Annotated in this window: 76 protein-coding genes and 10 pseudogenes; 41 read left to right on the top strand and 45 right to left on the bottom strand. The window is 68.9% G+C overall.

All coding sequences use genetic code 11. The annotated features are described in order from the left end of the window. From H293_RS0138785 to H293_RS61785, 4 genes and pseudogenes are all read left to right on the top strand, one after another. A partial coding sequence (locus H293_RS0138785; RefSeq protein ID WP_020123172.1) for a transposase occupies positions 1–234 on the top strand: 234 nt, incomplete at its 5' end. A gap of 564 nt (positions 235–798) precedes the next feature. Beyond that, positions 799–1383 carry a DinB family protein gene (locus H293_RS0138780; protein ID WP_020123171.1) on the top strand — a complete coding sequence of 195 codons (585 nt, stop codon included), beginning with the start codon at positions 799–801 and terminating at the stop codon, positions 1381–1383. A gap of 248 nt (positions 1384–1631) precedes the next feature. Further along, positions 1632–1796: pseudogene (locus tag H293_RS61790) on the top strand (transposase); the annotation flags it as partial. Positions 1797–2069: 273 nt separating this feature from the next. Then, positions 2070–2209: pseudogene (locus H293_RS61785) on the top strand (IS5/IS1182 family transposase); the annotation flags it as partial. A gap of 464 nt (positions 2210–2673) precedes the next feature. Here H293_RS61785 and H293_RS0138770 read toward each other — a convergent pair. Together H293_RS0138770 and H293_RS58685 are read right to left on the bottom strand one after the other, a co-directional pair. Next, positions 2674–4434: a S8 family peptidase gene (locus H293_RS0138770; protein WP_020123169.1), complete on the bottom strand. Its 1761-nt coding sequence runs from the start codon at positions 4432–4434 to the stop codon at positions 2674–2676. A gap of 782 nt (positions 4435–5216) precedes the next feature. Then, a complete protein-coding gene (locus H293_RS58685) occupies positions 5217–5405 on the bottom strand; it encodes a hypothetical protein (protein ID WP_020123168.1) in 189 nt (62 codons plus the stop codon). 662 nt (positions 5406–6067) lie between these two features. On the opposite strand from H293_RS58685, the gene H293_RS0138760 reads away from it, so the two are divergent. Continuing rightward, entirely contained in the window at positions 6068–8101 is a 2034-nt protein-coding gene (locus tag H293_RS0138760; RefSeq protein WP_259294626.1) for a WD40 repeat domain-containing protein, read from the top strand. A 340-nt stretch (positions 8102–8441) separates the two neighbouring features. On the opposite strand, the gene H293_RS0138755 is transcribed toward H293_RS0138760, so the two are convergent. Further along, positions 8442–9371, bottom strand: a complete 930-nt coding sequence (locus H293_RS0138755) for an endonuclease/exonuclease/phosphatase family protein (protein ID WP_259294625.1) — start codon at positions 9369–9371, stop codon at positions 8442–8444. Positions 9372–9602: 231 nt separating this feature from the next. Continuing rightward, entirely contained in the window at positions 9603–10838 is a 1236-nt protein-coding gene (locus tag H293_RS0138750) for a Gfo/Idh/MocA family protein (protein ID WP_020123165.1), read from the bottom strand. A gap of 1262 nt (positions 10839–12100) precedes the next feature. Here H293_RS0138750 and H293_RS0138745 point away from each other — a divergent pair. The 6 genes from H293_RS0138745 to melA all read left to right on the top strand — a co-directional run bounded on the left by H293_RS0138745 (position 12101) and on the right by melA (position 19147). Then, a complete protein-coding gene (locus H293_RS0138745; protein ID WP_020123164.1) occupies positions 12101–12916 on the top strand; it encodes an endo alpha-1,4 polygalactosaminidase in 816 nt (271 codons plus the stop codon). A 756-nt stretch (positions 12917–13672) separates the two neighbouring features. Then, positions 13673–15001 carry an extracellular solute-binding protein gene (locus H293_RS0138740; RefSeq protein WP_020123163.1) on the top strand — a complete coding sequence of 443 codons (1329 nt, stop codon included), beginning with the start codon at positions 13673–13675 and terminating at the stop codon, positions 14999–15001. Between the two features lie 11 nt (positions 15002–15012). Then, on the top strand, positions 15013–15951 hold the full coding sequence (locus H293_RS0138735; protein WP_020123162.1) for a carbohydrate ABC transporter permease: 939 nt from the start codon (positions 15013–15015) through the stop codon (positions 15949–15951). Continuing rightward, entirely contained in the window at positions 15948–16841 is an 894-nt protein-coding gene (locus H293_RS0138730; RefSeq protein WP_020123161.1) for a carbohydrate ABC transporter permease, read from the top strand. Before H293_RS0138735 ends, H293_RS0138730 begins: the two co-directional genes overlap by 4 nt. Positions 16842–16883: 42 nt before the next feature. Beyond that, the gene (locus tag H293_RS0138725; RefSeq protein ID WP_020123160.1) at positions 16884–17840 is read left to right on the top strand and encodes a carbohydrate kinase family protein; all 957 of its coding nucleotides are present in this window, start codon (positions 16884–16886) and stop codon (positions 17838–17840) included. Continuing rightward, entirely contained in the window at positions 17837–19147 is a 1311-nt protein-coding gene (gene melA, locus H293_RS0138720; protein ID WP_020123159.1) for an alpha-glucosidase/alpha-galactosidase, read from the top strand. Before H293_RS0138725 ends, melA begins: the two co-directional genes overlap by 4 nt. 60 nt (positions 19148–19207) lie before the next feature. Here the strand turns inward: melA and H293_RS0138715 are convergent, their stop codons facing one another. From H293_RS0138715 to H293_RS0138695, 5 genes are all read right to left on the bottom strand, one after another. Then, positions 19208–20734: an esterase/lipase family protein gene (locus H293_RS0138715; protein ID WP_020123158.1), complete on the bottom strand. Its 1527-nt coding sequence runs from the start codon at positions 20732–20734 to the stop codon at positions 19208–19210. Positions 20735–20747: 13 nt separating this feature from the next. Beyond that, positions 20748–21428, bottom strand: a complete 681-nt coding sequence (locus H293_RS0138710) for an SH3 domain-containing protein (RefSeq protein ID WP_028808571.1) — start codon at positions 21426–21428, stop codon at positions 20748–20750. A 25-nt stretch (positions 21429–21453) separates the two neighbouring features. After that, positions 21454–21879, bottom strand: a complete 426-nt coding sequence (locus tag H293_RS0138705; RefSeq protein ID WP_020123157.1) for a hypothetical protein — start codon at positions 21877–21879, stop codon at positions 21454–21456. Between the two features lie 106 nt (positions 21880–21985). Then, complete coding sequence (locus H293_RS0138700) at positions 21986–22720, bottom strand: AfsR/SARP family transcriptional regulator (RefSeq protein ID WP_020123156.1); 735 nt, start codon at positions 22718–22720, stop codon at positions 21986–21988. A gap of 602 nt (positions 22721–23322) precedes the next feature. Beyond that, a complete protein-coding gene (locus tag H293_RS0138695; RefSeq protein WP_020123155.1) occupies positions 23323–24186 on the bottom strand; it encodes a hypothetical protein in 864 nt (287 codons plus the stop codon). 170 nt (positions 24187–24356) lie between these two features. Here H293_RS0138695 and H293_RS0138690 point away from each other — a divergent pair, with 170 nt between their 5' ends. Then, positions 24357–25619: a hypothetical protein gene (locus tag H293_RS0138690; RefSeq protein ID WP_259294624.1), complete on the top strand. Its 1263-nt coding sequence runs from the start codon at positions 24357–24359 to the stop codon at positions 25617–25619. A gap of 32 nt (positions 25620–25651) precedes the next feature. Here the strand turns inward: H293_RS0138690 and H293_RS61780 are convergent. Next, positions 25652–25723 (bottom strand): annotated as a pseudogene (locus H293_RS61780) (NUDIX domain-containing protein); the annotation flags it as partial. An 821-nt stretch (positions 25724–26544) separates the two neighbouring features. Between H293_RS61780 and H293_RS50900 the strand changes: the two are divergent. The 7 genes from H293_RS50900 (at position 26545) to H293_RS0138650 (ending at position 41432) form a co-directional block, all read left to right on the top strand. Beyond that, the gene (locus H293_RS50900; RefSeq protein WP_020123152.1) at positions 26545–26853 is read left to right on the top strand and encodes a hypothetical protein; all 309 of its coding nucleotides are present in this window, start codon (positions 26545–26547) and stop codon (positions 26851–26853) included. A gap of 411 nt (positions 26854–27264) precedes the next feature. Further along, positions 27265–28488, top strand: a complete 1224-nt coding sequence (locus H293_RS53935; RefSeq protein ID WP_020123151.1) for a hemopexin repeat-containing protein — start codon at positions 27265–27267, stop codon at positions 28486–28488. A gap of 8 nt (positions 28489–28496) precedes the next feature. Continuing rightward, complete coding sequence (locus tag H293_RS0138670) at positions 28497–28835, top strand: hypothetical protein (RefSeq protein WP_020123150.1); 339 nt, start codon at positions 28497–28499, stop codon at positions 28833–28835. 29 nt (positions 28836–28864) lie between these two features. Next, positions 28865–29938, top strand: a complete 1074-nt coding sequence (locus H293_RS0138665) for a WD40 repeat domain-containing protein (protein ID WP_020123149.1) — start codon at positions 28865–28867, stop codon at positions 29936–29938. A gap of 5 nt (positions 29939–29943) precedes the next feature. After that, positions 29944–32841: a DUF6603 domain-containing protein gene (locus tag H293_RS0138660; protein ID WP_020123148.1), complete on the top strand. Its 2898-nt coding sequence runs from the start codon at positions 29944–29946 to the stop codon at positions 32839–32841. A gap of 40 nt (positions 32842–32881) precedes the next feature. After that, positions 32882–35401: a hypothetical protein gene (locus H293_RS0138655; RefSeq protein ID WP_020123147.1), complete on the top strand. Its 2520-nt coding sequence runs from the start codon at positions 32882–32884 to the stop codon at positions 35399–35401. Between the two features lie 31 nt (positions 35402–35432). Further along, complete coding sequence (locus tag H293_RS0138650) at positions 35433–41432, top strand: hypothetical protein (protein WP_020123146.1); 6000 nt, start codon at positions 35433–35435, stop codon at positions 41430–41432. Between the two features lie 208 nt (positions 41433–41640). Here H293_RS0138650 and H293_RS0138645 read toward each other — a convergent pair whose 3' ends face one another. Further along, entirely contained in the window at positions 41641–42642 is a 1002-nt protein-coding gene (locus H293_RS0138645; RefSeq protein WP_020123145.1) for a DUF389 domain-containing protein, read from the bottom strand. A gap of 126 nt (positions 42643–42768) precedes the next feature. On the opposite strand from H293_RS0138645, the gene H293_RS53115 reads away from it, so the two are divergent. Then, entirely contained in the window at positions 42769–43236 is a 468-nt protein-coding gene (locus H293_RS53115; protein WP_259294623.1) for a helix-turn-helix domain-containing protein, read from the top strand. Positions 43237–43250: 14 nt separating this feature from the next. After that, positions 43251–43445 carry a hypothetical protein gene (locus tag H293_RS60645; RefSeq protein ID WP_259294622.1) on the top strand — a complete coding sequence of 65 codons (195 nt, stop codon included), beginning with the start codon at positions 43251–43253 and terminating at the stop codon, positions 43443–43445. Between the two features lie 29 nt (positions 43446–43474). Here the strand turns inward: H293_RS60645 and H293_RS0138635 are convergent, their stop codons facing one another. From H293_RS0138635 to H293_RS0138610, 6 genes and pseudogenes are all read right to left on the bottom strand, one after another. Beyond that, positions 43475–45460: a beta-galactosidase gene (locus H293_RS0138635; RefSeq protein WP_020123144.1), complete on the bottom strand. Its 1986-nt coding sequence runs from the start codon at positions 45458–45460 to the stop codon at positions 43475–43477. Between the two features lie 127 nt (positions 45461–45587). Continuing rightward, positions 45588–46304: a GH12 family glycosyl hydrolase domain-containing protein gene (locus H293_RS0138630; RefSeq protein WP_020123143.1), complete on the bottom strand. Its 717-nt coding sequence runs from the start codon at positions 46302–46304 to the stop codon at positions 45588–45590. 136 nt (positions 46305–46440) lie between these two features. Then, positions 46441–48792, bottom strand: a complete 2352-nt coding sequence (locus tag H293_RS0138625) for a xyloglucanase (RefSeq protein ID WP_020123142.1) — start codon at positions 48790–48792, stop codon at positions 46441–46443. A 296-nt stretch (positions 48793–49088) separates the two neighbouring features. Then, a complete protein-coding gene (locus H293_RS0138620; RefSeq protein ID WP_028808569.1) occupies positions 49089–50201 on the bottom strand; it encodes a ricin-type beta-trefoil lectin domain protein in 1113 nt (370 codons plus the stop codon). A 387-nt stretch (positions 50202–50588) separates the two neighbouring features. Beyond that, positions 50589–50769: pseudogene (locus H293_RS60640) on the bottom strand (carbohydrate ABC transporter permease); the annotation flags it as partial. Between the two features lie 220 nt (positions 50770–50989). Then, complete coding sequence (locus H293_RS0138610) at positions 50990–52669, bottom strand: extracellular solute-binding protein (RefSeq protein ID WP_020123139.1); 1680 nt, start codon at positions 52667–52669, stop codon at positions 50990–50992. Between the two features lie 324 nt (positions 52670–52993). Here H293_RS0138610 and H293_RS0138605 point away from each other — a divergent pair. From H293_RS0138605 to H293_RS0138590, 4 genes and pseudogenes are all read left to right on the top strand, one after another. After that, a pseudogene (locus tag H293_RS0138605) lies at positions 52994–53371 on the top strand (sugar hydrolase); the annotation flags it as partial. A gap of 226 nt (positions 53372–53597) precedes the next feature. Continuing rightward, complete coding sequence (locus H293_RS53930) at positions 53598–53852, top strand: hypothetical protein (protein ID WP_020123137.1); 255 nt, start codon at positions 53598–53600, stop codon at positions 53850–53852. A gap of 88 nt (positions 53853–53940) precedes the next feature. Next, on the top strand, positions 53941–54090 hold the full coding sequence (locus H293_RS58675) for a hypothetical protein (protein WP_020123136.1): 150 nt from the start codon (positions 53941–53943) through the stop codon (positions 54088–54090). Positions 54091–54258: 168 nt separating this feature from the next. Next, positions 54259–54933, top strand: coding sequence for a lytic polysaccharide monooxygenase (locus H293_RS0138590; protein WP_020123135.1), 675 nt, complete (start codon positions 54259–54261; stop codon positions 54931–54933). A 146-nt stretch (positions 54934–55079) separates the two neighbouring features. On the opposite strand, the gene H293_RS60635 is transcribed toward H293_RS0138590, so the two are convergent. The 8 genes and pseudogenes from H293_RS60635 to H293_RS0138560 form a co-directional block, all read right to left on the bottom strand. Continuing rightward, a complete protein-coding gene (locus H293_RS60635; protein WP_259294621.1) occupies positions 55080–55208 on the bottom strand; it encodes a hypothetical protein in 129 nt (42 codons plus the stop codon). A 133-nt stretch (positions 55209–55341) separates the two neighbouring features. Beyond that, positions 55342–55602, bottom strand: a pseudogene (locus H293_RS62025) (transposase); the annotation flags it as partial. Between the two features lie 103 nt (positions 55603–55705). Further along, complete coding sequence (locus H293_RS58670; protein ID WP_020123133.1) at positions 55706–55855, bottom strand: hypothetical protein; 150 nt, start codon at positions 55853–55855, stop codon at positions 55706–55708. 157 nt (positions 55856–56012) lie between these two features. Beyond that, complete coding sequence (locus H293_RS0138575) at positions 56013–56675, bottom strand: response regulator (protein ID WP_020123132.1); 663 nt, start codon at positions 56673–56675, stop codon at positions 56013–56015. Next, positions 56672–57856 carry a sensor histidine kinase gene (locus tag H293_RS0138570; protein WP_472727409.1) on the bottom strand — a complete coding sequence of 395 codons (1185 nt, stop codon included), beginning with the start codon at positions 57854–57856 and terminating at the stop codon, positions 56672–56674. Before H293_RS0138570 ends, H293_RS0138575 begins: the two co-directional genes overlap by 4 nt. Continuing rightward, positions 57853–58689, bottom strand: coding sequence for a CPBP family intramembrane glutamic endopeptidase (locus H293_RS0138565; protein WP_020123130.1), 837 nt, complete (start codon positions 58687–58689; stop codon positions 57853–57855). The genes H293_RS0138570 and H293_RS0138565 overlap by 4 nt, the downstream gene beginning before the upstream one ends. Positions 58690–58911: 222 nt before the next feature. After that, positions 58912–59105 (bottom strand): annotated as a pseudogene (locus tag H293_RS60630) (SH3 domain-containing protein); the annotation flags it as partial. Positions 59106–59320: 215 nt separating this feature from the next. Next, on the bottom strand, positions 59321–60115 hold the full coding sequence (locus H293_RS0138560; RefSeq protein WP_020123129.1) for a MerR family transcriptional regulator: 795 nt from the start codon (positions 60113–60115) through the stop codon (positions 59321–59323). Positions 60116–60193: 78 nt separating this feature from the next. Between H293_RS0138560 and H293_RS0138555 the strand changes: the two genes are divergently transcribed. The 3 genes from H293_RS0138555 (at position 60194) to H293_RS0138545 (ending at position 62749) form a co-directional block, all read left to right on the top strand. Beyond that, entirely contained in the window at positions 60194–60556 is a 363-nt protein-coding gene (locus H293_RS0138555) for a nuclear transport factor 2 family protein (RefSeq protein WP_020123128.1), read from the top strand. Positions 60557–60593: 37 nt separating this feature from the next. Then, complete coding sequence (locus tag H293_RS0138550; protein ID WP_028808566.1) at positions 60594–61382, top strand: SDR family oxidoreductase; 789 nt, start codon at positions 60594–60596, stop codon at positions 61380–61382. Positions 61383–61714: 332 nt separating this feature from the next. Continuing rightward, positions 61715–62749 carry an alpha/beta hydrolase gene (locus H293_RS0138545; RefSeq protein ID WP_020123126.1) on the top strand — a complete coding sequence of 345 codons (1035 nt, stop codon included), beginning with the start codon at positions 61715–61717 and terminating at the stop codon, positions 62747–62749. Between the two features lie 103 nt (positions 62750–62852). Here H293_RS0138545 and H293_RS0138540 read toward each other — a convergent pair whose 3' ends face one another. The 4 genes from H293_RS0138540 to H293_RS0138515 form a co-directional block, all read right to left on the bottom strand. Next, positions 62853–63596: an SDR family NAD(P)-dependent oxidoreductase gene (locus tag H293_RS0138540; protein WP_028808565.1), complete on the bottom strand. Its 744-nt coding sequence runs from the start codon at positions 63594–63596 to the stop codon at positions 62853–62855. Positions 63597–63958: 362 nt separating this feature from the next. Beyond that, positions 63959–64111 carry a hypothetical protein gene (locus H293_RS58665; protein ID WP_020123124.1) on the bottom strand — a complete coding sequence of 51 codons (153 nt, stop codon included), beginning with the start codon at positions 64109–64111 and terminating at the stop codon, positions 63959–63961. 37 nt (positions 64112–64148) lie between these two features. Then, the gene (locus H293_RS0138530) at positions 64149–64379 is read right to left on the bottom strand and encodes a hypothetical protein (RefSeq protein ID WP_020123123.1); all 231 of its coding nucleotides are present in this window, start codon (positions 64377–64379) and stop codon (positions 64149–64151) included. Between the two features lie 1160 nt (positions 64380–65539). After that, entirely contained in the window at positions 65540–66049 is a 510-nt protein-coding gene (locus tag H293_RS0138515; protein ID WP_020123120.1) for an AMIN-like domain-containing (lipo)protein, read from the bottom strand. A 401-nt stretch (positions 66050–66450) separates the two neighbouring features. Between H293_RS0138515 and H293_RS0138510 the strand changes: the two are divergent. Then, positions 66451–66759, top strand: a pseudogene (locus tag H293_RS0138510) (transposase); the annotation flags it as partial. Here the strand turns inward: H293_RS0138510 and H293_RS55710 are convergent. Next, positions 66725–67078, bottom strand: coding sequence for a DUF2750 domain-containing protein (locus H293_RS55710; RefSeq protein WP_078612803.1), 354 nt, complete (start codon positions 67076–67078; stop codon positions 66725–66727). The pseudogene H293_RS0138510 and the gene H293_RS55710 sit on opposite strands and share 35 nt — an antisense overlap. A 292-nt stretch (positions 67079–67370) precedes the next feature. Here H293_RS55710 and H293_RS0138505 point away from each other — a divergent pair, with 292 nt between their 5' ends. Then, positions 67371–68303: a hypothetical protein gene (locus tag H293_RS0138505; protein ID WP_020123118.1), complete on the top strand. Its 933-nt coding sequence runs from the start codon at positions 67371–67373 to the stop codon at positions 68301–68303. A 294-nt stretch (positions 68304–68597) separates the two neighbouring features. Here H293_RS0138505 and H293_RS0138500 read toward each other — a convergent pair whose 3' ends face one another. From H293_RS0138500 to H293_RS0138465, 7 genes are all read right to left on the bottom strand, one after another. Beyond that, positions 68598–69719, bottom strand: coding sequence for an amidohydrolase family protein (locus tag H293_RS0138500; RefSeq protein WP_020123117.1), 1122 nt, complete (start codon positions 69717–69719; stop codon positions 68598–68600). Positions 69720–69891: 172 nt separating this feature from the next. Beyond that, positions 69892–70314 (bottom strand): hypothetical protein, encoded by a 423-nt coding sequence (locus H293_RS0138495; protein WP_020123116.1) that lies wholly within the window; start codon positions 70312–70314, stop codon positions 69892–69894. Between the two features lie 610 nt (positions 70315–70924). Beyond that, positions 70925–72139, bottom strand: coding sequence for an MFS transporter (locus tag H293_RS50870; protein WP_051138219.1), 1215 nt, complete (start codon positions 72137–72139; stop codon positions 70925–70927). Between the two features lie 7 nt (positions 72140–72146). Then, complete coding sequence (locus tag H293_RS53925) at positions 72147–74789, bottom strand: SAV_2336 N-terminal domain-related protein (protein ID WP_028808563.1); 2643 nt, start codon at positions 74787–74789, stop codon at positions 72147–72149. Continuing rightward, positions 74786–75748: an AAA family ATPase gene (locus H293_RS0138475; protein WP_033416151.1), complete on the bottom strand. Its 963-nt coding sequence runs from the start codon at positions 75746–75748 to the stop codon at positions 74786–74788. Before H293_RS0138475 ends, H293_RS53925 begins: the two co-directional genes overlap by 4 nt. Positions 75749–75780: 32 nt before the next feature. Beyond that, positions 75781–77829: a VMAP-C domain-containing protein gene (locus H293_RS0138470; RefSeq protein ID WP_020123112.1), complete on the bottom strand. Its 2049-nt coding sequence runs from the start codon at positions 77827–77829 to the stop codon at positions 75781–75783. Positions 77830–77833: 4 nt separating this feature from the next. Next, the gene (locus tag H293_RS0138465; RefSeq protein ID WP_028808561.1) at positions 77834–78202 is read right to left on the bottom strand and encodes a CU044_2847 family protein; all 369 of its coding nucleotides are present in this window, start codon (positions 78200–78202) and stop codon (positions 77834–77836) included. Between the two features lie 245 nt (positions 78203–78447). Between H293_RS0138465 and H293_RS0138460 the strand changes: the two genes are divergently transcribed. The 3 genes and pseudogenes from H293_RS0138460 to H293_RS60625 form a co-directional block, all read left to right on the top strand. After that, on the top strand, positions 78448–78942 hold the full coding sequence (locus H293_RS0138460; RefSeq protein WP_259294620.1) for a helix-turn-helix domain-containing protein: 495 nt from the start codon (positions 78448–78450) through the stop codon (positions 78940–78942). Continuing rightward, entirely contained in the window at positions 78911–79594 is a 684-nt protein-coding gene (locus H293_RS0138455; protein ID WP_310591948.1) for a sensor histidine kinase, read from the top strand. The genes H293_RS0138460 and H293_RS0138455 overlap by 32 nt, the downstream gene beginning before the upstream one ends. Next, a pseudogene (locus H293_RS60625) lies at positions 79591–79854 on the top strand (response regulator); the annotation flags it as partial. The gene H293_RS0138455 and the pseudogene H293_RS60625, both read left to right, overlap by 4 nt. 50 nt (positions 79855–79904) lie before the next feature. On the opposite strand, the gene H293_RS60620 reads toward H293_RS60625, so the two are convergent. Continuing rightward, positions 79905–80171: a hypothetical protein gene (locus H293_RS60620; protein ID WP_020123109.1), complete on the bottom strand. Its 267-nt coding sequence runs from the start codon at positions 80169–80171 to the stop codon at positions 79905–79907. Here H293_RS60620 and H293_RS60615 point away from each other — a divergent pair. The 5 genes and pseudogenes from H293_RS60615 (at position 80082) to H293_RS60605 (ending at position 83640) form a co-directional block, all read left to right on the top strand. After that, positions 80082–80291: a LuxR C-terminal-related transcriptional regulator gene (locus H293_RS60615; RefSeq protein ID WP_259294627.1), complete on the top strand. Its 210-nt coding sequence runs from the start codon at positions 80082–80084 to the stop codon at positions 80289–80291. The genes H293_RS60620 and H293_RS60615 overlap by 90 nt on opposite strands. 603 nt (positions 80292–80894) lie before the next feature. After that, positions 80895–82084: pseudogene (locus tag H293_RS53100) on the top strand (IS110 family RNA-guided transposase). 125 nt (positions 82085–82209) lie between these two features. Next, positions 82210–82629, top strand: a complete 420-nt coding sequence (locus H293_RS59375) for a transposase (protein WP_259294619.1) — start codon at positions 82210–82212, stop codon at positions 82627–82629. 100 nt (positions 82630–82729) lie between these two features. Next, positions 82730–83074, top strand: a complete 345-nt coding sequence (locus H293_RS60610) for a transposase (RefSeq protein ID WP_259294618.1) — start codon at positions 82730–82732, stop codon at positions 83072–83074. Between the two features lie 77 nt (positions 83075–83151). Continuing rightward, on the top strand, positions 83152–83640 hold the full coding sequence (locus H293_RS60605) for a hypothetical protein (protein WP_259294617.1): 489 nt from the start codon (positions 83152–83154) through the stop codon (positions 83638–83640). Positions 83641–83816: 176 nt separating this feature from the next. On the opposite strand, the gene H293_RS0138425 is transcribed toward H293_RS60605, so the two are convergent. Further along, a complete protein-coding gene (locus H293_RS0138425; protein WP_020123107.1) occupies positions 83817–85631 on the bottom strand; it encodes a serine/threonine-protein kinase in 1815 nt (604 codons plus the stop codon). Between the two features lie 249 nt (positions 85632–85880). Here H293_RS0138425 and H293_RS0138420 point away from each other — a divergent pair, with 249 nt between their 5' ends. Next, positions 85881–87026, top strand: a complete 1146-nt coding sequence (locus tag H293_RS0138420) for an FHA domain-containing protein (protein WP_028808556.1) — start codon at positions 85881–85883, stop codon at positions 87024–87026. Positions 87027–87157: 131 nt separating this feature from the next. Here the strand turns inward: H293_RS0138420 and H293_RS0138415 are convergent, their stop codons facing one another. The 4 genes from H293_RS0138415 to H293_RS0138400 all read right to left on the bottom strand — a co-directional run bounded on the left by H293_RS0138415 (position 87158) and on the right by H293_RS0138400 (position 91227). Next, entirely contained in the window at positions 87158–87358 is a 201-nt protein-coding gene (locus tag H293_RS0138415) for a hypothetical protein (RefSeq protein ID WP_020123105.1), read from the bottom strand. 398 nt (positions 87359–87756) lie between these two features. After that, the gene (locus H293_RS0138410; protein WP_020123104.1) at positions 87757–88809 is read right to left on the bottom strand and encodes an ArsR/SmtB family transcription factor; all 1053 of its coding nucleotides are present in this window, start codon (positions 88807–88809) and stop codon (positions 87757–87759) included. Positions 88810–88827: 18 nt separating this feature from the next. Continuing rightward, on the bottom strand, positions 88828–90009 hold the full coding sequence (locus tag H293_RS0138405) for a M20 family metallopeptidase (protein ID WP_028808555.1): 1182 nt from the start codon (positions 90007–90009) through the stop codon (positions 88828–88830). A 954-nt stretch (positions 90010–90963) separates the two neighbouring features. Next, a complete protein-coding gene (locus H293_RS0138400) occupies positions 90964–91227 on the bottom strand; it encodes a helix-turn-helix transcriptional regulator (protein WP_020123102.1) in 264 nt (87 codons plus the stop codon). 620 nt (positions 91228–91847) lie between these two features. Between H293_RS0138400 and H293_RS60600 the strand changes: the two genes are divergently transcribed. Together H293_RS60600 and H293_RS50845 are read left to right on the top strand one after the other, a co-directional pair. After that, a complete protein-coding gene (locus tag H293_RS60600; RefSeq protein WP_020123101.1) occupies positions 91848–92432 on the top strand; it encodes a hypothetical protein in 585 nt (194 codons plus the stop codon). Positions 92433–93066: 634 nt separating this feature from the next. After that, positions 93067–96156, top strand: coding sequence for an AAA domain-containing protein (locus tag H293_RS50845; protein WP_020123100.1), 3090 nt, complete (start codon positions 93067–93069; stop codon positions 96154–96156). Between the two features lie 45 nt (positions 96157–96201). Here the strand turns inward: H293_RS50845 and H293_RS0138385 are convergent, their stop codons facing one another. Together H293_RS0138385 and H293_RS0138380 are read right to left on the bottom strand one after the other, a co-directional pair. Continuing rightward, positions 96202–96735: a CbrC family protein gene (locus H293_RS0138385; protein WP_020123099.1), complete on the bottom strand. Its 534-nt coding sequence runs from the start codon at positions 96733–96735 to the stop codon at positions 96202–96204. A 108-nt stretch (positions 96736–96843) separates the two neighbouring features. After that, on the bottom strand, positions 96844–97353 hold a 510-nt coding region (locus H293_RS0138380), incomplete at its 5' end, for an IS256 family transposase (RefSeq protein WP_028808554.1).

Raw genomic sequence — 97353 nt, 5'->3', positions numbered from 1 at the left:
GCCGAACTGGTCCGCCTGGCGAAGATCCGCTGGCGCATCGAGCACGACTACCGGGAACTCAAACACGGCCTCGGCCTGGACCACTTCGAGGGCCGCTCCTGGAACGGCTGGCACCACCACGTCACCCTGGTCACCGCAGCCCACGCCTTCCTCACCGAACAGCGCCTGGCCCCAAAAGCCGATACACCGGACTCACCCTCTACCAGATCCTCGACACCATCCAAGACCTGCTGAACTGCTGGACCGGCACCTGCACCACCTGCCACCGCCCCCTGCCCCCAACGTCCACCACCAGCCAGAACCCAAGAGCCAGAGCAACCTAACGGAGTCCTACTAGCGCGCGAAGCGGGTTCCGTACGCCGCGAACCAAGTCCCGGGCCATAGACCACGACTTCCAGGGACACCGGTTCGCCCGCTGGTTCGCCCCTCTTGGTCGTGGGCTGAATCACTCTGTAGATGGCGACGACGCCGTGAGGCAGGAGCTCGTAGCAGTACGAGTGTGCCTCTGTCTTGCTGACCTGAGAGTCCACGAAATGCGCTGTAGCGCGGGTCTGGTCGACGAACTCGATCTGTACGGCCATCCCATGCATCGAGCTGTTGTCGCCGTGCGCGGTGGCGTCTTTCGCCCGCCGGGTGCGGGCCGAATCGCACATTGAGAGGCTGTCTCACGTGGCAAGTTCCGCGAGCTTCTTCAGTATGCCGGGGCGGTGGCCATGGCCGGCTTTCAGCACTGCCGGTCGTTGCGGTCCACGTACGGGATCTTGAGGTCACGAGTAGCCCATGGCAGGCTCATGCCGCATGATCGATGAATTCGCGAAGGGCATCCTGCACGGGCGACTGCGGCGGGACCGCAAGGCGCTGCTCTGGAAGCTTGACGGCCTGTCCGAATACGACGCCCGCCGACCTTTGACAGTGACCGGGACCAACCTCCTCGGCCTGGTCAAACACGTGGCCATCGTCGAGGCCAGGTACTTGGGCGAGGTCTTCGACCGGCCGTCCCCAGAACCGCTGCGCCGGTGGCAGGACCACGACGGCAGCGATCTGTGGGCGGCGGAGGACGAGGCGCGCGATCAGATCATCGAGTCCTACCGGCGCACGTGGGACCACTCAGACGCGACGATCGACGCGCTTGCCCTCGATGCCCCGGGCCACGTGCCGTGGTGGCCGGAGCCTTATCTGAACACGAACCTGTTCGCCATCCTGGTCCACGTCCTCGGCGAGACCAACCGGCATGCCGGACACGCCGACATCCTGCGCGAAGGCGTGGACGGCCGAACCGGGATGCGCCCCGAACACGAGATGCAGATCGATGAGGACGCCCGCACCGCCTACTGCGCGAAGATCGAGCAGGTCGCCAGATCGGCCGCATCAGTCGAGGCATAGAAGGCTGTCCCCTGTGACTTGATGCTTGATGTTCGAGCGTCATGATGCCGGCCGTGAGTGCTGATCTGTCGAAGCGTCTGGTTCCTGATGAGCTCTGGAGGCTGGTCGCCCCGTTACTGCCGTCGTTGTCGGCTGCATCGGGCGGTGCTGGACGAACTCGGGGGTCCGGGGCGACGTGGACTTGACCTCGGCGCTCGCCGACGCGGCCTCCGTACGCGCCAAAAAAAGGGGGATCGCCGACAGGGTCGAATACGGTCGATCGCGGCAAGAAGGGCAGCAAGCTGCACGTGCTGTCCGACGCTCAGGGCATCCCGCTCGCCGTCGCCGTGTCAGGTGCGAACATGCACGACAGTCTCGCCCTCAAGCCGCTCATCCTCGGCATCCCCGCAGTCCGGTCCCGCCGGGGGCCATGACGGCGCCGGCCCGTCAAACTCCGCGCGGACAAGGCCTACTTCTCCGTCGAACACCTCATCTGGCTGCGTGCGCGTGGGCTCGTCGCGCGCATCGCGCCGGCCAGGCATCGAGTCCGGCGAACGCCTCGGTCGGCACCGCTGGGAGATCGAGCGGTCGATCGCTTGGCTCTTCGGCTACCCCGCCTGACCATCCGATACGAACGAAAGGGCTCGCACTTCCTCGCTTTCCTCGGCCTGGCCGCTGCCCTGACCTGCGCAAAAAGCTCACGAAACCTGACTGTTGGGGTGGAGACGCTCACGGGGCTGCGGTGTAGCAGTCCGAGGGATTGTTGGAAGTGGTGCGGGAGCGGGGTGGCTCGGCCCCGCCGTGGTGTCTGCCGCTTCAGGATCGGGTGCTGATGGTGGCGGTCTACGACGGACTCAGCGACCAGTGATACTCCCGAGGTTGTGGCTCCCCAGGCCTTCAGCCTCAGTTTGGCTACGACGCTGTTCAGCGGCCCTGGCGTTCAGGGCTCGGTCTTGTTCAATCCGTGATGCGGCCACGATGGCCCCGGGCCTCCCGCGGCGAGGCCGACTTCCGTGGTCCGGGCCGGGACGGTGGCCCGCCGCTCGAGCCGGCGGGCACGGGGCCGCAGCTCGTCAGGGAGCCGCACCGTGAGTTGGACACCGGCTCCAGGCCGTCCGTGGCCTTCCTGGACGCCTCCGGCATATGGGCCCCAACCGCGGTGTGCACCGCCGCCGGGGCCCATATGCCCTCTACTGCCCAGCAGTTCGCAGCCCTGGCCGAGCAGACCGCAGCCCGCCTTGTGCGGGGCCGTGGGCGGAGCTGTCATCGGCGCTGTGCGTGCTGTACGCGGGCGTTGCCGGGCCCTGTGGGCTAGAAGGTCAGGTTCCAGGCGTCGATCGTGCCTGTGTCGGAGGCGGCGTTGTCGTTGACGCGGAGTTTCCAGGTGCCGTTCGCGACCTCCGAGGAGGCGTTGACGGTGTAGGTCTGGGCGATGTTGTCGGCGCTGCCGCCGGTGTGGTTGTGCAGCGTGTAGACGCTGCCGTCCGGCGCCACCAGGTCGACCTTCAGGTCACCGATGTAGGTGTGCTTGATGTCCACACCCACCTTGAGGGTGGCCGGGGCATTGCCGGTCACACCGGTTACGGCGATCGGGCTCTCCACGGTCGCGTTGTCGCTGATGGCGAAGTCCGCGAGGTTCTCGAAGTACTTGCCGGGCGGGGAAGTGGTCCCTACGGCCTTCAGGGCGTCGACCTGTCCTTCGCCGAAGAACGCGTTGTTGGCCGTCGTGCCCGTGCAGCGGCTGTCCGAGGGGCAGGCGATGTCGTTGGCCTGCTCGGCCAGTTTGGCGCGGAGCTGCGCCGGGGTGATGCCCGGGTTGGCGCTGGCGATGAGCGCCGCCACGCCAACCACGTGCGGGGTGGCCATCGAGGTGCCGCTCTTGCTGCCGTAGCCGCCGCCGGGGACGGTGGAGTACACGCTGCTGCCCGGCGCCGCGACGTCGATGACACCCTGACCGTAGTTGGAGAACGAGGCCTTGGTGACGCCGGTGCCGTTGGCCGCGACCGTGACCACGCCCGGGAGTTCGGTCGGGATGTCGAGGCAGGCGTTGGTGATGGTGCGGGTGACCGGCGTCGAGTCGTTCGGGCTCGCGGAGTCGGTCGTCTTGTGGGCGAGGTCGTAGTTCTCGTTGCCCGCCGCGGCGATCTGGAGGGAACCCTTGCTCTCGGCGTACTCCTGGGCGCGCTTGACGCCCTCGATGATGGCGGCCTGGTCGATGTTGTCCGGGCAGTTGAACTGCCACGGGTCCGTGTAATAGCTGTTGTTGGTGACCTTGAAGCCGTGGTCACCGGCCCAGACGAAGCCGCAGATGGTGTTCTCGGCGAAGAAGAAGGAGTTGCCCGGCTCGGCGACCCGGACCGCGGCGATCTTCACCCCGGGTGCCACGCCGACGACGCCCTTGCCGTTCTTGGCCGCGGCGATGGTGCCCGCTACGTGAGTGCCGTGCGTGTCGACGTCCCGCCACGCGCCGGTACGGGTGTCGGGCTTGCCGTAGGCGCAGGAGACCGAGTCGGCCGCGTCGAAGTTGGGCGCGAGGTCCTGGTGCTGGTCGTCCATACCGGTGTCCAGGATGCCGACCTTGACGGAGGCGGAGCCCGGGTTCACGGCCCAGGCCTGGTCGGCCTTGATCTGGCTCATGTCGGCCCGGACCGGTTCTCCGGCCGGGGTCGAGGCCTGGGCCGGATTGGCCGGGAGCGCCGGGTTGTAGGCGTCGGCCGGGACGTCCGAGGTACGCGTGGCGCCGACCTGTTGCACGCCGGCGACGCCGCGCATGGTGGCGGCGAAGGTGCTGGACGCCGAGTGGGCGACGATCACGCCGATGGCGTCGAAGTTCGAGAAGACGGTGCCGCCGTTGGCCGTGATCGCCGAGCGGACCGCCGAACTGTCACCGGGGGCGGTGATCACGAGGTAGGCACGCGTCCCGGCGACCCAGGTCGCACTCTGAGAAGCCGGCACGGCGGCCGGAGCGTGGGCCTTGGCGGCCGGCGCGGTGGAGGGGGCGACAGGGAGCGTTCCCGCGAGGGCGCCCGGGGCCCCGAACGTGAGGGCGGCGCCGAGCGTGGCCGCCAGCACCAGCGTCCGTCTAGGACGGCTGGATATGTGGGGTATCAATGCATCCTCCAAAGACGGCCCCGCCGTGCCGAGGACGCGGGCCGGGCCGTACGAAACGAGTAGTGGATGCAAGATGTCAGGTGCATGATCCTGTACGGAAGTACCTTTCCGTGCAGGGACGTTACAGAGGCATGGCTGAAAAGAGACGTAGTCCGGCCCTCGGGGGCCGGGATCCACCGGGAGCTCGGCGACGTACTGCGCCGCTGCCCAACGGGCGTCGACCCGTCCGACTCAGGACGTGGGAGGTCCAAGTCTGGAGGAGCGCGACGGTGTTGCTCCTGACGATTCCAGCTGTCGGTCACATGTCGGGGGATGCGTGTGGAACACCAGGAGCTGGCCGGGGCTGTGGTGAACCTGCTTCTGGGGGACGGCGTGGTTACGCCGAAGGCCATCGAGACAACCGCCCTTCAGATGGCCCGCACGGCCTGGTTGAAGGCCGAACACAAAGCAGACGGCACAGTGACCGTACGGCCGATTCCCGGGGAGGTCGGCCCGCCGCCGATGCGGTCCTTTGAAGAACTCCTGGTCGAACGTGTCCGACTCCGCTGCGGAGACCGCGTTGACCACGTCTCGGTAGGCGCTCTCGGGCCAGGGGACGGTGACGAGTTCTGGGTGTGGTGGTGCGGCTTTCAGCAGAGCGCCCGCGAAGAGGCCGTGGCCCTGAAGCAGATACGGCCAGCGCGAAGGACATGGCCGAGGCAGAAGACCTGGACGAGGTCGAGGCTCTCCTGCCTTCCTCCGAATCACCGCTCGACGCCTGGGACATGGCATGCGTGCTGGACGCGGTGGCCGCAACCGCCGACCATGACGTGGCCCTTGCCCTGGCCGACCGGGCCGAGACACTGCTCGGCACCGGCGGCGGCCTTGACCACAGCATTCTGCTGCAGTGCGTGACCCTTCTGCTGGCCCGGCACGGGTACGGGCTCGGGCACGTCGAGCGGACGTTGGCCCTCGCGGACCGGCTCGATCCCGATCTGTGCGTGGGGCGGCAGGCGGAGATTGCCGGAGAAGCTGGCCCGCTACGGCGACACGGACGCGGCCGAGGCTCTCGCCCACGCGCTCAACGACCGTGGGGCACAAGCCAGGGCACTGATCGAAGTAGCCCGAGAGCTGGACAGCCACGGCGATCCGGGCCGGGCCGAAGCCCTCACCCACCGGATCGGCGACCGCTGGGCACAAGGCGAAGATCTGGTCGCGGTCGTCCGGGAGGTGGGTCGGTACGGCGATCCGGGCCGGGCCGAGGCCCCTCGCCCACGCGATCGCCTACCGCGCGACACGAGCCCGAGCACTGGCCGCACTCGCGGAGCTGTCCGAGCCCGCCCACGCCCGCAGGATTGCCGCACAGGTCGTGGTTCTCGACGGCTGGGCCACCGTCCTGCCGGTTCTGGAGCGGGTCGTGCCCGGTTCAGTGGCGGTTGTCGCCCATCATTTGATGAGCTGATCGGCGGGAGAGGTACGACACTGTGCCGCATCGCACGTCACCTCGTTCTGCCGGCCACGGCATCTCCTCGCGCGCAGGGGTGCTTCGCTGGGAGCAGTGGGTTGCCAACCACCCTGTCCCTTGTTTGTCACCGCTGATTGTGAGACTGGCTTCATGATTCCCAAGCTGCCTTTGCACAGCCGTCGTTGGCGTGACCTCGACGGAGTGACAGCCGAGGGGGTGAAAGCGCTCCTGGAACAGATGGCGTCCACGGCTGCCAGCGGCACCGGCGATGAATGGCGGCAGGCATGGACGTACATGACCGAAGGCCTGATGGATGACGGAACCGTGTCCGACGGGGCCTATGCGGCCCTGCCACATCTCGTCGAAGCGGCGGCGGCCCTGGCTCCGGGACGCTCCGTGGACTTCTGGGTGGACATGGGATTCATCGTGACCGCTGAGGACAGACCTCCCGTCCCGGCGGATCTCGAGGCGGGGTTCAGCGCCGCACTGCGTCTGGCCGAGCGGGCGGCTACACGCAGCCTCCTTGCCGCAAAGCCTCCCGCACAGGTCTGCGCCCACCTCGTGCTCTCCTGCGTGGCCTTCGCCGGCCACCACACGGGCGAAGCGATGTGGCGGCTTCTCGATCCCAAGGGAAGCGGCCTCCTGCTGGTGTGTCCCGGGTGTGAGAGCGATACCGAGATCCCTGAGTTCTTCGTGGACCCGGTGCGTCCGACCTTCGAACCTCCGGAGCTTTGTGAGCCCGTCCCTGTCCGTCAGGGGGAACACCCGTGGGGCGAGGTGGCCGCAGCATTGCGGGAGGAGGCGCTGGGGGAGGGGTGGGGGCCTTTCCTGCGGGTGGCACGCCAGGTCGCGGAGACGGGACTACCCTCCGAAACATCCGGGCAGGCCGTGCTGTGCCTGGTCGCCGGCGTGGTCGCGGTCACGGGCAGCCCGCCACAGGTGGGGAGGGAATGGGCCCGCGAACTGATGATGTTGACCGGGAACTTCCACTGCTGGGACTGCGAGCGGACATGGACGATCGCTGACGGCCTGACGGAGAACCCTGACGGTGCGCGTCCCCAGAATCGTCTGACGACAACGCGGGCGGCCTCCGACGGGCCGGCTGCCATGGAGGAGCAGGCGGCGGCCGATCGAACACCTGAAGCGGCGACCCGATTCCGACAGGACGGGAACGCTCTGCTCGCGGGCGACGGAACATCCTGGGGCCACACATCGGCGTTCTCCGATTCCGAGCCCGGAGTGCCAGGAGGTGTCGACGCGCTCACGGTGGTGCCCCGCCCGGGGGAGCCACCTCTCGTGGCCGGCGCCGGGGACAGGGGCGTGGTGTGTCTGTGGAGCGTGGCCGACGGCCGACTCGTCCATGAACCACTGCCAGGACATCATGACCGCATCCGCTCGATGACCGCCCTGCTGCTGCCCGATGGCAGCATCCTTCTGGCGAGCGGAGGCGACAGCGGGACCATCGCCCTGTGGAATCCGCTCACTGGGCAGCCGGTTCGCGAACCGGTCGGCGACTGGCCCGGCGGGGTGACCGGAATGTGTACGGCGACCGTCCCCGACGGTCGGACCCTGCTCGTCACCGCCACCCCACGCGGCGCGGTCCGGTTGTGGGACCCATTCACCGGTGAGCCTGTCGGGCGCCTCAACCCCTATGGCAGTCCGATCCAATCGATCGCCGCCGTCCCGATCTCCGCCGGCCACACCCTGATCGCGGCCTCGGACACCGGGGGCCGCGTTCACATGTGGGATCCGGCCGTCGACGACCCCTGGGAACGAGGCGCGGCCGTCCAGTTGAGCGCACATGCGCTCCAGGAAGCCGACCACCGTGTGACAACTGTGGCAGCCGTGCCCACACCTCACCGAACGGTGCTGGCCACCGGAGACAACCTCGGCGTGGTCATGCTGTGGGACCTCGCCACCGGTGCCCCGATAGGCGACGGTCTGCCGGCCTCGTCAGGCACCGCCGGCCTGCCGGTGATCACCGGCACCACCCTGCCCGGCGGCCCCACCGTCCTGGTCACCGGCAGCAAGGGCGGGAAGAGACTGCGGATATGGGAACCGGAATCCGGCGCGGTGCGGCACATCGCCCTGGACGTCACGCTCACCTGCCTGGCCACCGCAGGCCCAGAGCTGATCGTCGGACATGACCGCGGGGTCCTCAAACTCCCGCTCGCCAGGCACTGAACCGTTCGGCCGTGCAAGGCTGTTCGGCGCCGACTGGACAACAGCTGCCGACACACTTGTCACGGACGGCGGCGTGGGACGTCCTCACCCCGCTCGCGCCGACTACCTGGCCGACGTCTCACCCCATTACGACGAGGTCTTCCACGACGTCGCGCAGCGAACTGAGCACGCCGGCAGCCTCGGCAAGCCAGACATCGCAGCCCTGGTGGTCTGGAAACGCAACCACGAATATTCCCAGTTCAGAGCCCCGCCATCACCCCATTCAGTAACCAGGACGTGCCCTGCCCCTTCTCAGGAAACCTCCAGCACCCGCAGCCCAGGCCTCCCTTGCCACAGAGGTCTACACCCGTAGGTCGACCACCAGGGGCCGGTGGTCCGAGATCGGGGTCCGTGGCGCGTGTTTCGCGTACTCGGCGTCCTGAGGGAGTCCGCTTGCCAACAGGTGGTCGAACTGCAGCACCGGGCGGTGGGAGGGGTAGGTCGGTACGGATGCGAGGTCGCGCCAGCCGTACCGCCGTGTCGGACGGTCTCGGCTGGGGTCGAGCAGTTCGGCGGCATTGAGCACAGCGCGGGGAATCGCGCCGATCAGATTGAAGTCGCCCAGCAGAAGGTGTGGTCGGGGCAGATCGGCGATCAAGGCGCGCAGCGCGAGGAGTTGGCGCGCGTTCCATCCCGGCACGAAGGACAGATGCAACGCCACGGCGGTGAACGGGCCGCGTCGTCCCTGCAGGACGGCGGCCAACGCGGCCCGTGGCCGGTCGCGTACCACCGTGAGGCCGGGGCGCCCCACCACGCGCAGCGGCATGCCGAGCGGAGCCGGGGCCAACCGCACAGCTCGCCACTCGCGTACAGGGAGCCTGGAGAGAAGGGCGATGCCGTGCGAGGGAGGCGCCGCTCCCGGCGCGCCGTCGACCGGGCCGTACACGCGCAGCCCCGGCTCGCTCGGGTCGAGCACCCAACCCTGACCGAGCCCGGAGCGGCCGTGGAGTGCCGACGCGTAGCGCCAGTCCTCGGCACGGGCCGCTTCGGCCGCGACCCGTGCCTGGTCGGTGAGCCCTGAGCGTTCCTGGAAGCGGTCAACTTCCTGCAGGCTCACGACATCGGCGTCCAGCGATGCGACGGCCTCGGCGAGTGGCCGCTCGGCATCGGCGGCAGAGGGGGGAACCGGCCTCCCCTCACGTACCTGACGGCCATGCAGCACGTTGAAGGTCGCCAAACTCACCGAATTCCGGGAACCGGCGGGTCCGCTGCGGACCTGGTCGCGCTCCACGGTCCCCCGTTCGAACGTCTGCTGGACTGGATCACACCCTGTCAGACTACTGCGGCAGGTAGAGAATCCGTCTGTGAGCGTTTCGACGTTGGCGGGGCCGCGAGGCAGGAGGCCTTTCAAGCCTCCTGCCCGTGCGCCTCGGAGAGGGGTTGTTCGAGCCGGTGGTGTTCACCAGCGCCTCCCCACGGCGACCGAAGACCGTACAGACCCGTCGGTGGATTGCGGCGGGGCTCAGTCGCTCCGGGTGGCGGGGGCACGGGAGCCGGGCTGGTGGCGCTCGAAGTAGTCGGCGAGGTGCGGGGCGATGGCGGGGACCTCCACTGGAGTGCCGCCCGAACGCAGCGACGTGGTAGCGGCGATGCCGGTCGCGACGGCTTCGCGGGCGGCGACGGGCGACGTCTCGGTCGCGCCGCCGTACGCGACGAAATGCAGGAACTCGTCGACGAGGGACTGATCCGCGCCTCCGTGTGAGCCGCCGGCCGCTTCGGCGGGGGACAGGGTGAGATCTGCCTCGGGGCGGTAGCCGGACCGCCGCCGGTTCCACACCTTGATCACCGGGGCGTCGCCCTCGAGACCGTCGCCGAGGTTCTCGATCCGGCCCTCGTCGCCGATGACGGTGTAGTTGCGCCAGTAGTCAGGGGTGAAGTGACATTGCTGGTAGCTCGTGAGCACCCCGTTGTCGAGGCGAGCAAGCACCATGCTGATGTCCTCCACGTCGATGACGGGGTTGAGATCGCGTAGTGCGGACGGCGGCCAGACGCCCTCGTCGAACCAGTCCTGTACCCGCGCCGAACCCTGTGACCGGGTACGGCGGTGGGGACTGGCACCGTAGACGGACAGGGCGCCCAGAGCGGTCACCGTGCGGGCGCTACCGCCCGCGAGCCAATGGATCGCGTCGAGGTCGTGTGCGCCTTTCTGGAGCAACAGGCCGGTGGTCCGGGCTCGTTCGGCGTGCCAGTCCTTGAAGTAGTAGTCGCCGCCGTGGCCGACGAAATGTCGGCACCACACGGCCCGCACGGTTCCGATCGCCCCCTCTTCGACGAGTCCGCGCATGGTGCGCAGGACCGGCAGATGGCGGAGATTGTGCCCGACGTACAGCCGTGTGCCGGTGCGGGCAGCGGTGGCCAGGATCCGGTCGCAGTCCTCGAGGTCGATGGCCAGAGGCTTTTCGACGAACACAGCGACTTGCGCTTCGAGGAAGAAGAGGGCCGGAGCGGTGTGGATGTCGTCCGGGGTGAGGACGAAAACGGCGTCCAGATCGTCTGCGAGCATGTCCTCGTAGTGCTCGTGGACTTGGACACCGCTCCCGAAGATCCTCCGGGCGTCGGCGCGGCCACGCTCGGACGTATCGGCGCAGGAGACCACGCGGGCCCGACCGGGCCGCTCTGCCCGGACGGCCAGCGCGCCCCGTTGGCCTGTGCCGACGACACCGACGCGCAGCTCCGGTTCGGCCGGATGACTGGTCATGGAACACCCCTTCATCGGAGACGGGGAGACACGGCTGACGCCTGGGCGCCGGTCGCCGTTGGCCGGTGTGAGGGTCGGCCGCCGTAGCAGGGGCATTGTGACAACGCAGGCGGCCAGGGCACGGCAGACATGCACCATGACGCGCTCCATGCGTCAACGCAGCCTGCGCCCGACGGCGCCAGCAAGACGATAGATGCTTGATGATGCAGTATCAACGCCCAAATCGAGCATCTTCAAGCATTCCGTCTCCGCACGGGATCGCGGGCATCGTCGCTGATGCGTCGACCGTGGTTCGGGCACGGAGACAGGGCGGACGGTCAGGTGTTCGCGAGGCGATCGCCGCGCCTGAGACTCGCCTCGGCCGCGATCCCCCCGGAAGCGATCCGCGAGGTGGCTTCTGCCTCAGCCGACACCCCTGAACGACCCGACGCATGATCCACCGGTCGGGCCGAGCGACTCCGTCTCCCGCGAGCAACGGCATCGCTCCGTGGTTCAGCGGGCCAGCGGGCCAGCGGCAAGGGCGTCAGTGTGGCGCGTCCTCCATGCCTCGGGGTGCCGACGTCCAACTCCTCCCGATCCGGGGCGAGAACCGTTGCACCGTCATCGTCGTGGACGACCGGAACACCACGATCCTCCCGAGGGCCGGTCCGTCGGTGACCAGGCGGCCCCTGACGTCGTCAAGCCGGACGTGGACGCGTCACCGCGGTCACCGGCGGCGGTGAATCCGAGGCTGTGCGGCCTCGTTGAAAGCCGTGGGTGCCCGCGCAGTGGTCGCGTCTTCGGTCCTGACAGGGTCCGCGCCCATAGCCCCGCAGGGAGTGCGGCGGTTCGTCGGCCAACCTCCGCATGTGCCATCCGACGCGGCAAGGGTGGCGGTTCTGACCCGCGTTTCTGCACCGGTCGGCCCTGGCCGGAGCGGCTCGTCGAGGCCGCAGCCCCGTCGGCCGCCACCCTGGCCGCGTCGCTCGCCGGGCACTTCGGCCCCGGGTGTGCCGCGATCTGCTCGACGCGGTGACGTTTGCGCCGGCTGCCGCGCCCTCCCGAGGACCCCGACTGGCCGCGTAACACCGGGACCTCGGCGGTGCGTTGACATCCTCACAGGTGGTCGCTTTACTCCTGGGCAGACGCTGGAGCCACGCTCCGCGTGCAGAGGCACGCCCAGCCGGTATGCAGGCCTTCACGCCGCGAGCCCGGCCCGAGTCGCCAGGACGCCCCCACGTGTCCGAGGCGGGGACGTGCCCGCGTCCTCTGGAGCTCACCGCATGAGCAACCTGAACACCGCCTCCCGGAAACTCACCGGCGCGGCCATCGGCGCTGCGGCCCTGACGGGCTCTCTGCTCGTCCAGGCGCCCTCGACGCAGGCCGCGACCGTAACCCCGCCGCCCACCCACGCGGCCTTCGACTACCAGATCGGAGGCGCCTACACCCCGCCCAGGGGTGTCAAGGTCGTCACTCGTGACCACACCGCCTCCCCGGCGGCGGGCCTGTACAACATCTGCTACGTCAACGCCTTCCAGGCGCAGCCGGGTGCCGAGAAGGACTGGGACGCGGACCTGTTGCTGCGCGACTCCGCGGGCAAGGTCGTCTACGACGAGGACTGGGGCGAGGCCCTCCTCGACGTCGGCACGGACGCCAAGCGGCAGCGGATCGCCGGCACGATCGGAGCCCAGATCGACGACTGCAGGAGCAAGGGCTTCCAGGCTGTCGAGCCCGACAACTACGACAGTTACACCCGCTCGGGCAACCGCCTGACGGCGAACAACGCACAGGCATTCATCAAGCTGCTCTCGGCCCGCGCCCACGCGGACGGCCTGGCCATCGGCCAGAAGAACACCTCCGAGCTGGCCGGCAATCGCAAGGCCAACGGCCTCGACTTCGCCGTGGCCGAGGAGTGCGGCCAGTACAACGAGTGCGGCGACTACACCGGTGCCTTCGGCAACAACGTGATCGTGATCGAGTACACCGACGCCGGCAGGTCCAAGGCGTGCCGAGGGTGGGGCGGCACGCTGAGCATCGTCCAGCGTGACGTGGACGTCTCACCGGCCGGCGCCCGAGGCTACGTCCGCAAGACCTACTGAGCGCTCCGCCGGGCGTGCCGCGACGTGTCGTTGCTCGTCCACGGCGTCGTGGTGGCTGGTCGCGCGGTTCCCCGCACCCCTTCAGGGAGCTGTCGAACCGCCGTTGACGTCGTCCGACAGTTCTAAGAGGGCGGCCTGTGACGGCTCGGACAGGCGTCACAGGCCGACGCTCACGGTCCGACCAGTGCTCAATCATGCATATTTCATCGGCGTTTCACGCAGATTCGAACATGACCGCCTCTTGACAGCCGCCTATCACCGTCGTTTAACTCCTGGCCAACGCCACCGTCGAAGCACTCGGCGGCAGAGGTACGCCCAGCCGGTAGCTGGCCCCGCGCCACAAGCCCGGACTGAGTCGCCAGGACCCCGTCGGAGTCCGAGGCGGGGCCGTGCCCACCAGGATCTGGGGCCCGGACATGATCCTCATCTGCGCGACTTCCCCCAGCCGCCGTGACACGACGGTTGCGTCTGAACGCGCTCCTCGCGCTCACCGACCCACTCGGTCCCGCGAGGCCGGCACCCGACCCGCCTCGCCTCAGCCGAGGCGCGCGGTGCCGGCGACAGCGGCACGGCCACCGTCCGGCTCGCAGCGCCCGCGACGCTGAGCACCGCCCGCCTCGACGCCACGACGGACGCAGGCCGGCCGCACGCCCGACCCGCCGAGACCACCGACCTTCGCCGCGGCCGAAGCGCCGTACACCGAACGCGCATCGGGCGCGGAGACACCCGTCCCACAGCTCCACACCGGAGGTAGCCATGCATGCAGCCAGCCGCAGCGCGCCGCCCGCACGCCGCGACGTGCTGCGCACCGGCGCTGCCTGGGCCGCCGCGGCGGCCACGGGCCTGTCGGCCGTCGGCTGCGCGGCGGGCGACGACAACGGCGTCAGCGCCGACGGCACCGTGACCATCGAGATGTGGCACGGTCAGACCGACACCGGCAAGAAGGCCCTGGAATCCCTGGTCGCCGCCTTCATGCGCAGCCATCACCGCATCCGGGTCGAGCTGGGCGGCGGAGTCCTCGCCGACTCGATGCTCCAGAAGGTGACGGCCGCCCTCGCCGCCGGCTCCTACCCGGACATCGCCTACATCTTCGGTTCCGACCTCGCCAGCGTCGCCCGCAGCCCGCAGGTCGTCGACCTCACCGACATGGTCGGACACGCCCTCACCCCCTGGGGGAGCTACTGGGAACCGGCACGCGCCGCCGTGACCGTCAACGGCCAGGTGCGCGCCGCGCCCGCGCTGCTGGACTCGCTCGCCGTGGTCTGCAACAAGAAGCTCTTCCGGCAGGCCGGCCTGCCGCTGCCGGAAACCGGCTGGCGGTGGGACGACTTCGTCGCCACCGCCAAGGCGCTCACCGACACCGGCGGCGGCCGCTTCGGCACCGGCTGGCCCGGCGTCGGCGACGAGGACACCGTATGGCGCCTGTGGCCCATGATCTGGGATCTCGGCGGGGACGTCGTCGACGACGACGGCAAGCACATCGGCTTCGCCGACGCCGGGACCCGCGCCCTGGAGGTGGTGGCCACCCTGGCACGCGACAAGAGCGTCTACGTCGACCCGAAGCCGGGCAGTGAGCAGATGTACCAGGTCTTCGCGTCCGGCCGTATGGGCATGGTCGTCACCGGTCCCTGGCAGTTGCCCGACATCCGCCAGGCGAGGATCGACTACCACGTCGTGCCGCTGCCCAGTTTCTCCGGCCGGCCGGTGACCATCAGCGGACCCGACACCTGGACCGTGTTCGACAACGGCGGCGCCCGCGAACAGGCCGCCAAAACCCTCGTGACCTGGCTCATGCAGCCCACGCAGGACGTGCACTGGGACATCGACGCAGGCAGCCTGCCCCTCAGCCGCCGCACCCGCGACCTGCCCGCCTGGCGCCACAAGGAAAGCGGCACCGAGGGACTGGGGGTGTTCACCAAAGACCTCGATACGGCAAGGGCACGCCCCGTCCACGCCGCCTACCCGCAGATCTCGCAGGCCCTCGGGCAGGCCATCGTCGCCGTGCTGCTGGGACAGAGCAGCCCCACCAAGGCACTGCGCGCCTGCGCCGCCGACGCCAACGCCGCACTGCTCATCCCGCGCTGAGGAGCCCCGTCATGTCGCGACTGCCCACCCCGATCACCATGTCCGGGCCCCCGGACAACCGGCGTGCACTGCGCCGCAGACGAGCCGGCGAAGCCGCCATGGCCTGGACGTTCGTCTCCCCCGCCGTCCTGATCATCATCGGCCTCAGCGTGGTACCCATCGTCTGGTCGCTGCTGCTGTCTTTCCAGGCCGACGACCTCGTCACCCCCAGCCGTTGGGTCGGACCGGACAACTACCGCGCCCTCGCCCAGGACCCGCACTTCAGCCAGGCGCTGCGCAACACCCTGCTGTACACCGCGCTGTACGTGCCGGCCAGCATGGTGCTCGGCCTGCTCCTCGCGCTCGCCCTCAACCGGCGCATCCGCTTCGTCGGGCTCTACCGCACCCTGTACTTCGTCCCGTTCGTCGTCTCCGCGACCGCTCAGGGCGTGCTGTTCTCGTTCATCCTGGACCCCGAGTTCGGCGCCGCCAACGCCGTCCTGCACCACCTCGGCATCCCGTCCCAGGGCTTCCTCACCGACCCCTCTCAGGCACTTCCCGTACTCGTCGCGATCAGCCTGTGGAGCGGCACGGGCTTCTGTCTGGTGATCTACCTTGCGGCTCTCCAGGACGTGCCGGCCTCATTGACGGAAGCGGCCCGGCTGGACGGCGCCGACCGCCTCCAACTCCTGCGCCACGTCACACTTCCCGCGCTCAGGCCCGTCACGGTGTTCCTGCTGCTGTGGCAGACCATCGAATCACTCCAGGCGTTCGACCTCGTGTACGTCACCACCAAAGGCGGCCCGCTCGGCTCCACCACTGTGATCGTCTACTTCATCTGGCAGCAGGCCTTCCAGAACGCCACCGCCGGATACGGGGCCGCCTCGGCCTACGTCCTGGCCGTATCCCTGGGCCTGATCGGCCTGATCCTCCAGCTCCTCCGCCGCCGCGTGCAGGGGGCCTCCGTATGACCACCGTCTCCGCCCCGCCCGACGCCGCACAGGCGGCTTCGGCCGCCCCCAGCCGCGAGGTACGACGACGCACTCCGCGACTGCCCTTCAGCCCCTGGCACTTGCTGCTCGCGCCCATGGCCTTGCTCTTCGCCGTCCCCTTCATCTGGCTGGCGCTCAGCTCGGTGATGAGCAACGCCGAGATCAACCGTTTCCCGCCCGCGCTGTGGCCCTCTCATCTGGACCTGGGCGGCTATCGCTACGTGCTGGGCAACGCGATGTTCCCCCGCTGGTTCGCCAACTCCTTCCTCGTCAGCCTCGTCACGGTCACCGCGAACCTCGTGCTCGGCACCCTCGGCGGCTACGCGTTCGCCCGGATGCGGTTCGCCGGCTCCCGGCTGCTGCTGGGCCTGATGCTGGCCACGATGGCGATCCCGTTCCAACTCACCATGATCCCCACGTTCCTTGTGATGAAGCAGCTCGGCCTCATCGACACCCTCGGCGCGCTGATCGTGCCCTCCCTGGTCACGCCCTTCTCGGTGTTCCTCCTGCGCCAGTTCTTCCTCTCCCTGCCCCGCGAACTGGAGGAGGCCGCCTGGATCGACGGCTGCTCACGGCTCCACGTGCTGTGGCGGATCGTGCTGCCCCTGTCCCGTCCGGCCCTCAGCACGGTGGCCGTCCTGACGTTTCTCAGCACCTGGAACGACCTGACCTGGCCGCTGATCGCCATCAACCACGACACCCAGTACACGCTCCAGCTCGGCCTCACGACCTTCCAAGGGCAACACCACACCCAGTGGGCCGCCGTGATGGCCGGCAACGTCATCACCGTGGTGCCGGTCCTGCTCGCCTTCCTCGGCGCGCAGAAGGCGTTCATCCAGTCCATCACCTCCACCGGTCTCAAGGGCTGACCCCGTTCGCCCCCGACACACCCCTCAGGCAGGAACACCTCAATGCCGCACTCATTCGACCTGCTGGTCATCGGTGACGCCAACCCCGACGTCGTCTTCGGCCCGCTCGACGGCCCGCTCGCCTTCGGCCAGCGCGAACAGCTGGTGCCCACCGGCACCCTCACCGTCGGAGGATCCGGCGCGATCGTCGCCTGCGGGGCCGCCCGCCTCGGGCTCAACGTCGCCTTCGCCGGCCGGGTGGGCGACGACGACGCGGGCCGCTACATGCGCGACCAGCTCGACGCCCACGGCGTCGACACCGAAGCGCTGCGGCTCGACCCCGGCCGGCCCACCCCCATGACGGTCGTCCTCACCCGCTCAGACGACCGGGCCATCATCACCGCCCCCGGCACCCTGACCGCGACCACGGCCGACGACGTACCCGCGACACTGCTGAAAGCCGCGCGGCACGTGCACGCGGCCTCCTACTTCCTGATGCCACAACTCGCCGTCGCACTCCCGGACCTTCTGCGCACCGCACGACGGCACGGCGCCAGCACCTCCCTGGACACCAACGACGACCCGGCAGGCCGCTGGCAGGCCTCAGGTCTGGACGCGGTCATGGCCCACACCGACTTCCTGCTGCCCAACGCAGCCGAAGCCCGGCGCCTCGCCCGCCTCGACACCGACGATCCCGCCGAGGCCGCCGCACGGCTCGCCCGCCGCGGCCCGGTCACCACGGTCAAGAACGGCGCCCACGGCGCCCTGTGCCACGACGGCCAACGGCTCTTCACCACCCGGGGCATCCGAGTCCAGCCCGTCGACGCGGTCGGCGCCGGAGACAGCTTCGACGCCGGATTCATCGCCGCCCTGCTCGACGAAACACCCCTGCCAGAGGCCCTCCGCTTCGCCGCGGTCTGCGGAGCCCTTTCCACCCGCGCCCACGGCGGCACCACCGCACAGCCCACGCGGGACGAAGTCCTCGCCCGCCTGTCCGAGACCGAGGAAACCCCCGTATGACCACCCCCAAGATCGCCTTCATCGGAGCGGGCAGCGTCGTCTTCACCCAGGGACTGCTCGCCGACCTCCTCGCGTTCCCCGAACTGAAGTCGGCGCACATCGCGTTGCACGACATCGACACCGAGCGCCTGGCCACCGCACACGCCGCCGCCGGCCGGATCGCCGACACCCTCGGCGCCAAACCCACCGTCACCGCGGACACCGATCGCCGCACAGCCCTCGCGGGCGCCGACTTCGTGATCAACATCGTGCAGATCGGAATGGGCGAGGCCACCCGGACCGACTTCGAGATACCGGCCCGCTACGGCGTACGCCAGACCATCGGCGACACTCTCGGCATCGGCGGCATCTTCCGCGCCCTGCGCACCTTCCCGTTCCTGAGGCAACTGGGGCGGGACATCGCCGACGTCTGCCCGCAGGCCTGGCTGCTGAACTACACCAACCCCATGGCCATGAACGTCCAGTACCTGACGCAGGCCACCGGCCTGACCCGGGTGGTGGGACTGTGCCACTCGGTGTACTGGACGATGCGCGACCTCGCCGATCTGGTCAAGGTCCCCTACGAGGAGATCAGTTACCACGCCGCAGGCGTCAACCACCAGGCATGGGTCCTGCGCTTCGAACACCAGGGCAGCAGCCTCTACCCGAAGCTGGACGAACTCATCGCCTCCGAAAGCCAGTTGCGCCGAAGGGTCCGGGTCGACATGTACCGCCGGCTCGGCTACTACCCGACGGAGACCAGCGAGCACTCATCCGAGTACGTTCCCTGGTACCTGCACCACAGCAGCGAGGTCGAACGGCTGCGGCTGCCGATCGGCGAGTACCTGAAGATCGTCGACGAGAACGTCGCCACTTACGAGAAGACCCGCGAAGCGCTGGCCGCAGGAACACCGGTCGCCGTCGAGGGGACGATGGAGTACGCGCCCCAGATCATCCACAGCATGGTCACCGGCACCCCGCGCACGGTCTACGGCAACGTCCCCAACCGCACTCTGATCGACAACCTGCCCGCGCACGGTGTCGTCGAGGTGCCGTGCCTGGTGGACTCCCTGGGCGTCCAGCCGACCCGGGTCGGCTCCCTCCCGCCCCAGCTGGCGGCGCTCAACCGCACCTACCTGTGCGCCAACGACCTGGTGGTGCAGGCGGCGATCGAGGAGGAACCGCGGCACATCAGGCACGCGGCGATGACCGACCCCGCCACGGCCGCGGCCCTGCCGGTCGAGGACATCTGGCGCCTGTGCGACGACATGGTCACCGCCCACGGCGACCTCCTCCAGCCGGGGTTGCGCATTCGCCTCGGCTCGTGAGCGCCGTGGGACTCTGGACAGGGCGACGGTGACCATGACGGCTCGCCTCCTTTCGTGTCGTCAGTCCCAGGGGGTGACGGTGAGCCGGATCCGCGCGTCCTCCCCGAGGATCGGGGCGGCGGTGGCGGGCAGTTCGATGTGGTGGACCCAGACACCGTCAGCGGGGTTCTCGTCGCCGAGGGTGCTGCCGCCGTCGGGCCGGTAGTCGCTGATCGGGCCCTTGATGGTCGAGTTCCAGGTGGCCCGGAGCACGGGCATGGCGGCCGGGTCGTCGCCACCCCCCACGTCGACGACGAGAATGTCGTCGAAGTCGGCGGTCTGCTCGAGGTGGTCGTTGAAGCTCAGCAGCCCGTCATGACGGTGCAACGACAGGATGCGCAGGTGCAGCGCGTACCGCATGGTGCCCGAATCGCCGGTCCGCAGGCCGCTGTTGAGGAAGGTGTCCACCAACGGGACGCGTGCCTCGCCGTCGCCGGTACCCGTCGGCCTCTCGGGCAACTGGATGGGGCACCACTGGGCGCTGGTCCGTTCGTGCGTGACGATCTGCAGGCCGCGCACCGACAGCCGCACCTCTGCCTGCCAGGTCGTGTGGTTGCGTTCCGGCAGGTGGAAGTCGACGAGTTCCGCATCCACCTCGCAGTCCCCGAACAGGAAGCGCCGCAGGTTCTGGTAGCCCTCTTCGGAGTTGACGAGTCCGTAGGAGCCGCTGTGGCTGCGGTGCACATGTGCCTGGTGTGCGCCCGGGACGTAGGCGTTGTCGATCTGCACCAGACCGTCGCTACGGGGCCCGACCGTGGCGGACGACAGGCCGTGCGCCACCTCGTAGTCGGTCGGGTCGGTGCCGATCAGGCAGAAGACCCGGCCGAGAGGGAAGGCGAACGGCCGGTCGGGCGGCATCGCGCGAGCGTCCCAGGACTGCGGCGGTCCGTCGGGATCGGTGAGCGCCTTCGGAGTGAGGTAGTGGTACATCCGTTGCGGGCCGAAGATGTCCGCGCCATTGATGCCGGTGACGTCACGCAGTCGCTCCAGCACGCCGAAGCCGACGTCGAAGGCGATGCCGCCGTGGGGGGTGCCGTAGGTGAACAGCTTGCCCACGTAGTCGGACGGATCACGGCCGAGATCCGGGATGATCTTCTGGATCAGACAGCGGCACACCAGCCCGCCCATGGAGTGGGCGACCAGGTGGACCCCGGGTGCCCCGGACTTCTCCTTGAGGGTCTCGATCAGGGTCAGCAGGTCCTGCGCGGCGGTCTCCAGCCGGAACTCGTGAGGGCCGGCTCCCCAGGTGCTCGCGGATGTGTCGTAGAAGCGGTGAATCCAGATGGAGTCCGGGGGAATCGTCTCGTGGGTGGCCAGGTAGAGCTCCTGGCCGCCGTCCACGAGGATGTGGTAGCCCTCGTCCAGGTGCAGCCGCAACAGGGGGCTCTCGAACTGATAGAAGGACGGTTCGTCGTCCGCTCCGATACGGATGTGGGTGGAGCCCTCGTTGAACCCGTAGAAGGGGTCCGTCACGGCCTTGTCGATTCCGGCGGTGTTGCCGGCGTATCCCCGGACATAGACGATGGGCAGTTTCGCGGCCGGTGCCATGCCGTCCTCCAGATCAGCATTCACCCACACCGGGAAGCCACGCGGCGGGGTGGTCGATGAAGATGTTGGACACGTATCCGCCGAGCAGGGGGACGAAGGACCAGGCATCGTTGACATGGCCCGCGGCGCTGACCGTGTCGCCCCTGGTCTGGCACTGCACCGTCACCTGTGTCGGGCCGGGCAGCACGGTCACGACCGGGGCGTCGAGGCGGGGCTCCGCCCGGACGTTGACTCCGGTGCCCCAGGTGACGAAGTCGGTGGTCGTGACATCGCCCCCGCCGTCCGGGGTCTCCCCGAGAACGGGCAGCTGCCAGTCCTGTGGGTCGTCGCAGAGCGGATCGGCCACGACCGACAGGTGGAAGTGCTTCTCGTGCGGGTTGGCCCCGTCGTACGGTCCCCACTGCCAGTCGTTGCGGGTGGCGATCCGACGGTTGGCTATGACGTACTTGATCCGCGGCTCGCGGCTGTCCAGCAGTTGGTCGGCGACCTCCTGGATGTCGAGGCCGTGGGCCGGGTCGTGGGTGAAGTCGCGCGCGGTGACGATCCCGGGCCCGTACCAGGGATTGTGGTCGCTGTCGCGTGTCTGGTGGGCGGCGTCGCCGATGCCGCCGTCGGAGAGTTTGCTGCGTTCCGGAAAGCGTGCGTCGATCTGACGCAGAAGGGTCTCCAGGCTGGCTGCCACGCGCCACGACATGGTGACCTCCGAGTGGAGTCGGTGTTCAGTCGACGTGGTACTGGACGCAGTAGTACGAGCGTTCCTCCTCGGAGCGGGCGGGCTTCGAGAGGCTGCCGCGCCCCTGCTCGTCCTCACTGATGGTGACGGAGCCCAGCAGGTGGTGGGCCGAGACGTCGTCCTGGTCCCACAGCAACACCTCCTGGGAACCGTCCGCCGTGAGCTGGATCCCGAGGGGGATCTGTGCACCGGCGGCGGCGGAGAACGTCGAGTCACCCGGCCACACCGCGTGGTCCGCTCCGGCATGGGGATCGGTGGTGACGTACAGATCGTCCGGCTGCTCGTCGAGGGCGGCGCCCGGCAGGTTGTAGACCGGCTGCAGCACGCTGTCGATCACTCCCGAGAGGGAGAAGTCGGTCGAGGTCGACGGCCTCGGGCACACGACCTCGTCGATGGTCGCCGTGGCGGTCATGTCGTCCTCCGTTCGCATCGAGGGTCCCGCGAACGAGGCTACGAACGACGCGTCAGCGCGCTGTCAGCCTGTCGTCAGTCTCCCGTCATCCCCCTCGCGTCCTCCCTCACCGGAAGAGGACGATCCCGTGCTGAGCCAGCATCCGCGTGAACTGAGGGGACGGTTCGACGCCCAGTTCCTTGCGCAGCAGTTGTCGGAACGAGCGGTATTGACGGACCGCCTCGATGAGATTGCCCTCCGCGAGGTGCGCCGCCACCGCGGCCCGGTGCGCGCTCTCCCGCAGCGGCTCCGAGCGTACGCTCGCCCACGCCGCCTCCAGAGCCAACGCCCACTTCCCCTCCTGTACGAGGGTCTCGGCCAGGGCGTCGAGCGCATGCAGACGCAACTGCCGCAGACGTTCGCGCTCCAGCAGTACCCACTCCTCGTCCCAGCCGGGCAGCAGTTCCTCCGTGCCGATCAGTCCCGGCGGGAGCCGGGCGTCGAACGGGCGGGCGCAGCCCTGTACGACATCGAATGCCGTCTCGATCAAGGTGTGTACGTCGACATGCAGGGCTGTTCCGGTCGACAGTGAGTCTCCGCTGCACCGGATCAGTGCCTGATCACAGCGGGGCAGCTTCCACAGAGTGGTGCGCAGACTGCCCCTGGCATGGTCTTCCGTGACCTCTGGCCACAGCGTCCCGGCCAGGACGGTGCGGGACACACGCCGGTGCAGTCCGACGAACGCCAGCAAACGCTGGCCGTTGCGGCTCAGTTCGACAGGCTTGGCGTCACACTCAAGCCGGAACTGGCCGAGCAGACGCAACAGGGGAGGGGACGTCACCTTGATCGCCTCGCTCGCCATGGCCCGGGCAGCCTCTTGGGAGCCCTCGTCATCAATTTCAGCCGGTGCGACCAGACCATGCAACTCAAGCACCAGCGCGTCGGTTAGAGCGTAAACCGTTGAACAGTCATCTCCATTGGTTGCCACTGAAACTATGGCCGGCCGAAGAACTCGGAATTGCGGGTTTGCGGACCGAGAGGACCGGGATCAGACTCGATACAAGGGGCCGGTGGCAGGTTTCAGGCTAGGCCGATGTACGGTCCCCTCACCATCGGACGGACGGGCTCGCGTTGTCCGTCGGCGAACTGTTGGCATGTCATCCGGGTGCGAAAGCGGCGTTCCGCGCTACGAGTCCGGGGCTGTCGCGCCGGACTCCCCGTATGAGGCCGCTCACCCGGTGCGGAATCTTAAGAACCTTTTGGAAAACTTGGTGAGCAGTCATGACAGCGTCCCGCGACTACCAGAACCCTGACGGCGTCGGCCGCTACAGCCTCTGCCACCGTACCCGTGCGGAGTCAGTCCTACGGCGACGACAACGTGGGCGATGCCGCGGTGCGGCCGCCGCCCGAACCTCGATGACCGGCCCGGTCGGCGACCGTCGCACTCCGTGCTGAGCGTCCGTGTCAAGCCTCCTCGAACACCAGGTCCTCGGGCGCCTGGGTCATTCGTACGATCTGGCCGTTGGTGACTTCGACCACGTTGTTCAGGCCGGTGCAGCGCTTGCCGGTGGACGCGATGGTGAAGCGGTCCTGCACTCCGGCGAGATAGGCCGGGAAGCAGGTCAGCGAGCCGTTGTCGAGCTGGAGGTAGTCGACGAGCCGCCGGAACAGCTTGGGGAGGATCACGACGTCCTCGGTGAGTGAGGACAGGCCCGTGACCTTGGCCCCGGTCGTGGTGGTGTCGCTCGGCCACAGACCTTGCGCCGGCGCCGTCCGTGCCTGTCGCACGGCGGCGGTCAACTCGGCGCGCAGGCTGGGGAACAGGCTGCGGTAGAACGTGGGGTAGACCAGGCCGGTGGCGATCAGGTGATGGTTCGCCGTCGTCCGGAGCAGGTCCGCGTCGACATTGACATCGGTTCCGCTGGGGCCCTCGGGGGTGCCCCGCCCGATGAGAGCGACACAGCGGCCATGGATGTCGGCGCCGTTGGTCAGAATGAAGCCGGGCACCGTGGCGGGCGTCGCCGCCGTCACGGTCTCGTCCGGCCCCTGTTGGACGTTCGTGAACCCCAGCCACGTTTGGAGTTCGTCACGTGCCGCATGCGCGAAGTGGAGCGGCTGGTGCACACGGCTCGGCCCGTAGTGCGTCTCCAGCGCGTCGACCGCGTCCAGCCGGAGCGTGGCGCGCCCCAGCACATCGTGCTTGACGGCGCGGCCTCCACTGCCCACCAAAGCCCATTCTGTCGGGTCGTTCGGAGTGAAGTGGATGGTGTCGCCGTCCGGCTGTGTTCCGGTGATCTGGAACGATCCGTTGATGAGCAGCATCGTCATAGCGGCTCCCGAAGACTTGAACGGTTCGCGGGGAAGGGCGAGATGCCTGCTGAACCACGCTATTCCCCCAGTCGGGCGCTCTGCAATTGCTGCCGGTACCCCGCCGCTTGTCGCGCTCCTGTGGGCCGTCCGTCCTATGCTGAGAGGGGGAGCCTTTGCTGGAGGTCGGGATGGCCAACGGGAAAGCCTTCAACAGTTCACGAAGCCCGACAAAACTCCGAGGGAATGCAATCGCTTTCGTTTTCCTGTGGGTTACGTCGCTCTTGTTCGGCCGCACGGTGAATCCGGGTGTGCCGAAGCAGCATCAGTCCTACGAGCAGACCAGACGAACGAACGTCGTCCAGCTCTCGAAGATCCCGAAAGGGCTGTCCAGAGTTCACAGGACGGCCTGGCGTGAACGAGCCGCCGCGCGCATTCTCTACTTGGAGCAGCAAGCGGATCGCGAGAGATGCCGGTCGGTTGAGGACCAAGCTGAGCAGCGACAGCGGGAGAAGACGCTGGAGGGGATCGCACGGCACCTGGAAGAGGCGGGCCATGCCATCTGCGCACCGCGCCGCCCCTTCTCCGGAGCCGCAGCCCTCGAAAGGACCTGGGCAAACCTGCGCGCGACCGACGTCATGCTGCTCGGGCTGTGCTCGCAAGAGGATCTGATCAGCCGGAGCACCGATGTGCTGGGCTATGTCGAGCAGCATCTTGCTCCGGGCAACCCGCTTCGGGTGAGGGCGGAGGCGGTAGTGGAGCGCATGGAGGTGAAAGGGCCTCAGCCGGGGGACCGAGGGCTCCTCATCCTGGCTCTGAGCGCCGCGTACGACGCGCTGGACGCCGAGGTGAGGAGGGTCCGCAGCCTCAGCGTCATTCTGCGGATCGCCACCTTCTTCGTGCTCCTCGGTGCGGCTGGGCTCGCGCTCTGGGGCTGGTACTGCCCCAGTTCGCTGAACCTGTGTTTCATTCCGAAGGGAGGGCCCAATGCCGCGTGCCCCTCTGGAGAGGTCCGTCTGAACGGCAATGATGTTCCGAGCCACTACGCCCAGCACACGGACGTGCTCGTCACCGAGGCGGGAGGGCTGGCCGGAGCGGCTCTCACGGTGATCGTGTCCTTGCGCCGGATTCAAGGGACGAGCACTCCCTACATGCTGCCGCTGTCCGCGGCCCTGCTGAAATTTCCCACCGGGGCACTGACCGCCTTCATAGGGGTACTGCTCATCAGGGGGGCGTTCATCCCCGGCCTGAGCGACCTGGATACCAGCGCACAGATCATGGCGTGGGCTGTCATCTTCGGCGCCGCGCAACACGTTGTGACACGCTTCGTCGACGCCCGGGCCCGCGAAACGCTGTCGGACGTGGGGCGCGCGCAGACCGACCCTGTACCGGGCACCCCGGGAACGGAACCGGTTCCCGCGCAGACAGGCAAAGGACGCACAGACGACGCGTGAAGCACGCGAGTGTGCCCTTCGGCCGCATGGTCGGTTTCCTCCAGCAATTCGCGCGCAGCCGCTTCTTGAGAGGTCACGCCGGGGTCGATCACTCCGCCCGGGAGTTCCCAGGCCTGCTGGACGGAACCGGTTGAACACCATCAGGACGCGGTGCCTCTGCCACAGGCCCACCATCGCGAGGGGCAGGGACCCGTCCGTGGGCGGTTCGTCCTCCGCTCCCCCGACGAAGGGGACCATGGGCGAAGGGGACCATGGCGTTGCCGCGGTCGTCGACGGCGAGCGGTGGAGGACCGCTTCGCCGATCCCGTTCTCCTCGAACAGCGTCTGCTGGAGATGTTCGTGCCAGCCGCATTCGCCTGAAGTCCTGGCGGATCTTCCGCAGATCCCGATGCGGCCCACACCGCGTGACGTGAATCGCCGAAGCCACGCTGCCCCTGGAGCGGCAACGCCGAAGAAGCTCGCTGATTCCATATGCCGAATCGGACAAGTCCTTCATGGTCACCCTGTGACTGCCGTAATGGCCTCCGGCGGTCACTCGCCGCAACACGGCCTGTCAGCCCTGGATGTAGTGGCGAAGGTCCACCGCCCACCCGTCACACCACGTGAATTGACTGGTCAACCAGGGGCGCTGTGTCATTCGCCGTCGCCGGCTGCCCGGTTTGACACTGCCGCGAACGCGACGCCTACTGGAATCAAGAGCCTCGACAAGACGGCAAACGAAACACTCCTGAGGTGTCTCGCTGGTGCGTCAAACTGCTTCCAGCAGCCACGTTGTGGGCGAGGACTGCTCATCTGACGGTACGGCAGTCTGCCAAGCCATGAGCCGGCGCCTCACTCAGTTCCTGCACGGTCATGGTGTAACCCGTCTTCCGCGAACTGGGACGGCGTTTCTGACTGCCGAAGCATGAGAACGAAGGAGAGCCCGATGACAGTCGATTCCAGAGGCAACTGGGACGTACATCAGACCAATGGCGCGACGGTGCATATGAACCTGGACCAGGATCAGGCCGGAAACGTATCGGGTGACGCCTTTGTCAACGGCGTTCACGGCGGCTGCCAGGGATTCGTCCGAGGCGACGACTTTCTGGTCACCATCGAGTGGGACAACGGACCGAAGGGGCGGTACACGGGCCATCTCGGCCTCGACTTGCGCCTCTCGGGCGAAACCGTAGACATCAACAACCCGGGAAGCACGGCTACTTGGTTCTCAGACCCTTTGCCACTGATGGTCTGAGAAGCGGGTGCTCCACCGATCTTGGACCCCGCTGCCAGGCAGGGCGAAGACGGGCTCCAAGGAGGCCAGCGGTCGCCGGCCTTCATGGCGCTGCGGGAGCAGGTGTCCCGGACGGTTCTCGCCCGGCACCCTGTGGCCCGAGGTCATCGAGGAGCGCGCCAAGGGCAGCTTGCGTACCACCCCGGTGGGAGCTGCCTTTGGCGGCCGCCCCTCGTGGGGTGCTACGGGACGCCGTGCTGTCACCCCGGCCCTGCGGGTGGACGTGCAAGCCCGCACGCGAACCGCCCTCGGCGTGGTGGAAGGCGGCAGCCCGCCGCTCGACGTCCGTCCGCCGCTGGGCCTGCACTCTCATGATGGTGCGTCATGTGGCGGTCGCCGAGTGCCATCCGAACGCTCAAGAAAGGGGCCCTCATGGCGCAGGTGCGAACGGCGTTCTTCTTCCGCGGCGGCAAGTACGTCCGCTACGAGATCGACCCGGTGACCGGCGCGGAGACGGTCAATCACGACTTCTACCCGCGCGGCGTCGCCGAGGCATGGTCCGCGATGCCCGCCTCCTTCACCCAGGGCATCGACGCGGTGGTGAACTGGCCTGACGGATTTGTGTACTTCTTCAAGGGTTCGGAGTACGTCCGCTGGGACGCCACAAACGACACGGTCGACGCGAGTTTCTACCCTCATGACACGGCCTCGCAGTGGCCCGCGCTGCCGGCGTCCTTCGCCGCGGGGATGAACGCGGCGATCAACTGGGGAGACGGCCGGGTGTTCTTCTTCAAGGGCCCGAAATACGTCCGCTACGACCTCCAGACCGACTCCGTCGACCAGACCATCTACCCCCGCGACATTTCCGAGGGCTGGCCTGACTTCCCGGTCGCTTTCAGGTCCGGCGTGGACGCGGCCGTCAACTGGGGAAACGGGACGGCGTATTTCTTCAAGGGCGGCCAGTACCTGAACTACGACATCCAGAACGAGAAGGTGCGGCCGGGATATCCCCTGCCGATCACCGAGCCGGGAAAGTGGCCGGAGCTGGTCCAAGCGGGATTCACCGGCCCGATCGACGAGGTGATCGAGTGGCCGCAGGCCGATGTGGTGAGTGTGGATATTCCGGGTAGGCTGGTGAGTTGCAGCAAGCGCACGCAGCCTGAGGTTCGCTGCGGCGGCGAATTCGAGATGCACGCGTTGTTCGCCGACGCCGATCCGTCGATCCCCGCATGCGGCGAATACCGGCAGTACATCCGTGGTGAGCTTGAGGTGAACGGCCAGCCCGTACGCTTCATCACGAAGGAGCACGGCGTTCCGGCGCCCCGTCTGATGCGCTCCCGGCCGGGGCAGAGCTCCGACGACGACCACTTCATCGAGGACGGCCAGGCCGCGTCCAGCCCAGCCAACCCCTTCCACGTTGATCTGGACTACGGACACCGCGACGCCGCGGTCGGCAACGGGAACCTCAACGACATGTATCTCGTCAAGCGACGCTCCGGAGAGCAGTACGCCGGCCGGGACACACCCGGGGGCGTTGGAGCGCCCGGCACCTTCTTCAAGATCGATGTCGACTTCCGCGGACATCTGATCGACGTGTGCAACGGCGGAAGGGTCCTGTTCACCCGCGAGTGGACCGTCAACTGCCAGGTGCCGTGAGGAGCCCCATGAACGACGAAACCCCCCGACTGGCCGGTGACTTCTGGGTCTACCCCTCTCTCCACGAGGTGACCGGCACGTCGGTGCGTGTCAACGTGGCGATCGCGGTGGAACAGCCCCTCGACCTCCAGGACTCCGATGTCGCCGTCGAACTCGTCGCCGGCGGCCAGTCCCTGAGCGTCGCCGAAGCGCCTGTCCCCGGCCCGCTGCCCGCCATCCAGATGACCGGCGCCAACGCGTACGCCCTGTACCGCTTCGACAACCCGGACGGCCTCGCCCTTGAGTCGGTCACCGTCACCGTGCGCGGCGGCAGCGCGACGTTCGACGTCTCACTGCCCGTCGGCTAGGGACATTCCGGCATGAGGAGGACCCGGTCATGAGCGAGCCCGGTACTGTCGCGCTTCGCGCCCCACAGGACGGCTCGGTCCAGGCTGTCGCCTTCAGTCCGGACAACGCGCGCTTCGCCACCGGCGGCAGTGACACCCACCTGCGGGTGCGCTCGATCGGCATCGGGGCACCGCCGCTGGAGGTGCCCACCGACGGATCCGTGTCCGGCATCGCCTTCAGCCCGGACGGCACCAGGATCGCCGTGTCCGACTTCGAGCAGGTGTTCCTGCGGGACAGCACCACCGGCACGGCCCTGTGGCAGGGACCGCTCGACCCGGGCAACTCGGTGAACTCCGTGCGGTTCGGCCCGGAGGGGCGGCTGATCGTGGCCACCGACACTCTGGTCGCCGTACTCGACCAGGCTTCCGGGGAGATCAAGCAGCGCATCACCGTCAACCCGCCGTTGATCGCCGATGTGGACCTGAGCCGGGACGGCACCCGGATAGCGCTGGCCGTAGACGAACGCCACGGCGGAAACCACCACCACGCCGGATCCGCTCGGGTGCACGACGTGGCCACCGGCAAGGAGATCTCGCGGCTCACCCCGAGGGATGCCGTCTTCGCCGTCGCGTTCAGCCCGGACGGGCTTAACGTGCTGTGCTGTGCCGCGGATGACACCACCCGGATGTTCGAGGCGCAGAGCGGCAAGCAGGTGTGGCCCACTCCGGAGGATATCGACGACCAGGTCACCGCCCCGAGCTGCCTGGCCTTCGACCCCAAGGGCAAATGGACCGTGGTCGGCGGCTCCGACGGGTTCGCCCGGGTTCTGGACGCGGACACCGGCGTCGAGCGGGGGCGGGCGCCCAAACTGAACCCCGGCGACCCGGAGGACCAGAGCTTCGGAGCGGTCACCCATGTCGCGTTCAGCCCGAACGGCAAGCACGCGGCCAGCGCCTCCATCGACAACGTCGTACGGCTGTTCAACGTCGAGGGCAAGGAGCTGTACACCGTGTCCACCGACGAGGTACTGGCGCTGCGGTTCAGCCCGAACGGCCGCTGGCTGGGCGTCGGCACCATGAACGGCGCCCTGGTGATCGACAACGGCGAAGCCAACCAGGGGTGAGCCGCATGGACCCGCACGCACTCCTTCAGCAGGTCGCCGGCCAACTGCGCGCGCTGGCCAAGGACGCCGTCGACGGCCTGATCCGATCCCTGCCCGAGCTCGGCGAGGACCCCTCGGCCGCCGGGACCGTGCTCGCCGGGCGGCTGTTCGCCGTGCACGACAAACTGCCGCCCGGCAACTCGCTGGTGGAGCTGGTACGGGAGACGCTCGGCGACCTCGACGCAGCCTCGCCCGTACGGCTGCACGGCTGGCGGCGGGCCCCCGGCGCGCCCCTCGGCGTGGCCCTGGTGTTCGATGGCCAGGCCGGAGCCGCGGGCGGACGCGCCGTGCTTGGAGTGACCCCTGACGGACCCGTCTTCGACGTGGTTGTCACCCCAGGGGCGGCCCTGACTCTGCCCCAGACCGTCCACGGGCCGTGGAGCGCGGAGGCGACCGTCACCGCCACCCAGGGCTGGGACGCCGCCTTCGGGCCGGGCCTGCCGCCCGCGCCGCCCGGTGGCAGCGCCGCGATCCGGCTGCGCCGCACCGGCAGGCTCGCCGCCGGAATGACCGACGGTCCCGGCGTGAGCGTCGACGGCGTCGGTCTGGCCGTGACCGCGGAGCCGGGCACCCCCGCCGTTGTCGAGCTGGAGTTGCAGGGGTTCACCGCCGCCGTGCTGCCGGCCGCGCTCGCCCGCCTCCTCGGCATCGACGGCGCGAGTCCGATGTCGGGTCCGCCCGTGTCCGTCGTCCTGCGCGCCGACCGGGCCGAAGGCCTGCGCTTCGCCGGCACCGGCGGCCTCACGGTCCCTCTCCCGCTCCGGCTGAACGCCCCGGCGGTGTCCAGCCGGGGCGCCGCCCTGGAGCTGACCTCCGACGGGGGCGAGCCACGGCTGGCCGTGTCGGTGTCGGCCGGCGCCGGGCTTCCGGGCCTGCCGCTGAGCGTCCACCTGGACCGCGCCGGGATCGAGCTGCCCGTTACGTTTGCCCCGGCGCACCCCCCGGGCCTCGACCCGAGCCGACTGCGCGAGCTGTTCCCGGACGGCATCAGCACCGAGCTGAAGGTGCCGCCCATCTCCGGCGGCGGCCTGGTCCGGCGCACCCCCGACGAGGGCTACGGGGGGCTGATCTCCGTCGACCTCGGGGTGCTGCGCGTCCAGGCGGTCGCGCTGTTCCGGCCGCCCGACGGCAAGGCCCCCACCAGCTTCCTGGCGCTGCTCGCCGCCCAGTTCCCGACCCCCGGCATCCAACTCGGCCTGGGCTTCGCGCTCGACGCGGTCGGCGGTCTGGTCGGGGTGAACCGGCGCGCCGATGTCACCGCCCTGCAGCAGCTCGTCGGTGACGGCAATGCCGACCATGTGCTGTTCCCCGACCGCGCGGTGGAACGCGCCCCGGAGATCATCGGCTCACTCGGCTCGGCGTTCCCAGTCGCTGCCGGGCGCATCCTGGTCGGGCCGATGATCCGCCTCAACTGGGGTGGCCGGTGGGTGTCCCTGTCCGGGGCGATCATCCTCGAACTGCCCGCGCCGGCACGCGCTCTGCTGCTGGGACGGCTGCTGGTCGGGCTGCCCGACCCGGCCGTGCCGCTGATCCGCCTCCAGGCTTGTGTGCTCGGTCGGATCGAACCGGCCGTCCCGATGGTCGAAGTGCTGGTGTCGCTGACCGGTTCGTGGATCGTCGGGCTCGCCGTGCGCGGCGAGATGTATCTGCTCGTACGCGGCGGCGGGCAGCCGGAGTTCGTCCTGTCCGCCGGCGGCTTCCACCCCCGCTACACCCGCCCGGCCCGGGTGCCCGCGCTGGATCGGCTCCAGGTGGACCTGGCCCCCGGCCAGGGCTGGGGGCTTCGCATGGAGGCCTATTTCGCGGTCACCTCCAACGCGGTGATGTTCGGCGGCCAGGTCCAGCTGGACGCCACGATCGCCGGCTGCGGGGTGACGGGCTGGCTGGGTCTGGACGCGCTGTTCGTCTTCGACCCGGTGTTCGCGTTCTCCGTGCACGTCCGCGCCGGAGTGGCGGTACGCGCCTTCGGGCGCCGACTGGCAGGGATCGCCCTGGACTTCACGCTGGAGGGGCCCGCCCCCTGGCATGCCTTCGGCACCGGCAGCATCGCGGTGCTGTTCTGGGACGTCGAGCTGGACTTCGACATCCGCTGGGGCTCGCCGCCCGCCGTGGGGCAGAAGGCCGGACGTCGGCCTATCGACGCGCTGACCCCCGAACTGGCGCAGTCGAAGGCCTGGGCGGCGGAGCGGCCGACCGCCGAACGCACCGCGTTGGTGTTCACGGGGGAAGCGAACGAGAAGCTGAACCAGGGCACCCTCGTGCACCCCGACGCCACCCTGCGCGTCTCCCAGCACGTGGTCCCGCTGGGCGTGCCGATCTCCCGGTTCGAGCGGCGCCCGGTGCCGGCGCAGACCTGGACGATCAAGGAGATCACCCTCGGTACCACCCAGCCCGCCGCCGGACTCCCCTCGCTGTCCGAGCGGTTCGTGCCCGGAGAGTTCTTCGACCTCACCGAAGACGCCCAACTCAGCGAGCCCGCCTTCGTCAGCCGCGCGTGCGGACTGCGGGCACGCAGTGACGGCATCGTCCTCGGCGCAGGCCACCGCGTGGACGACGGCTATGAGACCGGCTACGAACCCCCGCTGCCCGAGCGGGAGTTCTCCTTGTGGCCCGGGCTGTTCCGCCTCGAGTCCGTCTTCGGTGCCAGCGCCGCCGAACGGCTCGAGCGGTGGCGTACACCGGCGGCGGCCATCAAGGTGCGTCCCGCCAAATTGAGCGTGGCGGCCACCGATTCGCTTCAGCCACTACTGGACGACGTCACCCTGGTCGACGCCACCGCCGACGCCTGGGAGGCGATGAGCGGCCGACTCGACCAGCCGCAGGAGGCGTTGCGGCTCCTCGAGAGCTGGGAGGTCGGACGATGACCGCGCCCCGTTCCCGGCGTCGAGCAGGCGGGAGCGTCGTATGAGCACGCGCTGGTTCTTCTCCTCCGCGCGAGTGGGTGCCGCCGCCTCCGCCGACGGACAGGCGCTGCGCACTGCGGTGCGGTTCTTCCAGGACATCGACGGCCGCCGCGAGGAGCCGGAAGTGGCGGGACCGATCCTGTCGCTCGTGGGACCGGGCGAGGTGCTCGGTTTCGACCGCTCGATGGTGCTGCGCGAGGAACCGCCGCCCGGCACACCAGACGCGGCGGAGAACGTGCTGGCGAGCGTGGAACTGGTCCACGCCGACCTGCCCTGGCTGCTGTCCCCGGGCACGGTGGCCACCGCGGGCGGACCCACCCCGCAACCCTGGATCGCGCTGATCGTGCTGGCCGAGGACGAGGCCGCCCCACCCCGCCCCGGGCACCCACTGCCCGTCCTCACGGCACCGGTCGCCGCGCTGCCTCCCTTGGCCGAACGGTGGGCCTGGACCCATGTGGAGGCACGGCTGCCCGACGACGTCACCGACCTCGACGCCGCCCGGCGGCTCGTCGACCAGGGCGTGCGCCATCACTCGGCGGATGTCGTCGGAAGGCTGCTGTGCCCGCGTCGGCTGGCCCCGGACCGCGGCTGGATCGCCGCCGTCGTGCCCGCCACCGCGGCGGGCCGGGACGCGGGCCTGAACGTTGCACCGCGGGCGGCGGCCACCGCGGACGCCTGGCCCATCCCCGGCCGGGACACCGTCGACCTGCCCGTCTACCACTGGTGGACTTTCCGTACGGGGAGGGCGGGCACCTTCGAGGAACTCGCCCGCCGGCTGCGCTTCCGGCCCGCCGCCGAGTCCGGCCTCGGCACCCGGACCATCGATGTCGGTCGGCCCTGGCCCGCCGAGAAGGCCGTCGCGGCCACCGTTGCCATGGACGGCGCCCTGCGTCCGCCCGGCACGGCGGCACCCGAGACGTGGTCCGACCCCGCGGCCCAGGACCGGTTCCGCGCCCTGATCCGCGAGCGGGTGGACGCCCCGGCCCTGCTCCGCGGCGAGCCCGTGCCGGAGGGGGACGGAGAACCCGCCGGGGACCGGGACGTCGTCGCCGTGGCCCCGCCGCTGTACGGCAGCCATCACACCGGCGAGCAGACCGTGCCGGCCGAGCCCGACGTCTGGATGAGCACGCTCAACGTGGAGGTCCGCCGTCGGGTCGCCGCCGCACTCGGCTGCCGCTATGTGCAGTTGGAGCAGGAGTTCCTCATGGCCCGGGCCTGGGAACAGGTCGGCGAGATCCGGCAGGCCAACCGGCTGCTGGCGGCCGGGGAGCTGGCGGCCGTCGCCGCCGAGCGGGCCCAGCGCAAGCACCTCGGCCCGCTGGACGCGGCCGACCTCGTCACCGTCATGGCACCGGTGAGCGCGCGGGTACCCGTGTCCGCGACGACACCGGACGCGGAGCCGACCACCCTGGCCGCCAAGCTGGCCTCGGCCAGGGAGGACCTGCCGGTCGGTACGGCCAGTACCTCGTTCGTCCGGCTGACCCGCGCCAACGGCGCGCTGGCCCGACGGGCCCAGCTCGGCACGGACGGCGAGCCGGCCGAGTCGTTCCTCGCCGGAAAGATGAAACTGATGGGGATGGTCAGCGACGACGCGCCGGAGGCCGGCCTGCCGGGCGAACTGCGCGCAGCGCTCAGCCCCATGCGGCTGCAACTGCGGCGTCTCGCCGACCGCATCCCCGCGGACTTCTGGGCGCAGCGCACGGAGGCCGACGACCGCCCCCTGCGGCCGATCATGGCCCACCCGAGGTTCACCGTGCCGATTGCCGCGGAACTGCTGGCCCGCTGGCCGGAATGGGCGCTGCCCGGCATCGGCGCGATGCCGCAGGACTCGGTGACCCTGCTGGAGACCAACCCCGAGTTCATCGCCGCGCTGCTGGTCGGGCTGAACCACGAGTTCAACCGTGAGCTGCTGTGGCGGGAGTACCCCACTGACCAGCGCGGCACCCCGTTCGCCCGGTTCTGGCCCGGCGACAGCGCGGACGTCGAGGAGATCGCGCTGTGGCCGCTGGACGCCCCGCTGGGCAGCCAGCTGCGCACCGGCGGCGAGGGCGACCTGGCGCTGCTCGTACGCGGCGATCTGCTGCGGCGCTTCCCCGGCACCGCCCTGCTCGCCGTACGCGCAGTGGACGGCAAGCTGCCGCCCGCCTTCGACGGCGTACCGGCCACGGCGCTGGCGCTGGACGAGTCCACGGTCCTGTACTTGTTCCCCGATCTGGACGCGGAGCGCGCCCGCACCGAGGACTGGTTCTTCGTGTTCCGCGAACCCATGCGGGGCACCCAGTTCGGATTCGACACCGGCGACCAGCCCGCCGAGATGAAGACATGGGCCGACCTCACCTGGCAGGGCATCGGTGCGGTTCCCACCCGATGCGTCCAGCTCGACCAGGCGCCCGCCACGCCGACCCAACTCACCCAGTCCGACCCGCCGAAGTGGGCCCGGGACTCGGCCGACATGGCCCGCATCGCCTTCCAGCCGCCGTTCCAACTGGCCTTCCGGGCCACCACGTTGCTGGGCGGCTGACCACTGTGCCGAGGACAGGAGCAGTGAGGACATGACCGACGCCTTCGCCGCCCGCGCGCGACTGGACCGGGCGCGTACCGAAGCGGACACCGCGCAGGCCCTCGCCGATGAGCAGGAGGCCGTGGTACGGCGTCTACGGGCGCACATCCAGGCCGGACTGCCCGATCCCCCCTTCCCACCCACAGCCGCCGAGGCGCTCGCCGCGGCCGAGGCGGCGCTGCCGGAACTCCAGAACAGGGCCGAGGAGTTGAACCGCCTGGCCGCCGGGGCCCAGGAGGAGCTGACGCGGGCGCTGGCCGTGGGCGAGCCGCTGTTCCCCGAGAACAACACGGAGCCCATCGCGCTGCTGCCGGTGCGGGTCGAGACCATCTGGTGGGAGCCGAGGACCCTGCGGGTGCGGATCTACCCGGACGACATCCTGCTGTCCCGCTTCGAGCCCGCGCTCACTCCCGCCGAGGTCGCCGCCGGTACCGCGTACTGGCAGAACCCCGGCCCCGAGGCATGGCAGGACGTGCTCACCAAGCTGCGCCCGGCCCGCGCCTCCTGGGCGGTCCGCGCCTGCCGTCCCGGCGCCCCGGCGCCCGCCCTGCGGACCGACGACCCCCAGGAGCAGCGTCCGCACGCGGTGGCCATGCCGAGGCGCTGGCGCTTCCTCGGGCTGTTCGAGGGCGAGGTGGTGGTCGACAAGCTGGGCCGACCAGTGCCCGACCCGCTGCCGATCGGCCTGCTGCGCGCCGAGGACGAGGGCTGGGAGACCGACTGGTTCGAAGCGGTCAAGGCCGGCATGGGCATCGAGCTGATCGTCCCGCCCGAGAACACCGAGAACCTGGACCAGTTGCTGGTGGTCGGCGTACGCGACGATGCGCCCGTGGACGGCGCTGCCCGGCTGCGCGACCTGCTGCACGGTCACCGCTACGGCAGCGGCCTCGGCCTGCTGCCCTCCGGCACCGCCACCAACAACACCCCACGCTCCCGCTCGGGTTGGTCCTCGGCCCCTGCCTATCCCGGCCCGGACCCCGACCCGGAGGCGGGGGAGCGGCCGGTCGCCGACACCCTCGCTACCGCGCTGGGCGTGCCGGACGCCGGGTTCCTGCGCGGCTGCCCCGGCGCCGACGACGCCGCGCCGTCGGCTGTCGCCGCCCTGACCCTGCTCACCTGGCCCACGCTCGGCAAGGGCTTCGCCGAGGCCGCGCTGACCACCATCGACCTGGGCACCAGACAGCCGAGCGGTGTCTCTCCCGAGGGACCATGGCGGGCCGTCCGTGAGCACATCGCCGCACACGTGCGCGGCCGCGGACCGCTGCCGATGCTGCGCGTCGGCCGTCAGCCGTACGGTGTCCTGCCCGTGACAGCGCTGGACGACTGGCGCGCCGAACGCGCCGACGACGTCGACGCGGTGATCGCACCCTGGCTGATGCGGCTGCGGGAACGCTGGCGGGCGGTGGTGGACCATCGGGAGGTGCAGGACAACGGCGAGGAGGAGGTGACCATCCCGCGCGTCGAACCGGGCAAGCCCGTGGACCGGGTCGCGGTCGAGGCGTTGCAGCGGCTGCCCGTGGCCACAGGCCTGGCCATGATCAGGATGAGCGGGCCGGCCCGCGCGGTGCCGTTCACCCCGCTCGACGCACCCCCCGCGACACTCGGCCTGCCCGCTCTGCCGCCCGACGGCCTCGCCCGCTGGACGACGACCAGCAACGGCTGGACCTCGCTCGGCTGGAGCCTGGACGAGGCGTCCGGCGTCCCCGAGTTCGTCACCCGGCTGACCCCGGACGCCGAGGCCTTTCCCGCCCGCGCGGCCGCCACAGCGGACTACCTGGGTGCCGTACGGGCGTTCCTGGCGGGGGAGCTGGACGCCACGGCGTACGACGCCGAGTGGCCGGTGGAGCTGTCCACCGGACGCGAGACCCCCGCTCGGCGGAGCACGTTCTTCGATCTTCCGGGCCTGGAGGAGGAGCCGCCGACCGAGGGCGAGGAGCCGGTGGCGGGGGAGGAGCCGGTCGAGGACGAGGACGGATCCGAGGAAGTCCCCGATGACGAACGGGACATGAGCGGGGTGCTCGACGCGCTGCTGTTCCTGCCCAACTGGTCCACCTTCCTGGGCGACTTCGACCCCGCCGGCGACCCCCTGCGGCAGGCCCTGGCCGTCACCGGCGACGTGGACCAACTCGTCGCCGATGTGCTGGACGGCCTGGACGAGAGCGAGCGAGCGGAACGCGTCGCCGCCGCCACCCGGGCCGCGGCCGCGCTGCCCAGGCTGGAGCAGGCCCTGCGCACCCTGGCCGCCGTACCGGTGTCCCGGCTCCCCGAGCTGCTGCTGGAGGTCATCGACGTCCACTCGCACCGCCTGGACGCCTGGATCACCTCACTGGCGTCGAAGCGGCTGACCGAGCTGCGGGCCTCCGGCACCCAGGGCGTGCGGTTCGGCTGCTACGGCTGGGTGGAGAACCTGCGTCCGCCGGTGCCGAGAGAACAGCTGGAGATCCAGCTGGACGACGTGGCCACGACCGTGGAGCTGTCCGCGAAGGACGGCTACATCCACGCGCCGTCGCTGCACCACGCGGCCACGGCGGCCGTCCTGCGGTCCGGATTCCTCGGCAACCCCGACGAGCAGAGCTACGCGGTCAACCTCACCTCCCGCCGCGCCCGCGTCGCCCGCTGGCTGCTCGGCGGGGTACGGCAGGGGCAGAACCTGGGCTCCCTGCTGGGCTATCGGTTCGAACGCGCCCTGCACGACGCCGAGTTGGATCACCTCATCGAGCGGTTCCGCCGCCAGTTCCCGCTGCCCGTCGTTCCTGAGACGGCGCCCGAGGGGACCGACGCGCACCTGTGGGCGCGCAGCGCGGAGGCGGTCTCCGCCCGCAACGTCGTCGACGGCATGGCCCTCGCGCGGGCCGGGGCCGGCGCCCCCGACCTGGCCAGCGTCATCGACCGGGCGCCGGTGGTCGGCTCGGAGAGCGACCGGGCGGCGGTGACTCCGCTACTGGACGACCTCGCCGACGCGCTCGACGCGGTGGGGGACCTCGTACTGGCCGAGAGCGTCCACCAGTTGGTGGGTGGAAACCCGATCCGCGCGGGTCTGACCGCCGACACCCTCGGGCGCGGTGAGGACGTGCCGGACGCCTTCCGCGTCCTGCGCACCCCGCACCGGGCCCGCGCCGTGACGCACCGCATTGCCGCGCTGCTCCCAGCCGAACCGACCGCTCCGACAGGCTGGCCCGCCGACCCGCTCGCCGCGCTGCAACCCGCGCTGGAGGCCTGGGTCGCCCATCTCCTCGGCCCCGCGACGGGCTGGACCCTCGCCGGCCGACTCGACGACGGTCAGGCGGAGCCCCGCCCCTTCGAACTCACCGCCGACCGGCTGGGTCTGGGCGCCCTGAGCGCCGTACTGGACGCGGCCGGCGCGGAACCGGCCGCGCTGCGCAGGGCGGTTCAGGGCGCGATGGGCGTGCCGCCCCAGACCCCCGTCGTGTTCACCGGACCTGGCTGGAGCGGACTGCACGGCAGGGCGACCCGGATCCGGTCCTTGCTGTCGACCGCACAGCCGCTGCTGCCGTCGCACCTGCCCGACGGCGGTGCCGGCCGCTCGGTCGACACGACGAAGCTGCGCACCCGCCTCGCCGCCTTCGCCGCGAGCCCGTCGCTCGCCGGGCACCCCGCCAAGGACAAGATCAGCGCACTGGCCACCGAGGAGGTCACACCCGGATCGACCGACGCCTGGCTCGCGCGGGCCCGCACGGAGCTGTCCCCGGTGCTCGCCGCGGACCTCCCGCTGCTGCCCGCGCTCACCGCGACGACCTCGCCGCCGACGGGTCGCGGCGATCTGCCGGGCGCCCACATGGAGGACTGGCTGCGGCGCAACGCGGCCGTACGCCCCACGGTGCGCAACCTGCACGAGACGCTGCTGCTGGCCGGGAACCGGGCCGGACGCGTGGAACGGCTGTGCGCGGCCCAGCATCCGACGACCGACGGCGACGCCTGGATCGGCGGGCCCTTCCCCGCCGGGCAGCGCCCGCCTGCCACGACCCACCTGGTCTGGCACGCACCGCACGACATCGCGGCGGACGCGGCAGTCACCGGAGTCGTCCTGGACGAGTGGATCGAACTCCTCCCCGGCTCCGAGCAGCCGCCGCCGGGACCCGAGCCTGCGCCGGAGACCGAACTGACGGGCGTCGCCTTCCACTACGACCGCCCGGACGCCAAGGCCCCGCACAGTGTGCTCCTTGCGGTCCCCCCGGACCTGGACCGCGGGTGGACCTCCGACGGGCTGATGCAGGTGCTGCGGGAGACCCTGGAACTGGCCAAGCTGCGCGCTGTCGACCACCAGGACCTGAGCGCGCTGAACTCGCTCCTGCCCGGCATCCGCATCGCCCAGCGGAGCGCGACCGGCCGGGCCCTGGCCCGGATCGAGTCGAAAAGGGACGACACCGACCCCGAGGGCCCCTTCCAGCTGCAGCCCCGGCACCGGGCCACCGACGTCGACGCAGGCCTCGCCGCCCGGGTGCACGACCCGCTGTGGCTGCTCACCCGGCAGTGGCAGTTCGGGGAGTTCGCCGCCCAGGACGCCGGATCCCCGGCCGTGGTGCGGATGAGCGGCAGCAGCGCGCCCGTCGATGCCTGGCGCCCGGGCGGGGCCACCGACTGGGTGCCGTACGACCTCGGCCAGGGCCCGCTGGACACCCAGATCGAGGACGAGCCCGTCCAGGTCGACGAGCGGCTGCGCGCCGAGGGCGGCGCGGCGTTGCTGCGCATGTCCGACGACGCCGGACTGCTCGCCGCCGCCCTGACGGCCCTGGCCCCGCACCGACTTCGCACCGGGGAGGAGCCGGACGTCGCGGACGTCGGCCTGATCGGCCTGCTCGACGGCGGTCTGCCCGACGCGGCATCGGTGGCGGCCGCGCTGGACGTGGGCACCTTCGACGCCGGACCCGACGCGCGCCTCGGCGAGGTGGCCGCCCGCTGGCGGACCTGGTGGGCCGGCCGGCTGGCCGAGCACGGCCCGGACTGCTTCGACCCGCATCGCGGCGAATACGCGGCCGAACTGTCCACCGGCGGCACCGTCCTGCGGGCCGAGGAGTACCAGGGCGACGGCCTGGACTGGTACTCCCTCGACGTCCACCCCGACCCCGACGCCGAGCCGGCACCGCCTGGACAGAGCCGGGCGTTCGCACAGGAGGGCCTGCCCTCCACCGTGCGGTACGGGGGGCTGCCGGCCGACCGGTTCTGGGAGATGGAGGACGCGCGCGTCGACCTCAGCGCGGCGGACGTCTCCGCACTGGACACCGGGCGGCTGCTGCTGATCTCGTTCGCCACGGTCTTCGGCAACGACTGGTTCCTGGTGCCGCTGGAGGTGCCGGCCGCGTCACTGACCGTCCTGGACCGGCTCCTCGTACGGGACGTGTTCGGCCGCCACCACCTGGTCGAGCGGGCCGGCCGCGACGACCCGTCCTGGACGATGTTCACCCTGAGCAGCCCCGACCCGGACCACCCGGCCGCGTCCGGGCTGCTGATCCTGCCCTCCGAACGCGGCCAGCCGGGACAGCCCCTCGAACGGGTTCTCCTCGCCCGCGACGAACTGGCCAACCTCGCCTGGGCGGTTCAGCACCACTACACCGACGGCCGCGGCGAACAGGTCGACCGCCGCGACCGCTGGGCCCGCAACGCGCCGCCCGAAACGGCCGTACCCGGACCCGATGCGGTGCCCGCGTACGCGGTCCAGTCCATCGTCCCCGACTTCTGGTTCCCCCTCGTCCCCGAACCGGTGCGAGCCGGCCAGATCCGGTTCCGCCTGGCCACCCTCACCGGCCCCGGCCTCGACTCCCGCCCCGAGGGCCGTCTCATCACCCCCGGACTGTGGCTGCACGAGGAGGAGGTACCGCGCGAGGGAGTCCTGGTCGCCCGCCGCCCCGTCCTGGCCCGCTGGTCCGACGGCACCTTGCACAGCTGGGTGCGCAGGGAGAAGACCGCCGGCACGGGGGAGACCGCGAGCGGCCTGGCGTTCGACACGGTACGGCCTACCGAGCCGTGGCCGTGACGAACGCCCGATCTTCCCGCAGGGCTGAGCCGTGGCACACATGGTGGACGGCGGCCCTTGCGGATGGGGTGAGGTGGGGGAGGCTCTCGTGCCATGTACCGCGAGGACCGCATTGGGCCGCGGAGGCATCTCTTGTGGCGCGGGACGGCGTCAGGGCGCGGCGGTCATTTTGGTGGATGTTCTTCGGGGCGAGATGCTGATGCGATCCTCAGCCGCCGACCTTTCCGGCGTTGATGCGCCGGCCCCGTGAGGCGTCCACCACGACGGGGATGCCGTCCGGGATCTGTCCGTCGAGCCGGTCGAGCAGGGACTGCACCGGCGGGAGTTCTCGGGGAGTGCGGACGTGGATGTACATGGTCCGGGAATTCGCGTCGACACTTGTGACGGATGCGCCCGGATCGTCGGTGAGCCACTGCTGTGCCGCCTCCTTGGTGCGGCCGGTCCATGCGTTGAGCAGCAAGGTGGCCACGGTGTTGGCTGTCAGCGGAATGAGCACGACGACGAACAGCAGGGCCATGGCGGCAGATGCGCTGCGGGCGGGGCGCCCGGCCGCTTTGTCGGTCTCGGTGCCGTAGCCGAGTGAGGCGAAGACCAGCATGCCCGCGAAGACCAGGGCGAAGAGGTTCGACAAGAACAGTGCGAGTGCGCCCAGGGACAGCCATCCTGACAGCTTCCCCAGGCACACCCCGACCACCACGAGGGGTGGGACGAGGGAGATGGCGATGGCAACTCCGGGCAGTACGGCGGCGACGTCCCGACGGGCCAGCGCGACTGCGCCGGCCAGCCCGGTCGCCAGGGCGGCGATCAAGTCCATGAGGTCAGGCGACGTCCGCGAGGAGATCTGGCTGTTGGACAGCAGGTCGTAGTTGCTGGGAAGAGCCAGCGACATGGCCATCCCGATCGCGATCACCAGCACGCACGCGAGGAGGACGACCATGACCGATCCGGTGCGGCGGCGCTGCACCGAACCCAGGGCAATGCCCATGATCGGCGTGGACAGTGGCGCGATGATCATGGCGCCGATCACGGTTGCCGTCGAGTCCGTGAGCACACCACCTGCCGCGATGACCGACGACAGCGTCAGCATCGTCCAGAACGCGGAGCGCTTGGCCGTGGTGTCCCCACAGGAGAGGATCAGATCCTCGGTCAGTTCGTCCAGCGAGCGGCGTTGCGAGGACGGCAGGACACGGGCGCGAACGTTGCTGATCATCCCTCCAAATAACCACGTTCAGCACCTCTCGGGCGGGCAGGACACGGGCCACCCGAGTACGGCCCCGGGTTCTGTGCAGAGTCCTTTTCTTCCCCCGCTGGAACTCAGCGCCGGTGATGTCGCGACATGCCCCCGCCGATCTCCTCCGACGCCGCCGCGATCGACTCCGTCAACGCGCTCGGCGAGGGCACCCGACGGCAGATGTTCGCGTTCATCCGCCGCGCCCGCCACCCCGTCACGCGCGACGAGGCGGCCGCCACCGTCGGAATATCGCGCGAACTCGCCGCCTTCCACCTCGACAAGCTTGTCGACGTCGGCCTGCTGAGCGCCCGCTACGCCGCCCCCACGGGCGTCCGCGAAGTCGGCCGGCAGCCCAAGGTGTACGAGCCCACCGTCACGCCGAGCCGCGTCAGCATCCCGGACCGCCGCCATGAACTCCTCGCTGACCTGCTCGTCCAGGCCGTCGTGACCGAAGGCGAAACGAGACCGCCACTCAAGCGGCGATGCGCACGGCAGGACAGCGGGGCGAAGAACTCGGCGAGGAAGAACGCACCCAGCTGCGCCCTGCCAGACTCGGCGCCGAGAGAGGCCTGACCCTGTGCGAGCACATGCTCGACCGGTACGGCTTCGAGCCCGCACGAGAAGCCCCCGACCTGGTCTGCGGCATGAACCACGCCTTCCTCACCGGCTCCCTGCAAGGACTCCGCGCCCCGGCGGTCCAGGCCGTCCTGGCACCCAGCCCCGGGGAATGCTGCGTCGAACTACGCTCCACGGCGCCGACCGACGAAACCGAGACCCACTGACCCTGGGAAAGCCTGGTGATCTTTCCAGGTCAGGGGTTGCGGAGAACCACGCAGCCACCGGACGGGACTTCGTGAGCGAGGGCCCCGGTGAGCAGGTCGTGCGCGGGTTCAGGCAGGTGCAGGGTGGCGGCGCGGTGGTTGATCAGGACGTGCCAGCGGCGGCCGTCGGGCGCGTGGCGGGTGACGGCTTCAACACCGGGCGGCAGACCTGGCAGTTCGGGCTCGGTGCCGGACTCCTTCAGCAGCCGGCGGACGAGAGCGCCGTAGTCGGTCTCCTCCAGGCGGGTCGAGAGGTACCAGCCCTGCCCGGTGCCGAAGCGATGCCGGGTGAGCGCGGGACTGTCCGTGAGCATGCCGTGGGTGTAGGTGGCGAGCGTTTCCGCGCCCTCGGCGCGCACGGACTCGCTCCAGACGGTGCCGTACGACCCGTCCGACAGGGCGATCCGCTCACCCCGCCGCAGCGGTCGGTACTCCTCGACGCGGATGCCCAGCGCCTCGCGCAGCGGCCTGGCGGGGTAGCCGCCCAGCCGGGCGTGCAGGCGCTCGTCGACGAATCCGCTCGCGTGCTGGACGAGCAGTGTCCCACCACCCTCGACGTAACGGCGCAGGTTCTCGGCGCCCGCGTCGGACATCAGGAACAGAGCCGGCGCGATGACCAGCAGGTAGCGGCGCAGCTCGTGTTCGGGGTGGGCGAAGTCGACCGTGACACCCGCGTCCCACAGAGCTCGGTGTGCTCGGCCCAGTTCCGCGTGGCAGTCGAGGTCTTGGGAGGGCAGACCGTCCATGCTCAGCGCCCACCAGGCGTCCGAGTCGTGGAGGACGGCCACCGGGGCGGTGACCGTCGATCCCGCCAGCTCCCCGAGCAGGGCGACCGCCTCGCCGACCTGCGTGACCTCGCGGAAGATCCGGCTGTCGGGTCCCGCGTGCGGGACCATCGCCGAGTGCCACATCTCGGCGCCGGCGCGGGACTGCCGCCACTGGAAGAAGAGGGCACCCTCCGAGCCGCGGGCGATGTGGCCGAGGGTGTGGCGCACGATGTCCCCGGGCTCCTTGGCGAGGACCCGGTCGCCGTCGTAGACGGTATTCGTGCCCTGCTCCATCAGCAGCCAGGGGCTGCCGCCGGCCAGGGAGCGGGTGCGGTCGGCGTGGAAGGCGGCGTCGGCGGCGGCGTCCAGACCGGGTGAGCTGGGGTACTGGTCGGAGCTGACCACGTCGAGCTCGCGGGCGAGGGCCCACAGGTCGATGTTCTGGTAGGCGGGGAGCATCAGGTTGGTTGTCACCGGCCGGTCGCTGTGCGCGCGGATCGCGTCGCGCTGCTCGCGGTAGGCGGCGATGATCTCGTCCGACCAGAAGCGGCGGAAGTCCAGTGCCTGGCCGGGATTCTTGTGCCACTGCGTCGCGCGCGGCGGTAGCACCTGCTCCCAGGACGAGTAGCGCTGGCTCCAGAAGGCCGTCCCCCACGCGCCGTTGAGGGCCTCCAGCGAGCCGTGGCGGGCGCGCAGCCACACCCTGAAGGCGGCGCCCGTGTGGTCGCAGTAACAGATCGTGCCGTACTCGTTGTGCACGTGCCACAGCGCGAGGGCGGGGTGGTCGCCGTACCGCTCGGCCAGGGCGGAGGCGATCCGGCGGGCAGCACGGCGGTAGGCGGGCGCGGTGAGGCAGTAGGTGTCGCGGCTGCCGTGGGTGAGGCGGGTGCCGTCCGGGGTGACCGGCAGCGCGTCGGGGTGCGCCAGGGTGAACCAGGGGGGCGGGGAGGCCGTCGGCGTGGCGAGGTCCACGGCCACACCGTTCGCGTGCAGGCGATCGATGTGGGCGTCGAGCCAGGCGAAGTCGTAGCGTCCCTCCTCCGGTTCGAGCAGGGCCCAGGAGAAGACACCCACGGTGGCCAGGTTGACCCTGGCCCGGCGCATGAGCTCGTCGTCCTCCTTCCAGACCGGCTCGTCCCACTGCTCGGGGTTGTAGTCCCCGCCGAAGGCGAGTCCGCCCAGGTGGTCGGTGACACTGCGTGGGGTCATGACGGTGCCTCTCTGCGGAGAGTCGGGCGCTGCTTCCGAGCCGCCCGACCCTCCGTACGGAGAGTCGGGCGGTGTTTCCGGGCAGAGGGCGGCCGGTCACTGGTCCGCCCTTCTGCTCGTGGCGGCGTCAGAAGCCCACGGCGCCCCAGGAGTGAGCCGTGTAATCGCCCGGCCCGAATTCCCAGCCGGCCATGACGCTGTTGAGGTAGTGGTCGCCGGTGTAGAAACCCCTGTTCTGGCCGTAGTTGAAGAACGGGGTGAGGCTTCCGGACCACCAGCCGGACTTGCTCCTGTCCAGGAAGCTGAGGGTGTGGCCGCCGTTGCTCCAGGTGTACTCGTAGATGTCCCAACTGCGGCCGCCCAGGCTGACGTTGGTCGCGGCCGGGACCGCGTTGCCGTTCGCGTCGTAGCGGTCGGCCAGCGGCTTGGTGTTGTACCAGTTGAGCCAGATCATGATCTCGGTCTTGGAGTTGCGGTCGGTCGGCGCGGGGTAGGGGTCGATGAAGATGTCGTACGCGGCGTCGTAGTACGAGCCGGACTTCGGGTATGCCGACTGGCTGAACCACGAGGTGTTGTTGGGACTGACGTCGCGGATCTTCTTGGGGAGTGTGGTCACCGGGGACGACCACCCCCAGTCCTTGCCGTTGACCATGGCGACGAAGCCGGTGCCGGTCGAGGAGTTCACACCCCAGTTGTTGTCGTCGGTGTACCACGTCGAGGCGTTGCCGCCGGTCGCGTAGTACTTGAACCAGTACGTCTGTGAAGCTGCCACCGCCGAGTTCGGCAGGGTGAAGACGAGAGCCAGAGCCGCGAGCAGCGCGGCCCAGCCGATTCGGAATTTCATCAGCCCTCCGGAATGTGTGCTGAGTGGGGGGATCACACGGGAGAGGAGAAGTCGGTCGTCCTGCCCTGGCGGCAGGGCCACGTCGGTCTCCTCTTCGGGACGGCGGGTGCGGAGCGTGGCGACCGGGAGCCGGACCTCACTTGGGGTCGCCGTAGATGACTCCGCGTCCGTTGGTCCCGAAGTAGACGCGACCGTGGACCCGGGGGTCTCCGGTCATGGTGTTGCCGGTCCAGGCGTACTCGTGGCGGTCGTCGTTGATGCGGACCCAGGTCCGGCCCGCGTCGTCGGAACGGAAGATGCCGCGCACGCCGTGGATCTTGGAGCTGGTGTAGACGGCGGGGTACGTGGCGCCGGGCGCGGCCTTGCCGAATCCGACGACGTCGCCCTGGTCCACTGCCTCGACCCTGGTGAAGGACGCTCCGGAGTCGGTCGACCGCCACAGCCCGTACGGTGTGGGGGTGGTGGGCTTGGTGGTGCCGCCGGCCAGCCAGATGTCGCCCTCGTGGCCCGGGACCGGCTTGAACCGGACGTTCCCCGCGGTGGGCAGACCGGTCGCCGCCGTGGCCTTGAAGCTCTCACCGCCGTCCGTGCTGAGGTAGAAGACGCCGGAGTCGTAGGCGTAGAACTTCGCCGGGTTCACCCGGTCGGAGCGCACGGAGGCCCCGGTAGGCAGCCCCTTCGAGGCCGTCCAGGTCGCTCCGTGGTCGTCGGACCAGCTGACCGGCGCGCCGGCCGGTGACCAGACGATCCGCCTGCCGTCGGCGCTGACGGCGACGGCCTGGTCGTCGACTCCGGGGCCGGTGACGCCGGACGGCTCGCTGCCCGACGGCTTCCAGGTGTCGCCGCTGTCGGTGGAGAGGGCGAAGTGCTGGGTCCAGCCGCTGGTGGGGTTGCCGACCCGCACGATGGTGTGGGGCGCCAGCTCCGCGTAGTCCAGGGCGGGGGTGGCGCCGAAGGTCGGGCTGTCGTACATCTTCGGCGCCTTGCGGAAATCCGTGTGCCGGAAGCCGCCGACATCGCCCACACCGGAGAAGAGGTGTGCGCGACCGGCGGGTGGGCTGATCACGCAGCCGACCGAGGTCTCCTCCAGGCCCTGGGCCCGCACGGACAGGTGCACCGTGCCGCCGCTGTCCCAGTCGGTCAGGTTGTCGGCGCCGTAGATCGTCGCGCCGGTTCCGTACATGAAGTGGTCGGAGTCGAAGGGGTCGATCTGGACGGACTCCATCATCCAGCCCAGCTTGGGGGTCATCTCGGGAAGCGGCGGCGAGGCGTTCCAGGTCAGCCAGGGGGCGGCGGAGATGTCCATGTCGTAGCGCAGGGTGCGCTCGGAATTCGTGTCCATGTCCCACGCGCGGGTCCAGCTCGCGCCGCCGTCGGTGGAGCGGAAGAGGAGGCAGTCGGGGTACCACTTGACCTGGGTGGACACCATCAAGGTGTCCGGGTTCTGCCGGTCGATGGTCAGGCCGCTGTAACCGTATTGGTTGTCGTCGCTGGTGGACGGGACCGGACTGACGCGGGTCCAGGTGTCGGTGGTGGTGTCCAGCTTCCACACGTCGCCCTTGGAGCCGTCGTAGGGGCCGGCGGTGTTGCTGGTCGCCAGGTACAGGTAGCCGCCGACGTGGTCGAAGACCGCGTGGTGCGGGATGAAGCCGGTGGGCTGCCCGGGTACGCGTTCCCAGGTCGCTCCCGCGTCGGTGGACCGGTACAGGATGTTGTCCTTGTCGGCGACGGTGACGTAGAGGGTCCGGGTGGCCTTCCCGGCTCTGCCGGTGCGCTTGTCGAAGACGACTTGCAGCACGCCCAGGTTGTCTCCGTTGTAGCCGTCGGGGTCGGTGGGGTCGATGACGAAGTTGCCCGCGTTGGGGAGGCTGGTCACCTTCGCGAACGTCCTGCCGTGGTCGGTGCTGCGCCAGAGCCCGTGGCCCCCGCGCACTCCCAGGTACAGGATCCTGTTCTGGTTGGGGTCGATCACCAGCCGCTCGCCGATGCCCCGGCCGGGCATGTTGCCGCCCAGCCGGAACGGCAGAGGGGTGGTCTTCCAGGTGCGGCCGCGGTCGGTCGAGCGCAGGATCGCTGCCATGCTCGGGTCCCAGTCGGGGAGGGTGTAGGTGCCCGCCGCCAGGTAGACGCGGTCGGGGTCGACCTCGTCGGTGGCGATGCTGATGATGCCGGTGTGTCCGTACTCGTCCCAGCCGATCCAGTCGGTGAGGGGGATCCACCGCTTCGTCGCCGTGTCGAGGCGGTAGGCGCCGCCGATGTCGGTACGGGCGTACACGAGTCCGGGTTCGCTCTGGTTGAAGATGATGCCGGGGACGAAACCGCCGCCGACCATCTCCGCGTTGCGGAAGGTGTACGGCGTGCGTCGGACCTTGCCGGTCGCGCCTGCGGATGCGGCGGAGGCAGCGGACGGGGCGAGCCCGGGGAGTGCGGCCGCGGCCGCACCGGCGACCAGCAGTCCTCGGCGGGAGAGGTGCGGGGCATGAGTCATGACAGGTCCTTGCCTTTCGGATGCGCGGGGGAAGTGGGGTAACCCGCCTCGCTGACTGCTCTGTTGGGGAGTCCGACGGACGCGATGTCCGGCTTGCCGACCGTGCTGCGCACGTGGGCGGGCAGCGCGGCGGCCGGGCCCTTCCTGCTGCCGGTGCGTCCTTGCCGGCGCCGCAGGCGGCCGGCAACTTGAGAGACGTATGAGCCGACTGCATCGGGTGCCGTCGCGGCCGTGCCCGGCACCGATGTGTCTCCCGGGAGCTGAGCCCGGAAAGGGTTCAGATCCCGGGAGCGGGGTCATCCCGCGGTCAGGGTGGTCCACTTCTGGTTGGCGCCGCCGTTGCAGTCCCAAAGGTGGAGCTGCGTGCCGTCGGCCGTGGAGGAGCCCGGAATGTCGAGGCAGCGGCCGGACGCGGGGTTGCGGTAGCCGCCGTTGTAGGGCTGCCAGACCTGGTTGGCGCCGCCGTGGCAGGACCAGAGCTGCACCTTGGTGCCGTCGGCGGTGGCCCCGCCGGCGGCGTCGAGGCACTTGCCCATGGAGCGCAGGGTGCCGTCGGTGTACGCGGACCAGTACTGGTTGGCGCCGTCGCCGTCGCCGCAGCTCCAGGTCTGGACGGCGGTCCCGTCGGTGGTGGCGGCGCCGTTGACGTCCAGGCACTTGCCGGTGATGCCGGACTGTATGCGTGCGGGGGCAGGGGCGGGGTTCCTGAGCCATCCGGCGCTGTCCGCGGCCTGGATGCCGCGGTGGAAGGCGTCTGCCATCTTCTGGTAGCCGGCGTCGTTGGGATGCAGGGGGTCGGCCAGGTCGGCCGTGGTCAGGCTGCTCATGTCGACATGTGCGATGCGCTTGCCAGCGGCCTGTGCGTCGCTGACGATTTGGCGGACGGCCTGGTTGTAAGCGCCCCGGAACTGCTCCTCCGAGCTGCTGGTGGACACGACCAGGGAGGCGACGAGGACGGTTGCGTCGGGGACGTCGGCGGTGATCTGGTTGACCAGCGACCTCAGCCGGGCGATGGCAGTGTTGACCTCGGAAGCCCCTTGGAGGTCGTTGGTGCCGATATGCAGCGTCACCACGTTGGGCCGGTAGCGAGTCAGCGAGGCGTCGGCGAGTGCGGCGATCTGGTCGATGCGGTATCCGGAGTGGCCTTCGTTGTCAGGGTCGGACATCGAACCACCCCGCACAGTGCCGACGAAATCCAGCGGATGGCCGTCTGCCGCGAGCTGGTTCCACAGCGGGCCCCGGTAGCCGTTGCCCGTACTGCTTCCCACGCCCCAGGTTATCGAGTCGCCCAACGGCATGACCCGCAAGGGCGTGTCGGAGGCGGCAGAGGCAGGGGACGGACTTGCCGCTGTCACCCCGAACGCGGCGGTGAGAAGCGTGATCAGGGGTGGAATCCAAGACCTTCTCATGGAGCTTCCTCTCTGTTGCAAGTGATAGCTGAACCAGCTGGGCTGATCGCCGACCGGCCGTACACGGTGTGAAGCGTGACGACGGTTCGCCCTGCGTCCCGTTCCTCGAACACAAGGGCGCCGTGATGACCGTTGCCACTCAGGAAGCCGTCCTCCCTGCGGGCGGCCGAGTGCGACTCCCGGGTGCCGTGGACGGGGCCGGTGATCGCGGTCATGGCCGGAACGCCATGGGCATGACATACCTCTTGTGCAGGAATAAGAGGGGAGTTGACATTCTGAGGGGGCGGGGAGGTCTCTCTGTGCGGCTGCGCCACTTGGGCGCGAGCCGCACGGCGAAGCTGCGGACCCATGGCCGACGGGTCTGCGGCGTGGGCAGGGTCAAGGCCGTCAGCCTTTGATCGCCCCCGTGAGCATGCCCTTCTTGAAGTGGCGCTGGACGAGAGGGGAGGCCACTGCGACGGGGAGTCGGGGCAAGGACCATGACGGCCATCTGCGGCCCCAGGGAGGAGAGTTGACCGGTGCGGACCGCCTGTTGGAGGCTGGTCGGCGCCTCGGTGTACTTCTGGACCGCGTAGTTGAAGAGCAGGAGCAGGACCAGGTCGGGCAGCGTCATCAGGATGAGCGCGCGCTCACGGCGCCAACCGGACCCGGAGGGGATCTTTGGCCGCCTTGGGCGCCCCTGCGCGGCACGCTCTCCGTCACGGTGGCCGCGGTGACCGCGGCCGTCGGTTCCCCTACGGCCGCGGGGGGACGAGTCCCGTCGGGCCTGTTGCCGGCCGTGAGGGACATCAGCTGCCGCTGCCGTTCTCGTCGATGAGCTGCTTGTACCAGTCGCGCAGCTTGTCGCCACCGGAGGACTTCCAGGTGGAGATGGCCTGCTGAATGTCGGACACCTTCTTGTTGCCGCGCACGTAGTCGATCTCCAGCTGCTCGAACTGGCTGGAGAGGGTGGCGTAGCGGGTCGGCTCGACGATGTTCAGGCCGTAGGTGGACGTCTTCTTCATGAAGGCACCCTGCCGCTGCTGCCACTCGACCTGCTTGCGGGCGATCTCGGGGAAGTCGGGGTGGGCGGTGTAGGGAGCAGGGGCCGCCAGCATCGCCCAGGCGTTGTTCACCTCTTGGATACCCAGGTCGTTCTTGACCGGGACGCCGTTCTTGACGGTGTAGTGGGTGCCCTCGATGCCGTAGTCGACGTACATCCGCTCCTTGGTGCCGTAGGGCCCGGCCGCGAAGTTGGCGGCGGCCAGGGCGTTCTCGATCGTCTCCTTCGAGGCGCCCTTGCGGATCATCGACCAGATGCCGGCGGGCTGGCCGGCGTACAGTGTCGGGTTGCCGCCGTCAGCGCCGAAGTAGTCCATGCCCTCGATCCGGAAGTCCGGGTTGGACTGGGCCTGTTCGACGGTCTTGCCCCACCAGTCGGCCCCGTTGCCGTTGTAGACCAGGACCTGCCCGGCGGTGAATCGCTGGCCCGGGTCGCCCGTGATCGCCTTGTCGTCGGGATGGACCACGCCCGCAGCGAACAGCTTGCGGACCCACTCCAGGTGTTCGAGGTACGCGGGGTGCTCGATGCGGTACGTCAGCTTGCCGTCGTCCCCGATGTTCCAGCCGATAGTCCCGGCCGGCAGGACACTGAAGAAGCCTGCCGCCGACCACCTCATGTCACCGCACGCCCACACCTTGGCCTTGGCGCTGGTGGCCTCCTTGGCCCAACTGAGGAACTCATCGGCCGACTTGGGGACGGTGTAGCCCTTCTTGTCGAAGATGTCCTTGCGGTAGAAGGGCGTGATGAAGCTCGCGGGGGCGGCAGGCATCGGGATACCGCGCAGCGCGCCGCCGAAGATGCTCATGCGCCAGGCGTCGGACGGTATCGCGGCCAGGTTCGGGTACTTCTTGACCTTGTCGCCCGCCAAGTAGGGGCCGAGGTCCATGAACTTCGCGGTGACCGCGTTCGAGATCTTGCCGACCAGTTCCCAGCTGGGCACGATCACCATGTCGGGTATGGAGCTGGAGGCGAGGACGGCGCCGAGCTTCTGGCCGTAGGTGTTGCCGTCCTGGTTCTGCCAGGTGACCTTGGTGCCGGCTGCTGCGTCGAGCCCTTTGTAGTAGGCGCAGCCGGCCTTCGGCGGGGAGCCCCAGAACGGGGCCATGATCTTGAGGGAAGCGCCCGTAGCGAGCTTGTTCGGGACCGAGGTGGCGAGGGCCGCGAGGTCGACCTTGCTGGTGTAGCCGGCCGTCGAACCGTTCTTCGTCGGAATGTCCGGCTCGGCAAGCGTGCTGGCCACGTACGTCGGGAGCAGCTTGTCCGCCGCCTTGCCCGATGTGGCCCCTTCGCGCTCGCCGCTGTCCGAGCCGCCGCAGGCGGTGAGCAGCGGCATCCCACCGGCCGCTGCTGCGGCGACGACCGCCGTGGAGGCGAGGAAGCTTCTCCTGCTGGGTCCGGAGGGGGCGGAGGCGGCGTTCGGCGTCATTGCGTCAACCCTTCGTGGCGCACCTGGACACCCGGCAGTAGGCCGTCGGCTGCGGTGTCGTGACTGGAACTGGCCGAGCAGAAACGGGAACATCCCATTACTAGACGTAATTCTCAATCGAAGCGCTTCGACGTTGCAGTGAGGTTAAGTGAAGGCACGGGGGTGCACAAGGGTCGCTTCCAAGATTCCTCCGAAGCGGGGAAGGGACCCCACGCATGCCCTGCTTGATGCGACGATATTGATCCCCTCACACTTCTCTAGTGCCCTGACGTGCATCGATGCATCGAAGCGCTTCGAAAGCACTCTCCACTCGGCCTCAAGGGCATCCCATGTGTCTGTTACGCGCGCCGCACACCCACCGCCGTTCCCCGATCGCTGCCGCCGTTCGCGAAGCGCATCGACAGCCTTCCGTCTCTGCTCGCCCTCGACGAACAGATGGGATCCCTGCATCAGTTCACGCCCGCGGTCGAGCGCCTGGGTATCGCGGCCTTCCGCGCCGGCCAGGAGGCCCTGCACGGCGCCGCCTGGATGGGCCGGGCCACCGTCTTCGCCCAGGCGGTCGGCCTCGGCGCGACGCGCAACACCGATCTCGTACGGTGGGTCGGCGAGGCCGTCTCCACTGAGCTCCGCGCGATGGGCGCCCGCGATGACCGGGTGGGCCTGAACGGTGGGTCCTCGAAAGCGCGGACGGTCGATCTCCTCGTGGGTGACGGTCCGGTACTGGCAGTGTTCACGCTCTCCCCGGGTGCGGCCGGGCTCCACGGCTTCGCCGTGTGAGCGCCCCCCTTGCCGGGGGCGGTGTGCACGATGTCCGCCTCGGACTGTTGGCTCCGTGCGGCTCGCGCGCATGCCCTTCTCCGCCTTGAGTCCGCATCGGCCCCATGCGCGCGGGAGTCACCGCACAGGTGTCCGGCGCCGGAAGGATTCGGTGCCGGACTCAGCTGCCGGGCTGGCGGCCGCCGGCCTCGAGCTGGACCGCGCGCCGGAGGAGATGGGCGGAATGCTCAAGAGCACGGGAAGCTCCGGTGCCTCGCAACCGATGACGGTGAACGAGACGGTCATCGCGCTGATCCGCCCGAAGCCGGACCTGGACCTGGTCGCGGGGGAGCCGCTCGAGACGGCCGCCGCGGGCCACCGTCCATGCACCCGACGGGATCGGCACCCTCGCCTTCTAGGTCACTGAGGCCGCCCTCCCGGTCAAGGGCGCCTGGAAGAACCCCGCGCTCGGCAGCGCCCGAGCCGACGTCGTCCTCACCGCCCCGGAAGCCGGGGTGCCGCTGCTGTTCATCGAGGCCGACAACTGCACCGAGGACGCTGCCCTCATCGCCGCGAAGTTCGACAAGTACGCCCGGTCCTTCAAGCGCATGGAGAAGGACACCGACGGCATCGACAAGCCGCTGTGGCGCACCCGCTGGAGGTAGCGGCCCCGTACTGACGCGGAGCCTGACCCGGGACCGGTTCACGGCGGATTCCCTGCTCGCCAGGCGCCTCTGTAATCAACTCAGTCCGCTTCATTGACATCTCACTCAGAAAACCTCACTTTGGGAGCGCTCCCATAACCGCCTTACTACGGGAAGGAGTCCCCCCACATGCGCAAAAAGAGTCCGTTACCCGGACGTTCCCGGGCGTCCCTCCGCCGGTCTCTCCAGGCGCTCGTCATGCTGTTCGCCGTGGCCGTCGGCGCCCTCGCCTGGTCGACCCCCGCCCAGGCTCACGGAACCGTCGTCGGCCCCGCCACCCGCGCATACCAGTGCTGGAAGACCTGGGGCAACGACCACATGAACCCGGCCATGCAGACCCAGGACCCCATGTGTTGGCAGGCCTTCCAGGCCAATGCCGACACCATGTGGAACTGGATGAGCGCGCTTCGCGACGGCCTCGGAGGCCAGTTCCAGGCACGGACCCCCGACGGGACGCTCTGCAGCAACAACCTCTCGAGGAACGCCAGCCTGGACAAGCCTGGACCGTGGAAGACCACGACCATCGGGAACAACTTCTCGGTCCACCTGTACGACCAGGCGTCCCACGGTGCCGACTACTTCAAGGTCTACGTGAGCAAGCAGGGCTTCAACCCCAAGACCCAGACCCTGGGCTGGAGCAACCTCGACTTCATCACGCAGACAGGCCGCTTCGCCCCGGCACAGGACATCACGTTCCCCGTCCAGACCTCCGGCTACACCGGACACCACATCCTGTTCGTGATCTGGCAGGCCTCGCACCTCGACCAGGCCTACATGTGGTGCAGCGACGTGGACTTCGGCTGATCCGCAAAGCACCGCACACGGCACCGGCCTCGACCGGGCGCCGGTAACCCGCCGCCCGGTCGAGCGCCCCGTCGGGGCAGGGGCCGTAGGAACCGCCGCGAGACACCGTCCCGGCTCCGGCAAGTCCATGTATCAGCGCAACCTGATCAAGGGGCGCGCCGCGCCCAGTCAGCGGTGACCAGCGGCGCCAGCCAGGCCTCACCGCTCTCACTGAGTTCGTCCAGCGCCCTGCGCATCGTCTCGCCGACCAACTCGACACGGTTCAGCGTGCGCACCGCGGCCAGTGCCTGCGTCGAGTCGGTCCGTACCCGGCCACGCGGCCCCACCGGGCTGGCGGGCCGCCGACCGGTCGGGCATCACTGCCAGGAGACGATCCGCCCGATCCTCCTGAGCCATCCGGTTCCGGAACTCGCTGAACACCGAGTGATCGAACCCCGGGTCGTCCAGCTCCATGCTCAGGCAGTACTTCCGGCCCAACCGGCAACGGACTGCCGCTGCCGCCTGCCGGGCCGTCAAGTTCTCCGCATGCTGGAGCACCGAGACCATCGCCAGCCCGGCGACAGCTCCCGCCGACCATCGGCCTGTATCAGTCGGTGAAGTCGTCGTCCGTGAAGAGCTCGTCGAGCCAGAGCCCACAACCAGAGCCCACAACCAGAGCCAGAACCGCATCTCGTGAACAGAGTCGGTCGACGGGATCAGTCAACTTGGCGGTCGCGTCGCCGGGGCGGGGCCAGACAGGCCTCGATCGCGCGCCTACCGTGTTCCAGCCTGCTCATGCAGTGGCCCATTCGGCAAGGCAGCGGACTTCTCCGTCGCGCAGGGCGTGGTCAACCAGGGCGAGCAGCTTGCGGGCCGCGGCGGTCTTGGCCGTGCTGCGGGCCTGGACGCCGCGGTGATCGATGATGTTGCTCAGCCGGCCCATCGGATGTCGGCCCTACGGGCGACGGCCCGCGCCTCCGAAGAGGTGCGGGCAGGCCTCCATGCAGGTGCAGTGACGCGGAGTGAGCCCGGCCCAGGAGCACTGTTTTGCGGGGGAGGCGAAGTGCGTGGTGGAGTCCGCGCGAGCCGCCCGAGCAATGTCAGGTGGCGAGGCCGTGGCGGTAGGCGTATACGACGGCTTGGACGCGGTCTCGGAGGCCGAGTTTGGTGAGGATGCGGGAGACGAAGGTTTTGACGGTTTCTGGGCTGATCGTCAGGGTTGTGGCGATCTCGCTGTTGGAGAGGCCGTCCGCGATGAGGCGGAGGACTTCCAGCTCTCGCGGGGTGAGCGGGGAGCGGTCTGCCGTATTGCCGCTGGTGGGGCGGATCCGGGCGGCGTAGCGGCCCACGAGCTGGCGGGTCACTTCCGGGGCGAGCAGTGCTGCGCCACTGGCCACGGTGCGGATGCCGTGCAGAAGCTGGCTTGGTGGTGCGTCTTTGAGGAGGAAGCCGCTGGCGCCTGCGCGTAGGGCTTCGTAGACGTATTCGTCGAGGTTGAACGTGGTGACGACCAGGACTTTGACGGGATGCCGTACCCCGGTGCCGGCGAGTTGGCGGGTGGCTTCGATGCCGTCGAGTACCGGCATCCGGATGTCCATCACCACGATGTCTGGACGCAGTTGGCCGGCGAGGTCGACGGCTGTCTGTCCGTCCGCGCATTCACCGGCCACCTCCAGGTCGGGCTGGGCGTCGATGATGGTGACCAGGCCGGTACGGATCAGTGCCTGGTCGTCGCAGACCAGGACTCGGATCGGTGTGGTCACGAGGAGTACTCCGCGGGGATCCGGGCCCGTACGACGAAGCCGCCGCCCGTGCGCTCACCCGCGGTGAAGTCACCGCCCAGAATATCGACGCGTTCACGTAGTCCGGCCAGGCCCCGTCCGCTCCCTCCTGGTGAGGCGGTCCGCGAGCCGGTGCCGTCCGTGCTGACCTCCACCGTGATCTCCCGTGTGCCGTGCTGCACCCGTACCGTGGTCGGGCTGCCGTGTGCGTATTTGAGAGCGTTCGTCAACGCCTCCTGCACCACTCGGTAGGTGACGAGGTCGGTGCTGCCGGTCGGCTCCGACGGTGTGCCTGCTTCGGTGAACTCCACAGGCTGTCCCGCCCGGCGGGTGTCCTCGACAAGGGTGAGGAGCCTGCCGACGGCCGGTGTCCTGGTGCTGGTGCCGTGTTCACTGTGGTCGGGGTTGATCAGGACCAGCAGGTGCCGCAGGTCGGCAATGGCTCGCCGGCCGGTGTCAGTGATCGCAGTCAGTGACTGTTCCAGGCGCTCGGGTGCGGCAGAAAGATAGCGTGCCGCCTCGGCCTGTACCACCATCGCTGTCACGTGGTGGGTGACCACGTCGTGCAGTTCCCGGGCGATACGGGTGCGTTCGGCGAGGAGGGTCTCCTCGGCGAGGCGGTGACGGCGTTCGGTCTCCGCGATGCGGGCCGTGCGCAGCCATGACCCGATGCCCCATGGCAGGGCAAGCGCCAGGTAGAACACCACGAACTCGGCCGGTGCACCACCCGTGCCCAGTTGGTGGAGCACGATGGCGAACGGAACGTATGCCGCGGTGAGTGCGAGCACTGCGGCACGCCGATGCTGTTCCATCAGGTATGCGGCGCCCACCAGCGCGAGGGCCATTCCGGTGCCGGCCAGAGAGTGGTAGCCGCGCAACTGGTCGGCGGCGAAGGCGAGTGACACCACGGTCAGGCTGGCGACCGGCCACCGTCGGCAGGTGACGAGCGGAAGGGTCTGACAAACGATGGCCACGACGGCCAGGGCATCGTACGGGCGGTCCGGCACGGTCCCGATCACTGTTCCGTGACCACGGTTCCCGGGCAGGAACGACGCCACCAGCAGTACGGGGCCGAGCAGCGGGAACCAGGATGTCACCTCGAGCCGACGCCGCAACTCCTGGACTCGGTCCAGAAGTTGCCGGGCTCGCTGAAAACCGGTCACCGGGCGATTGTAGCGACGGTGTCGGACTGGTCGGCGCGCCGGCGGCGGCTGACGAGATTGCCGCGGCGATGTGCCATCCAGAGGAAGGCGACACCCGTCAGCGTGCAGAACAGCACCGAGTACACACTTGCCTCGGGGCCGAACTCGCCGCCGGTCAGCAGCCATGGGCCCGACAGTGCGGAGTCCAGCAGACCGTGCTCCGTGCCGTTGCCGGAGACCTCCGTACTGAAGATGCCGGCCGCGGCGAAGTTCCAGCCGAAGTGCAGACCGATGGGCAGCCACAGTGTGCGGGTCGCGACGTAGGCGGCCCCCAGCATGAGGCCTGCTTCCAGGGCGACGGCCAGGGCGCCGAACAGATTCGCGTTCGGGTTGAGCAGATGCCCCAGGCCGAACACGAGACCACTCACGACCAGAGCGAGCCACGTGCCGATGTAACGCTCGAGGATTCTCAGAAGCACGCCGCGGTAGAGGACTTCCTCGGTCACGGCAGCGGCGGCCATGAAGCCCACCAGTCCGGCCGCACCTGTCACCGACTCGAGTCCGTCCACGTGGTAGTAGCCGGAGGCGGCCAGATTCGTCATCACCATGCCGAACAGCACGGCGCCGATCAGCGCACCGCGGCCGATTGCCGACGCGGCCCCCGTTCGGGCCACCTCGACGACCGGCCGGTGCTCGGTGCGCCCTACGACCCACCGATAGACGAGCACCGTCAGCACGGACGCCAGCAGGCCCACGACCAGCCTGAGCGCCCAGTTCCCCTGCACCGCCATGATCGCCTGACCGCCGATGAAAGAGACGGCCCCGACAGCCAGCAGCTGCCATACAAACCTCATGAAACCCCTCCGCAGAAACCGCGGCAGGATTGCCGCGGCTACCCGGAACGCTACGGACGCTGGAGCCCAAAAGCGTCACCGCCAAGAGCGCACATGTGTGTAGCTCGCAAGGGGGACAACAGCCACCGCCGGGAGCGTGCGGTACGGATGCAGCGCACCACGGAGCCGAAGCCAAAGGGTGTCGGCGTACAGGTGAAACGTGCAGGTTATCGAGGTGATGGAGGAGTCGCGCGGCGCCGCGTAACTGTCGCTGCCCGTGCGCACGTACGCGTCCGAGACATACTCGCCGGAGGCGATGTCGTCCCAGATGATGGTTGTGCCGTGGGGACCGTCACGGTGCTGCCCGGCGTCTGGCCGAAGATCGGGATGCCGGCACCCTCGGGCAGGACGCGAACAATGGGATAGCTGAGCGTCGGACGCGTCGTACTGCCCCTCGCCCTCGCCGACCGGTCGCCTCCTCGTATCCGATGTCCCGCCCGATCTCCTCTCCTGCACGCCGTGGCCGTTCGTGATGGTGTGAGTACTCGGCCGTGGATTGTGTACGACGACTTGTGGGTGCTGATCGAGCCGCTGCTGCCGCCCTGACCAGAGCGGTCGCCATGGCCGCGGCCGGTGGCAGACCGGCTCTGTCTCAGGCGACGCGAAAGACCGGCCAGCCGATCTCGGTGCGCCACGCGGCGGGATCGCTTGTGTCACGGGGGCCGACAACGTAGACCTCCCGCACCGGCCCGGCCACCGACATCGCGTTCTCCACCACCCAGGTCCCGAGCTCGCCGTACGTGACCTCGATGCCGTCGTGCTCGCCGACGTGGGTGGTGACGGCCAGTTCCGCGGCCGGCAGCATCACGGGGTGCACGCGTCCCGTGTGAGGTGGCGCAGCGGTCGGCAGGTAGACGACCGCGTGACCGCGCTCCTGCTCGAAAAGGGCGTTGTCGTAGGTGCCGCCCGGCGGTCCGGTCACGGCGGCGCCGACGGCCGCCTCCAATTCGGCCATCGCGCCTGCGTACCAGGTCGCGATGTCGTGATGCCCGACTACGGCCTCTACCGCCGCGACCGTCCGGGCGGGCTCCGCACGCAGCTCGACGTCGATCGGCGCGGGGTCGGGCCGGAGCAGGCGGCGCAACGACACGACCGCGGCCCGGGTGCGGTCGAGCACGTCTTCGAGGCGTTGCAGGTGGTCCGCGACCAGGGCCGCCCGGACCCCGGGGTCGGGGGTTCGCAGCATCCGCTGCACATCGCTCAGCGGGACGTCGAGCTCGCGGAGCCGGTGGATGACCTGCGCGGTCGGGATTTGGTCGACGCCGTAGTAGCGGTAACCGGTGGTCTCGTCCACCACGGTGGGTTCCAGCAAGGCCGCCTCGTGATACCGACGCAGGGTACGCACGCTCAAGTGGGTCAGCCGCGAGAACTCCCCGATGGTCAGCATCCCCCCATTCTCAACGCTCCCCCTGGGGGAGAGTCCACGGCTTGACCCTCCCGCGCCGTGAGGTCACACGGTGGGCTCATGACACAGCACACCGATCTCCCGTCCGATCTGCTCCCGACCACCGTGCGCGAGTTCTTCGCCGCCCACGTCGTCCGCGACGCCGACACCGCCTCGTCGTTCCTCGCCGAGGACGCGGTGGTCGTCGACCAGGGCGAGACCTTCCGCGGCCGAGAGGAGGCCCACGCGTTCCTGCGGGACGCCGGGTCCGAGTTCGAGTACACGACCGAGCAGATCGGCGCTCGCCGCGTCGATGACGCCCACTGGGTGGTCACCGTGCGGCTCGAGGGCACCTTCCCGGGTGGCGTCGCCGAGCTCGACTACCGATTCGCGCTGCGCGATGACCTCGTCGCCGAACTCGTCATCGCCAACCACCCGGCCTGACCGAACCCGCGCTACCTCGATCTTCAGTGGAGAGAAAATGTCTAGTTCAGATCGCGATCGTCTCGACGGCCGCCGGGCGCTGGTCACGGGCGGTTCGAAGGGCTCGGGCAAGGCCGTCGTGGAGAGGCTGCGAGAGATGGGTGCCGACGTGTACGTGACGGCGCGCACGATGCCCGACGGGTACGAGCACCCTGACCGATTCATCGAAGCGGACCTGTTGACGATCGAAGGCGCCAACGCCGTTGCCGCTCGCATCGCAGAGGCCGGCGGCACACTCGACATCCTGGTGCACGTCGTCGGGGGGGCGTCGACGCCGTCGGGTGGATTCGCGGTCATCACCGATGACCAGTGGCTCACCGAGCTGAACCTCAACCTGCTTGGAGCGGTGCGGCTGGATCGGGCTCTTCTCCCGGCAATGATCGGGTCTGGGGCGGGCGTGGTGCTGCACTTCACCTCGATCCAGCGTGAGCTGCCCCAATACGACGCGTCCTTGGCTTACGCGGCAGCGAAGGCCGCGCTGCGCACATACAGCAAGGGACTTGCCAATGAGCTCGCGCCGCGCGGCGTACGGGTCAACGCGATCAGCCCCGGCGGAATCGAGACCGAAGCCTACGAAAGATTCGTGGACCGGATCGCCGAGGGGAATGGACTCACCCGTGAGGCAGCCAAGCAGAGCATATACGACTCCCTCGGAGGAGTGCCCCTGGGACGGTTCGCGGATACCGAGGAGATCGCGGACCTGGTCGGGTTCCTGGTCTCGGACCGCGCGTCGGCAATCGTTGGAGCCGAGTACGTGATCGACGGCGGCACCGTCCCGACCGTCTGAGCCAGGCACCGGCTCCGAGTGGCCACTCGCGAGCGGTTCGACCCGACGGCGGAGCCCCCTCCTTCGCAAGGAGAACTCTCAGACGCTGCTCGGCAGCACCGAGAAGCGCGTCGACGACGCCGTTGTCGCGCTTCACGGTGCTCGCCTGGTCGTCGAGATCGCGCCGCGCGTCTCCAGGCCGGCTGCGTGTCACCGGTTTGCGTGTGCGCGCGCTCAGGTTGACCCACCAGATGGCGGGCCGCATCGGCCACATGACATGTATCGATGACCCGTGAGCTGGGGCAGGCAGACATCCCGTTCAGACACCCCGTTGACTACCGCAAGGAGAACACATGACCACGCAACTCACGGACCCGTCATCCGCCCAACCGGTCGGACCGCCCCCGCCCTTCGACCCGGAGCTCGCTCCCGTCATTGAGATCCTGACCAGCCTGCGTTCCCCCGACGCGTACCGTTGGGACAACATCTCTGAGATGCGCAAGCCCGTCCCCGGGGTGGACACCCCGACCGACGAGGCCCTCTCGCGGGGTGGCACCTACAGCGTGGAGGAGTGGGCGGTGCCAGGGCCGGACGGGCAACCGGATATCTCGCTGCTGATCTGTCTCCCGAAGCACGCGGCGACCCCGACCCCGGCGATTTACCACATCCACGGCGGCGGCGTGATCGTCGGAGACAACCGGTTCGGCCTGGTCGAGATGTTGAACCTGGCCGAGCCGATGGGCATGGCCGTGGTTTCGGTCGAGTACCGGCTCGCACCCGAGACACCCCACCCGGGGCCCGTCGAGGATTGCTACACGGGCCTGGTGTGGGTGTCGGATCAGGCCCACGAGCTCAACATCGACCCCGAACGCATCGTCATCGGCGGTGCGAGCGCCGGCGGCGGCCTCGCGGCAGGTGTCACCTTGATGGCACGCGACCGCAAAGGCCCGGCAATTCTGGCCCAACTGCTCCTGTCGCCGATGCTTGATGACTGCAACGACTCGCCCTCTACTCGGCAGATGCGCGGCGTCGGCATCTGGGACAGCTCCTCGAACGAGACCGGATGGAACGCGCTCCTCGGCGACGGCGTTCGCGGAGGACCGGATGTGTCCCCGTACGCTGCGCCTTCCCGTGCGGCAGACCTCTCTGGCCTGCCGTCCACGTTCATCGACGTCGGGTCTGCCGAAACGTTCCGGGACGAGGACGTCGCCTACGCAAGCCGCATATGGCAGGCGGGCGGCCGCCTCGAACTGCACGTCTGGCCCGGTGGGTTCCACGGGTTCGACGTCGTGGTCCCTCATGCCGTGATTTCGCAGGACGCCATCGCCGCCCGAGTGGCATGGCTGCGCCGTCAGCTCTTGGTCTGTCACGCAGCCTCGGCCGGGTAATCGGTTTGGATCCGGATCGGTGAGTCGGACGCGAAGTCGGCCTTCGGCTCGGCTCGGGCGTGTGCCGGCGTACGTAGCTGACGATCACGGTGCGGCCGGGTGATCACCACGGTATGGGGCCGAGCCGATCTGTGAAGGTCCCGCTCGGGCCGTCGGGGTCCAGCAGCGCCAGGCGAACGATCGAATCGGTGCCCTCGGTCACGGTCAGCCGGCCCATGTTGTTGTTCATGTCGGTGGCTGCGAAGGTGTGGTTCGCGACTTCCCCGGGGGTGGCGGCGTTGAACTTGATGCCGGGGAACGCCTGCGCGTAGCGGATGGTGAGCATGTTCAGCGCCGCCTTGGAGGAGCTGTAGGCGAGCTCGTGCATCTTCGAAACCGGCTGCTCCGGGTCGGTCACCACGGAGAATGCCCCGCCGGCGCTGGACACCATCACCACCCGCGGGTGGTCGGCGGCCTGCAGCAGCGGCAGGAAGGCGTGGGTGACGCGGATCGGGCCGTATACGTTGGTGTCGTAGACGGCGTGGACCTCGGCGACGGTCGCCTGGGCGGGGTGGATCGCGTGGCCCGGCGCGCCGGCGTTGTTGATCAGGACGTCCAGCCGGTCGGTGTGCGTGCGGACCAGTTCTTCGGCGGCCGCCACGGACTCCTCCGAGGTGACGTCGAGCGGGACCAGGACGACGTCGATGCCGTCGGCGGCCAGCTTCTCGGCGGCCTCGCGGCCCCGATCCTCGTCCCGGGAGCCGAGGAACACCTTCCAGCCCAGCTTTCCGAGGCGGCGGGCGGCCTCGTGGCCCAGGCCCTTGTTGGCGCCGGTGATCAGGACTGCGGACTGCTTCGTGTCGGTCATGCCCCCAAGACACCGCTCCCGTCTTTCCCGTGACGCGACGTGAGCGGCATCACATCGCTGAAGTTCCTTGCGCTTCCCGGGGAAATGGCTGTTGTCGGGGTTGGGTATCAGAGCGGGTTGATGATCAAGCAGGCCTCGGCCCAGGCAGCCGTCGACCAGCTCGGGGCGGCACTGGATCCGTATGAGGGCGAAGCGGACGGCGGACAGCAAACCGTCCAGGTCGGTGACCGCGAGTCTGCTGCAGCCGTCGGGGGAGCGGAAGCCCAGGCCGTGCGTCAAGGGGAGCTCCTCAGCTGTTCTGGGCGCGGGACCGCAAGAGCGTTGTGGTCCACCGGCACCGGACCATCGGGTCCCTGGGGTAGTCAGAATCCAAAGGCCAGGGAGCCGGAAGGCCCTCCGGGAGCAAGGAAGCGGGCGCCCGTGTTGTCCATCGGGCTGAAGTAGACCATCGCCGTGAACCAGGTGCCGGCCTTGCGCGGGTGCTTCAACTGCAACAGGTTCGCGTAGGCGTGCACTAGCTAGGCGGTGAGCGGGCCAGTTGTCGGTGGGGCCTTACGGCAGGACGTCGCGGAAGGGGTAGGGGAGTGACTGCTGCACGACGGAGACGCCGGCGGCGGCCCAGGCCAACGCGGCATCCAGGTCACCACGGACGAAATCGTCTTCGTTCTCTACGTCGTCGGGGTCAAACTCCTCGTCCTGATCAGCAAGGTCGGCGAGCTCGTAGGCGATAGCGGTGTAGGCGTCGAGATGGCGCGGATGCAGTCGATGGCCGCCGATCGTCACACACGCTGTGTCGTGGGCGGCGTCATACGCTTCGCCGGTCTACTCGTCCGGAGACCACACCCGTTTCATCTGCTATTCCGGGCGGGATGGCAGTTCGCGAGCTTCCGCTCCAGCCGGGACAGGTCGCCTGGATCGTGGATCCTGGATCCAGGCCAACAGCGCTCGGTCCAGCTTCTCCAATGCCTCCGACGCAAGGCCTGTCGGCGTCAGCCAGGGCATGCCACCCTCCAGGCCTGCCTTCAGCACCTTCGGCTCCAGGCCCACACTCGTCGCCATGGACGTCAATATCCGGCACCGGCTTTCTCGCAACCGGTTCTTGTCGAACTGCCACCCTGACGCGTGACGTGCTGCTGCACAGGCCCAGACGCCGGCCCGGCCGCAAGTCGCGAACAGCTCAGGGACGCCGCTGGGCCACTTCCGGCCCATACTGCCGCGTCGGACGCCTGCGCCTGACGGTGCTTGGGGACGCGCGACAGTCAGGCCGGTAGCAGACCGCTCCGTCGCCCTTGACGGCTCGGCACTGGGCGGCGTGGTCCTTGCATCGGTCATCGCCGTCGAGGGCGCAGAGCGACAGATCCGCTGTGCGCAGGGGCCAGCCCATGTGCAGCGCCCGAGGCCGCGGCGCGCTCAGGAATGTGCAGTTCGCACGGCAGTCCGGTGGCCTTGACGGTCCTCACGCACCAGGCCTCCGGATATGCGTCGAATGACAGCACGGGACCGACAGGCTCCATGCATAGCGGGTTCGACCACTGTTCGAGCCGACCGTTCAGTTCATGCCTGTGGCGGTCTCGGGTTAGCTGCGCCAGGGCGAGCAGGAGGGCCGGCGTCACCTTGATGTATCAGTCCTCATAGTCGTGACCGTTGACATAGCCGGGACGCGGCCGCAGCCGAGCGACTGCGTCGAGGATGGCCCCGGTGTTTTCGGTGATCTTGTCCTCTGGTGCCGTGGCACTGGGCACCTTCGTGGAGTCGACAGGGTCGCCGTCATAGGCGACGTCCCGACGGCGCATCGGTGTCGGCGTCGGTGAAGGCGTTAATCGCGATGAGGATGGATCGGCCGATCAGCTTCGCGGCGGCGGGCTGGGACACGCGGATGACGATTACACCCGGTGCCGCCCTCGTGTGAGGCGGTCCGCGGCCCCAGGATCCGTTAATGCACCTCAGTGCGAGGAACGGCAGACGTTGTGGTGCGCGATGTCGAGGACGAAGCGCTCGGGGCGGTGTAGCTGCTTCGTCGTGTAGGAGGGCTTGCTGTTGAACGCGGCTCCGAAGGTCACGACGCCTTCGAAGTCGCCGGTCAGTGCGAAGCCCTTGAGTTTCGGCAGATTCAGCTTGATCAGGCGCGGGCCTTTGTAGACGTTCCTGCCCGCGTTGTTGTGGGCTGCGGCGGGGGAGAGCTTGATCTCCAGGAAGTGCTTCCCGGCCAGCGGGACCTTCTTCCCCGAGCTGTCGTAGCGGAGTTCCTTGACACGCGTGACGGTGGTCGGCGGCAGTTTGCCCTTCACATCGATGACGACCCGGTCGAAGGAGCAGTGACCGGCGATCCTGGCGTTGACCACGAGACTCGTGGACGGTGCCGGGGACGTGGCGGCGGCAGAGGCCGACGCCGCGGTGCCGGCCAGGAGGAGTGCGCTCGCGGTGATGGCCATGAGGCGATGGCGGGTGTACATGACGCCCCCTTACGAGACGTCGGGGACTGGTGGTCACAGTATGAGACATATGTGAGGGTCATACGGTTGCACGCTTTGGCGAATGATTCTCATGTACTGAAGTGCGATCGCCGACCCAGATTGTCGCCGGCATAGCCGCGGTCGGCACGGACCCGGGTGATCTGCGGCTAGATATGGCTCAGCCGCCAGAACACGTCGCGGGCGGGGTCGCGGTCCGACCCTTCCAGGACGGCGCGCACATCCTGGGCTTCTGTGGCATCGCCACCAGTACGAGAAAACCGCCACTTCCTACGAAGCGGCGGTCAAACGCGCGTCCTTCCTGTGCTGGTAAAGATCCGTTTTCGAAGACGACCCCCAAGGGGTGTTCCCGTAAATGATCTTCAGGTCGCCTGGACATGGTCGGGCATCCTCGCCGGAAGCCGGACTCGCTGTTCGCCGACCGCGGGTACGACCACGACATCTACCGCGACCAGGTCCGCGCCCGCGGCATCGTGCCCGCGATCGCCCGCCGCGGCACCCTGCACGGCACCGGACTGGGCACCTACCGCTGGGTTGTGGAGAGGAGTTTTGCCTGGCTGCACGGCTTCCGACGCCTGCGCGTCCGCTGGGAACGGCGAGCCGACATCCACGAAGCGTTCCTCAAACTCGCCTGCTGCCTGATCACCCACCGACAACTCAGGTCATTGTGTGAGCCGCCGATAGCCGGTTGAGAACTTCGTCGGGGGTGAAGCTCCAGCCGACCAGGCGCGCCCCGCTCCAGTTGATGCCGATCACGAGTCCATCCCGGGCGGCGTCGGGCAGTACGTGATCGCACCAGGTGTTCAAGGGCATGGACTCAACGCGGAGTCCATGCCCCCAGATCTTTGCTGCCCTCTGGGCGCGGGGTGAGGTCGACCAGAAGGGAAGGCTTCGCGTGCCGTCCGCAGAGAGGTGTGTCGGGCTTCCGTTGTCATACCGTACAAGCCAGACCACGCCGCTCTGGCGGACGTCTCGGAAGAATGCCGCCGCTTGCGAACCGCTCTGACTCATGGCCACCGAGCCTACCGTTCTCCAACACTCATTTCGTTAGGGGTTGTAAGGGCTTGCAGAAGAACAACACGCTGATTTCCGCTACCTGTTGAGCAACTGTGGTAGCGGGTCCGACCTTCTGCGTTGTCCCGTATGCACGGCATGGGGCACGTCGGTCCTGCACGGCGCAGACGCTGTGACCTGCGAGTCCAGTGTCATGTACCACAACAACGGGTTCCAGGAGCGAAACCGGGAAGGATTCAGATCCGACGTCGGGCGAGCGGGACGGGAGTTCCGTCAGCAGGGGGTAACGGTGGCGAAGGCCGGACATGGCTACGACGAGCGCGTCGACCGACAGCACGAGGCCTGTGCGGCAGTGCTGCGCACCATGGGATTCACTGTTCACGGCATGCCGAGCCGTACGGCCCTCGACGCCTTTGTGCAGCCCGAGACCAGGGCCTGGCTGGTCCAGCGAGCCGCAGCCGGGCGCCGGGATGATCTGGTCATGACTCCCAGCATTCGCAGTCTGGGTGGGTGGCAGCGATTTCTCGCCTTGATCGACGCAGTCGGGTGGGCCGAGATCAGCGACGAGGTTCCCCTGAACCCCTACCGGTACCCCTACGATCCACCGGCACCTCAGCCCTCCCCCTGGCAGCGGATCGCCGACTGGGCGTCCAGGACCACGGGCCGGCCCGCTGTCCACTCCGTCGCGCTCGAGGCCGAGCGGGCGCGCCTTGCCGCCAGACACGACGACGGCCAGGACGCCGACTGGCTGATCGGCTTCGTCCTGGACGATATCGAGAGGCCTGAACCGGCGGGGCGAGGACTGAAGTACTGCGGCATAGGCGCGGAATGGCAGATGAAGGACATACAGAAGGAAGACGCCGAGACGCATCGACCGGCCGGACGGCACATCGGCTCCATCACCATCCCCCAGTACCTGCTCTGGCAGGGCATGCGTCGTCGTGCCGGGCGGCTCCCGGCGGACCGGCAGGGCGCCAAGCCGTTCCTCGGTGACCGCAGCACCATGATCCCGGTGTTGTGGGGGACGTGCTTCCCCTACTACCCCGAAGGCAGCTACGAGGTGCCGAGCATGGGCGCCTACAACGAACGGGGCCGGACCGACTATTACCACGTCATCGGCCGTCACCTTCCCGACGGCACCGTCAGCGTGTACCCCGAGGAACACTCGTCCCACTGGTCACAGGGCGTGCGACGGGTACTGAGGGTCTCCCCAATCCACTGAGCCAGGCCCACGGCAGCGGCCACCGCTGACTGCCGGGACTCGCGCCGGCTCCCGAAGGGAGTCGATCGCTCACCGCAAGCAAAGGGCGCCGCACTGCACGGGAGACTGTGCAGGCGATGACGACGGACAGACTCGGGCGCTGGCGTGACGCCCGCGGCTGCCCGCCCCAATAACCGCCCCACACCCCCCTCGTCACGCATGCAACACCACCTGACGCACAGTCATTCCAGCTGGCTCATTCTGTTAGGAGCTCTTACAGCCAAAGCATTCTCCACTTCTGCCGACGCTGGCGCGTCACTTCAATGGAATTTTTATTCCGAACAGTATTTCCGCATTTCGGAACGCAATTTTCTCCTTTGCTTCGCGTGGCAAATCGACTCCCCGGAACCAGTCGGTTTGAGTTTTCATATTCGCAAACGGGTAGTCGGTTGCGAACATCACTCGATCCACACTTATGTGCTGCAGTAGGAGATCAAGCAGTTCAGTCTGGGGGAATGCGCTGGTTGTGAACCAGAAATTGTCATGAAAATACTGCTCGAACGGCTTTTTCAGGCTTTTCTCGGTCACTTCGCCCATCTTCTCCACGATGCGTTTGTAGAAGAACGGAAGACCCTCTCCCATATGGCCGATGATAATCTGAAGCTTGGGGTGCCTGTCGAATACTCCTGAGGTGATCATTCGGAGGCACTGAGTAACGACTTCCTGGTGCCATCCATATGCAGAGATGCTGAGAACCTGGTCCTGGAACTCCTTCTGATATTCCGGCCGCATATTGCTGTAGTAGATTTCGAAAACCTCGTCAGGCGGCAGGCCAGGATGGATGTATATCGGCACATCAAGGGACTCGGCGCGCGCCAGCAAGGGCTCAAAGTCGGGATGGTCGAGGAATTTCTTCCCGATGATTCCATTGGTCAAGCATCCGAGGAAGCCATCTTCCCGAACTGTGCGTTCCAGTTCGTCTGCCGATGCCTCCGGATTCTGCAGAGGCAAGGTTGCAAATGCCTGAAACCGCCCCGGATAGGTGGCCATCGGTCCATCGACGAGCGTCTTGTTGAGACGATACGCAAAATCGATGCCCTTCTGGCCTTTGGCATTCTGCACGCCTGGCGTATGTGCGGAGAGGATTTGAACGTTGAGCCCCGCCTCATCCATTGCACCGATGCGGCGCGGGCCGAGCTCGGCAAGACCAGTATCCTCGAGGAAGAGCCTGTCGTTCAGCACCATCAACTCATGGGTGGAAAAGGTCTCTTCCGTGCCGATGAAGGGCAGGTCCTGGTCCCGCAGTGAAATGTCCGAAGTCTTGTCGGAAGTCTCGTCCTCGTCCGCTGCCGAGACAATGGCATGCGTGGACAAGCCGGCACCAATGCCAAGTGCCGTGGCGGCGGTTAGAAAGCCGCGGCGTCCCATGGACTTCATGTCAGTCTCTCCTCAGGTGTTTGTGTGGTGCGGTATCCGTGCGGCATCCGTCTGCGAGATGCTTCAGATCGACCCTTCGTCGTTACCAGGCGCGTCCAGGTGTCCACCCACGCCGCGTCCCTCTCTTCGACCTCGACGCCGGCCACGCCGGTCCCGCCGAAACACTGCCGGCCTAGACCAGGGGGTCTTCGCGTTCCTGCTCGCGCACCGCAGCAGCGCAGCCCGGCGGCACCGCGTACACGACGGCGTGGTGCGCGATGGCAACGCTCTCCGGTGCGAATGGAGTCCCGGTCAGGAACGCCGTCATGGTCAGGCCCGGATCGATCATCCGGCACCGGTACCCGTCCGGCCCGCCGCCCTCTGGCGGCGCGGGCGTGCAGGCTTCGGCCATCCTCAGGTCGGGGAACCGCTCGCCGGCGCGCAGCGGCTGTGGTGGAGCTGACGACCCGCCCGAACGGTTGTCGGCGTGCGGCTCGCGGGCGGCGACAGGGAACGCCGTCGCCAGTGCCTTGGTGGCCGCCCCGAACCCCTCAACCGCCCGGGCGGCGCTTTCCCTGACGGCGCTGCGTCGACTGCCATCACTAGCCTCCTGCATACGGGTTGCATCGCTTATCTGGATGCCTACTTCCTACCGAGCGAACCTGAGACGAACGTTAGAACCCGTCCTTAAACCGTCGCGGTGCAGAGGCCGGACGGATGCTCGTCGGCCGACGCTGTCGCGTAGGGCTCTCGTCGCCCTGTGGATCCATGTTGTGCACCGATGCGAGAATCCCTGAATGCGCTCGACCGATGACACGATGCCGGTCACTCTGGCCGGCGGACAGCGAACTGCGTCCCGTTATCGAACAGTTGGCACAGTTCTACCGTCATGACATGTCGGAGTGAGCTGCCCCGACTTTCGTAGCCGCCGGTCTTGTGTGTTTCAGGCGACTTTCGGAGTGACCAAAGAACGGTAGTGGGCCGCCTCGAACTCCTCGGGTGGGAAATAGTCGAGTGCGGAGTGCAGGCGCTCGGTGTTGTACGAGCCGACCCACCGCACGACGGGGCGTTCGACCTGATCAGCGTCCCGACAGGGGCCTCTCGATGGCCTGCGCGGTGACTGTGCACTCCTTGACCTCATCCGGTCGGCCCGTACAGCGCAGAGCAGATGTGGGTGAGGTTCCTGGTCGACCAACTGATCCACGAGCCGGGGCCGGGTGTAGGTATCACGTGAGCTTGGCCAATCTCGGCTGGATCTGATGCAACAACACGAAACCGATGGCTGACATGAGACATGCGCCGGCACAGGCAATCCAGAGGGCAGAGCTGCCGTAGTGTCCGTAGGTAAATCCACCTGCTGCTGAGGCAATAGTGCCGCCGACGGTCCAGGCGAAGGCGGCCATACCCTGATAACGCCCTTGTTTCCCCTGTCCGGCGAACCTGGCCGTGACCTCCATGCTGACCGGACCGCTGATGATCTCACCGAGGGTCCAAATGCACACCGTCACAGCGAACCAGAGGGCAGAGGACGCCAGGGCCGTGCAGCCGAACCCGGCGCCGATGAGAACGGCCGCCAGCGCGAGCATGGTGAACGGCGAACGTCGGCACAAGTATTGGCTGGCTGGAACCTGCAGAACGCAGATCAGTACTCCGTTGAGGGCGATGAGGGCCCCGCAGGTCGCCGGGGTGAGACCGGATGCTGACATGGCGACCGGGAGCGTGACCGTCATTTGTTGAAGCACCGTGCTGAGCACAGTGAACAGCACGACGCACAGCAGGAATGGTGCGTTCGTGCGCAGGCTGCCGAATGCGTGGTCGGGTGGGCCGGTGGCCACGGATTTCTTGATTGCCGGTGCGGGGACCTTGTACAGCAGGACCAGTGCGCATGCGAGCGTGGCACAGGCGTCGGCGATGAACAGGAGTTGGTATCCGGCTTCTGCTGCGAAACCGGCGAAGAGTACCGATGCCGCGAATCCCAGGTTCATCGCCCAATAGTTGAGGGAGAACGCCCGTACACGGTCCCGGTGGTCCAAGAGGTCGTGCATCAGCGCGCTGGTGGCGGGGCGGCAGGCTCCGGAGAAGAGACCGACAAGAAATCCTGAGGTCACCAGCAGGGCGTCGCTAGTGCTGAGTCCGAGAAGCACAGTGCTGGCCGCAGCACTGGCGTGGGATGCCAGCAGCACGGTCCGGCCTCCCAGACGGTCCGTCGCGACGCCGCCGGCCAGCGAACCTGTCATTCCCCCCACACCGACCACCGCTGCGGTCAGCCCGGCGAACGTCACAGTTCGGCCCTGAGATGTGGTCAGGTAGAGCGTCAGGAAAGGGGCGACGAAGGTGCCCAGTCGGTTGATGAGCGTGCTGACCCACAACCACCAGAAGACAGGGGGCAGCCCGCCGACCGCACGGGTCGTGGAGGCTCGGATCGAGCTGGCAACAGACATGATGACCTTAGTCGACCTGGTCACCCAGACTGTCCAGGAGATTCCTGGCACGAACAGCTTCCGGGGCCTGCGGGCCCAGGATCTCCGAGACTTCGGGCAACAGGTTCTCAAGGAGCTGACGGGCTTCGGCCGTGTTGCCGGTCCGGGCGGTCCAGTGCGCGTATTCGACGCGGCTGGAGAGGAACACGGGGTGCTCCGCGGTCAGAACGGCAGCAATGTCGACGAGGAGCGTACGCATCTGTTCCAGCGCGGCCTGGGGATCGCTCAGCACCCCGGTCCAGTGGGCGATTCTCTGGCGGGTGGCGTAGGGGTAGGAGTGCGCGACTCCCATCACTTCGTAGAGCTTGGGCAGGAGACGGGTCAATTGGGTGACCACGGTGGACGGATCACCTGCCTCAGCGGTCCAGTGAGCGAGTTCCGAGGCGGTGATCGAGCGCAGCGGGTGGTCTCTGGGAGCAGTGTTCTCGATGTCCTGCACGAGCTGGGCGCACAGTTCCCTCGCTTCCTCGGGACGTCCGTTGCGGCCAGTCCAGGAGACGACGTTGGCGCGTGTGTTGAGGGTGATGAGGTCGTTGTGCGGAAGGAGGCGTTCTTCGCGGCGCAGCAGGTCGAGGTGGAGGTGGAGCGCGGCCTCGGGTTTGCCGATCACTCCCGTCCAGTAGCTCATCCGTCGGCGCGTGCTCAGGCACTCGAGGTCGTCAGGACCCAGCGCCTGTTCCTGGGCTGCGAGGATCGCGGTGAGTTGCTCCGCCGCGTCCCGGGGCTGCCCGGACGTACCGGCCCAGTGGGCGGCTGACACGGCGATCGAAAGTACCCGGAGGTCGTGCGGGCCGAGCAGGTCTGCCAGTTCGGCCCGCAGTTGCCGTAGCAGCCGCAGTGCCGATTGCGGCGCCCCGGCCAGACCGATCCACTCCGCCAGGTCGCGGCGGCCGGCGAACACGGGCAGGCTGCGTTCACCGTGCCGGGCGGTGAGCTGTTCCAGGACAATTTCCGCGCGGGAGACGGCCGCGCGCCAGGCATGCGCGGCAACCAGAGCTTGCAATTCCTCATCGTGAGAGGTCAGGGATTGCAGCGGCCCTTCGCTGATCAGCTGCTGTCCGTTTCCCTCCATGAGATCTCCTTCGCTTCCTGACCCACGCTTGGTGAGCCCAAAGTGTTGCAGCAGCGGCACCGCCGCGAGGGCGAAGGCGGATGCGCCGGGCGGAAGTCGGAGACTGCCGGAGAGGTCGGAGCGGATCGCCGAAAACGTGCGGGGCGCCGGTTGCGAAAGGCGAAGGCCGTCGGTAACGAGCTGAGCTGTTTTCAGGAGATCACCCGAGGGCACGGTTTCCATCAACAGATCGCGCATGCCCGGCCGGTAGTCGTACTGGGTGACGGTTGGTCGGGCCGGATCAGGGCTCTGCCGCATGAGACCGCCGAGCAGGACTTCTGCCAGCGGAGCGGGATCCGACCGGCCGAATACGGAGCGCTGCACCAGGCGCATCAGCCCGAGGGTGAGGGGGCGGACTGCGGCCAGATGGCCAGCAAGTCGGAACGCCTCGGGTGACGCCGCTCGGCGGAAGAACGCGAGGTGTTCGCGCAGGTCGGCAGGCGCACTGACAGACGAGGAGGTGGGGGAGTTCTGCCGGTCGCTGCTCACCGGGATGACGTGCAGGGGGGTTGAGCTGCCGTCGGCCACCAGTTTGGCCCACTGGGCCAGCGCGCTTGGGTGTAGTTCCACCACCGGGACAGGAACTCCGGTGAACTGGCCCAGTTCGGGAGGGAGCCAGGGGTCGTCCACGCGCAGCGCCGTGTTGGCGCTGCCCGCCCGTGGCCCGCTGACCGTCTTGAGTTCGATGTTGAGCCGGGTCCCGGCCCACAGACGTCTGGGGAGGGGCTGGACGATGGCAGTCGGACAGCGTTCGGCACAGAAGCAGAGGAGGGACTGGGTAGCGCTCGTGTGCCATCCCGGCCCGATGACGTCCGACAGGATCAGCACTACCGCGCGCCGGTCCGCAGGGCAAAGTGACTGCGGGGCGATACGGGCGCTCGATGGGCGGAAGGGGGCGTTGCGCAGCACGGGGGCGTGTGGCGTTCTTGTGTCAAGGCCGAACGCTCGGACACGTCGGAAGGCACCCGTCTGTTCCATGAGAGTGCGCAATTCACGGGCAGTCTCCTGCCAGAGTTTCATCGAGAGGCCATCATCCACCACCAGTGAGACGTCCAGCCACTGTTCCTTCATCGGCTGCAGGACCACGTCCAGAATGCCGGTTTCGGCGATCAGATCGACCGTGCTGGTGTCGTCGATTTCCTTGGCACTGTGGTCCGGTGTGCTGCGCTTGAGGGATCTGAGTGCGCGGCCGATCGCCAGGCTGCCGGGCAGGGTTCGCTCGGCGGGGAGTCTCATGAGGTCGCCGGCGGTACCGGGCACGCCGTCGCCGCCGTAACTGAAGAGGTCCGAGTCTGCCGCGAAGCCGTGCTGCTCCTGGGATGGTGGCGTCGGGATGTCCGCGGGGCCGCCGCCTTCTTGCAGCGCGTTCGGAACGGGGTTCTGGGCGGCCGCGAGGCCTTCCGTGGGCAGGCGCAGGGCGAGCCAGAGGACGTCAGCCAGTTCCGCGGGAGTGAGTGCGATACCGGAGCTTGCCAGCACATCGCGCAGCCGCTCGATCATTCGAGGCCCGGACCCGTCTCCTCGAGCGGGCGCAAAACCGCGTTCAACAAGCCCTCCCGTCCCAGGTCTACACCAGTGACGCGCAGATGGACGGCGTTGAGCAGTTGGTCCGTGGCTAGCGCCAACTGATCCTGGTCGCGACGCTCGAGGAAGGTTGCGATCAGGTCTTCCGCAGCTCTCAGACCCTCTTCTCCCAGATGGGCGGACACGATTTCACGCAACTGGTCACCGGTCGGTTCCTGCAGGTCTAACCGCACGCAGCGGCGCAGGAAAGGCGCGGGAAAGTCACGTTCGCCGTTGCTGGTCATCACGACCACCGGAAATTCGGCGCAGGAGACCACGCCCTGGTGCACGCTGTAGCGCTGTCTGCTGCCGGCGAGCATGACCGGGACGTCAGGGCTGTCGTCGGGCAGGCGGACGAGTTCCGGGATCTCGAAGGAACCCTCTTCGAAGACCACCAGGAGATCGTTGGGCAGGTCGATGTCGCCCTTGTCGATCTCGTCCACCAGCAAAACCCGAGGCCGGCCTGGCTCCCCCGTGGCCAAGGCGGTGCCAAGGGGACCGAGCCTGATGTAGCTGCCGACTTCCGGTGCCGTCGTGCCCAGTTCACGGGCCCGGCCTGTGTCCCGCAGACGTCCGACCGCGTCGTAGTGATAGAGGCCGTCAACGAGTGAGGTCTTGCTGTTCACCGGCCAGCTGAGCAGTTCGCCCAATTGCAGCTCACGCGTGATGGAGGCCGCGAGTGAAGACTTTCCGGCCCCTGGCCGACCGGTGACGAGCAGGGGGCGCCGCAGATGCAGCGCGGCGTTCACCACGTCTGCCTCTTGGGATCCGATCCGGTATTCCAACGGAGCACTGTGCCTGCGCGGAGTGAATGTGCGCCACGGGGGTGCGGCCGGCAGCTGTGGAGGCGCTCCGTTGATCTGGCTCGTGCCGCGGTACAACCGCCAGCTGTACATGTCGTCTGACAAGAGTCGGAACTCCTCTCACGTTACAGCGGTGGGTCGCTGAGCTGAAGTGTCTGCGGAACGCCGTCGGGCCGGTCCCACACTAGGGCCAGCCGCGTCCCCACCTCGCCCGACCCGGCCCCAACTCCGGTCCTGAGTCTCGCTTCGTAGACGCGCCGGGGAAGCTCGTGCGGAGCCAGTCCTTGCGTCAGTTCGGCCAGCTCATCCCCCTTCAACCCGTCTGCGGTGGAACGCAGCCACACGACTCCGGGAACCCCGACAGCCAGCGCAATGACGCGTAGCCGAACCAACTCGGACGGAGGACACGCGAGGGCCACCGCGCAGATGGGGCTGGCGGCTCCCCGTTCCAGGATCGCCGGGTCGTGGCGCGACAGCACTGCCGTTCGGCCAGAGAGCAGGGCTTGCCATCGGTAGCGCAATTCGGGCAGGAACGCTGGACGACGCAGTTCCGGGCATCGCAGCACGCAGAGAAAGTCTTGGCCCAGAACTGCTGGAAACAGGTCGTCTGTCTGGTAGACCCATTGGTCGACGGGGAGATCGAGTTCGCTGGGGGGTACGAAGCACTCGATGATCGGCAGCGCCCCCGGCGCGCTGCGCTCCGCGATCGTCTCCAGCACAGCGGCCAGTTCTGTCAGCAGCGTCCGTAACGGCATCGGCCGGTCGTGCGTTTCGTGGTGGATCACCGAGCCGTCAGCGTCGCTGGCGTGCAGGACAGAGGTGAAGGTCTCGGTGCCGACGGCTCGCCAAAGCTGGAGCTGGACCAGGGGCGCCGTGACAGCGCCGTCCACGGACTCCCGGGCCTGGGCGCGGTGTTCGCGCAGACTCTCGGCGAGTCCGAGGCGGCGGGCTACTGCGTCGTTCCAGGCGTACAGGGCCTGCCTGGTGTCCACGGCGGCGGTGTGCGCGGCGGCGAACTCGATGACTCGGAGCAGATGCGGCACCTTCCCGTAGCGTGACTGGTAGCACTCCAGGAGGGCGATGGCCTCGGGCCAGTCCAGAGCAGCCAACGACGGCCCGAACATCAAGGCTTTCGCTGCCGCCCGCTGAGGGCCGGGCACCGGGCCGGAGAGCAGATCGAGTAGTTCCCGGTGCTCGCATGCCGTCAGGAACTGGTCGGCCGTGGTGTGCAGCGCCGTGGTGCGCACCCAACGCCGGTCGTCCTCCGTCGCGGCAAAGGTGTGCAGCACGGCCAGCAGTGTGGGCACGCCCCGGGGCCGGGAGAGCGCCGTGCGGGCGAACCACTCGTGGGACGCGGTGGTCGGAACGCCGGGCAGCTCCAGTTCCCTCCCAAGGTGCTCCGCGCACTCCGATCGGTTCTCCGCAGATGTCAAACAGGCTCGGAGCGGGCCGAGGAGTTGCTGGGTCAATGCCGCACGACGGCTGTCCTTCGCCAGGACTGCAGGCATGATCGCGCTGCGATCCGCACCCTGTGTTCGCAGCAAAGAGGAGACGTCACACACGGGTACCGCGAAAGCCCGCCGGCCGCGTCGGCTCACCAACAGCCCCACGACCTGTTGCTGTTCCCGGTCCCACAACGGGCAACCGCTGTACCCCTCGACGATCGACTGCGCCGATGTCGGACAGTCCAGGACGATCCATCGATCCGTCACACCCTGGGCCACGGCGGCCACGATGGTGCTCGGCGCGCCGCTGCCGAACCACGCGTAGGTGACACTGCCGACCCGGCAACGGCCCATGTCCGGCGGCGCGTCCGGGAGCAGCGGCCCGTCCACAAGGCGTAACAGGGCGAGGTCGCCACACCACTCCGCATCCCCGTCCTGCGCCGGTGCGCCGTCTGGGCGGCGGGCGGGGAACCAACCCTCCAGCGCGGCCTCAAAACGCTGGGTGGACGTGATGCCGGGCAGGGCGAGGGACACCCCCTGCACGAGGTCACCGAGACGGGCGGGCCGGTCCTGGCAAAAGGAGTGCCGACCCAGAACCTGATTTATCACGTGCGCGCAAGTCAATACGTGCTCGCCGGTGAGCAGGACACCTCCGCCGACGGCCCGGGGACCATTGTTGCCGTAGAGCGCCGCGTGCGCGGTCTTCACCGAGCGGTCCAGGTCGTCCATCCCGCTACCCGGCCTGCGGTCCCAGCTTCCAGGTGGCGCGGACGGTGATGACCGCCTCGCCCTGGGCGGAGGTGATACCGAGTTTGAGGTCCTGCGAGAGTCTGACGCCCAGTTCAACCGCCACGTCGTCCGGGGGGCGCAGCGCGGAGGTCATCGCCTGGTGCACGGAGTCCAGCACGGAGCCGAGTGGGCGCAGAACATCGCTCAGCGCCTGGCCTGTGGCTGCCGCCACCCGCTGACCACGGCCCACCGGTACGACGGAGCCCGTACCGTCGGGCAGGTCCAGATCGGCGGCCGGAGCAGATGCCGGCGAGAACACCTCGACGAACACGCCTGTCCCGTCACCGAGCTTCAACTCGACTAATTCTGGCATCTGTTCATGGTGGCATAAGAACCTACCGCCAGGCATCGGGACAAACAGGACTGGTGACCTAGTGCTCGCCCCGCGGCTGCCCGGCGCGTGTCACTCGAGCCTGCGCCCGCTTGCGGACCACCTCTGACATGTCCGTCGACCGGGCCCTGCTGCGGCGGCTGTTCAAGCGGGTCGCGCCGCCCCTGTGAACAGAAGCGCTCTGCAACGGCACAACAGGACGTCCCACCGCGCGAGGGGGAGCTGGCATGGAGGACGAACGCACCGTCCGCGCAGGCGGCGGACTGCCTGCGGCGTCCAGGAGGGCCCTGCGCGGTCCTGCGGTGCGGCGGCTGCTTGCCCTGCGGGCGGGGAAGGGGCTGACAGCCGGTCATGTGCGGGTGGTGGCGGATGCGCTGGGGGTGTCGGAGCGCACGGTGTGGCGGTGGCTGGCCGCAGCCGGCCGCGACGAACGGGCGGCGGACGTGCCCGGGGCCCGGGCCCGGATCAGCACGAGGTTCACGATCACGCCCGAAGTCCGCGGGCTGCTGGCGCTGTGGAGAGGCATCGTGCGGGCGGTCCATCGGGAGCTGGTCCAGCGTGCCGCCCGGCAGTCTCCGCCTGGTGGTGCGCCGTCGCTGACGACGCTGCACCGGGCGATCCGCCGGGACTTGACGTTTGGGGGAGCGGGCGGGGCTTCCGGGTGGGGAGCGGGCGGCGCGCAAGCACGATGTGTTCCTGGCCAGGCCGCGGGGTTGGCGTAACCAGGTGTGGGAGACCGACCACAAGCAGGTCCCGGTGCTGGTCGACGTGGCTGCCACTCATGCCGAGAGGGACCGGATTCGGCATGACCTCCACGATGGCCTGGGGCCTTCCCCCTCCGGTATGGGGCTGGGGCTGCAGGCACTGGCCGATGCGCTGGACTGCGACGGGGCCACACCGGCGGGCAGACTGCTGGCCCGCATCCGCCAGGAGGTCACCACCGCGGTCGGAGAGATCCGGCGGATCATCGACGGTCTGCGTCCCACCGTGCTGGACACACTGGGGCTGGCAGAGGCCATCCGCCAGTACGCCAAGACACTCGCCACCGCCGTGCCGGTGGAGGTGAAGATCAATGGACTGCCGTTCTTGTCACCAGGTCTGGAGGCCACCGCCTACCGCATCGTCACCGAGTCGCTCACCAACACCGCTAGGCACGCTGGTGCATGCCGGGCCTGCGTACGGATCTCCGCCGCCGACGGGTCCCTGCAGGTCACCGTCACGGACACCGGCCGCGGCATCCCCGACCGGGCGGCACCGGGGCTGGGCCTGATGTCCATGCGCCGCCGGGCCCAGGTGCTCGACGGCACCCTCCACATCGCCTCGCGGCCAGGGTGCACCACCGTCGCCGCGGCTCTCCCACTGGGGGCCGCATGACTACCAGAGTCCCCGTCCGGGTGGTCATCACCGACGACCACCCCATGTACCGGTACGGACTGACCGCCGCGCTGGCTGCTTGCGAAGACCTGGAGGTCGTCGGCGAGGCCGCCTCCGGAGAAGAACTGCTGACCGTGGCGGCCGACGTTCAGCCCGACTTCGTCATCACCGATCTCACTATGCCCGGCACCGACGGTGCCACCGCCACCCGGGCTCTGCTCGCCAACCAGCCGGATCTGGGGGTCCTGGTGCTGACCATGCACGAGGACGACGAAGCCCTGTTCGGCGCCCTGCGGGCGGACGCCAGGGGCTACCTCCTCAGGGTGTCGACCGCACCGAGATCCTGCGCGCCGTCCTCGCCGTCCTCGCCGTCGCCGCGGGCGACGCTGTCTATGGCGAGGTCGTCGCTCGCCGCATCGTGGCCTTTTTCACCGGAGCGCACGAGCGTTACGCCGCCCAGGCCTTTCCCGAACTCACAGAACGGGAGCTGGAGGTACTGGACCGGATTGCGGGCGGGCACGGCAATCACGAGATCGCCTGGCAGCTCTGCCTGGCTGAGAAGACCGTCCGCAACCACGTGTCAGCCATCCTCTTCAAGCTGGGGGTACGCGACCGGGCCGCCGCGGTCGCCGCGGCCCGTGACGCGGGGCTGGGCACGACTCAGCCGTCGCATGGTTCGCGGGGCCGGCCCAGCTGACGGGCGACGCCCTGGCTCGAAGCACCTGCCGGAGAACGTCCCGTTCCTGGGCGTGAAGAGCCCGGCTGATCCAGGACCCCTGCCTCATGCCCGGCCCGGGCAGGTCACGGTGAGTGTAAGTTCGCACATCGCCCGACGGCAGAGGAGCAGACCATGGCTTCCGTAACCTTCCAGTCCCTTCCCGTGCCGCTCACGGCACTTGACGGACGGATCAGCGCGATCATCCTGGACCCCGACGGCGCCCCCTCCGAAGTGGTCAAGAACGGCACGGCTGGTCACCGTGCAGGTGGAGTGGCACCTCACCGGCTTCCTGGTGCCGTTGCTCGCCGGCACCTGGTCGGTGCGCGTGGGCGTGGATGAGATCGGCGGTCGGCACGACTTCACCCACCCCTATCCGCCGCAGTCCGTCCCGGTGACCGGGAGCGGATCGTACCGGTGCGATCTCGTGCTCACTGGCCTCCGGCCGGGCCGCAACTTGGCCGCCCGGAACCCCGAGACGACTCGACCGCTAATTGGGATACGCGACTCGATCGCTGTGTAGGACAACGTCGGCGAGGTCGTCTGCGGGATCGATGTGTGACGACGAGCTGGCGGAGGTGACCCGTGCCCCAGATCTGGGCCGGAGTGGACATCGGCAAGGAACACCACCACTGCGTGGTGGTCGACACGCGGGGCGAACGCCTCCTTTCACGCCGAGTCTTCAACGACGAACCTGCCCTGCTGGAGCTGATCGCAGACGTACTCGCGCTCTGCGAGGACGTCCTGTGGGCGGTGGACATCAACCACGGCGGTGCGGCCCTGCTCATTGGCCTTCTGCTCAGCCGCGAGCAGCCGATGGTCTACATCACGGGCCTGGCTGTGCACCAGGCGTCGACGGCCTACCGCGGCCAGGGCAAGACGGACGAGAAGGACGCGTTCGTCATCGCCGACCAGGCACGCATGCGCCAGGACCTCGGTCTCCTGCGGCCCGGAGACGAGATAGCCGTCGACCTGCGCACCCTGACTGCCCGGCGCCTCGACCTGGTCAACGACCGGACCCGTCAGACCATCCGGCTGCGGGCTCAACTGCTGGAATTCTTCCCCGCATTGGAGCGGGTGCTGAACCTGAGCAAGAAGGGTCCGGTCATGCTGCTGACCGGCTACCAGACGCCGGCCGCGATCCGCCGCAGCGGGGCCAGGCGCATCGGAACCTGGCTGAAGAACCGCAAGGTGAGGAAGGCGGCGGCGCTTGCCCAAACAGCCGTCGAGGCGGCCAGGTCCCAGCACACCACCCTGCCGGGCGAGACCCTCGCGGCCGCTATGGTCGACCGCATTGCCAAGGGTGTGCTGGTTCTCGACGAGGAGATCGCCGAACTCGACGCGCTCATCGAGGCACGGTTCAACGAGCACCGGCACGCGACGGTGATCCGGAGCCTGCCCGGCGTGGGCACCCTCCTCGGCGCCGAGTTCATCGCCGCCACCGGTGGCGACCTGGATGCCTTCGGCACGTCCGACCGTCTGGCGTCCTTCGCCGGCCTCTCACCAGTGCCACGGGACTCCGGCCGCGTCAGCGGAAACCTGCGCCGCCCGCGCCGCTACCACCGCGGCCTGCTCCGTGCCTTCTACCTCTCCGCGATGGCCAGCCTGAGAACCTGCGCCGCCTCCCAGGCCTACTACGGACGCAGCGGAACGAGGGCAAGGGACACAAGCAGGCCCTGCTCGCCCTGGCCCGTCGACGAGCCAACGTCTTGTGGGCCATGCTCCGCGACGGAGAGTGCTACGAGACCCTACCAACCGTCACGGCAGCAGCTTGACATCGTCATTGGGAAGTTCTTTTTCTTCCGGTCTCGAACGGTGTCTCGAACTGGGTCGCTCACCTGGGGATTCACCGGACGTGGGGGCGGCCTTCGTCTGATCCTGTGCTCCGACCAAGGTGCACGTGACCAAGACGAAGGCCGTGAGGGTGAGTCTGCTGCCTGATGCTGTCCGGAGGGAAGCGTTCGCGGAGGCATCACGCTTCCGGGGCGAGTTCTACGAGTGTCTGACCGCCCGGCGCGACGAGTTGTTCGAACTCACCGACGCGATGCTGTGTGCGGACGGTGCGGTGAAGTCCCCGGTGGACCTGACGTTGCTGCCCGAGCATCGTCGTGGGCACAGAGCAATGTACAGCGGCCTGAACCACGGCCGCATCGACGTCGGCCGACTGCGGACCGTGCTGGCCGGGCTGTCGCTGCCGCGATTAGACGGCGGGCGCCTGGTCCTTGCCGTCGATGTCTCATCGTGGCTCCGCTCGGACGCGCCGTGCTCGGCTGAGCGGCTGTTCTGCCACGTCTATGGCCGTGCGAAGACGGCGTCGTAGTTCATCCCGGGCCGGCCCTGTTCCTTCGTGGCCGTACTGGAGCCGGGCGCCACGTCCTGGACCGCGATCCTGGACGCAGTCCGGCTCGGCCCGGCGGACGATGCGACCGCGATCACAGCCGCCAACTGAGGGGGGTCGTCGAGCGGCTCATCGCCGCGGGCCAGTGGCAGACCGGGACCCTCATATCGTGATCGTCAGCGACGCCGGCTACGACGTCACCCGCCTGGCCTGGGTCCTGCGTGACCTGCCCGTCGAACTGGTCGGCCGGGTCCGCTCCGACCGCGTCATGCGTCTGCCGAAGCCGCCGAGGACGCACGGTGTCAACGGTCGGCCGCCCAAGCATGGCCCGGAGTTCCGCTTCACCAAGCCGGAGACCTGGCCAAAGCCCGCGATCACCACGGTCACCGACACCACCCACTACGCCAAGGCCGAAACGCAGGCATGAGACCGGGTCCACCCCCGGCTGACCATCGTTCCTCATGGCTGGACCACGAGAGTGAACTGCCCTTGGTGGAGGGGACGTTGATCCGGCTGAAGGTCGAGCATCTGTCGAAGGAACGCGGCGCCCCGCCGGTGTGGTTATGGTCCTCCAAGACGGGCGCCACCCCGGACGACGTGGACCGCTTCTGGCAGGCATTTCTCCGCCGCTTCGATCTGGAGCACACCTTCCGATTCGCGAAGCAGACCCTCGGCTGGACCACTCCGAGACTCCGTACTCCCGAAGCCGCGGACCGCTGGACCTGGCTCCTGATCGTCGCTCACAGCCAGCTCCGGCTCGCCCGGTCCCTCGCCGAAGACCTCCGCCGGCCCTGGGAGAAACCCGCCACCTCCGACCGGCTCACCCCTGCCCGGGTCCGCCGGGGGTTCAGGAACATCCGCGCCCACCTCGCGAGGCTGTCGCACGGCCTCACCCTTGCGCCGGTCAAGAGCGATTCGTTGTTCGGTTCCAGCCGTCGTGCAGGCTTCGGAATCTTGGATTGTGGGGCGGAACTTCCTGGAGTGCGACCGTGACCGCGATCTTGAGATGCCGCGGAACACGGAACAGGCCGAAACATCCCCGCCCCACCTACAGACCCCCGGGCCAACCCTTGTCACCCGGAGTGACCGGGAACTCAAAATGCAAGCAGGCCGGACGAGGTGGTACGACGGAACACGGATTCCTTCCGCTTCGTTCCGCGACGGCCGGGTCAGGGCGCCTTCCAGAGGGTCAGTTCGGTGACGTAGTCGCGTGCCTTGAAGCCAGCGTCGTCCGTCTGGACGATGACGTCCTTGATGCTGAGCATCGCCAGGTTGTCCTCGCCGGTGACGGTGCACAGCACCGTGCCCGGGGTCAGATGGTCGCCCTGGGCGTCGTCGGCGAGCTCGGAGGCCAGTGCGTCGGTCGCCGCGCCCTCGGCGCACTCCTCGGGGGTGGTGCCCGCGCTCTTTCCCGCGGTCGTCAGGAAGCGCAGGGTGTACCGGCCGCCGAACTCCTCGTACTGCAGCTCGGCTCCCGTCGTCGTGCTGGAGGCGTTGGTGTCGATCTTCGGTGCGTCCAGGTCGACGTTGGTGTACGAGCTGCGGCCGTCGGTGAACTGGGCGCGCAGGGTGAGCGGCTTGTCCTTGAAGATTTCCGTGTAGTCGTTCGGCGTCGCGTCCGCGGTGGGAGGGGCGCCGGTGCTCGGTGCGTCGGTGCTCGGCGTGGTGGTGGCGGGGGTCTGGGATCCGGCGGTCGCCGAGGAGGCTGGTTGTCCACCCCTGCCCTGGGCGTCGGTGTCCGTGTCGTCGCCTCGGGTGAAGACCCAGGCGCCTGTCGCGACCACCACCAGGGCCAGCGCGGCCGCGCCGACCGTCAGCGGGGTCCGGCTCCGGGTCGGCGCCAGTGCTGTCGGCGGGCCGGAGGGGCGCGGTGCTCCCTGGGGGGGCCGGGCGGGGGATCCGGTCGGCGGCGCCGGCTGTGCCGGGTCGTGGGGCGGCTGCTCGCCGGGCCGGGAAGCATGGGTGGGTGTGTATCCGCCGGACGCCACGGCATCCGGCGGTGCGGTGTCGGCTGCCGCCGCGGCGCCGGGAGGCACGGTCGCGGCTCCCGCCGCGGGACTCGGAGGCACGGTGTCAGCTCCCGCCACATCTCCGGAGTCCGGTACGGGCTCCGTCTCGGCCTGCTGCCGGGCGAGTTGCTCCCGGCGGGCGATGTCCGCGGCGATGGGCGCGGGCAGCCAGCCGGTGAAGTCCCGTAGCGGCCGCCCGCCCAACTCCTGGCAGAGTTCGGCCAGTTCGGAGGGGGTTGGGCGGGTGGACGGGTCGGCGGCCAGCGTGCGTTCCAGGACGGCACGCAGCGGCTCGGGATACACTGTCAGGTCCGGCGGGCGGAACTCCGTGTTGGCGATCTTGGTGGCCAGGGTGATGGCTCCGGCGTCGCCGTAGGGGTGGCGGCCGGTCGAGGCCACGGCGGCGATCAGGCCGAGCGAGAAGACGTCGGTCGCCGGGGTGAGGTCCTGTCCGCCCGCGTGTTCCGGCGACATGAACTGGGGCGTGCCGATGAGCCCGCCGCTGCGGGTGAGCTGGGTGGCGTCGGCGGCCCGGGCGATGCCGAAGTCGATGATCCAGGGACCTTCGGAGCCGATGAGGATGTTGCTCGGCTTCATGTCGCGGTGGATCACGCCGGCCTTGTGCACGGCGTGCAGCGCCTCCGCCGCGCAGCCGGTCAGCTGCAGCACCGTGGGCAGCGGGAGCGTCCCGTACCCGGTGAGGATCTGGTCCAGGGCGAGGCCGGGGACGTAGGCGGTGGCCAGCCAGGGCTGTGGGCCGGTGGTGTCGTGGTCGACGACGGGGACGATGTGGTAGCCCTGCACCCGGCGGGCGGCGGTCGCCTCCTGCTCGAAGCGGCGGCGGAACTCCTCGTCCTGGGCGTACTCCCGGCGGATCACCTTCAGGGCGACCGGCTGGTTGCCGCGCGTACGGGAGAGGTAGACGGATCCCATGCCGCCCTCGCCGATCCGGGCGAGCAGGTGGTAACCGGCCACTTCTCGCGGGTCGTCGGGGCCCAGCGGGCTCAACTGGCCACCGGTTCCAGCACTGTTCAAGGTTTCAACCTTCCCGTCACTGGCGTGATCGTAGCGGTGCTGCCCCGCTAGTGGTAGGCATCCGTGGAGATCAAGGAAAACTGGCGAAGATCATGGAGAATCGCGGGAGTTGGTGGGATTCGTCCTGATGGCGGAGTGCCGGCGGGCGGCCGTACAGTGACACCCCTGCCGTCGGACAGCAAGGCGTCCATGGAACATCATCTGGCCGCGTCGGCGGAGCGGGCCGACTATCTCGTGGAGCTCTCCAACGTCGTACGCGACATCTCCATCGGCCCACGCGGCCCGCGCTCCCTGCGCCGCCTCGGGCTGGTCCTGCGAGCTCTGATGGAGCTCACCGGGGACCCCGATGTCTCCGTCTATCTGGTCGCCGACACCAGCCTGCTGGGCGGGCACCGGGAGTTCGGCGATCAGGCCGAGGTCCGGCGGCTGCGCGGCTGGGTGGCCGACGGGCTGGTCGAGGAGGTCGACGACGCCGACGAGCGTGTCCTCGAACTGACCCGTATGACCGCGACCCCGGTCATCACCGGTGACCAGTACGTCGACCACCGCGTCGAACACCCGTGGATCCAGGGCAACACCTGGCAGTTCCTCAGACCCGAGCCGCGCCCCGACGGGTCCGTCGCCCTCGTGGCGATGGACATGGGCGTGCGCTCGGCGGCCGAGATCTCCCGCAAGATGGAACTGTCCGCGCTGAAGAAGCAGGGTCTCCTCGGCCCTTCCCGGACCCCGCTGACCGATGTGATCATGCGGGCCTGGCGCTGCCCGGAACTGCGCTGTTCCCTCTACGACATCCGCCGCGGCGGCCGGATCCTGCTGCCCCGCATGCGGCGCGGCGTGCCTACCTGCGAGCTCCACGGCTCGCCCCTGGAGGACGACGGCCCGCGCCTGGGCACCACCCAGCTCAAGGCTGTCATCGACGGTGCCTGCGTAGCCCGGTACACCCTCGACGAGGGTTCCGAAGCGCACGTCGGCCGACTGCCGGGTCCGGCGGGCATCGCCCTGCACAGCCTGCTGGCCCCGCCGGTCGCCCAGCAGGTCAGCCGCAGGCATGTGGCCGTCTCCGCCCGCAACGGAACGGTCCTGATCCGTGACATCAGCACCTACGGCACCCGGATGCGCCACGTCGGCAAGCGCGGCGGCTTCGGCACCTGGGAGAAACTGCCCCCGCAGACCGACCGGCCCTTCCGCCCCGGCGACGAGGTCGAACTCGCACCCGGCGTCGTCCTCACCCGCAGCGGCCGGCGCTTCCCCGCCGAACTCGCCGACGCCTGGCGGACGGAAGCCGCCCAGACCCCCGTGTCCCCCAGCGCGGCAGCGCCCACTCGCCGGGCCTGACCACCCGGGCAGCGGCTCGGCGCCGAACCGTCCGGAGAGTCCTGCGCCGCCCCGAGGGACGCCAGGGAGGGAGGGCCGCGATCGCGACTGCCGTTCCCATCGGTCTGCTTCATTTGCCGAGCCGGCAGTCGTCATGCCATCGCGCCGAGCGGAGGCAAGCGGGTTCGCGCCGCCTCGGGGACGAGCAGGTGGGCCCGCTCCACATCCACCCCGGCAAGCTCCACCCGCACTCCGGGGATGTCCCGGTGGGCGGGCCGCGGTGCGAGGAGTGCGGTGAGGGCCCGGCGCAGGCCGTCCTCGTCGCCCGCGGGGTGAACCCGGTCCAGCTCCAAGGGCCTCGGTATCCCGGCCGAGGACGCGCCGCACGTCCCACACATCGCCGGCGCGGCGGGCCCGTACCACCGCGACCGGGTCGACGACGGTGCAGCGGAAGGTGACCCCATCGGGGAAGTTCAACGTCCTTCCCGATGTCGCCAGGAACCAGCGGAAGGTCACCTCCACACCGGGACGGACGTCGACCACGGTCACGGCCGTCACCTGTCCGGGGTCGGCCGCTGTGTCGGTCCCGTACTCCCCGCCGCTCTCGTGCACGAGGATCCGGCCGGTCCCGGCGACCAGCGGACCGCGCCGCTCGCGCCACGCGCTCCACCTCGGCCGAGATCGCAGCTCACGGTGCCGGACGATCGGGTAACGGCTTCTCATGAGGCCGTGCCTCCCTTCGAGGTGTGGGTCAGTACTGCAGGGCCGTGGCCACGTCCCGCCCGATGCGCTCGACGGCGGCGAGGTCGAGGCCGTAGTGGACGTAGCGGCCGTTGCGTTCCACACGGACCAGCCCCAGGTCGCGCAGGGCGCGCAGATGGCGCGAGACCTGCGGGCGGGTCATCGACAGCCGGTCCGCCAGGTCGGCGGTGGTCATCGCCTGACGGGCGATGAGCCGGCACAGGCGCACCCGGCGCGGGTCGGTGAGCGCCAGCATGCGGCTGCGGGCCAGCGTGACGCCGATCTTTGGGGCGTCGACGGGGAAGTGCACGACCGGCGGCAGCCCCGGCTCGTCCTTCACGAGCAGGTGCGGGGCGCCGTACCGGGTGGGGATCAGCAGGAGCGGCGTACGGGCCGGGTTGATCACCACGTGGTGCACCTTGTCGAGGACGACCCGGGCGGGGTTGTCCAGGCGGACGCTCGACGGGCTGAGCGAGAGCAGCGCCGCCGTGGGCCCCTCGTCCGCAAGTCGTTGGCGCATCAGGTGCGCGGCTCCGGACAGGGCGGGCTCCGTCTCGGCCCACAGCTCGCCGAAGTAGACGCGGCGGCACAGGTCGAGGAAGCCGAGGATGTCGGCGCGCAGGGCCTCGGAGTCGTGCAGCAGGTCCTCGGCGAGGGCCGAGTGCGGCTCCGGCAGCGCGGACGCGGCCTGGCGAAGCATCCGTGCCTGAGCCGGGTCGTGGAGCACCCGGTCGAAGTCGAAGCCGCGGTAGCGGTAGCCGCTGGCACAGGTGTACGCGGTGAACTCGGCGAACCGGTCCGGGGGCAGGACGGCCAAGGGCGCGTCCAGGCCCGGATAGAAGCCCCGCCAGCGCAGTGCCTTCCACAGCGGGGCGAACCTCCGCAGCCCGGCGCGGAATGCGGGCGGCGCGGCAACGGTGGTCTGCTCGGCCCAGTCGGCGTGCTCGGCGTGGTGGGTGTACTCCGTCAGCACGTGCAGGCTCGCGGCCAGCTCCGCGAGCGGGGGCACAGCGACCGTGAAGCGGTCGGGGCCGGCCCCTTCCAGGACGATCACGACCGACATGAGCGGGAGTGTACGGGCTCACATCACTGCCTCCTCGAACTCGGCCTGCGCGGCCGCCAACACGGCTGGTTCCGTGAGCAGTTCGGTGACGACCTCGGCCAGCCCCGTGGCCGCGACCTGGGTGCGGTCGTGTGCGAGGGGCGTCGCCGCGGCCTCGCGCATCGCGTCGGAGTGGGCGGGCGTACCGGCGTCGGTGATCTGGACGTACGGGTGGATGACCGGCATCAGCTGCGAGAGGTTGCCGATGTCGGAGGAGCCGGCGGGGCTGTCGGGGTCATACGGCCCGATGTCCGCGCCGAGCGCGCGCACCGCCTCCCCGAACCGCTCGGCGAGTACGGCGTTGTTGCGCCGCTCCGCGTACAGCGGCCCGGTCTCGGACACCTCCGCCTCCGTCCCGGTGGCAAGCGCGGCCCCCGCCGCCGCGGCACGCACCCGCTCCACCAGCGCTTCGGCCGACGCGGCCGTACGGTCCCGTACGTACAGGTCCACGGCAGCCCGCGCGGGCACCACGTTCGGCGCCTGCCCGCCGTCCGAGACGATCCCGTGCAGCCGTGCGGTCGGCGGCACGAACTGCCGCATAGCGTCAACGGCGTTGAGGAAGAGCTGTGCGGCGGCCAGGGCGCTGCGTCCCTGCCACGGCGACACGGAGGCGTGCGCACTGACCCCGGTGAACGCGACGCGCAGGTGTGCCGCCGCGAGCCCGGGCCGGCCGGTCAGCCAGCGGTCCCCCGGGTGGAACATCACCGCCGCGTCCACCCCGGCGAAGACGCCCGCCTCGGCCAGCTTGACCTTGCCCGCCCCGCCCATCTCCTCGCCGGGCGTGCCGATGACCGCGACGGTTCCCGGGTGCGTGGGCAGGGCGCGTACGACGGCGATGGCGGCCGCCGCGCCCCCGGCCGCGATCAGGTTGTGTCCGCAGCCGTGACCGACGCCGGGCAGCGCGTCGTACTCCGCGAGGACGGCAACGTACGGCCCAGGCTCTGGCCCCTGGTGCAGCGCCACGAACGCGGTGTCGAGCCCACCCGCGCCCGACGTGACCGTGAACCCCGACTCCACGAGCCAGCCGGTCAGCACCTGCTGGGCATGGAACTCGGCGAACTTCAGCTCCGGCCGCGCGTGGATGGACCAGCTGACGGCCTCCATGCGGGGCCGCAGTGTTGCGAGTTCGCCGGAGAGCGTCTCCAAGAATGGCGATGACATGGGAACTCCCGTCGTACGAGGCGCGAAACGGTGCGATGTCGGGGCACGACGAGACTGCGGCCGTGCGGGCCGGGACGGCCACGGATTACCGCGGAACAGGCAATCCTCGCCGGACAGACGGGATTTGTCCGTACGGTCGGTGCATCGGCAGCCCCGTCCGCGCTGCCGGGGAGTCAGGTCAGCGTTGGCATCCACGTCAGCCGCCACAGACACCTGGATGTCCGGACGTGACCAACGGTCGATAAAAAACGTCGAGATAAGAGGACCACTTCGTGTCAGTGCGCGGTCGCCTTCTCACCGGCTTCGCAGCAGCCGTCGTACCCACCCCTCGTAACAGGAGCGCACCCCGTTGCCCCGTCGTCTTGCCATGACGGTCTGCCCCGGACAGCACACGGGCCCCAAAGCGCGGGCAGCCATGACATCCCCTGGGCCTGGCCGGGGTGTGGGGTTCAACGAGACCGCGACGCCCCACGCGCGCCGAACGGTCTCCGGCTGGCCCCTTCAGTTTCCTCGGCCTGGGCTGACTCCACCGGGTGTCCTGTTCGCTGCATGAGGCCGATTACCTCCCCTGCGCATATGCAGAAAACCTGTGTTGGCTGGAGTAGACATTGGGGGGTGGTGTGGCTATGGTTTCTCTCGTAGATCAGAGAGACAGCAGGGCCTGGCAGACACGAACTGCCGGTCAGCAGTGGTGCAGTTGCAGTGCAGGACGGTGCGGTGGTGGAGTTCCGGAGCCAGGGTTGCAGAACGGCTGACGGGGCTGACGACCGGACCGGGTGGCCCGCAGTGAGGGGCGGCCGTGAGCAGTACCGCAGTGGCGGTACCCGCAAGTGAAGTGCGCAGTACCCAGCAGTGAAGTCAGTGAGCGGTACCTCGGTGAAGGCGTCGGCTGCGGACGCGCGTACCGGGAGGTCGCCGGTTTGAGTGATCTGCGGCAGTCGCCCGGGCGGGCTGTCAGCCTCCGCTTGGCCCGGGCAGGTCGTGCCCGCGGCACAGCGTGGCGAAGAGCTCGTCGAACGGAGTACCCAGGGCGTGGGCAAGGGCGTGCCAGGTCTTCAGCGTGCCGACGGTGCGACCCTGCTCGATCTCGATGACGGTGCGTCTGGCCAGGCCGCTGCGGGCGGCAAGCTCGTCGTAGGTCCACCCGCGCGCGGCCCGCAGACGCGCGAGCTCCAACCGCAGCGCGTCGAGGTCCGGATCGGGCGGCAAGATCGTCACCCGTCCATCCGACGGTGCAGACCCCTGCCCTGTCAGTGCAGACCTCTGCCCTATTTTCCCAGGTGACGGCAGCCACGGGAGGGCAGAGGTCTGCACTACGGTGGCGGCCGCCCCCGCACCCCACAGGTGGGACCAGCGCGGAAACAACCGGAGGAACACGCGCCCATGAGGCTGCGCACAGCATGCCCGGTGACACCACGCGCCTGGACCGTGGAACTGCGCTCGCACGCCGGCGGCCTCGTTCTCGTCTGCCGGCACTGCCCGCACGCCATCACACCGATCACCGCGGTCTCCGCTCGTTCGGCTGCCCTGGCCCACCTCGCACGCCACGTACGCGGAGACCTGCGTCCCCCGCACCTGCGGATCTGCCAGTGCCACGAACGCGGCTGCCGCTGGCACCCCCGTCACCGCGGCTGCGCCGGTCCCATCCACCTCCTCCTCGCATGCGAACGCGGCGGACGGCTGTGGCGGCTCACCGACGCCTGCAGAGCCTGCGCCGCAGCAACAGCACGGGCCGCGTCGTTCCCGACACCGTCCTCGCCCAAGCGCCGCGGCACATGGCGACCGCTCGACGGTGCAGACGTCCCAAGGGGCCGGGGGAGCGGATCAGGGTCCGTGAAATGCTCAGCTACCTCGCCGCTGCCCTCCCGGAGGACACCTCCGCCGCCGCGCGCCTGCTGGCACTGCAGTGCGCACTGCGGATGAACACCCACATGCGAATTAGCCTGTCCAAGGGGGTGATGCGCAGCCTCCGTCTCGACGCAGCACCGGGGCCGTGGGCCGAGCTGGAGCATGCGCGATGGCTGCGCACAGCCCCTGGCCGCACAGCCGACGAGATCGCTGCCGAACTTCTCGACGTCACACTGCTCGGCCAGGCTCCGGCCCGCCCCGACCGAAGACGTGCCGCGGACTGGGCCCTGCGCGCCGGCTCTCCCTCAGCAGCACGGGCTATCGGACCGCTGCCCCGGCTGGCCAGCGTGTACCTTGCGGCGCACACGGATCCGGAATCCGGAATAGGCCAGGACGACTTCGATCAAATGGCGCGTGCCTGCGGTGCCCAGACCGCTGAACTGTCCAGCATGCTCGATCAGTTGGTGGCAAGCAGATCGCTGGCCTCATGGCGGGCATGCCCGGATACCGGAGACCTGCAGTGGACCTTGCAAGCTGCACGAGAATCCGCGTTGACCGTTGCAAGCGGGCAGTAGCCCGAGCGACCCGTGCAGGCGACCTTGGGGGATCTTGAACGGCTATAGCCGGGCGAGCCGGAACCATGAAGTGCCGATTCCCTCTTCCCCGCTAAAGTCTCGGCGCACAGGGCCGCTGGAACAGCGACCGACTCCGCGCACGTCCGCATGGCTGCCGCAGATTAAGCAGGCGACGCACAACAGGGGCGGGGAACCTCGCTTTCCGGGCGCTGCCAGTGCGCCGTGTCTGCTTCTTTCACGCCCCATGTGCGCTCCAACTCCCCCTGGCTGGAGGCCCCTTGGGGTCCGTACGTTGACCTGTTCGCCTCACGCGGGGCGGCTCCGGAGCGCATTGGGCCGGGTTCGGCAGCCGGTTGGTAAGGGGTGACACGTGGAAGCCATCGCGCGGCACGCTCGTCGGGAGAAAGTGGCCGCTGAGGCACAGCAGTGGGCCGATGCTCTGGTCGACTTCGGGCCCTACAACACGTTGTTGCACTTCAAGGACACCAAAACCGCGTCGCTGGATGTGACCGGCGCGAATGGGCAGGCCCTGACCTCGCTCCTGGCCGGACGCAAAACCCGCCTAGCCAGCCTGTTTCCTGGTGCTGCCGACCACGGTCCTGCCTGCACTCGGGCACGGAGCCTGCGGCACAGGATGGTGGAACTGGACGAAGAGCAGGGCATCGAGGCCGGGCGCCTGGCTCTTGGCCTGCTGCGCGTCGACCCGCCGCCCACGCGCGGCAGCACCCCTGTGTCGGCACTGCGCGCCCCGCTGCTGCTGCAGCCTCTGGTCATCCAGCCGCGCACCGCGTCCGAGAACGACTTCGTCCTCGAGACGGCCGGTGAGGCGGAGATCAATCCGGTGCTGCTGTACGCGCTAAGCCGTCAGTATGGCATGGACGGCGACATCGAAGTCCTCGCCGACAAGGTGGCCACCGCGCTGGAGGAATGCGTGGACCCGGCCGATCGCATCCCCGTCGCCTACGAGATTCTTGAGGCCGTTCTTGTCCGCAGCAACCTGACGGCCGAGCTGGAAGAACGCATGGTGGCGGGCGTCTTCAGTTTCGACCGGCTGCCCATGGTCCAGGACCTGCGTGGTGCCACCGACCTGCTGGCCGACCACCCGGTCATCGCCGCCCTGGCCGGCGACCGAGAAGCAAACCGTGCCCTGGCCGAGAACACAGGCGCGCGCACTCCAGCCGGCGCCGACGACATCCCGCCCCGCTCGGAGTACCTCGTTCTCGACGCGGACGCCTCCCAGCAAAAAGCCATCAGCGCCGCGCTGGCCGGCTCCCACCTGGTGATCGAAGGACCGCCGGGCACGGGCAAGAGCCAGACCATCGCCAACCTGATCGCCACCTTCGCGGCCCAGGGCAAACGCGTCCTGTTCGTCGCCGAGAAACGCGCCGCGATCGAAGCCGTCACCGACAGCCTCGCCACCGTGGACCTGGACGGACTGGTCTTCGACCTCCACGGCAACAAACTCAGCCGCCGTCAGATCGCCCAGCAACTCCACGACGCCCTGGAGCGCGCCGGCCAGCAGGCTCCGCCCCGCCCGGCCGACCTGCACACCGGCCTGGCTCATTATCGCGAGGAAACCCTCCGCCACATACAGGAGTTCCATCAACCGCTTACTCCTTGGCAGGTGAGCCCGCACCAGGCGATCACCCACCTGATGGGCTGCCCGTCATCCCACCACACCCGCTTGCGGCTGCGCGGCTCCGCATTGCGCCACCTCCACGGTGAGCACCATCGCCAGATAGAGCAGGATCTGCGGACCTTCGTCGCCAAGAAAGGACTGATCATCCGCCGCGGCGAATCCCCCTGGTCCCACACCCAGGCCCGCACCGAGGATGAACTGCGCGCCGTGGTGGCCGGCCTCGACCAGCTCACCGGCACAGCACTGAGCCACACCCGCCGCACCCTCGCCCACCTGGTCAACACCGCAGGCCTGCGTCCGGCCGACGACCTCCAGGGATGGCAGGTCCTGCTCACCCTGCTGCAGGACGTCACCGCGACACTGGCCCGCTTCGAAGCAGCCGTCTTCGCCCCCGGCCTGGACGATCTCATCGCCGCCACCGCGAGCCACGCATGGCGCAAGGAGTACAACCGGAACATCAGCTGGTGGAACCGCCGGAAACTGATCAAAAAGGCACGTGGCCTGACCAAGGACGGTCTGCGCGAACGCCCCGCGCTGCACGTCGCCCTCCTCCAGGCGGCCGACCAGCACGCCCGCTGGCAGGCGCTGTCCGTGACCGGCAATGCGACCCCCTGGACCGTCCCAGGCCTCAAGGGCGCCCTGGCCGCGTTCACGGATCTGCAGAGCCGTCTGGCCGCGATAGCCCTGTGCGTGCGCTGGGACGGCTGGCAAACCGCTCCCGTCGACGACGTAGACAAAACCATTCAACGCCTCGACGGCGACCGCGACACCCTGCTGCGCATGCCCGAACTCAACCAGCTCACCGACCGCCTCGAAGCGGCCCAACTCGGTGGCCTCCTCGACGAGCTGGCACACACGGACGTCGACCCCCACACGGCAGTGGCCATCTTCGACTACCTGTGGTCGTCGTCGGTGCTGGAGGAAGCGCACATGCGCTCCGCCTACCTGCGCTCCTTCACCCGCCTCGAACACGACCACGTCGTCGAGCAGTTCCGCTGCAACGACCTCATCCACCGCGACAGCAACCCCTCCCGTGTCCGCTACGAGGTCGCCGTCCGGCTCCGCAAGATCCGCGACGCCCACCCCGACCAGAACACCCTGGTGCGCACCCAAGCCCGCCGCAAGTCCCGACACCTCCCGCTGCGCAGGCTCGTCGAGAAGGCCCCTGACGTGCTTCTGGCCGCCAAGCCGTGCTGGGCCATGTCGCCCCTCGTCGTCAGCCGTGTCCTGCCGGCCACCCGCCTGTTCGACGTCGTCATCTTCGACGAGGCCAGCCAAGTCCTGCCGCACGACGCGATGACCTCCATCATGCGCGCACGGCAGGTCATCGTCGCCGGAGACCCCCACCAACTCCCGCCCACCACCTTCTTCCAACGCGTCCTCAGCGGCACACAAGAGGACACCGACGACGACCGCGACGACGCTGCGCCCCCGGCCGCCTACGAGTCACTGCTGGACCTGCTCTGCAGCCGCCTGCCCCACATCCACACCCTGAAATGGCACTACCGCAGCCGCGACGAACGCCTGATCGCCTTCTCCAACCACACCATCTACGACGACCGGCTCGTCACCTTCCCCGGCACCACCCTCACCAGCCCCATCCGCCTCGAGACCGTCGAAGGCCACGCCCAGCCCGGCCAGAGCGGCTCCCTGCCCGAGGAAGTCGAACGAGTCGTCGAACTCGCCCTCGACCACGCCACCCACGCCCCCCATCTCAGCCTCGGCGTCATCACCATGGGCCAGCGCCACGCCGACCGCATCAACCTCGCGCTGCGCCACGCCCTCCAAGACCACCCCGAACTCCAGGAGTTCTTCAGCCCCGACGCCGGAGCCCGGCGCCGCTTCTTCACCAAGAACCTCGAACAGGTCCAGGGCGACGAACGCGACGCCATCATTCTCAGCATCGGCTACGGCAAAGCCGCCAACGGCCGGCTCTCCATGTCCTTCGGCCCGCTCAACAACGACGGCGGAGAGCGCCGCCTGAACGTCGCCATCACCCGCGCCCGCCAGTCGATGACTGTCGTCAGTTCCTTCACCCACCACGACTTCGACCCCGGCAAACTCAAAAGGGTGCGGTTCTTTTGAAGGGATGCTCGGTTCGATCTCGCGGGCTGCCGAGCTCAGTGGCCGTTATGAGGCGTCGGCGTAGGCGAGGTGGGTGCCGCAGACGGTGCAGCGGAAGAGCATCGCGGTGGCAGCTTCGCCAAGGTGGGTGAGGAACTGCTCGAGTTGCGCTGCGTCGTGCCAGCCGCCGATGCGCAGGTCTTGCCTGAGCTGGTCGAGGGCCTCGGGGTGGGCTGCCAGCTCGCTGTAGCCGACCTCGCCGACGAAGGCGGCCGCGTCGTGGCAGTGGACGAGCCAGTGCGGATCCTGCCAGGCGTGGAAGCCGGGGGTGCGACGGGTGACCTCGTGCAGGATCTCCTCGCCGACGCCGTCGAGTCCGTAGGAGTCCATGAACTCGCCGGCGAACCGTTCGGCCGCACTGCCGTCTGCGATGCACCACGGGCAGAAGCGCCCGCTTACCTCTTGGGCGGTGTAGAAGGTCGCGGTGTAGATCCACCCCGTGGCGCGGTTGCAGCATGCGCAGGTCTCGGCGCTTTCGCGGATGGAGCCGCTGGCGAGCGGATCGGGGTGATAGCGGAAGGCGGGAAGTTCTGAGCTCACCGGTGCAGTCTGTTCGTAAGACACTCCCGCGATCAAGCGGTTAGGGCGAATCTCTGCTGGTCGGGCGGAGGGTCTGTAAAGCGAGCGGTGTAACTGGGTTTGGTGTGGCTAGAGTTGGCCTGCGGTGAGGCGGCCGTCGAAGGCCAGGTCGAAGGCGTTCATGGCGCCCTTCCAGCGCATGGTCCAGCGTTTGCGGCCGGCGTCGGTTGGGTCGAGGCTCATGAAGGCCATATAGACGCACTTGAGCGCGGCCTGCTCCGTGGGGAAGTGCCTGCGGGCACGGACGGCCTTGCGGATGCGGGCGTTGACGCTCTCGATGCTGTTGGTCGTGCACACAATGCCGCGTATTTCCGCGTCAAACTGAAGGAAAGGCGTGAACTCCGCCCAGCTGGACTCCCAGAGGCGGATGATCGCCGGGTATTTCTTGCCCCAGGTCTCGGCGAATTCCAGGAACCGTGTCGTGGCCGCGTCCTCGGTCGGCGCGGTGTAGACGGGCTTGAGCGCCTTCGCGATCTTGTCCCAGTCCTGTCGGGCCGCGTAACGGAACGAGGCCCGCAGAAGGTGCACTACACATGTTTGCACCACAGTTCGCGGCCAGACCTCACCGACCGCGTCCGG

This window comes from Streptomyces canus 299MFChir4.1 (genome assembly GCF_000383615.1).
Classification (GTDB): Bacteria; Actinomycetota; Actinomycetes; order Streptomycetales; family Streptomycetaceae; genus Streptomyces; species Streptomyces canus_C.
Note: the sequence above shows the minus strand (reverse complement) of the source record. Positions and strands in the feature narration are given on the sequence as shown.

Bases quoted from the DNA above. Each gene is read 5' to 3' on its own strand.
- H293_RS0138780 (WP_020123171.1), top strand. From the start codon at position 799: ATGATCGATGAATTCGCGAAGGGCATCCTGCACGGGCGACTGCGGCGG.
- H293_RS0138760 (WP_259294626.1), top strand. From the start codon at position 6,068: ATGATTCCCAAGCTGCCTTTGCACAGCCGTCGTTGGCGTGACCTCGAC.
- H293_RS0138750 (WP_020123165.1), bottom strand. From the start codon at position 10,838: ATGACCAGTCATCCGGCCGAACCGGAGCTGCGCGTCGGTGTCGTCGGC.
- H293_RS0138745 (WP_020123164.1), top strand. From the start codon at position 12,101: ATGAGCAACCTGAACACCGCCTCCCGGAAACTCACCGGCGCGGCCATC.
- H293_RS0138740 (WP_020123163.1), top strand. From the start codon at position 13,673: ATGCATGCAGCCAGCCGCAGCGCGCCGCCCGCACGCCGCGACGTGCTG.
- H293_RS0138735 (WP_020123162.1), top strand. From the start codon at position 15,013: ATGTCGCGACTGCCCACCCCGATCACCATGTCCGGGCCCCCGGACAAC.
- H293_RS0138730 (WP_020123161.1), top strand. From the start codon at position 15,948: ATGACCACCGTCTCCGCCCCGCCCGACGCCGCACAGGCGGCTTCGGCC.
- H293_RS0138725 (WP_020123160.1), top strand. From the start codon at position 16,884: ATGCCGCACTCATTCGACCTGCTGGTCATCGGTGACGCCAACCCCGAC.
- melA (WP_020123159.1), top strand. From the start codon at position 17,837: ATGACCACCCCCAAGATCGCCTTCATCGGAGCGGGCAGCGTCGTCTTC.
- H293_RS0138715 (WP_020123158.1), bottom strand. From the start codon at position 20,734: ATGGCACCGGCCGCGAAACTGCCCATCGTCTATGTCCGGGGATACGCC.
- H293_RS0138710 (WP_028808571.1), bottom strand. From the start codon at position 21,428: ATGTCGTGGCGCGTGGCAGCCAGCCTGGAGACCCTTCTGCGTCAGATC.
- H293_RS0138705 (WP_020123157.1), bottom strand. From the start codon at position 21,879: ATGACCGCCACGGCGACCATCGACGAGGTCGTGTGCCCGAGGCCGTCG.
- H293_RS0138700 (WP_020123156.1), bottom strand. From the start codon at position 22,720: ATGGCGAGCGAGGCGATCAAGGTGACGTCCCCTCCCCTGTTGCGTCTG.
- H293_RS0138695 (WP_020123155.1), bottom strand. From the start codon at position 24,186: ATGACGATGCTGCTCATCAACGGATCGTTCCAGATCACCGGAACACAG.
- H293_RS0138690 (WP_259294624.1), top strand. From the start codon at position 24,357: ATGGCCAACGGGAAAGCCTTCAACAGTTCACGAAGCCCGACAAAACTC.
- H293_RS50900 (WP_020123152.1), top strand. From the start codon at position 26,545: ATGACAGTCGATTCCAGAGGCAACTGGGACGTACATCAGACCAATGGC.
- H293_RS53935 (WP_020123151.1), top strand. From the start codon at position 27,265: ATGGCGCAGGTGCGAACGGCGTTCTTCTTCCGCGGCGGCAAGTACGTC.
- H293_RS0138670 (WP_020123150.1), top strand. From the start codon at position 28,497: ATGAACGACGAAACCCCCCGACTGGCCGGTGACTTCTGGGTCTACCCC.
- H293_RS0138665 (WP_020123149.1), top strand. From the start codon at position 28,865: ATGAGCGAGCCCGGTACTGTCGCGCTTCGCGCCCCACAGGACGGCTCG.
- H293_RS0138660 (WP_020123148.1), top strand. From the start codon at position 29,944: ATGGACCCGCACGCACTCCTTCAGCAGGTCGCCGGCCAACTGCGCGCG.
- H293_RS0138655 (WP_020123147.1), top strand. From the start codon at position 32,882: ATGAGCACGCGCTGGTTCTTCTCCTCCGCGCGAGTGGGTGCCGCCGCC.
- H293_RS0138650 (WP_020123146.1), top strand. From the start codon at position 35,433: ATGACCGACGCCTTCGCCGCCCGCGCGCGACTGGACCGGGCGCGTACC.
- H293_RS0138645 (WP_020123145.1), bottom strand. From the start codon at position 42,642: ATGATCAGCAACGTTCGCGCCCGTGTCCTGCCGTCCTCGCAACGCCGC.
- H293_RS53115 (WP_259294623.1), top strand. From the start codon at position 42,769: ATGCCCCCGCCGATCTCCTCCGACGCCGCCGCGATCGACTCCGTCAAC.
- H293_RS60645 (WP_259294622.1), top strand. From the start codon at position 43,251: ATGCTCGACCGGTACGGCTTCGAGCCCGCACGAGAAGCCCCCGACCTG.
- H293_RS0138635 (WP_020123144.1), bottom strand. From the start codon at position 45,460: ATGACCCCACGCAGTGTCACCGACCACCTGGGCGGACTCGCCTTCGGC.
- H293_RS0138630 (WP_020123143.1), bottom strand. From the start codon at position 46,304: ATGAAATTCCGAATCGGCTGGGCCGCGCTGCTCGCGGCTCTGGCTCTC.
- H293_RS0138625 (WP_020123142.1), bottom strand. From the start codon at position 48,792: ATGACTCATGCCCCGCACCTCTCCCGCCGAGGACTGCTGGTCGCCGGT.
- H293_RS0138620 (WP_028808569.1), bottom strand. From the start codon at position 50,201: ATGAGAAGGTCTTGGATTCCACCCCTGATCACGCTTCTCACCGCCGCG.
- H293_RS0138610 (WP_020123139.1), bottom strand. From the start codon at position 52,669: ATGACGCCGAACGCCGCCTCCGCCCCCTCCGGACCCAGCAGGAGAAGC.
- H293_RS0138590 (WP_020123135.1), top strand. From the start codon at position 54,259: ATGCGCAAAAAGAGTCCGTTACCCGGACGTTCCCGGGCGTCCCTCCGC.
- H293_RS58670 (WP_020123133.1), bottom strand. From the start codon at position 55,855: ATGGGCCGGCTGAGCAACATCATCGATCACCGCGGCGTCCAGGCCCGC.
- H293_RS0138565 (WP_020123130.1), bottom strand. From the start codon at position 58,689: ATGAGGTTTGTATGGCAGCTGCTGGCTGTCGGGGCCGTCTCTTTCATC.
- H293_RS0138560 (WP_020123129.1), bottom strand. From the start codon at position 60,115: ATGCTGACCATCGGGGAGTTCTCGCGGCTGACCCACTTGAGCGTGCGT.
- H293_RS0138555 (WP_020123128.1), top strand. From the start codon at position 60,194: ATGACACAGCACACCGATCTCCCGTCCGATCTGCTCCCGACCACCGTG.
- H293_RS0138550 (WP_028808566.1), top strand. From the start codon at position 60,594: ATGTCTAGTTCAGATCGCGATCGTCTCGACGGCCGCCGGGCGCTGGTC.
- H293_RS0138545 (WP_020123126.1), top strand. From the start codon at position 61,715: ATGACCACGCAACTCACGGACCCGTCATCCGCCCAACCGGTCGGACCG.
- H293_RS0138540 (WP_028808565.1), bottom strand. From the start codon at position 63,596: ATGACCGACACGAAGCAGTCCGCAGTCCTGATCACCGGCGCCAACAAG.
- H293_RS0138515 (WP_020123120.1), bottom strand. From the start codon at position 66,049: ATGTACACCCGCCATCGCCTCATGGCCATCACCGCGAGCGCACTCCTC.
- H293_RS55710 (WP_078612803.1), bottom strand. From the start codon at position 67,078: ATGAGTCAGAGCGGTTCGCAAGCGGCGGCATTCTTCCGAGACGTCCGC.
- H293_RS0138500 (WP_020123117.1), bottom strand. From the start codon at position 69,719: ATGAAGTCCATGGGACGCCGCGGCTTTCTAACCGCCGCCACGGCACTT.
- H293_RS0138495 (WP_020123116.1), bottom strand. From the start codon at position 70,314: ATGCAGGAGGCTAGTGATGGCAGTCGACGCAGCGCCGTCAGGGAAAGC.
- H293_RS50870 (WP_051138219.1), bottom strand. From the start codon at position 72,139: ATGTCTGTTGCCAGCTCGATCCGAGCCTCCACGACCCGTGCGGTCGGC.
- H293_RS53925 (WP_028808563.1), bottom strand. From the start codon at position 74,789: ATGATCGAGCGGCTGCGCGATGTGCTGGCAAGCTCCGGTATCGCACTC.
- H293_RS0138475 (WP_033416151.1), bottom strand. From the start codon at position 75,748: ATGTACAGCTGGCGGTTGTACCGCGGCACGAGCCAGATCAACGGAGCG.
- H293_RS0138470 (WP_020123112.1), bottom strand. From the start codon at position 77,829: ATGGACGACCTGGACCGCTCGGTGAAGACCGCGCACGCGGCGCTCTAC.
- H293_RS0138465 (WP_028808561.1), bottom strand. From the start codon at position 78,202: ATGCCAGAATTAGTCGAGTTGAAGCTCGGTGACGGGACAGGCGTGTTC.
- H293_RS0138460 (WP_259294620.1), top strand. From the start codon at position 78,448: ATGGAGGACGAACGCACCGTCCGCGCAGGCGGCGGACTGCCTGCGGCG.
- H293_RS60610 (WP_259294618.1), top strand. From the start codon at position 82,730: ATGCGACCGCGATCACAGCCGCCAACTGAGGGGGGTCGTCGAGCGGCT.
- H293_RS0138420 (WP_028808556.1), top strand. From the start codon at position 85,881: ATGGAACATCATCTGGCCGCGTCGGCGGAGCGGGCCGACTATCTCGTG.
- H293_RS0138410 (WP_020123104.1), bottom strand. From the start codon at position 88,809: ATGTCGGTCGTGATCGTCCTGGAAGGGGCCGGCCCCGACCGCTTCACG.
- H293_RS0138405 (WP_028808555.1), bottom strand. From the start codon at position 90,009: ATGTCATCGCCATTCTTGGAGACGCTCTCCGGCGAACTCGCAACACTG.
- H293_RS60600 (WP_020123101.1), top strand. From the start codon at position 91,848: ATGCTCAGCTACCTCGCCGCTGCCCTCCCGGAGGACACCTCCGCCGCC.
- H293_RS50845 (WP_020123100.1), top strand. From the start codon at position 93,067: ATGGTGGAACTGGACGAAGAGCAGGGCATCGAGGCCGGGCGCCTGGCT.